Source organism: Zavarzinia aquatilis, assembly GCF_003173035.1.
GTDB classification, from domain to species: Bacteria; Pseudomonadota; Alphaproteobacteria; order Zavarziniales; family Zavarziniaceae; genus Zavarzinia; species Zavarzinia aquatilis.
This window is the reverse complement of the sequence record NZ_QGLE01000001.1, coordinates 390,563-503,725: the sequence shown is the minus strand read 5'-3', so window position 1 is coordinate 503,725 and position 113,163 is coordinate 390,563. Positions and strand designations below refer to the sequence as shown.

The following is a 113,163-nucleotide window of genomic DNA, read 5'->3' as shown; positions in this document are numbered from 1 at the left end:
CCAGGCGGCGCACCTCGCTCGACCGGCTGCCGGGCAGCACGACCAATACGGGGCGATCCGGCGCGATCCCGAGGCGGGCCAGCAGGGCCTGCCCCGCCGCCTTCATCTCCGCTGCGTCCGCCGCGCCTTCGACCACCGAATGGCCGACGAAGGTGGTGCCGAGGCCATGGACCTCGAAATAAGGCGGCTCGAACGGGAACAGCACCAGAAGATGGGACAGGAAGCCCGCCACCATCTTCGCCCGCCGCGGCCGCCAGGCCCAGACCGTAGGCGCCACATAATGGATGTGGCACAGGCCATGGCCCCTGATCTTCTTGCCGACCCGGAAGGAAAAGGCCGGCGCATCGACGGTCACGACGACGTCGGGCCGGGTCTCGAGGATGCGCGCGGCGACTTCCCGCACCCGGCGCAGCACATGCGCCGCCTTGGGCAGGACTTCCATGACGCCGAGCAGGGTCAACTCGCCCATGGGAAACTGACTCTCCAGTCCCTCCGCCGCCATCAACGGCCCGCCGACACCGGAAAAACGCACCGGCCGGCCCACCTCGCGCTTCAGCGCGGCCATCAGCCGCGCGCCCAGGGCATCGCCCGAGGGCTCCCCCGCGATGATGAAGACATGCAAGGGGTTAACCCCCGGCAGATTGACCTTGTCCGTCACCGTGAAATCCCCACGACGAAAAGCCCGAGGGCATCCGCCCGCGCGGCGACTCCGGCCCTGTCCATGACCAGCGTGGCCCCCGCCGCGGCGACGATACCGGCCAGCCCAGCGGCGGCGGCGCCTTCGACCGTGGCGATACCGATGACCGGCATGTCGACCCGCCGTTCCTGCTGATGCTTCGGCAGTTTCAGGAGCAGACCGGCGCGCCGCTCCCAACCGGCGCGAAGCTCGGCGACGCGGGCCAGCATCCGGTCGGTACCTTCCTTCGCCTCAATCGCCAAGACGTCGCCGTCAGCGACCACAGCCCCCTGCCCGACATCGACCCGGCCCAGCGCCTCCACGACCTCGATCGCGCGCTCGAGGTCAGCCGTGACCTCCGCCGTCAGGCCGAGACGGCCGAGCGGCCCCGCCGGCATCAGATGATCGTCCAGCACCTGATCCGCGCCGGTCACGCGGAAGCCCTCTTCCTCGAAAACCTCGACCAGGCATTTCAGCAGATTGTCGTCGCCCTTGCGGGCGGCAGCGACCACCCGGGGCAACAGCCGGATACCCTTCCAGTCGAGGCGGAGGGTGGCGAAGTCAGGCCGGGCGACATTGCCGGCCATGACGACCTCGCCGCATCCCGCCGCGCGCAGCAGGGCGAGAATCTTGCCGACCTCGCCGATCGAGGCCCAGCCATCGGCAATGCCTTCATCCGGGCGCGGCGCGGCGGAGCCGGTCAGGCCAACCACCGTGACCGGGCGCCCCTGACGCTGGCAGGCCGCGACCAGACGCACCGGCAGGTCGCCGCCCCCGGCGACGATGCCGAGCCTGACGGCCCGGCCGGCGACCGCCTCAGGCGCCGCCACGATCGGCGCGCGGCAACACGAAGGAGCGCGCGGAATCGGCCTGCATGAAGGCGACCACATCCATGACCACGTCGCTGTCACCGAATTCCTCGGCGACATCGGCAAGGCGCTCGGCCAGCGTGCCCTCGTCGGCGAAGAGCAGGCGATAAGCACGGCGCAGACCGTGGATCTGGTCGCGGCTGAAGCCCCGGCGCTTCAGGCCGATGATATTGAGCCCGGCGAGGAAGGCGCGATTGCCCATGACCGAGCCATAGGGGATGACATCCTGCTCGACACCCGACATGCCGCCGATCATGGCGTGGGCGCCAATGCGGACATTCTGGTGGATCGCCGACAGACCGCCGATATAGACGAAATCGCCCAGCGTCACATGACCGCCCAGCGTGCCGTTATTGGCCATCACCACGTTGTTGCCGACATGGCAGTCGTGACCGACGTGGCTGCTGACCATCAGCAGGCAGTTGTTGCCGACGGAGGTCAGACCGCCGCCGCCCACCGTGCCCGGGTGGATGGTCGCGTGCTCGCGGATCATCGAATTCTCGCCGATGACGATGCGCGTGTCGTCACCGATCGGCTTCAGGGTCTGCGGCGGCGCGCCGATCACGGCGAAGGGAAACACCTGCGTGCCGGCGCCGATGCGGGTATTGCCCGAAATGACGACATGGCCCTTCAGCACGACACCGTCGGCCAGCTCGACCTGGGGACCGACGATGCAGAACGGGCCGATCTCGACCCCCTCGCCGATCTTCGCGGCCGGATCGACGATGGCACTGGCATGGATGGTGGACAAAACCGGCTCCTTAGCGGTCGAGGATCATGGCGGTGACCGTGGCTTCGGCGACGAGGGTGCCGTCGACCTTGGCGGTGCCGCTGAACTTCCAGACATTGGCGCGGTGACGCACCTTCTGGACATGGATGCGCATCTGGTCGCCCGGCTGTACCGGCTTCCGGAACCGGCAGTCCTCGATCGACATGAAGTAGACAAGACGACCTTCCGCCGCCTCGCCCAGCCCCTGGATCACGGTGATGCCGGCGCATTGCGCCATGGCTTCGACGATCAGAACCCCGGGCATGACCGGATAGGACGGGAAATGGCCCTGGAAGAACGGCTCGTTGATCGTCACATTCTTGATACCGGTCGCGCTTTCCCCGCCGATCAGGTCGACCACGCGATCGACCAGCAGCATGGGATAGCGATGCGGGATCATCTGCATGATCCGCGCGATGTCGACGGCCTGGAGCGTCGCCCCGCTGGTCTCGCCGGCCTCAGACATTGTCATCCCCCTTGTGCTGGGCGAGGCGCGACAGGGTCGCCACCTCGCGGAACCATTGTTTGATGGGCACGGCCGGCGTGCCCCCGACGGTGACACCCGGCGGAACGTCGCGAATGACCCCGGCCTTGCCCGAAATCTGCGCGCCGGTACCGATGGTGACATGGTCGGCGACGCCGGCCTCGCCACCGAAAGCGACGAAATCGCCGATAATGCAGGACCCGGAAATGCCGACATGGGCCGCCAGCACGCAGCCCCGGCCCATCTTCACGTTGTGACCGATCTGCACGAGGTTGTCGATGATCGTGCCATCGCCAATCACCGTATCGCCATAGACCCCGCGGTCGATGCAGCTGTTGGCGCCGATCTCGACATCGCAGCCGATGACGACGCTGCCAATCTGCGGAATGCGCAGGTGACCAGCAGGCGGATTGGGCACGAAGCCGAAGCCCGGCTCGCCGATGCGCACGCCCCCGAGCAAAGTGGTGCGCGCCCCGATGATCGCGCATTGCACGCTCGACAGGGGGCCGACGTGAACGTCGTCGCCCAGCACGACATTCTCACCAATCACGGCATGGGCATCCAGGATGACACGGCGGCCCAATCGCGCTCCCGCGCCGACGATGGCGCCGGGCCCGATTTCGCACCCCTCCCCCAGTTGCGCGTCCTTGCCTATCCGGGCCGTCACGTCGATGCCGGACCGGGCTTCCCGTCTCGGATGGAACAACTGCGCCACCCTGGCATAGGCGACGGCGGGTTGCCGGGAATAAAGAAGGGCGACGCCGTGGGGCGCCTTGTGGGCGTGTTCCTCGCGCAGGATCACCGCGCCGGCGGCCGTTTTCGCCAGTGTCGACGCATGTCGGGCATGTCCGAGGAAGCTGATGTGATCTGCACCGGCGAATTCAAGCGGCGCGGCGCCGGTGAACACCTGGCCGGGATCTGCATCCTCGGCTAGGGTCGCGCCAGCGATTTCCGCCACGGTCGCCAGATTGAACGGCCCCCTCGCTACGAAAAAGCGAGCCTCGGCCATGGTCATTTCACAGGCGCGACTTCGACCTTGATCGAGGGCAGCTTGGCATCCAGCGCGGCCAGAACTTCCGTGGTGATCTCGAGCTTGGGGTCGAAATAGATGACTTCATTGGTGCCAAGCAGGACATTGGCGCCGCGCGCGGTCATCAACTCGGCGAAGATCGGCTCGAGCGCGTCGCGCACCTTGCCGCCAGCGTTGTCGACCGCCTCCGAAATCGCCTTGTTGATCGCCTGGGCCCGGCGCTGGGCTTCGGCCACCTTGTCCTCGAAGGCCTTCTGGCGCTTGTCTCGCTCGGCTTGCGAGAGCTTCGGCGCGGCGTCGCGCAGCTTCTTTTCCTCGTCACGCAGGGCCTGCAGGTCCTTGTCCACCGAAGCCTGGAACTTGGTCTGCACGGCCTGGATCTGACGGCGCACATCCTGCGCGGCCTTGGACTGGGTCTGCAGCCGCTGATAATCGACGATCAGCGGCGCCGCCTGCGGAAAGCCTTCCGCCGAAGCCGGCGACACGAACGCCGCCGCACCGAGGCCGGCGCCGAGAGACAGGGTGACAGCGGCCAGAACGGCCTTGAGCGTCTTTTTCATGATCAGAACTTGGTCCCGAAGCTGAAACGGAAGACCTGGGTCTTGTCGTAGCTTTCCTTGAGCAGCGCCTGCGCGAAGTCGACCCGGATCGGACCGAAGGGCGAATCCCAGGAAATGCCGAAGCCGGCCGACAGGCGCAGAGACGAATCGTCCAGCACGCTGGTGGCGCTGGTCGCGTCCACCTCGAACAGCGTGCCGAAGTCGGTGAATACGCTGGCGCGGATGCCGTATTCCTCGGGCAGGCCAACCGGGAAGCTGACCTCGGCCGTGCCGATGGCATAGATATTGCCGCCGAGGGAGTCGGTCGTGTTCGCGTCGCGCGGGCCGATACCGGCATCCTCGAAGCCGCGGAAATTCTGACCGCCGACGTCGAAACGGTCGTTCAGGTAAATGTCCTGGCCAAGGCCATGGATATAACCACCCTCGCCCGACAGCGAGGCGACGACCGAATCCGTGATCGGGTAGTAGAAATTGGCGCCCGCCGTCGTCCGGATGTAGGTGACATCACCGCCCAGACCCGCGAAATCCTGACCGAGGAACAGGTAGTAGCCGTCGGTCGGGCGCTGCGGCCGGTCGCGCCGGTCATAGGACAGGACGTAACCGACCATGGAGGTCAGGGTCTCGCCCCGGTCGCCGGCTTCCTTGACCGAGGTCGAGGCGTATTGGCCCACGTTGGTGATGTTGTCGAGACGCAGCGTGTAGCGCGTCGTCATGCGCAGATATTCGGACAGGCTGAAGCCGGCGCGCAGAGCAAAGCCGCTGCGCTCAAGGTCGTATTGCGCCTCGTCCTGGTAATCGCGGTTGATGTTGAACAGGTCGATGCCGGCGGCGACGTTGCGGCCGAGGAAGTAAGGCTCGGTAAAGCCGAAGTCGAACTGGGTGCGTTTCTGCGACACGCTGGCCGAAATGCGGATGTCCTGGCCGCGACCGAGCAGATTGCGCTCGCGCACCGACACCTCGCCGACGACACCCTCGGACGACGAGAAGCCCGCACCGATCTGCAATTCGCCGGTCGATTTCTCCTGCACGTCGACATTCATCACCGTGCGGTCGGGCGACGAGCCCTGGACCTGGGTGACGTCGACCTTGTCGAAGAAGCCGAGGGCCTGCAGACGCTGACGCGACCGCTCCTTCTTCGCCGTGTTGAAGGCATCGCCTTCCGACAGGCGGAATTCGCGGCGGATCACCTCGTCGAGGGTGCGGACGTTGCCGGTGATGTTGATCCGCTCGACATAGACGCGCGGTGCTTCGTTGATCTGGAAGGTGATGGAGACCGTCTGGGTCTCGCGGTCACGCTTCAGCACGGGGCGAATGTCGACGAAGGCATAGCCGAGATTGCCGGCGGCATCCGTCAGCTTGTCGATCGTCTTCTCGATCAGCTCGGCGTTATAGGTCTCGCCCTCAACCGGCAGCAGGCTGGCGCGCAGCTCGTCGGGGACGAGATCGCGGATGCGACTTTCGATGTCGATCGGGCCGAATTTGTAGATCGGGCCTTCATCGACCGTGAAGGTGATGAAGAAGGCGTCACGCTCCGGCGTCAGATCGGCGACCGACGACAGCACGCGGAAGTCGGCATAGCCATTGATCAGATAGAACTTACGCAGCAGTTCCCGGTCGTAGGTCATGCGATCGGGGTCGTAATTGTCTTCCGACGAGAAGAAGCGATACCAGCGCGATTCGCGCGTCGCGATTTCCTCGCGCAGATCGCCGTCGGAGAAGGCCTTGTTGCCGATGAAGCTGATGCGCTCCACGCCGGTGTTCGGGCCTTCCTTGATCTCGAACACGAGATCGACGCGGTTCTGCGGCAGCTGCACGATCTTGGGCTCGATCGTCGCGGCGAAACGGCCCGCGCGACGATAAAGCTCGAGCATACGCTGCACGTCCGATTGCACCTTCGAACGGGTGAAGATGGCGCGCGGCTTGACCTGCAGTTCTTTGGTCAGCTGATCTTCGGAGAGCTTGCTGTTCCCCTCGAGCACGACGCGGTTGATGATCGGGTTCTCGGCCACGGTCACGACCAGATCGTTGCCTTCGGCACGGATCTGCACGTCCCCGAACAGGCCGGTGGCATAGAGCGCCTTCAGCGACTCGTCGACCTTGGAAGGATCGAACCGGTCACCCGCCCGAATCGTCATGTAGGAGGCCACCGTCTCCGGCTCGACACGCTGGTTGCCTTCGACCCGGACGGCCGAGACGAGCGGCGCGGCGGATTCGGCCGCCGTGGATCCGACCTGGGCGAAAGCGACAGGCGCCGCCGCAAGACCAACGGCCAGAGATGCTGGCCCGACGAGCCGACGCGCAACGCGCAACATTGAGGACACCCCAGAACTCCCTCTGCCGCCGCCGATCAGGTGAATAGCCGGCTGATGAAATCAACGACCCGAAGCTGGACGAGATCGTTCCAGGTCGCGAACACCATCAACGTCAGCACCATGGCAAGACCGATGCGGAAACCGAATTCCTGAATCCGTTCGCCCAGCGGCCGTCCGCGCATGGCTTCAAACGCATAGAACAACAAGTGTCCGCCGTCCAGCATCGGTACCGGCAAAAGATTGAACAAACCGAGGTTTACCGAAAGTGCGGCGATCAACCAGATGAAATTCTCGAGTCCGGCCCGTGCCATGCGACCCGACATGTCGGCGATTCGCAACGGGCCGCCCAGCTCCTCGGTGCCCCGCGTGCCGCCGATCATCTGGCCGACCGCGGTCGCGGTGACATGGACCACCGTCCCGACTTCCCGCGTCGCATACCAGATCGAGTCGAAGAAGCCGCGTTCCTTGAACTCGACCCCGGCCGGCGCGACGCCGAGCAGGCCGATCTTCTGCTTGCCGCCCTGGCCGTCGTCGATCTCGGTCACGGTCGGCGTCACCTCGACGGTCAGCGGCTTGCCGTCGCGCTCGATCTCGACGCTGACGGGCGTGCCCTGATTGAGCCGCATGTAGAGGCGCAGGTCCTCGAAACTTTCGACCGAGCGGCCGTCGACGGCAAGGAAACGGTCACCCTGACGCAGGCCCGCAGCCTCGGCGGCGCTGCCGGGCGACACCGTGTCCACGACGGGCGCGGTGAAAGGCTGGCCCAGGGTGATGAACAGGCCAAAGAACAGCGCGATGGCCAGCAGGAAATTGGCGATGGGGCCGGCGGCGGCAATGGCCGATCGTTTGGCCACGCTCTGCCCCTGATAGCTCACCTGCCGCTCGGCATCGGTCATGCAGATGGTGCCGTCGGGCAGCGCCGAGGTCGCGTCGGCGTCGCCGAAGAAGCGGACATAGCCACCGAGCGGCAGGGCCGAAACCCGCCAGCGCGTGCCCCGCCGGTCGGTCCAGCCGAAGAGTTCGCGCCCGAAGCCGATGGAGAACACCTCGACCTTCACGCCGCAGCGCCGCGCGACCCAGAAGTGGCCGAACTCATGGACCGAAACCAGGACCGAGATGGCGATGACGAAGAAGACGATGGTGTGAAGCGACGAGCCGATGCCGCCGATGATCTCGCCCAAGGACTGATGCCTTTCCTCATGCGCGGCCCGTGAACCGCGCCGGCTTCCCGATTTTTATGACGCCCGGCGGAGAACGACTGCTTCCGCCCTGACCCGCGCGGCCTGATCGGCCGCCATGACTTCGTCCAGACAACCGGCGCCGAAATTGCCCGCGCAATCGGCGATGACCTGTTCCACCACGGCCGCGATGTCGAGAAAGCCGATGCGCCGGCTCAAGAAAGCGGCGACCGCGATTTCGTTGGCGGCGTTAAGAATTGTAGGCGCGGCCCCGCCGCATTTCAAGGCGTGGCGGGCCAGCCGCAGTGCCGGGAACCGCTGCGGATCGGGCGGCTCGAAGGTCAGGCGGGCGATGGCCGCGAGGTCGAGCCGGGCGACCGGCGTTTCCATGCGGTCCGGCCAGGCCAGGGCATGGGCGATGGGCACCCGCATGTCGGGCGAGCCGAGCTGCGCCAGCACCGAGCCATCGACATATTCGACCAGACTGTGAATGACCGACTGGGGATGAACCAGGATGTCGATCCGCTCCTCGGGCATGGCGAACAGGTGGTGGGCTTCGATCAGCTCCAGACCCTTGTTCATCATGGTCGCCGAATCGACGGAAATCTTCGCCCCCATCGACCAGTTGGGATGGGCGACCGCCTCGGCCGGGGTCGCGCGCGCCATCGCGTCCTGATCGGCCGAGCGGAACGGCCCGCCGGACGCGGTCAGGATCAGGCGCGAAATGCGGTGGCGCCGGGCCGGATCGAAGACCTGGAAAATCGCATTGTGCTCGGAATCGACCGGCAGCAGCGTGGCGCCATGCATGGCGACGGCAGCGGTGACCAGTTCGCCCGCGCAGACCAGCGATTCCTTGTTGGCGAGGGCGACGACGGCGCCCCGGCGCACAGCTTCCATCGTCGGGGCGAGACCCGCCGCGCCGACGATGGCCGCCATCACGAGGTCGCTCGGCATGGCGGCGGCTTCGTTCACGGCGGCCTGCCCCGCCCCGACCGCGATCCCGAGGTCCGAGAGGGCATCCCGCAGCACCGGCAGGGCGGCGGGATCGGCGCTGACGACCAAGGCCGGGCGGAAGCGCCGCGCCTGCTCGATCAGCACATCGAGCCGGCGGTGCGCGACAAGCGCGGCAATCTCGAATCGGTCGGGATTGCGGCCAACGAGATCGAGTGTGCTGGTGCCGACCGAACCGGTCGAGCCGAGCACGGTCAGCCGCCGCTTGCCCTCGGTCATCACAACCATCCGAAGCCGATCGCCGCCGCGGCGACCGGCGCCGCGAACAGCAAACCGTCGAGCCGGTCGAGGAAACCACCGTGGCCCGGAATGAGGTTGCTGGAGTCCTTGACCCCGAAATGTCTCTTCATCGCGCTCTCGCTAAGATCGCCGACCTGGCTCCAGCCGCCGACCACGCCGCTGACAAGGGCAAGACCGAGCGGATGGGGCAGACCGACCGCGGCCGCCGTCGCGCCGCCGACCGCCATTGCCGCCGCCATACCGCCGATCAACCCGGCCCATGTCTTCTTGGGGCTGATGCACGGCGCCAGTTTAGGCCCGCCGATGCTGCGACCGGCGGCATAGGCCCCGGTATCCGTCGCCCAGATCGTCGCCAGCAGCCAATAGACCTGAGCGGTGCCCAACGTCGCATCGAAACGCAGCCAGATCATGGCAAGGCAGGGCAGCGCCACATAGGGCAGGCCCAGCGCCGGCCACAGCACCGATTTGCCCAGACCTCGCGCCAGCAGCGCGGAAGCCGGCACGCCCGCCAGGACGAGCCACAGCGAAAGGTCGAACCGGCCAGCCACTCCCGCCGCCCCGGCGCCGAGGAAACAGGCCGCGTGCAGCGCCGCCATCGCGCCATGGCCGCCGCGTATCGTGATGCTGTTCCATTCGTGGATCAGCAGCAGGCCGACGACGCCGACCAGGGCAAGGAACCACATCCCGCCCGCGTGCACGGCGGCGAGGCCGACCACGGCCAGCACCACGCCCGAAGCCAGTCTGACCCAGATATCGCTGCCCGGCGCGCCGCTGCCGCGTTCGGGCTTGGTCGGTGTCGTCATTCCTTGTTGGCACCGAAACGGCGATCCCGGGACTGGAATTCGCGCAGAGCCGCGGCGAATTCGTCCCGGCCGAAATCGGGCCACAGCGTATCCGTGAACACGAATTCGGCATATGCCGCCTGCCACAGCAGGAAATTCGACAGTCGCTGCTCGCCCGAGGTGCGGATGACCAGATCGGGATCGGGAATGCCCGCGGTCTCGAGATTGATGGCGAAGCGGCTCTCGTCGATGTCCTCGGGCTTCAGGCGGCCCGCGGCCACCTCTTCGGCGAGACGGCGGGCCGCCTGCACGATCTCGCCCTGCCCGCCATAGGATACGGCGAGGATGAGGGTCAGCCGGCTGTTGGCGACGGTTCGGGCCTCGGCCTCGGCGATCAGGGTCCGGATATCCGGCGGCAGACGTCCGCGGTCGCCGATGACGCGGACACGAACGCCGTTGCGGTCCAACTCGTCGAGTTCGCTGCGCAGATAAAGACGCAGCAGCGACATCAGGCCGCCGACCTCTTCCTCGGGCCGCTTCCAGTTTTCGGAAGAAAAGGCATAGAGCGTGAGATAGTCGACACCAAAGTCCCAGGCGGCCTCGACGACGCGGCGCACGGCGTCGGCGCCGCGCTTGTGGCCGGCGATGCGCGGCAGGTGCCGTGCCTTGGCCCAGCGCCCGTTGCCATCCATGATCACGGCGACATGACGGGGCACGGCGGTCTGCTTGGCCTCCACCAGCTGGTTCATCGTCGCTCCCTGGCCCAGGATCGTCACCCTCAGACCTGCAGGATTTCCTTTTCCTTCGAGACCAGCGTGGCGTCGATCACCGCGATGGCCTTGTCGGTCAGGGACTGGACCTCGTCGGCGTAGATCTTCTGATCGTCCTCGGAAATCTTGCCGTCCTTTTCCAGCTTCTTCAGCTGGTCCATGCCGTCGCGGCGCACGTTGCGCACGGCGACACGGGCCTGTTCGGCATATTTGTGGCCCAGCTTCACCATCTCCTGACGGCGCTCCTGGTTCAGCTCGGGGATCGGAATGCGGATCAGGGTGCCGTCGACCACCGGGTTGACGCCAAGGCCGGAATTGCGGATCGCCTTTTCCACCGCGCTGACCGAACCGCGGTCCCAGACCGAAACCGACAACATGCGCGGCTCCGGCACCGAGATCGAACCGACCTGGTTGATCGGCATGGTCGCGCCGTAAACCTCGACCGTGATCGGATCGAGCAGGCTGGGCGAAGCCCGGCCGGTGCGAAGACCGGCGAATTCGTGACGCAGGCTTTCGACGGCGCCGTTCATGCGCCTCTCGATCGAATCGAGATCGGGCTCGTCGGACAAGGCGTTACTCCCCTTCCCTGATGATGGTGGACTTGACCTCGCCCCGCAGGACGGAGGCCACGGGTTCGGCAAGGTTGAAGACCAGAATGGGAATGCGGCTGTCGCGCGCCAGCGCGATGGCGGAACCGTCCATCACCCGCAGATCCTGGGCCAGCACATCGTGATAGGTCAGTTCATCGAAGCGGGTCGCCGTCGGATCCTTTTTCGGATCGGCCGAATAGACGCCGTCGACCTGCGTGCCCTTCAGCATGACGTCGCAGCCCATTTCGGCAGCGCGCAGGGTGGCGGCGGTATCGGTCGTGAAGAAGGGATTGCCGGTGCCGGCGGCGAAGATCACCACCCGGCCCTTTTCCATGTGGCGGATCGCCCGGCGGCGGATATAGGGCTCGCACACCGAAGTCATCGGAATGGCCGAGATGACGCGGGTCTGCAGCCCCTGCTTTTCCAGAGAGTTCTGCAGCGCAAGGGCATTCATCACCGTCGCCAGCATCCCCATGTAGTCGGCCGTCGCCCGCTCCATCCCGCTCGCCGCCTTGGAGACACCGCGGAAGATATTGCCGCCGCCGATCACCAGGCAGACCTCGATCCCGAGATCGTAGACCCCCCGGATATCCGCGGCGATGCGGTCGACCGTGACGTGGTCAATGCCATAAGCCTGCGATCCCATCAGGGCCTCGCCCGATACTTTGAGCAGGATGCGGCGGAATTTCGGCACGGCGGTCATGGGCATCAATCCAGGCACAGGCGCTTCCGGCCCCGCCGGTCGGCCGGGCTGGTCACGGGGTATAACACTTGGGCGGCAGCCGGCCAACGATGACGGCTGCACGGGACGAATTTAGCGCGCGGGCACAAAAAAGGCCCGGCGCGCGAAGCGCCGGGCCTCGATGTTCGCGCGATCAGCGGCCGGCCTGCGCGGCCACTTCGGCGGCGAAGTCGCTCGCCTGCTTCTCGATGCCTTCGCCGAGGGCGAAACGCACGAAGCCGATCACCTTCACCGGCTTGCCGGTTTCCTTGGCCAGAGCCTCGACCGCCTTGCCGACCTTGGTCTCGCCGTCGATGATGAAGACCTGCTCCAGGAGCACGACTTCCTCATAGAACTTGCGAATGCGGCCTTCGATCATCTTTTCGATGATGTTCTCGGGCTTGCCCGAAGCGCGGGCCTGCTCGCTCAGCACGTCCTTCTCGCGGGCGATCAGGGCCTGATCGAGCGAGCCGACGTCGAGCGACGCCGGGTTGGTCGCCGCGATATGCATCGCGATCTGCTTGCCAAGGGCTTCCAGCTTGTCAGCCGGGGCTTCCGATTCCAGCGCGACGAGAACGCCGATACGGCCGAGGCCCGGCGCGACGGCCGAGTGGACGTAGGTGGCGACCGCGCCCGGCTGCACGTTGATCACGGCGGCGCGGCGCAGGTTCATGTTCTCGCCGATGGTGGCGATCAGATTGGTCAGCTCTTCCTTGACCGACTTTTCCGAGCCCGGATAAGTCGCGGCGGCGATCGCGTCGATGTCGGTGCCGACCTCGGTCGCGACCTTCGCCACATTGGCGACGAAGGACTGGAACGCCGGGTTGCGGGCGACGAAGTCGGTCTCGGAGTTCACCTCGACAACGGCGGCGACGCCGCCGGCCGAAGCGACCGCCACGAGGCCTTCCGCGGCGACGCGGTCGGCCTTCTTGGCGGCGGCCGACAGGCCCTTCTTGCGCAGCCAGTCGATCGCCTGCTCGATGTCGCCGCCGTTCTCCGCCAGCGCCTTCTTGCAGTCCATCATGCCCGCGCCGGTCTTGGTGCGCAGGTCTTTGACGAGGGCCGCTGAAACCTCAGCCATGGGATCTACCTTTCTTCGGTTCTGCGATCGGGGATGGGGCCCGGGCGTTACGCCTGGGCCGCCTCGCCCGAGGCGTCGGCCTCGGCAGCCTGGAGGGCGGCTTCTTCCGCCTCGATATCGACGAGGTCTTCGATCCCGCCGATGTCGACGCCAGCCGCGGTCAACTCGGCCTGAATGCCGTCGAGGACAGAGCGGGCGACCAGATCGCAATAGGTGGTGATGGCGCGCAGGGCGTCATCGTTGCCCGGCACCGGATAGGTGATGCCGGCCGGATTGGAATTCGAGTCGACGATCGCGACCACCGGGATGCCCAGCTTGTTGGCTTCCTGGACGGCGATGTCTTCCTTGTTGGTGTCGATGATGAAGAGGATGTCCGGCAGGCCACCCATCTCCTTGATGCCGCCGAGCGCGCGTTCCAGCTTTTCCTTCTCGCGCTGCAGGTTCAGCTGTTCCTTCTTGGTGAGGCCGAGGGCCTCGCCCTGAAGCTGCTCCTCGAGGGTCTTCAGGCGCTTGATCGACTGGGAGATGGTCTTCCAGTTGGTCAGCATCCCGCCGAGCCAGCGATGGTTCACGTAATACTGGCCGCAGCGCGCCGCCGCATCGGCGACCGGCTGCTGCGCGGTGCGCTTGGTGCCGACGAAGAGCACGCGGCCGCCACCGGCGACGACGTCGCGAATCGCCTGCAGGGCGCGGTGCAGCATCGGCACCGTCTGGCCCAGGTCGATGATATGGACGTTGTTGCGCACGCCGAACAGGAACGGCGCCATGCGCGGGTTCCAGCGGTGGGTCTGGTGGCCGAAGTGAACGCCGGCCTCGAGCAGCTGGCGCATGGTGAACGAAGGAACGGACATCGTATGTACCTTTTCCGGTTGAGCCTCCGCAGGGTGTCGTTCGGAAATCCGAACACCGGAGCGACGGCGGAACCTCTCCGCAGCCGCGACCCCACGTGTGGAATGGCGCGGCTATTACCCCTGAACGGCGGCAAAAGCAAGGTTCATGTGGGATTGCGCGAACTGTAAACAAGGGGACAGTCGCCCTTCGCCCCCTTTGGCATGATATCGAAAAGCAAAACAGGTGGAGGGAGAGCAAGATGCGAATCGCCGTTCTGGGGGCCGGGCTGATTGGCGGTTATGTCGGCGGGCGGCTGGCCGCGGCGGGTGCCGACGTCACCTTCATCGGCCGTCCGCGTCAGATCGACGTGCTGCGCGAGACGGGCCTGACCCTGAGCGACCTCGACGAGCGGCGGGTCGTCATCCCTCCCGGCAAACTCGCCCTCGCGACCGAAGCCGCCGCCCTCGCCGACGCGGACATGATCCTGCTCACGGTGAAGAGCCCGGCGACCGAGGGCGCGGCCGCCGATATCGCCGCCCATGCCCGGCCCGGCACGCCCGTGGTCAGCCTGCAGAACGGGGTCTCCAATCCCGAGCGGCTGCGCGCCCTGCTGGCGGATCATCCGGTGATCGCCGGCATGGTGCCCTTCAATGTGGCGGAGCCGGCGCCCGGCCATGTTCATCAGGGCACCAGCGGCCATATCGCGATCGAGGACCGGCCGGAGACGGCCCCCCTCGTCCCGCTGTTCGCCGCCGCCGGCCTGCCCCTCGACCTGCACAGCGACATGCTGGCGGTCGCCTGGGCCAAGCTGCTGATCAACCTGAACAATGCGATCAATGCCCTGTCGGGCCTGCCGCTCGCAGCCCAACTCGCCGACCGCGACTATCGGCGCTGTTTCGCCCTGTGCCAGCGCGAGGCCCTGAAGTTGATGGCGGCGGCCGGGATCGTGCCGGCCCAGCTCGGCCCCCTGCCCCCGTCGCGGATGCCGTTTATGCTGTCCCTGCCCGACTGGCTGTTCCGTCGCCTGAGCCGGCGCGGCGGCACCCCGAAGATCGACCGCCTCGCCCGTTCCTCCATGGCCGACGATCTCGTCGCCAGACGGAAGACGGAAGTGGATTACATCAACGGCGAGGTCGTCGCCCTCGCCAGGCGTCTCGGCCGGACGGCGCCGGTGAACGCGCGGGTGATCGAGCTGATCCGGGCGCGCGAGGCCGGCGGACCGGCGATGACGGGCGCGGCCTTGCGGGCGGCATTGCGCCGGGCGGCCTGACCCACCTCACCCCGGCCCTCTCCGCCCGCTTGCGGGGGGAGAGGTGGGCTGCACGGCTAAACACAAAAGGCGCCCCGGTTGCCCGGGACGCCTTTCATTGAAAATCCCGAAGGATCAGGCGGCGGCCGAGTCGGTCGCTTCCTCGTCCGGATCCTTGCGCAGCTCCTCGAGGGAGACTTCGCGCTCGGTCTTCTGGGCGAGCTCGATCATCAGGTCGACGACCTTGTCTTCATAGATCGGGGCGCGCAGCTGGGCCTGGGCCTGTTCGTTCTTGCGGAAGAACTCGACCACCTCACGCTCCTGGCCGGGCCAGCGGCGGGCTTCTTCCATGATCGCCCGGTTCACTTCCTCGGGCTTCACCTGGACGTTGTTGCGGCGGCCGACCTCGGCCAGCAGCAGGCCGAGACGGACGCGGCGCTCCGCGATCGGGCGGTATTCGGCGACCAGTTCCGCCTTCTTCTCGTCCGACGGCGCTTCGCCGTCCTCGGAGAGCTGGCGGGTGATCTGCTCGATTTCGATGGTGACGAGGCTCTCCGGCACGGCGAAGTCGTGCAGCTTGGCCAGCGCGTCGAGCAGGTCGCGCTTCAGGCGCTGGCGGCTCAGGGCGCCATGCTGACGCTCGATCTGTTCGCGCATGGCCTTCTTCAGCGCCTCGAGATCGTCGAGACCGAAGCCCTTGGCGAATTCGTCGTCGATCACCACTTCGGCGGCGACCTTCACTTCCTTCACCTCGACGTCGAACACGGCGTCCTTGCCGGCGAGTTCCTTCGCGCCGTAATCGGCCGGGAAGGTCACGTTCACCTTCACGATGTCGCCCGCCTTGGCGCCGAGGAGCTGTTCCTCGAAGCCGGGGATGAAGCGGCCCGAGCCGAGCTCAAGGTCGACGCCGTCGGCCGAGCCACCCTCGAACACTTCACCGTCGACGCGGCCGACGAAATTGATCGTCAGCTGGTCGCCATGCTTGGCGACGCGGCCTTCCTCGGCGACGAAGTTCTTACGCTGGTCGGCGAAGCCCTTCATCATGGTCTCGACTTCCTCGTCGGAGACCGGGGTGACCAGCTTCTCGAGGGTGATGTCCTTCACTTCGGCCGGCTCGAATTCCGGCAGGACTTCAAGGGCGATCTTGAATTCCAGGTCTTCGCCCTTGCCGGCCTTGGTCACTTCGACCTTGGGCTCGGTCGCGGGGCGGAGGTTGCGCTCGGTCAGGGTCGACTGGATCGACTGGTTGACCTTTTCCTGCAGCACCTCGCCGAGGGCGGCGTCGCCGTGGGTCTTGGCGACCAGGCTCATCGGCACCTTGCCCGGACGGAAGCCCGGCATACGGATCTTGGTCGAGAGGTCCTGCAGCTTCGCCTTCACTTCGGCGTCGATGGCGGCCGCACCGATGCTGATCAGAAATTCGCGCTTCAGGCCGTCGGAGGCGGTCTCGGTTACGTTCATCGCTCTTTCTTCCGGGATCTCTCTGGTGCGGGCGGAGGGACTTGAACCCCCACGACTTGCGCCACCAGAACCTAAATCTGGCGTGTCTACCAATTCCACCACGCCCGCATTGGAACACCGCCGCGCCGGCACGCCCGTCGCGACCCATGGTGGATGCGGGATTTAGCCCGCCTGCCCCCTGCCCCGCAAGTGATTTTCAGCGATCTGCAGGGCAATCGGCAGCCGTTCGACCAGATCCTCGGCGATCAGGCCGCGCCCGAAGCCCTCCGCCGCGGCGCCGTGCAGCCAGACGGCGGCGGCCGCCGCCTCGAAGGCGGGCATGTGCTGGGCCAGCAATCCGCCGATCATCCCGGCAAGAACATCGCCCGATCCGGCGGTCGCCAGCGTGGGCGGGGCATTGTCGTTGATGGCGATCCGGCCGTCCGGCGCGGCGATGCAGCAGTCGGCACCTTTCAGGACGACGACGGCGCCGCTTTCCTTCGCCGCGGCAACTGCCCGCGCCGCGCGCGACGGCAGGCCCGACAGTTGGGGAAACAACCGGGCGAATTCACCGTCATGCGGGGTCAGCACGAGGTCGGCCGTCCGCTCCCGCCACAGGATATCGGCGCGGCCGGCGGCGGAGGTCAGGGCATCGGCATCGAAGACGCAGGCGCATCCCGCCGCCAGCGCCATCCGGCAATGCGCGAAGGTGGTATCGCCCACGCCCGCCGCCGGGCCGATCACGGCGGCGTTGCGGCGCCGGTCGGAGAGGAACAGGGCAAGGCCGGCCGGCCCGTCGACCTCGGCCACCATCACCGCCGTCTGATGGGCGGCGATGACGCGGGCCGCCTCGGCATCGCCGATCGTGCTGACAAGGCCGCTGCCGATACGCAGGGCCGCCCGCGCCGCCAGCCGGGCAGCGCCCGTGTGCAAAGCGCCGCCGGAAAGAGTGACCGTATGGCCCCGGTCGTATTTATGGCCGTCCTGGCGCAGCACGGGAAAATGCCGGGCGAAGAGCGCGGGGCCGTTGCGCGCCGCCTTGGGGTCGATGCTCTCGAGCACCGAAGGTGAAATACCGATGTCGGCGACGACGAGCTGCCCGGTCCGCGCCCGTCCGGGATAAAGCAGGTGTCCGGGCTTGGCCCGGAAGAAGGTGACCGACAGATCGGCGGTGAAGGCGCCGCCCCGGATGGTGCCGTCGTCACCATTCACCCCGCTCGGCAGGTCGACGGCGACGACGCGGCGCCCCTCGCCCACCGCCTCGATCATGCGAAGGACGGCAGAATCAAGATCGCGCGCGAGACCGGCGCCGAAGAGCGCGTCGACGATCAGGGTGCGTCCGTCGAGCGCGGCCGGCTCGAAGGGCAGGACCGGGCCGTTCCAGCGCGCCGCCATGACGGCGGCGTCGCCCCGCAGGGCCGCGACGGGTGCGAGGGCGCTGCAAGCGACATCGAAGCCCGCCTGCTTCAGGCGCCGGGCGACCACCCAGCCATCGCCGCCATTATTGCCGGGGCCGCAGAGCACCAGCGTCGCCTGCGCCGGATAGCGGGCCAGAATCGCGTCGGCGACGGCGCGGCCGGCATTCTCCATCAACGTGGTGCCGGGAATGCCGCCGTCGATGGTCAGGCGGTCGGCCCGGCCCATCTCCTCGGTGGTCAGCAGGGCGAGATCGGCCGGGACGCTGGTCATCCGATCACCGTCTTGCGCTGGGCACCCTTCTCGACCAGATGGAAGGCGCCGTCCCGCAGCTCGAAACGGTTGAGAGAGCAATGATCGGGCATCGACGGGGTGACGCGGCTGTCACCGGTGGCGAGGCCGATCACGGCGTTGACGACGACGAAATGGCTGACGATCACGGCCGGCCGTTCCAGTCCCGTCAGAAAGGCCGCGATCCCGGCGCGCCAGGCCTGCAGGTAATCGGGCTGATCCGACCAGTCGCCGCGCAGGAAACCATCCAGCCAATGGCCCCGCGCGTCGAGGCTGAGGCCCGGCGTCGGCACCTCGGCCATGCGCGGCTCGACCGTGGCGCTGCGGCCCCAGCGGACTTCGAGGGCGGCCATGGTCTCCCGCGCCCGGCGCAAGGGGCTGGTGAACAGCAGGCGGCCATCGTCGGCACCGAGGCGTGCCGCCATCGCGGCCGCCTGTTCGACACCGGTCTTGTCGAGACCCGGATCGGGATCGACGTGAAATCCCGCGCTCTGCTGTCCGTGACGCACCAGGATGAAGCCGACGCCGCTCACGATTGCCGTCCTTCGCCTTCGTTATCGAGACCATAGGCAAGGCACAGGTCCTGCCATGAGGCAAGGTCGACGATGGCGACGAGGGCAATGCGCGCATCCTTGCGCCGCTGGGTCACGTCGCGGTCGACGCGCATCTGGGCGATGACATGGGCGGCGCAGGCCTTTCGCCCCTCGGCCTCGGTAAAGCGGGCACCGCCGGGCAGGCGCCGGGCGTGACCGTCGGAGCCGACCACCAGCGTCTCGAAAGTCCATTCGGCGCCATTCTCGACCACAACCCGCAGCGGCGGCGAATAGAACACCAGAGGTCGCTTCGGGGCCCCCATGATCAGAAAATATTCAGGCGGCGCAGGCCGAGGAACGACAGCACGCCGACGATGGCCATCAACAGCATGGTCCACCAGAAGGCATGAGGCGCGACGAGGCCGGGCAGGCCGGCGACATTCATGCCGAATATGCCGGTGACGAGGGTCATCGGCAGGAACACAGCGGTCAGCACCGAGAGGATGAGCAGGTTGCGGTTGGCGACCTCGGCCTGCTGGGCGGCCATTTCTTCATAGAGCAGCTTGGCCCGCTCCTGCGCCGAGACGAGGTCGTCGACCACGGCGCCCAATTGCTCGATCGCCTCGCGCAGGTCGACCGCGTCCTCTTCGGCGAAGAAGGCGGGCGGCCGGGCGCAAACCTGGAACACCGCCCGTCGCTTCAATGCGAGGTGACGATGCAGGCGAACGGCGAAACGCCGGATCGCGCCGAGATCTTCCCGCGCGCTGCCGCGCCGGCCTTCGAGCAGCCGGTCCTCGATATCGTCGAGGGAATCGATCAGTTCGACCACCGCCGATTCGACCGTCTCGGCCAGATGGGCCAGCATGGTCGAGATCAGGTCGGCCGGACCGCGCAAGGCCTTGCCCTCGTGCAGGGCGCGGCGCAGGCGGTCCATGGAACGGGACGGGTGGCGCCGCGCGCTGACCACCAGCTGGTCCGAGCCGAAGATGCGGACCGTCGAAATCTCGGTCAGGTCGGGGTCGATGTCGTATTGCATGTCGGTGAAGACACCGAACAGCGTGCCCTGATAGCTCTCGAGCCGGGTCCGCACGTCGGACGAGCCGAGTTCCGCGCGCAAGTCTTCGGGAATGGCGGGGGCCTGGGCGATCCATTCGCGCGCCCGGCGCACCGAGAGATCGAGATGCAGCCAGACGAAACCGCGACCGGCGATCATCGCCGTCTCGACGGCATCCCAGCCGATCAGGCGCTCGTTCCGGCCGTCGACGACATGGTAACAGAAGACGATACCGTCGCGCCGCTCCGGCAACTCGACCAGCGGATTGCGGGCAAGCTCGACCATCGCGCAGACTTCCTCGGGACAACTGGCCGCACGGCCCGTGCTGCTGCCCCATTCTCACAATCCGCCGGCTCGGTCAACCGGATTGACCTCGGCGCGACGGCCCCGAGGTCTACCCAAGCCACGACGGTATCAGCGCGTCAGAGTATTACGCTCGATCGCACCGAGCTTGTCGCGAACTTCCATTACCGTGATGATGATTTCGGCCAGGCAGCGCAAGAAAATGACGCCGAAAACAAAAACACCGCCAGCCAGAATCGCCGCCTTGGCGTAATCCATTTCGGTTACGTCTTGGACGGATATATTATTATGCCAGATTGTGACAGAACACATGACAAGAAGCGAAATACCAGCCCAATAAGACAGCCGGACAATGGTCAAACCCACAGGTCCACTAAGTAAAAATAAACGCTTCATGATGCCCCCCAAGCCATACATGAGTTTGCTGCGGTGCACCATCAAACCATAGCTCTGCATGGAGTCAAGGGCTGGGCAATTAGATTCTGATTTTCTCAATATGATCGAAACCCAAAATGGGTAACACGCCCCAGTTACAGCATGTTTTTCATAATATTACTGTGCTGGGCGTAATGCTGCGTTGCAAATGAAGATCGGCGCGCGCTGGGGCGCGCGGCAAAAACGAAAGGCCGCAACGGCTGGTGCCGCGCGGCCTTCGATTTCGTACTTCCAGGAAAACTGGGGCGAGCGACGGGTCTCGAACCCGCGACCTCCAGAGCCACAATCTGGCGCTCTAACCAACTGAGCTACGCCCGCCACAGAGGCCGTGCGTATACGCTGCCCCGCGCCCGTCGTCAAGCGACCGAATGGAGCCTTGTGCGCAGGCGCTCGATCGCGGCGTCGAGGGTCGCCTCGGTCTTGCAGAAGCAGAAGCGGATCAGATGGCGGGGCGGGTCCGCCTGCCAATAGAACGCGCTGACCGGCACGGCCGCGACACCGACCGCCGTCGTCAGCCAGCGGCAATAGTCGTCGTCGGGCAACTCTGGTCCGACCCCCCGGATGTCGGCGGTGACGAAATAACTGCCCTCGACCGGCAACGTCTCGAAGCCGACGGCGCGCAGACCCGCGACCAGACGGTCCCGCTTTCGCTCGAGACCCGAGGCGAGCGATTCGAAATAATCGTCGCCGAGACCAAGGCCATGGGCGACGCCGATCTGCAGGCCTGGCGGCGTGGTGAAGGTCAGGAACTGATGGGCCTTGCCGATCACCCCGATCAGTTCGGCCGGGCCGCTGAGGTAGCCGACTTTCCAACCGGTCAGGGAGAAGGTCTTGCCGGCGGAGCCGATGCGCACCGTGCGCTCGCGCAGGCCCGGAAAGGTCGCGACCGGCACATGGCGGTGACCGCCATAGACCAGATGCTCGTAAACTTCATCGCACAGCAAATAGGCATCATGGGCGATGGCAAGCGCGGCGACGCGCTCCAGCTCGGCCCGGGCCAGCACCTTACCGGTCGGATTCATCGGTGTGTTGATCAGAACCAGCTTGGTGCGCGGCGAAAAGGCCGCCTCAAGCTCGGCCTGCGGAATCGACCAGTCGGGCGGCACGAGGCGCACCGGCTTCGGCACGGCGCCCGCCTGCAGGATGATCGGCACATAGCAGTCGTAGAGCGGCTCGAACACCACCACTTCATCGCCGGGCGACAGAAGCGCGAACAGCGCGGCCGCCAGTGCCTCCGTGGCCCCGGACGTGACCAGCACTTCCCGGGCCGGGTCATAGGCGAGGCCATAGAAACGCCGGTCGTGTTCGGCCACCGCCTGGCGCAGCACAGGCAGGCCCGTCATCGGCGGATATTGGTTGGGGCCCTCGATCAGCGCCCTGGCGGCGGCGGCGCGGATTTCCTCCGGCCCGTCTTCGTCCGGAAAGCCCTGGCCGAGATTGACCGCCCGGTGTTCGACCGCGAGCGCGGACATCACGGTGAAGATGGTGGTGCCGAGGCCGGCGAAACGGGGATTGAGGGCTTGCATGGCCGGATCATAGGCAGGCGGCCGGGCTCGATCCAGTGCCGAACACCATGGACGACAACCCTCTGCAGGACATTTTTTAGGCAATTCGTCTATTATTTAGGCATTGGCGCGGCTGCGCCGTCGCGAATTCGCCACGCCGCCCCGGATTTGCAACCCGGAATCGTGGGTGAGCCACGATTGGCACAATGCGTGCATTAATCCTGCGGGCGGCTTATTCGTGCCGTACCAAACCTGCCAAGGCGAACCAGGTGCGATGAAGAAAATCGAGGCCATCATCAAGCCGTTCAAACTCGACGAAGTTAAAGAGGCGCTGAACGAGGTCGGGCTCAAGGGCATCACCGTGACCGAGGCCAAGGGCTTCGGCCGGCAGAAGGGCCATACCGAGTTGTATCGCGGCGCCGAATATGTCGTCGACTTCCTCCCGAAGGTGAAGCTCGAGATCGTGCTGGAAGACGACCTTGTCGACCGCGCGATCGAGGCGATCCAGACCGCGGCCCGCACGGGCCGAATCGGCGACGGCAAGATCTTCGTCAGCCCCGTCGAACAGGCGATCCGCATTCGTACCGGCGAGACCGGCACGGACGCGATCTGATCGCGAAATTCAGAGTTTGTTTCAGTCCAACCCAACAACCAGGACCTGAGATCATGTCAGACGCCAAGACCGTCCTTCAGCTTATCAAGGACAAGGGGATCAAATACGTTTCCCTGCGGTTCACCGACTTCAAGGGCAAGTGGCAGCACCTGGCCATGGACGAGAGCGTGGTCGACGAGGACCTGTTCAGCGACGGCACCATGTTCGACGGCTCGTCGATCGCCGGCTGGAAGGCGATCAACGATTCCGACATGATCCTGATGCCGGACCCGGCCACCGCCGTGATCGACCCGTTCTGCGCGCAGCCGACCCTGGTCGTGTTCTGCGACATCATCGAGCCGGCGACCGGCGAAGGCTACAGCCGCGACCCGCGCTCGGTCGCGAAGCGTGCCGAAGCCTATGTCTCTTACACCGGCCTCGGCGACACGGTTTACATCGGCCCGGAAGCCGAATTCTTCGTGTTCGACGACGTCAAGTGGAAGGTCGCGATGAACAAGGTCTCGTATGAGATCGACGACATCGAAGGCCCCTACAACACCGACAAGTCCTACGAGAGCGGCAACCTCGGCTACCGTCCCGCCGTCAAGGGCGGCTACTTCCCGGTTCCGCCGGTCGACTCGCTGAACGACATGCGCGGCGAAATGCTGTCGGTCATGGGCGACATGGGCCTGCCGATCGAGAAGCATCACCACGAAGTGGCGGCCTCGCAGCACGAACTGGGCATGAAGTTCTCGACGCTGGTCCGCGCCGCCGACTACATCCAGATCTACAAGTACGTCGTGCAGAACGTCGCCTACCAGTACGGCAAGACGGCGACCTTCATGCCGAAGCCGATCAAGGGCGACAACGGCTCGGGCATGCACGTCCACCAGTCGATCTGGAAGGACGGCAACACCACCTTCGCCGGTGACAAATATGCCGGCCTGTCGGACACCTGCCTGTACTACATCGGCGGTATCATCAAGCACGCGAAGGCGATCAACGCCTTCACGAACCCGACCACCAACAGCTACAAGCGCCTGATCCCCGGCTTCGAGGCCCCCGTGCTGCTGGCCTATTCGGCCCGCAACCGCTCGGCTTCCTGCCGTATCCCCTACGGCACCAGCCCGAAGGCGAAGCGCGTCGAAGTGCGCTTCCCCGATCCGCTGGCCAACCCGTATCTGGCGTTCTCGGCCATGCTGATGGCCGGCATCGACGGCATCCTGAACAAGATCCATCCGGGCGAAGCCATGGACAAGGATCTGTACCACCTGCCGCCGGAAGAGCTGAAGCTGGTCCCGACCGTTTGCGGCTCGCTGCGCGAAGCCCTGACGGAACTGGACGCCAACCGCTCGTTCCTGACCAAGGGCGGCGTCTTCACCGACGACCTGATCGACGCCTACATCGAACTGAAGTGGCAGGAAGTGTACGCTTACGAGCACACCCCGCACCCGATCGAGTTCGACATGTACTACACCGCCTGATCCTTCCGGATCGCGCGATGGGAGGGGCGGCAGAGATGCCGCCCCTTTCTCGTTTCAGGCCCCTGCCCGGCTCAGCCGGCCTTGCGCCAGCCCTCGATGGCCCGCAGGGCTTCCTCGGGGCGGTCGACGACAATCTCCCGCCGGCCGAGGCCGATTTCGCCGCTCTGCCCGTCAAGGCACAGCCAGTCGCCCTCGCGCAGCACCTCGCCGCCGAGGCGCACCTCGTCACCGATGACGAGACCGGCGCAGCCGACGAGACAGGGTTTGCCCATCTGGCGGGCGACCACGGCGGCATGGGCGGTGCGGCCCCCGACGGCGGTCAGGATGCCGGCCGAGACGGCGAAACCCGCGACATCGTCGGTCGACGTATCGTGACGGACGAGAATCACCGGATCGCCCGCCGCCGCCATCTCCGCCGCCCGCCGGCTGTCGAAGGCGACGCGGCCACAGGCCACGCCGGGAGAAGCCACGGTCGCCGCCGCCAGGATCGGCGGTGCCTCGGCGAAACGGCTGATCCCGGTCGCCTCGAGGTCAATGGCAGCCAGCCGGTCGAGCGCCGTCGCCGCGTCGATCAACCCTTCCGCCACGGCGTCGACGGCAAAGCGCAGGGCCGCCCGGGGCGTGCGCTTGGCCGAACGGGTCTGCAGGAACCACAGCCGCCCGTTTTCCACGGTGAACTCGATGTCCTGCATGTCGGCGAAGGCACGCTCAAGCACATCCGCCCCGTGGGACAGTGCCGCCGACTGAACCGGCAGGCGGCGCGCGAGCAGGGCCGCATCCCCGGGCACGCGGCGGCCAGAGACGACATCCTCCCCCTGAGCATCGAACAGGAAATCGGCATAGAGCCCCTTTTCGCCCGTCGCCGGATTGCGCGAGAAGGCGACACCGGCGCCTGAAGCGCCGCCGGCATTGCCGAAGACCATGGCCTGAACCGTGACCGCCGTGCCGGCCAAACCTTCCAAGCCATTCAGGCGGCGGTACTCCCGGGCCTTGTCGCCTTCCCAGCTCCGATAGACGGCACGGGCGGCGGCACGCAGCTGGGCCATCGGCTCGGCCGGCATGGCGCTTTCGGTGTGGCGCTGGAAAATCGCCAGATAGTCGTGCGCCAGACGCTCCAGCGCCTCGGGATCGAGTTCCGCTTCCCCTTCCGCCGCTTCGGCGGCGATCAAAGCGATCAGTCGCTCCTCGAAGGCGCTGGCGGGAACGCCGGCCACCACCTCGCCATAGAGCTGGATCAGCCGTCGATAACTGTCGAAGGCAAGGCGCGGGTTGCCGGTCATGGCGATGATGCCGCGCAAGGAGACCGGGTTCAGCCCGACGTCCAGCACGGTCTCCAACATGCCCGGCATCGACTTGGCCGCGCCGGAGCGGACCGAGACCAGCAAGGGCGTCCGGCTGTCGCCGAAGCGCCGTCCTGTCGCCGCCTCGAGCCCGGCGATCCCCTCGGCCAGGGCTTCGTCGAGGGCTTCGAGCGCGGAAGGATCGCCGCTGTTCACAGCCGTGCACAGGGTGGTGGGCAGCACGAAGGCCGGCGGCACATCAAGGCCGAGCTGGGCCATGCGCCAGAGCTGGGCCGCCTTGGCCCCGGCAAGTTCGGCGGTGAGTTCGGCATGGGCATCATTCGTGCCGATGAACAGCGGTTTCAGGCGGCTCATGCGGACAACTCCTCGAGCACGCGATCGCGCAGGGACAGCGCGGCGTGGGACAGATGATCGGTGGCGGTTTCGATGGCGCGGGCGACCTCGATGCCGAGGATGAGCGGCCTTGCATCGGCGCTGGGCGTTGCGACGAGGCCGGCAAGGGCCGCGCGCTCCGCGGCATCGGCGGCGCGTTCCGCGTTGGTCACGGCGTCGATCGCCTGCAGGGCGGCGATGGCGTCGGCCCGCTGGCCCTCGGGCAGGCGCGAGGCGGCCTCGACCGCCCGCACCAGCCAGCCCGCGCTTTCGACCGCGATGGCGGCGAGGCGAGACAGAGGCTCGGCCGCCACCGGTGTCATTTCCGCCGGCAGCAGGCTGAGCAGATAGGCACAGTCCTCGAAGGCGTCGGTCGCATCCTCGACCTCGTCGACAATGGGGCGCAGCAGGTCGGCCTGGCGCAGGCGCGCGGCGATATCCCGGGCCGTGACGGTCAGCAGGTCGGCCTTGGCCTCGATCCGCTTCGCCCGCTCGGCGAGACGGGCACGGGCGGCGGGACCGTCCGGCCCCGCCGGGCTGAGGGAATCGCTGATCGCGCCCGCCAACATGCGTGTGAGGCCCAGATGCCGGACGAGGACGGTCAGCACGGCGCTTTCCGCCGTCTCGAAACGGCGCGACAATTCGGCCTGGATCTCGTCGCGGATCAGGCGCGCGGTACGCCCGGCCGACAGGCCTTCCGAGGTGTTGCGCAGGACATTCTGCAGGAATTCGGTGCAGGGCCCCTCGCCCAGCGCCTCGTCCAGCCGGACACCATAAGGGATGCGGCCGGCGGCGGTGCGCTGCACCGCTTCGACCACCAGCTGATCGCCGCCCATCTCGAGAAAGGCGCGGTGGCCGAGGTCGAGGCGGGCCGCCCAGGTCAGCAGGCCGATGGCGCCGTTGCGCCCGACAAAGCCCTGCAAGGCTTTCCGTGCCTTGTTCCAGTCGATCAGAAAGACGATGCGCGAACCAAGGAAAGACAGGAAACGATCCTGCGCCTTGGCATCGGCGGTCGTCAGGCGCCCGGTCACCAGGTAGAAGATGTCCTCCGACAGACCGTCGCCCCGCTGCTCGTCAAGCGGGGTCCAGGTCACGCCCTGCCCCTCGAACAGCGAAATGAAGAATTTCGCGCGCGGCCGGTGGATGTCGGTGTAGGTGACGGAAACTTCGCCGGCATCGACATGGACGACCAGCACGTGGGCGTCGGTGGTGCCGATATCGTTCTGGATGGTCAGGCGATCGCCGGTATGAACCGCCGTGGTGCCAAGGCCCGGATGGCCGAAGGCGAGCGGCGCCGTCCGGTTGAGGCCCGCCATGAAGGCGCGCACCGCCGCCCGGTCGCGCTCGCCAAGGGCATGGACCTTCGCCCCGTCCAGCGTCTCGACCGCCGTCGCCGCGGACAGGCGGTTGATCGCCTTGTGCAGGTCCATGACCAGCAGATGCAGGCTGTCGGCCCCACCGCGATGGGCCATGGTCAGGGCATCGACCGCACGCTGGTCGATCCGTTCCCCCTCGCCCCCGGGCAGGGCGGCGAGGATGGCGGCCAGCCTGTCGGCGAGGGCCGCGCTCTCTTCCGCCTGGGCCGCGTCGAGCGGGGCCAGCATGGCGGCGAGATCATCCGCCAGTGCGCTCAGCAGAGCGCCGAGGCCGGGCAGCAGCACCTGCCCCCCGCCCAGCGCCTTCGCCTTGCCCTCGCCCTGGCCATGCACCGCGTCCTGCAGCCGGCTCAAGGCACCCTTGATCCTGTCGTTGGCGACCAGGGCCGCACTCAACAGGCTGGGCAACAGGACCGCCCGCTCCCCCAGCCGCTCGACGATTTCGCTTTTTACTGTCACGCCGCACTCCCGCGAAAAACCCTTCGTGGTGTGCATAGCAGCATGGCGCGAACCTGTCGTCCTTGCGCCAAGTCATTCATTTAATTGTCATATTTCCACTTCCGAGGCCCCCTCATTTTTTACGGCGGGCCCGTAGGAAGTCGGCGGTCAATTCGTTTATAGTCCTTGAGGGGCATCGCCCTGTTGGTGCCACACCCCCCCCCCGGGTGGCACCTTCGCCCGCCGGCATCCCCCCCCCGCCGGCGGGCTCCCCCTTCCCTGGGGGGAGCCGCGACTGTCAGGCCGGCACGGGCCGCGGCTTGCCCTCGTCGTCGATCGCGACCATGACGAACGTGCCCTCGGTCACCTTGACCGAGGCCGGCGCGCCAAGGCTGCCGTCGCGGCGGCGCTGGCGGTCGACCCAGGTTTCCAGCTTCACCTTGATCGACGTCCGCCCGACCGACAGAATTTCGCCATAGATCGAGACCAGATCGCCGATGAACACCGGCTTGTGGAAGGTCATGGCGTCGATGGCGACGGTCGCCACCCGGCCTTCGGCCCGGCGCGCCGCGGCGACACCGGCGGCGATGTCCATGTGGCTCAATATCCAGCCGCCAAAAATGTCGCCATTGCCGTTCACATCCTTGGGCAGCGGCGCGGTGCGAATGATCGCTTCGAGCCCGCGGCTCGCCGGATGCACGGCGGCGGTTTCGTCCTTGCTCATGAACTCTCCCTTTCGATTGTTGGCGCGGCGCAGCGGGAAACCCTATACTGGCCTGCCCGGTTCTGACAAAGCGTGACAATGAGCAAGCCCGCCGACCTGTTCGAGAAAGCCGCCGCCACCAGCGATTATTCCGCCAAGGATATCGAAGTCCTCGAGGGACTGGAGCCGGTCCGCAAGCGGCCGGGCATGTATATCGGCGGCACGGACGAGCGCGCCTATCACCATCTGGCGGCGGAAATCCTCGACAATGCGATGGACGAGGCGGTGGCCGGCCATGCCAGCCGGATCGAGATGGAGCTGTCGGCCGACGGGCAGCTGACCGTGCGCGACAATGGCCGTGGCATCCCGGTCGACCCGCACCCCAAGTTCAAGGACAAGTCCGCCCTCGAGGTGATTCTGACGACGCTGCACTCCGGCGGCAAATTCAGCGGCAAGGCCTACAAGACCTCGGGCGGGTTGCACGGCGTCGGCTCGTCCGTCGTCAATGCCCTGTCGGAGGAAATGGTGGTCGAGGTCGCGCGCGACCGCCAGCTCTGGCGCCAGCGTTTCGTCCGGGGCAAGCCGACGGGCAAGATCGAGTCGCTGGGCGCGGTGCAGAACCGGCGCGGCACCACGGTCATGTTCCGGCCCGATCCGGAGATTTTCGGCACCAGCCTGCAGTTCAAGCCCGCCCGCCTCTACCGCATGGCGCGCTCCAAGGCCTATCTGTTCCGCGGCGTCGAAATCCGCTGGTCCTGCGCGCCAGAGCTGATCCCGTCCGGCGACGCCACGCCGGCCAGCGAGACGCTGCATTTCCCCGGGGGTCTCGCCGATTTCCTGGCCGCGACCATCGAGGGGCAGGCCATGGTCACCCCTCAGCCCTTCACCGGACAGGCCCGCCTGCCCGGCGGCGACGCGGGCGAGGTCGAATGGGCGATTGCCTGGCCGCTCGACGCCGACAGCTTCGTCCATTCCTACTGCAACACCATTCCGACGCCGGAAGGCGGCACCCATGAGGCCGGCCTGCGCGGCGCCCTCGCGCGCGCGCTCAAGGGTTTCGGCGAGCTGACCAACAACAAGCGGGCAGCCCAGATCACGGCGGAAGACGTGATGGGCGGCGCCACCGTCCTGTTGTCGCTATTCATTCCCGAGCCGCAGTTCCAGGGCCAGACCAAGGAAAAGCTCGCCACGGTGGAAGCGACGCGCCTCGTCGAAGCGGCGATCAAGGACCGGTTCGAGCATTGGCTGACCTCTGACCCCACGGCCGCCAACGCCCTGCTCGACCATGTGGTCAGCCGCGCCGAGGAGCGGCTGAAGAAGCGCGCCGACAAGGAAACCAGCCGCAAGACCGCGACCCGCAAGCTGCGCCTGCCCGGCAAACTGGCCGATTGCGCCAAGGATCAGGCGGCCGGCACCGAGATTTTCCTGGTCGAGGGCGATTCGGCCGGTGGTTCGGCCAAGCAGGCGCGCGACCGGGCGACCCAGGCGGTGCTGCCCCTGCGCGGCAAGATCCTGAACGTCGCCTCCGCCGCTGCCGGCAAGATGGAGGCGAACCAGGAACTGTCCGACCTTGTGCTGGCGCTCGGCTGTGGCTCCGGCGCCAAGTTCAAGGCGCCGGACCTGCGCTATGAACGCATCATCATCATGACCGACGCCGATGTCGACGGCGCCCATATCGCGTCCCTGCTCATGACCTTTTTCTGGCGCGAAATGCCGGGCCTGATCCGGGGCGGGCATCTCTATCTCGCCATGCCGCCGCTCTATCGTATCGCCCAGGGGGCGAAGACGGTTTATGCGATGGACGACGACGACAAGGACCGCCGCATCAAACGCGACTTCAAGTCGGGCGCGAAGATCGAAATCAGCCGTTTCAAGGGCTTGGGCGAGATGCCTCCCGCGCAACTTCGGGAGACGACGATGGACCGCGACAAGCGTACCCTGCTGCGCGTCACCGTGATGGAAGACGAGATCGAGGATACGGTCGGCCTGGTCGACCGCCTGATGGGCAAGAAGGCCGAAACCCGCTTTGCCTTCATTCAGGAGAATGCCGCCCGGGCCACCGACCTCGACATTTGAATGCGAGGATTCCGCCATGAGACTGTTGCCAGCCATCGCCGTCGCGACTTTTCTGGGCCTCGGCGCCTGCGCCGCGACGCCATCGACCGTCATCACCCATCAGGACCTCGATCAGGAATTCTATCGCGGTAATGGCTATAACGCGGCCGTCCGCGACGGCCTCGCCCCCGTGACCGTCGTCGGTGAACCTTTCCCTGGCGTCGGCGCCGCCGCCGCCCTCGCCCCGCTGACGCCGCCCGCCTCGGTCGCCGCGCGGGGCTTCGCGCCCGCCGACGATGCGGGGGCACGGGTCGTGCTGATCTTCCATCCCCGGGGGCCGCTGTCCCGGGCCGATGCCTGCGCGCCCGCCGCCGACCTGCGCGCCCACGTCGGCGCCCCCGGGACGGAAGGCGGCTTTACCGCTCTCGTTTCGCTGTGCCAGGGCAGTCGCAGGGTCTCGACCGCGCTGGTCCACGCCGCGGCCCCGCAGTCCGTTTCCGACCCGGCCTATGCCGGCATCATGGCGCAAGTCCTGACCGAAATCCTGCCGCTGACCGTGCCGCGCGAGCTGCCTCAAATGCCCTGATCGGGCGCTGCCCCCCTGCAACACATGGCCGCGCGCATGGCGGGGCTGCCTGCCCGGCGGTTGACTTGATCGCCCAATCGGCTATCGTCGCCCTTGCTGTGCATTGTGCAATGCAGCGAAACAAGGCCGGAAACGGCCGGGCGTGTCCGATGGTCGGACGGCTGCTGCACCTGGAAAGCGGATAACGGGTCAATGAGTTTTGAACAACTGGGCCTCAGCGCCGAGGTGCTGAAGGCGGTGTCCGAGGCCGGATATTCCGAGCCCACGCCGATTCAGGCCCAGGCCATCCCCCAGGTGCTGCAGGGGCGCGACGTTCTGGGCACGGCCCAGACGGGCACCGGCAAGACGGCCTCCTTCACCCTTCCGATGATCGACATCCTGGCAGCCGGCCGTCCCAAGGCGCGGATGCCCCGCTCCCTGATCCTGGAGCCGACCCGCGAACTGGCCGCCCAGGTCGCCGAGAATTTCGAGAAATACGGCAAGTACCACAAGCTTTCCATGGCGCTGCTGATCGGCGGCACCTCGATGGACGATCAGACCAAGAAGCTCGACCGCGGCGTCGACGTGCTGATCGCGACGCCAGGCCGCCTGCTCGACCATTTCGAGCGCGGCCGCATCATGATGCAGGGCATCAAGGTCCTCGTGGTCGACGAAGCCGACCGCATGCTGGACATGGGCTTCATTCCCGATCTCGAGCGTATTTGCAGTCTGCTGCCGCCCAGCCGTCAGACGCTGTTCTTCTCGGCCACCATGCTGCCGGAAGTGAAGCGCCTCGCCGACAAGTTCCTGACCGATCCCGTCGAAATCTCGGTCGCCCGCGCGTCCTCGACCGCGACCACGATTGTCCAGGCCCTCGCCGTCGTCGACGAGATGGACAAGCGCGAAGCCCTGCGCAGCCTGCTGCGCTCCGAGACCGTGCGCAACGCCATCATCTTCTGCAACCGCAAGCGCGACGTCGACATCGTCGGCAAGTCGCTGGTCAAGCATGGCTTCAACGCCGCCGCCCTCCATGGCGACATGGCGCAGAGCGAGCGCAATGCGGTCCTCGAGCGGTTCCGCGCCGGTGAAGTGCCGATCCTCGTCGCCTCCGACGTCGCCGCGCGCGGCCTCGATGTCGCCGAGATCAGCCATGTCTTCAATTTCGACGTGCCGATCCATGCCGAGGATTACGTGCACCGCATCGGCCGTACCGGCCGCGCCGGACGCGAAGGCAAGTCCTACACGCTGGCCAGCCCCTTCGACACCAAGTTCGTCAAGGCGATCGAAGAGCTGACCAAGCAGCAGATTCCGCGCCTGAACATCGACGGCATCAACCCTTGCGAGCTTCTGTCGGATTCGGAAGCCAAGGCGCACAAGCGCGGCCGGGGCAAGCCCTCCTCCACCCTGAAGGGCGTGAAGCTCGGCAAGGGCAAGGGCAAGGCCAAGGACGGCCACATCGAGATCGAGACCGTGCACGTCGCCTCCCTGAACGAAGAGGGCGAACGCGGCCGCAGCGGCGGTCGCGGCAAGCGCCGCCCCGAGGCGGAAGCGGCCCCGCGCGAGGAAAAGCCGGTGGAACGTGCCCGTGACGAGCGCCCGCGCGAGGACCGCCCCCGCGAGGAACGCAACGAGCGCCCCCGCGATTTCCGCGACCAGCCCGAGCGGCGTGACTATAACGACCGGAACGACCGCCGCGGCCCCCGCCGCCGGGACGACGACCTCGGCCCGAGCGTGATCGGCTTCGGCGACCATGTTCCCGCCTTCATCCTGCGCCCGGTCTATCCGGCGAAGGAGACTGCGCGCACGAACGAAGCCTGAGCTTCCCGTTTCGTTGGAGATCAGCCCCGGGCAAGCCGATTGCCCGGGGTTTTTCATGTCCGGTCCCCGGGCTAGGCTTCACCCGTAAGCGGCCGCAACAAGGGGAGAACCGGCGATACCAGCCGGGCCAGATCGGCGGCATTGCCGGCGCCGAGCTTCGCCAGCACCCGGCCCCGATGCACTTCAACCGTGCGGATGGCGATGCCGAGTTCACCGGCGATCTGCTTGTTCAGCTTGCCGTCGATCATGCGCTCCATCACTTCGGCTTCCCGGGCGGACAGGCCGCGGATCTTGCGGGCGATGGCGTCCACCTCCCGCGTTTCCCCCTGGCGCTTGACGAAGCGGGCGATCGCGGCCTTGGCGAGGTCGACGATCTGATTGTCGTTGAACGGCTTCTCGACGAAGTCGAAGGCCCCGGCCTTCAGGGTGCTGACCGCGACCGGCACATCGGCGTGGCCGGTCAGGAAGATCACCGGCGCCTCGCTGCCCATCGCACGCAGGCGCTCGAACACTTCCGGGCCGGACAATCCGTGCATCCGCACATCGAGAATGATGCAGGCGCAATCGTCGAGCGGTTGCGCCTCCAGAAAGGCCTCGCCCGAGTGCCAGCCGACAGCCGTCAGCCCGCGCGAGGCGAAGAGAAAGGCAAGCGCATCGCGGATGCTTTCCTCGTCGTCGACCATGTGGATGGTCCCGGTCATTCCGCCGCCTGTTCCGACCCTTTGGCCAGCGCCGGCAGGATCACGGTGAATATTGTTCCCGCCTCCCTGCCCCGCCGGAAGGTCAGCTGCCCGCGATGCAGCTCGACGAGTGTCCGACAGATGTTCAGGCCCATGCCCATGCCGTGAGGTTTGGTCGAGGTGAAGGCGTCGAAGACGTGATCCGCCAGCGCCGGCTCGATGCCGTGACCGAGATCGGCGACCTCGATTTGCGCATCGCCCTCCGCCGTGGTGTCGAGCGTCACGCGCAGCATGTCGCCGTGGCGCCGCCCCTCGGCCATGGCCTCCATGCCATTGCGGATCAGGTTGATCAGCACCTGCTGGATCAGGATGCCGTCCGCGCGAACGGGGGGCGCGGAATGCAGCGCGGTTTCGATCGAAACGCGCAATTCCCGCGCCTCGGCGGCGAGAAAGCCGACCGTCTCGATGATGACGTCGGGCAGCGACAAGGGGTCCAGCCGGGGTTCGCGTTTCTTCACGAGATCCTGGATGCGCCGGATGATCTGCCCCGCCCGGCCCGCCTGGGCTGCCACCTTCTCGACCGCGAGGCGCATCATGACGCCATCGGTCTGGCCCTGGTCCAGCAGGTTGAGGGCACCGGTGGCATAGCCCGCGATGGCCGACAAGGGCTGGTTCAGTTCATGGGCGAGGGTCGAGGCCATTTCCCCCAGGGTGACCAGACGGCCGGTGCGAGCCATGGCCTCGTCCTGCAGGCGGGCGGCGCGGGCCGCGCGCTTCACATCGGTCATGTCGATCACCGAACCCATCCAGCCCCGATGCACGCCGCCTGCGTCGATCAGCGGCGCCTCGAAGACCTGAACGTCGATCATGGTGCCGTCACGGCGCCTGAAACCCGTCTCGAAGGCCTGCGGCCGGGCGTGACCCTGCGCGAGCGCCATCTGCCGGTCGAGGGTTTCCTGCATCCGCTCGGGCGCCCAATAGGGCATGGGCGGCAGATGTCCGACCAGGTCTTCCGCCGGCCAGTCGACCAGTTTGCAGAAGGCCGAATTGACATAGAGAATGCGCCCCTCGTGATCCTTGGCCCGCAGCCCGACGGTCAGGCTTTCCTCCATCGAGTGGCGGAAGGCGATCTCGCCCTGCAGCAGCTTCTCCGCCCGCCGCCGCCGCCGCGCGCTGCGCTGGAGCGTGAGCAGGGCGAAAATGGCGAAAAGCGCCAGGCTGGCGATCACCGCGATCAGCAGCGTATCGAGGAAACCCGCCGGCCGCTTGTAGGGCGTGATGGTCAGCACGGTTCCGCGCAAAGGCGGATCGAAGGCGATGGAATGGCTGGGCGCGGTGGCATCGAGCGCGCGGCGTGCGCGCACCGCCAGGGCGTTGCCGCCGGTGTCGGCGAGGCGGACGCCATATTGTTCGGCAATCCACCACGGGATATGCCGCTCGAGGAGGAGCGGCAGCGAGATGGTCGCCGTCACTACGCCGCCGCCCGCGATGGCCAGCCCCAGGGTCACCGTATCGCCCGCGATGTCGCCATAAATGGGCCGCGATACGATCTTGCCACTGCGCAGGATCAGTTGCGGCAGGGCCGCGTCCTCCGGGTCGGGCAGGCCGGGAACGGCGCGGATCACCTTTCCCCCGGCATCGTACCAGACGATGGACAGCACTTCCGGGTTGGACGCGATGTGCAGTCGCTCCCGCGCCTCCAGGATATCGGGCGAGCCACCGCCAGCGGCATCAAGCGCGAGGCGCGCCAGCATATCCTCGTCGACGGAGAGCTGAAAGCGCAGGGTCTGCTCGACCCAGAGCGCGTCGGTGGCGAGCTTGGTGCGCAGCTGCTCCGCCTCGCCCCGGTCCACGACCCAGACGAAGGCCCCGATCAGGGCAACGAGCGCGAGAATGGCGGCGAGCGGCACCAGCGACAGAAGGTCGACCCGGCTGGTCGTCCATCCGTCCTGGATCACCCACGGGCTTTCGCTCCTGGTTTTATCCTTGCCGTCCCGCGGCACTGCTGCCCCCCCGACCGTGCCCAGACCCATGGTCATCGCCGGGTTGCCCCCGGTCCATTGCGGTAACCCACAATAGCGACGCCTTTCCGGACGTGGCAAGCAGACAGCCTAACCGCGCGGAAACGCGGATCAACCGGAGGAAACACGATGCTGAACCGTCGCCAATTCGCCAAACTCGCCGGCACGGCCGCCCTCGCCGCGGCGGCGCCCCTGCCCGCCTTCGCCGCCCCCATCGTCATCAAGTTCAGCCATGTGGTGGCGCCCGATACGCCGAAGGGCAAGGGCGCGCAGAAGTTCAAGGAACTGGCCGAGAAATACACGAACGGCGCCGTCGTCGTCGAAGTCTATCCCAACAGCCAGCTCTACAAGGACAAGGAAGAGCTGGAGGCCCTGCAGCTCGGCGCGGTCCACATGCTGGCGCCGTCGCTGGCCAAGTTCGGCCCGCTCGGCGTCCAGGAATTCGAGCTGTTCGACCTGCCCTATCTGATGCAGAGCTACGACGACCTGCGCAAGATCACCGATGGCGATGTCGGCAAGATGCTGCTGGGCAAGCTGGAAGCCAAGGGCATCAAGGGCCTCGCCTATTGGGACAATGGCTTCAAGGTCATGTCCGCCAATTCTCCGCTGCGCACGCCCGACGATTTCCTTGGCCTGAAGATGCGCATCCAGTCGTCGAAGATCCTCGAGGCGCAGATGCAGGCGCTGGGCGCCGTGCCGCAGGTCATGGCCTTCTCGGAAGTCTATCAGGCGCTGCAGACCGGCGTCGTCGACGGCACCGAGAACCCGCCGTCCAACATGTATACCCAGAAGATGCACGAGGTGCAGAAACACGCCTCGCTGTCGAACCATGGCTATCTCGGCTATGCCGTCATCGTGAACAAGGCGTTCTGGGAAGGGCTGGACCCGGCGGTCCGCGAACAGCTCGACAAGGCGCTGGCGGAATCGACGGTCTTCGCCAATTCGATCGCCAAGGAAGAAAACGAGAAATCGCTGGCCGCGATGAAGGTGGCGGGGACGACGGAGTTCCACGAGCTGACCGCCGAGGAAAAAGCGGCCTGGATCGAGGTGCTGACCCCCGTGCACGAGAAGATGTCGGGCCGCATCGGCGCCGACCTGATCAAGCAGGCCTACGCCGCCCTCGGCCGCTGAGGCACCGCCGCAACCCCGGGGGCGCGTCACGCGCCCCCTTCCCTTCGAGGTTCGCCATGATCCTGCGCATCCTCGACCGGTTCGAAGAGGTGATCATCTCGGTGCTGATGGCGGTCGCCGTCGCGCTGATCTTCGTCGCGGTCGTCCATCGCTTCTCGCTCGGCTTCGCCGCCGACCTGGTCTCCTTCGCCCGTCGCAACGACATGCCGGACCTGGCCGACGCCGCCCGCGCGACCTTCAAGACCATCAATCTCCTCAAGCTGACCTGGGCGCAGGAAGCCTGCATCTATCTCTTCGTCTGGATGGCCAAATTCGGCGCCGCCTATGGCGTCCGCGCCGGCATCCACGTCGGGGTCGACATCCTGGTCGAGCGGCTGTCGCCCGCGCGGCGCCGGCCGGTCACCATCATCGCCATGTCGGGCGGCGTGATCTTCACCGCCCTCGTCACCTGGATCGGCGCCGATTTCGTCTGGCATGTCGCGGCCGGCGGCCAGACCTCGCCCGATCTCGAAATGCCGATGTGGATCGTCTATCTCGCGGTGCCGCTCGGCTCGGCACTGATGTGCCTGCGCTTCTTCCAGGCGCTGAAGGCCTATGTCACTACGGGTTACATCGCCCATCACGACCACAGCGCGGTCGACGGCCTCGACGACGAGCCGGCGGCGCAGCCGAACGGGGGCCGCGCATGACCGCGATCATCGTCTTCATCATTCTCGCCCTGCTGCTGATCACGGGGATGCCCGTGTCCATCGCGCTCGGGCTCACGGTCTTCACCTTTCTCTTCGCCTTCACCAATGTCCCGATGGATTCGATCGCCCTGAAGCTGTTCACGGGCATCGAGAAATTCGAGATCATGGCGATCCCCTTCTTCATCCTCGCCGGCAATTTCCTCACGCACGGCGGCGTCGCGCGGCGGATGATCCGTTTCGCGACCTCGATGGTGGGCCATTGGTACGGCGGCATGGGCCTCGCCGCGGTCCTCGCCTGCGCCCTCTTCGCCGCGATATCCGGTTCGTCGCCCGCGACGGTGATGGCGGTCGGCTCGATCCTGATCCCCGCCATGGTCAAGCAGGGTTATCCGGCGCAGTTCGGTGTCGGCTCGGTCGCGACGGCGGGCGGTCTCGGCATCCTGATCCCGCCCTCCATCGTCATGGTCATGTATTCGGTCGCGACCTCGGGCATGGTGGTCACCGGGCCGGACGGCGTTCAGGTGCTCTCCGCCTCCATCGGCTCGCTCTTCATCGCGGGCGTGGTGCCCGGTCTGATGCTGGCGGCCATGCTGGGCGGCACCACCATGTACCGCGCCTGGAAGAGCGGCTATCCGCGCATGGCGCGGGCAAGCTGGCGCGAGCGGCTCAAGGCCTTCCGCGAGAGCGTCTGGGGCCTGATGCTGATCGTCATCATCATGGGCGGCATCTATGGCGGCATCTTCACCCCGACCGAGGCGGCGGCGGTCTCGGCGGTCTATGCCTTCGTCATCGCGACCTGGGTCTACAAGGACATCAAGCTGCGCGACGTGCCGAAGGTGCTGCTGTCGTCGGCGGCGATGTCGGCCATGCTGCTCTACATCATCACCAACGCGGTGATGTTCGCCTTCGTCCTGACCTCGGAACAGATCCCGCAGGCCCTGTCGGAATGGCTGGTCGGCCTCGGCCTCGGCCAGGTCGGTTTCCTGCTCGCGGTCAACCTGATCCTGCTCGTCATCGGCATGGTGATGGAGCCTTCGGCCATCGTCCTCATCATGGCGCCCATCCTTTATCCGGTCGCGGTGAAACTGGGCGTCGATCCCGTGCATTTCGGCATCATGATGGTGGTCAACATGGAGATCGGCCTGATCACGCCCCCGGTCGGGCTCAACCTCTATGTCGCTTCGTCCATATCCCGCCTGGGGTTGACCGAGGTGACCAAGGCGACCTGGCCCTGGCTGCTGACCGTGCTGGCCTTCCTCGCGATCATCACCTATGTGCCCGATATCGTCCTGTTCCTGCCCCGCCTGATGGGTCTGTGATCCCCGCAAACGACAACGCCCCGGCCGCGAGGCCGGGGCGTTTCCGTTTCGCCTAAGGCCGACGGATCACTTCAGCATGAAGCCCATCAGCTTCTCGATCCGGGGGCCGAAAGGCGGCCGCATCATCGAGAGCAGGTTGAACTTCGACTGGTGCATGACCGCCTTCTTGTGGCTGAAGGTCAGGAAGCCGTCGCGGCCATGGTACGAGCCCATGCCCGACGGGCCGACGCCGCCGAACGGCAGGTCTTCCTGGGCGACATGCATCACGGTCTCGTTGACGCAGGCCCCGCCCGAGGTCGTCCGGCTCAGCACCTTGTCCTGCACCGCCTTGTCGTCGGAGAAGACATAGAGCGCGAGCGGCCGGCCGTGGTCGTTCACATAGTCGATCGCCTCGTCGATCTGGCGATAGGTCTTGATCGGCATCAGCGGGCCGAAGATCTCGTCCTGCATCACCTTCATGTCCTCGGTCGCGTCGAGGATCAGGGTCGGCGGGATCTTGTGGCTCGGTTGCTGCTCGAAATTCTCGTTGCCCGGATTGACTTCGACCACCTTGGCGCCCTTGGCCTTGGCGTCGGCGATCAGGCCGCGCAGGCGGTCGTAGTGGCGCTGGTTCACGACCGAGGTGTAGTCGTCATTGTCCTTCAGGGTGGGATAGGACTTGGCGACCTGCTTCGACAGGAGATCGACGAACTGCTCCCGCTTCTCCTCGGGAACGAAGACATAGTCGGGGGCAACGCAGGTCTGGCCGGCGTTCAGGAACTTGCCCTGCACGATGCTGCCCACCGCCGCCTCCATGCGGGCGCCGCGGTCGACGATGGTCGGCGACTTGCCGCCGAGCTCGAGCGTGACCGGCACGAGGTTCTCCGCCGCCGCGCGCATGACATGGCGCCCGACCGAGGTCGCGCCGGTAAAGAACAGGTGGTCGTAGGGCAGCTTGGAGAATGCCTCACCCACGTCCGGCCCGCCGGTGATCACCGAAACCTCGAGGTCGGAGAAGGCCGCGCCCAGCACCTTGGCCATCAGGTCCGAGGTGCGCGGGGTGAATTCCGACGGCTTCAGCATCACCCGGTTGCCGGCGGCGAAGGCCGCGGCCATTGGCCCGAAGGCGAGCTGGATCGGATAGTTCCACGGCGAGATGATGCCGATGACGCCGAGCGGCTGGAAGATGATGCGGTTGGAGGCCGGGAAGTAGTTGATCGAGGTCGGCCGCTTTTCCGGCTGCATCCATTTGGCGAGATGCTTCGACATATGCTTGATGCCTTCGGCGGTCACGACGAAGTCGGTCAGCATGGTCTCGTGCTTCGAGCGATGGCCGAAGTCGGCCGAGACGGCATCGAGGAACGCGTCCTTGTTGTCGAGCAGGGCCTTCTTCAGGCGCGCCAGGCGATCCCGGCGCAGGGCGACCGAGGGCGGCCCCATCTTCAGGAAATCCTTGCGCTGCCGGTCCAGCGTGGTGCGCAGGGCCGCGGCGACGCCGCCGACTTCGATTCTCGCTTCCGCAGTGCTCATGTTTCCTCTCCCCGGGCCGTAAGGCCTCTTTCATCCGATAATTTGTCAGACTATGCGCGCAAGCGCGGCACCGCGCAATATTTTCACCCCGACTGCAATATGACGGATTTTTTGTGCAGTGCGAAAAAATCCCCGTTGACGTCCTGCACGTGAAAGCATATCTACGCTTCATGTTGCGTCGCACCATTATGCAACCGTGCGGCGGCAGGTAACCGCGTAGCCAAACCCCCTATTCATCCGACTATCCGAACAGGAGAGTTAAAATGGCCACCAAGAAGAAGACCGCCGCCGGTGACGTTGCTGGCGATGTCATGGAGACTGTCGTGGAATCCGTCGAAACCGTCGAAGAAGCCACCCAGAAGGCCGGTGAAGCGGTCGAGACCGCGATCGACAACGCCGGCAGCCAGCTCGAGAAGGCCATTGCCTGGAGCCGCGAGCAGGTGACCGAAGTCTCGGCCAAGGTCGAGGAAAACACCAAGAAGGCCGTTGCCGAGGTGAAGGACAACTTCGCGAAGGCGACCGACTGGAGCCGCAGCCGCTACCAGACCCTGAAGACCAATGCGACCGAAGCCGCCGAATTCGGCAAGGCCTCCGTCGCCGACGTCGTCGCTTCGGGCAAGGCCGCGGCCGAGGGCCTGAAGTCGGTCGGCGAAGCGGTCGTCGAGGCCGTGAAGGTCGCGACCGAAGAGAATGTCGACACCGCCAAGAAGCTGTGGGCCGTGAAGTCCATCGGCGAGGCCGTCGATCTGCAGGACAAGTACACCAAGACCGCGATCGACCTCTATCTGGCCCACAGCCAGAAGATCGCCGAGACCACCGCTTCGGCGGTCCGCGCCGCGATCGAGCCGCTGCACGCCCGCTTCGCCGCCCTCGCGGCCGAAGTCGAGAAGCGCCGCGTCGCTTAATCTTCCGGCGATTGCATGTTATAGGGGCGGCCTCGTGCCGCCCCTTTTCTTTGTCTGCCGGATACACGCTCCATGACCTATGCCGTCGGCCTGCTTCTCGACGCCGGAATCGTCTTCGCCTCGGATACCCGCACCAATGCCGGGGTCGATCATGTCTCGACCTTCAAGAAGATGACGGTCTTCGAGGTCCCGGGCGAGCGGGTGATCGTGCTCATGGGCTCGGGCAATCTCGCCATCACCCAGTCGGTGGTCAGCCAGCTGCACGCCTGGAACCAGGCCGTGCCGAAGACCGGCGCCGCCCGCGCCCGCGCCAACCGCGCGATCAGCCGGGCCGGCAGCATGTTCGAGGCGGCACGCATCGTCGGCGCGGCCCTGCGCGAGGTTCATGCGCTCGACGGTGAATATCTCCAGGCCCATGGCACCGACTTCAACGCCATGTTCATCCTCGGCGGTCAGATCGGCGAGGAGAAACCGCGCCTGTTCCAGATCTATGCCGCCGGCAATTTCATCGAGGCGGGCAAGGACACGCCCTACTTCCAGATCGGCGAGACGAAATACGGCAAACCGATCATCGACCGCATCGTCCGCCCGGATACTTCGCTGACGGTCGCGGCGAAATGCACCCTGATCTCCTTCGATTCGACCATGCGCTCCAATGTTTCGGTCGCCATGCCGCTCGACGTGCTGATCTACGAGAAGGGCAGCCTGAAGGTCGGCCATTACCGCCGCATCCCGCGCAACGATCCCTATATGACGGCCCTCTCCGACGGTTGGTCCAAGGGCATCCTCGCGGCTTTCGAGGCCCTGCCCGATCCGGACTGGCCGGTCGATTCTCCCGAGTCCCGGCCGAAGCCCAGACGCCGCAAGGCCTGATTGCCGTCGCGTCCTCCTCGGTCAAAGTGAACGGGGTTCACAAGCCCTGTTCCGCGGTCATAATCTCCCCATTCCGCGCGGGGAGGACATAATGACTTACGAAACCATCCTGTTCGAGCAGGAGGGCGGTGTCGCGCGCATCACCCTCAACCGCCCGGACGTGCTCAATGCCCTGAACTTCCCGATGTATCGGGAAATATCCGATGCCTTCGACCGTATCGCCGCCGATCCGTCAGTGCGCGCGGTGTTGCTGACCGGCACCGGCCGGGCTTTCTGTTCGGGCGCAGATCTGTCGCGCAGTTTCACCATCCCCGATGGTGGCACCATCGGCGATGGCGTCGCCGAGGCGATGCACCGCCTGATCAATCCGATGGTGGCACGCATCGCCGCGCTGAAAAAGCCGGTGATCGGCGCGATCAATGGTGCGACGGCCGGCGGTGGCGTCGGCGTCGCCCTCGCCTGCGATATCGTCATCGCGGCCAAGTCCGCCTATTTCGTGCAGGTCTTCGGGCCGAACCTCGGCATCGTGCCCGATATCGGCTGCACCTGGATGGTGCCGCGCCTGGTCGGCCGCGCCCGCGCGCTCGGCCTTGCCCTGACCGGCGAGCGGCTGACGGCGGAAAAGGCCGCCGACTGGGGCCTGATCTGGTGCGCGGTCGAGGATGCCGAGCTGATGGCCACGGCGGAGGCCATGGCGCAGAAGCTGGCGACGGGCCCGACCACGGGTTTCGGCCTGATCAAGAATGCGATCACGGCGTCGGAGCATAATGGTTTCGAGGCGCAGCTGGCGCTGGAAGCCGAATCCCAGCGCCGCGCCTTCAATACCCATGACACGCCGGAAGGCATCGCCGCCTTCCTGCAGAAGCGCAAACCCGTGTTCACCGGAGCCTGAGCCGATGACAAGTGCCTTTACCAGAATTCTCGTCGACGTCGATGGCGACGGCGTGATGACTCTGACCCTGAACCAGCCGGAGGCGCTGAACGCCGTCTCCAAGGTCATGATCCGCGAGATCGGCGCCGCCCTGTCCCGGGCCGAGGATCCGGCCGGCGGTGTCCGCGCCCTGCTGATCACCGGCGCCGGCCGGGGCTTCTGCGCCGGGGCCAATCTCGCCGATCCCGACGGCCTCTCCAACGAGGGCGTGCCCGACGTCGGTCTGGTGCTCGAGGAATATTACAATCCGGTGTTCAAGCGCCTGCGTGACCTGCGCGTGCCCATCGTCACGGCGGTCAACGGCCCCGCCGCCGGTGTCGGCATGAGCTTCGCCCTGATGGGCGACATCGTTGTCGCCGGCAAATCGGCCAGCTTCCTGCAGGCTTTCGCCAAGATCGGCCTCGTGCCCGACGGCGGCTCGTCCTGGCTGTTGCCGCGCCTCGTCGGCCGGGCCCGGGCGATGGAACTCGCCATGATGGCCGAGAAACTGCCGGCGGAAAAAGCCCTCGACTGGGGCCTGATCAACCGCGTGGTCGAGGATGGCGAGCTGATGGCGACGGCGACGGAACTCGCCCGCAAATTCGCCAAGGGCCCCACCCGCGCCCTCGGCTTCATCCGCAAGATGATGCAGGCCAGCCTCGAGGCCAGCTACGACCAGCAGCTCGATCTCGAACGGCAATTGCAGCGCGCCGCCGGCCAGACCGCCGACTTCCAGGAAGGCGTCGCCGCCTTCCTGCAGAAGCGCCCGGCCCAGTTCACCGGCAAGTAACGAGGGGGTCAGCGCCCGAACAGGCGCGACCAGAAACCGGGCGCGGCGGGCTTTCCAGCCCGCCAGCCCATCTCCCAGAAGGCGGCTTCCAGCCGGCAGCTTTCGGCGAAGGTGCGAATGAGGGACGGCATCCGCGCCTCGGTCGCCCGCACCGCGGCGAGGCGGTCAAGTTCGGCAATGGCCTCGTCGGCGACGGCGCCATAGTCCTTGCCGGCATACATTTCGATCCAGGGCAGGTAGCGATTGTCCTCGCCCCGGAAATCGGGCCGTTCGGTGATGGCGACCGCGATGTCGCGGTAGCCGATAACGCAGGGGCTCAACGCGACCTTGAGGTCGAGCACGTCGCCCGCCAGCCCGCGGTCGAGGACATAGCGGGTATAGGCCATGCACTCGGGCGCTTCCGGCGCCTGTTCCATCTCCTCGGCGGAGATGCCCCAGGCTTTGCAGAATTCGACATGCAGGCCCATCTCGTGATTGATCAGGGCATCGAGCGTCGCCGCCGCCGAGCGCATCCCGGCGAGGTCATCGGCCTTGACCACGGCGAGGGCATAGGCGCGAGCGAAATGGATCAGGAACAGATAGTCCTGCACCAGATAGTGGCGGAAGGCCGCCTCGGGCAGGGTGCCGCGGGCGAGCCCGTCGACGAAGGGATGACCGACATAGGCCTGCCAGTCCGCCGCCGCGCCATCGCGCAGGCGGTCGAACAAACGGCTCACGCCCGCTCCTCGATCCAGGCGGCCTGAATGGCTTCGAGGATCTTCTCGTTGGAGCGGTCGGGATGATCGGCGAAACCGGGCAGCGCCAGCACCCACTTGTGCAGGTCGGTGAAGCGCAGGTTCACGACATCGGCTTCCGGGTGAAGCTCTTCCAGCCCGGCGGCAATATCGTAAACATCGGTCCAGCGCATGGACTTACTTGTCCACCATCATGTTGCGGGTGGCGGCCGGCAGGCTGACGATCAGGCCGTCGAGCTCTTCCGACATGATGATCTGGCAGCCGAGGCGCGAGGTATGGGTCAGGCCGAAGGCGAGGTCGAGCATGTCTTCCTCTTCCTCGGTCGCCTCGGGCAGGGTGGCGTAGAATTCCGGGTCGATCACGACATGGCAGGTCGAACAGGCCAGCGAGCCTTCGCAGGCGCCTTCGAGGTCGATCTTGTTGCGGTGGGCGATTTCCAGCACCGACAGGCCAAGCGGGGCGTCAACCTCGGTCCTGGTCTTGCCGTCGGGGCTCACGAAAATCATCTTGGGCATGGAAACTCTCTCCAGAAATCTGATCGGGAGGCTTAGCCCGCCTGCAAGCGGGATTCAAGCCGGCTGACGTCGACGCCGGACAGCGCGCGCCTGATGTTGCGGTCCATGCGGCGCTCGGCGAAAGGCCGACCCGCCGCTTCCAGGGCTTCGGTCGCCGCCACCACCGCCTCGCGGTCGTCGCCAGTCATCGCCGTCTCCAGCGCCGATTTCGCGCCCTCGATCGCCGCCCGCTCTTCGGCGGAAAGCAGGTCGCCGTCAACCGCCAGCGCCGCGTCGAGGGCAAGGATCAGGCGACGGCCGTCCACCCGCGCTTCCGCCAGCAGGCGAGTGACGACATCGGCCCGCGCGTTTTCCAGCGAGGCACGCAACATGCCGGTCATCTCGTCGTCGGTCAGGCCGTAGGTCGGCTTCACCTCGACCCGCGCCTCGACGCCGGTCAGGGCCTCGCGGGCGGAAACGGTCAGCAACCCGTCGGCATCGACGGTGAAGGTGACGCGGATGCGCGCGGCGCCCGCGACCATGGCCGGAATGCCGGCGAGGACGAAGCGGGCGAGCGAGCGGTTCTGCTCGACCATCTCGCGCTCGCCTTGCACGACGTGGATCGCCATCGCCGTCTGGCCATCCTGATAGGTGGTGAAATCCTGCGCCCGGCTGACCGGGATCGGCGTATTGCGCGGGATCACCTTCTCGATCAAGCCGCCCATGGTCTCCAGCCCGAGGGACAGCGGCACGACATCGAGCAGCAGCGTGTCGGAGCCGATGGTCAGCGCCTCCGCCTGAAGCGCGGCGCCCAGCGCCACCACTTCGTCCGGGTCGATATCCGACAAAGGCTCCCGCCCGAACAGCGCGGTCACTTCCGCGCGCACCAGCGGCACCCGCGTGGAGCCGCCGACGAGGACGACACCCGAAAGCTCGCCCGGGCCGACACCGGCATCCTGCAACACCGCCTTCGCCGCGGCGATGGTGCGGGCGACCAGCGGCGCGATCAGGGCATCGAAGCCGGCGCGGGTCACCGTGTGGCGGGTGGCGCGGCTGCCGAATTCGAGGTCGAGGGTTGTCGTGTCGGCCTCGGTCAGGGCTTCCTTGGCCCGTCGCGCGGCGGCGAGCACGGGTTTCACGTCGCCGGCCGCGATGCCGCCGCCCCGCTCCTGTATCAGCTGTTCGGCGAGGGCGCGGTCGAAATCGTCACCGCCGAGGGCAGCATCGCCGCCAGTGGCGAGAACCTGGAACACGCCCTTTTCCAGCTTCAGCAAAGAGACGTCGAAGGTGCCGCCGCCGAGGTCGTAAATGGCATAGAGGCCTTCCGCCCCCTGATCGAGCCCATAGGCGAGCGCGGCCGCCGTCGGCTCGTTCACGAGGCGCAGCACCTCGATTCCGGCGAGACGCGCGGCATCCCGCGTCGCGGTGCGCGCGGCATCGTCGAAATAGGCGGGCACGGTGATCACCGCCTGATCGACGGTCTTGCCCAGCACCAGTTCGGCGCGCTGGCGCAGGGTGCGCAGAATTTCGCCCGAAACCTCGACCGGCGAGACGATGCGCCCGCCGACATCGAGGCGGACCATGCCGCCCTGCCCGTCGTCCCGGATCTTCTGCGCCAGATGGCCGCCGACACTGGCGACATCGCCGGTGCCCCGGCCCATCAGGCGCTTCACGCTGGCGACGACGAGTTCCGGCTCCTGTTCGAGGATGCGGGTGGCGACCCGGCCGACCACCGGTTCGTCATCGCCTTCGAGATAGGCGACGACCGAGGGCACGATGCCGTCGCCGAGGGCATCGCGCAGGATTTCCGGCCGGCCGTTCACCGAGACGGCGACCAGCGAATTGGTGGTGCCGAGGTCGATGCCCACCGCCGCCCGGTCCGAATCCCCGGCGTGCGGCAGCGGGGTTTCCCCCGGTTCATAGATATCGAGAAGCATCAGGGCACCGCGATCCGGGGGGCGGCCTTGCGGCGCAGCTCGGCCCCGAGTTTCGAGAGATAGGACAGGCGCAGCGCCTGATGGGTCGCGCCGTCAAGGTCGTGACCGGCGAAGGCGCGGGACAGCGCCCCTTCGACCGCCGTCAGTTCACCATCCAGCTTCGCCTTCAGGGCGGGCAGATCATGGGGCGCCGCATCTTCCAGCGCCTCCCGCCATTCCATCGCTTCCATGAGCAGTTCGGGATCGGCGATGGTCTTGCCATCGTCGCCCGGCAGCGGCCGGCCTTCGATCTCGAGGAGGTAACGGGCGCGCGGCAGGGGCTCGCGCAGCGTCTCGTAAGCCTCGTTGATCAGCGTGGCGTGCTGGAGGGAGAAGGTTTTTTCCTTGGCGCCCCGACCGGCGAAACGGTCGGGATGGAAGCGGCGCTGGGCGGCGAAATAGGCGCGCTCCAGTGCCTGGCCATCAATGGCGAAATCCCGGCTGAGGCCGAGGCGGGCAAAATGGTCGAGCTGGCCGGGCGGCTGCAGGCTCTTGCAGCCGCCGCAGATGGCGTCCTCGATCTGTCCCCCGCAGGAATTGCAGGAGACCGGTGCTGTGATCTCGACGCCCATCAAACGTGACCCATCAGACGTGAAAGGACTCGCCGCAGCCGCAGCGGGCCTTTTCGTTCGGATTGATGAAGACGAAACCCGATTTCATCTTGTCGGTCTCGAAATCCATCTTGGTGCCGATCAGGAACATCACCGCCTTGGGATCGACCAGGATGGTCACGCCCTTGTCCTGGACCACCTCGTCGTATTTGCCCTTCTCGTCGGCATATTCGAGCGTGTATTGCATGCCCGAACAGCCGGCGGTGCGAACACCGATGCGCACACCCGCGGAAGGCTTGCCGCGCTTGTCCAGCAATTCCTTCACCCGGGTTGCCGCCGGATCGGTCAGTTCCATGATCTGACGCGCGGGGGCCGCCATGATCCCTACTCCTTACGACTGGCCGTGCTTGGCCTTGTAATCGGCAATCGCCGCCTTGATCGCATCTTCGGCCAGCACAGAGCAATGAATCTTCACCGGCGGCAGCGCCAGATGCTGGGCGATGTCGGTGTTCTTGATCGTCGCCGCTTCGTCGAGGCTCTTGCCCTTCACCCATTCGGTGACGAGGCTGGACGAGGCGATGGCCGAGCCGCAGCCGAAGGTCTTGAACTTCGCGTCCTCGATCAGCCCCTCGGGCGAGACCTTGATCTGCAGCTTCATCACGTCGCCGCAGGCCGGCGCGCCGACGAGGCCGGTGCCCACGCTGTCGTCGCCCTTGTCGAAGGAGCCGACGTTGCGGGGATTCTCGTAGTGGTCGACGAGCTTTTCGCTATAGGCCATGGCTGTAACTCCTTGTTTCTCGCCGCTCAGTGGTCGGCCCACTGGATCGACTTGATGTCGATGCCTTCCTGGACCATTTCCCACAGCGGGCTCATTTCACGCAGCTTGCTGACGCGGCCGATGATCGTCTCCGCGGCATAGTCGATCTCGGCTTCCGTGGTGAAGCGCCCGAAGCCGAAGCGGATCGAGGTATGGGCCAGCTCCTCCTCGACACCGAGGGCGCGCAGCACATAGGACGGCTCAAGCGAGGCCGAGGTGCAGGCGGACCCGGACGAGACCGCTAGGTCCTTGATGCCCATGATCAGGCTCTCGCCCTCGACATAGGCGAAGGAGAGATTGAGGTTGCCGGGGATGCGCTGGGTCTCGTCGCCGTTCAGGAAGACGTCCGGCAGCTTCGCCTTCACCTTGTCGTAGAAACGATGCGCCAGGGCATCGAGACGCACCGCCTCGGCCGCCATTTCCTCGCGGGCGATGCGGCAGGCCTCGCCGATGCCGACGCAGAGCGCGGGCGACAGGGTGCCGGAGCGCATCCCCCGCTCCTGCCCGCCGCCATTCATCTGGGCGACCAGGCGGACGCGCGGCTTGCGCCGGACATAGAGCGCACCGATGCCCTTCGGCCCGTAGATCTTGTGGCCCGAGATCGACATCAGGTCGATCCCCATGGCGCCAACGTCGAGCGGGATCTTGCCGACGGCCTGGGCGCAATCGGTGTGGAACAGCGCGCCCTTCTCGTGAGCGATCTTCGCAATCTCGGCAATGGGCTGGATGACGCCGATCTCGTTGTTCACGGCCATGACCGAGACCAGCACGGTCTTGTCGGTGACGGCGGCGCGCAGCTCGTCGAGGTCGATCAGGCCGTTCTGCTTCACCGGCAGATAGGTGACCTTGAAGCCTTCCTGTTCCAGGTGGCGGCAGGTGTCGAGCACGCATTTATGCTCGGTCACCACGGTCACGATCTCGTTTCGGCGGTCCTTGTTGAACAGGGCAGCGCCCTTGATCGCGAGATTGTTCGATTCCGTCGCGCCCGAGGTGAAGATGATCTCGCGCGGGTCGGCGTTGATCAGCTTGGCGACCTGTTCGCGCGCAGCCTCGACCGCCTCTTCCGCGTCCCAGCCATAGGAATGGCTGCGGCTGTGAGGATTGCCGAACTTGCCGGTGAAATAGGGCATCATGGCGTCGAGCACCCGGGGGTCGAGCGGGGTCGTCGCCTGGTAGTCCAGATAGATCGGCAACTGGATGTTCGGACGGACTTCGCCGCCGATCTGATCGCTGTTCCCGTCAGCCATGATGCGTTTCCTTTTCACCGCGCAGGCCCCGCGCCTTCAGCGCCCGGCCTGCAAATTCCATGTAAGCATTGAGGAAGCGTTCGACATCGGCCGCTTCCGAATTCCAACCCAGACTGACGCGAATGGCGGATCGCGCCGTCTCCTCATCTTCGCCCATGGCGATCAGCACCGGGCTCGGCCGGACCTTGCCTGAGGAACAGGCCGCCCCCGCGCCGATCGAGACACCGGCGAGGTCGAGCGCCATCACCTGGGTCTCGGCCTTGACGCCGGAAAGGCCGATGCAGCTCGTGTTGTCCACCCGCGCCGCCCCCGCGCCGAAAACCCGCGTGCCCGGCACATGGGCCAGCACTTCCCGCTCCAGCCGGTCGCGCAAGGGGCCGAGGTCGCGGCGCCGCTCCGCCTTGGCGGCCGCGCCGAAGCCGGCGATGCCCGCCAGATTCTCGGTCCCCGGCCGCCGGCCGTATTCCTGCCCGCCGCCAAGGGCGAGCGGCACAAGGTCGATCCCCGCCCGTTTCACCAGCGCGCCGACCCCGGCCGGCCCGCCGATCTTGTGAGCCGACAGGCTCATCATGTCGACATCGAGGGTGGGGAAATCGACCAAAGTCTTGCCGAAAGCCTGCACGGCATCGGTATGAACCAGGGCGCCATGGCGCCGCGCGACGCGCGCGACCTCGGCGACCGGCTGGATCACCCCGGTCTCGTTGTTCGCCAGCATGACCGAGACCAGCGCCGGCCCCTGCCCTTCGCCCAGCAGCCGGTCGAGTTCGGCAAGGTCGACGATACCGTCGCGGTCGACCGGAAGCACGGTCACCGGCACGCCGGCACCACCCGCCGCCGCGCGGACCGAGTCATGCTCGATACCAGAAACCAGCAGGCGCGCGGCATGGCCGCCACGGACGGCACCGGGCAGGGCAAGGTTGTTCGCCTCGGTCCCGCCACCGGTGAAGATCACTTCCGAACTCTCGGCCCCGCATTGGGCGGCGACGGCTTCCCGCGCCTCCTCGATCGCGCGGCGGGCAAGACGCCCGGCCCGGTGCACCGAGGACGGATTGCCGCCGATGGCGAGGGCCGCGACCATGGCCTCGACCGCCGCGGGGCGGATCGGCGCCCCGGCGTTATGGTCGAGATAGGTCGAGACCGCGTTCATGCCGTTATCCCCTTCAGGCCACGCGGCCGACGGCGTCGCGGGCCACGCCCGGCGCGCCCAGCACCCGGCGCGCGACGACATCGGCGAGCGAGACGCTGGAGAGATAGAGATGGATCTGATGGCTCAGTTCTTCCCACAGGTCGTGGGTGGCGCAGCGGCTGCGGTTGCCCCGGCAGCCGACCGAGGTGCCGAGCTGGCAGCGCGTCGCGGTGATCGGTTCGTCGACGGCGAGGACGATGTCGGCGATACGGGTCTCGCCCGCCGCGCGGCCGAGGACATAGCCGCCGCCCGGCCCGCGCACGCTCTTCACGATGCCGCCGCGGCGCAGCTTGCCGAACAGCTGTTCGAGATAGGACAGGGAGATTTCCTGGCGCTCGGCGATATCGGCGAGGGAGACCGGCTTGCCGTCCTCGGTATGGGCGGCGAGATCGACCATGGCCATCACGGCGTAACGCCCGCGGGTGGACAGTTTCATGACCCGGTTCCTCAGTGATTGCCGGCGCCGGCGGGGCGCGGCCCTTCGACCACTTCCCCCCGCACCTCGGCGACACCGCCGAGCCGGGCTTCCAGTTCCGAGACGCGGGCCGACAGGGCCTGCACTCGGGCGACCAGGCTTTCGATTTCCTCTTCCGTCGGGTCGGGCATCCGCCCGGCCATCGTGCCGTAGGCGCAGAAGTCCAGCGCCCGGTCGACAAGGCGGGGCGCGCCCGCGGCCTTGGCCGGGATGCCGACGACCGTGGTGCCCGAAGCGACATCGGCGACGACGACGGCATTGGCGCCGACGCGCGCCCCCGCCTCGACCGTGATCGGCCCCAGGATCTGGGCGCCGGAGCCGACGATGACGCCGTCCCGCAAGGTGGGATGACGCTTCACCCCGACCTGCGCCCGCGAATTCACCGACGGCAGCAAGCCGCCCAGGGTGACGTCGTGATAGAGCGTGACATCGTCGCCGATCTCGGCCGTCTCGCCGATGACGACACCAAGGCCATGGTCGATGAACAGGCGCTTGCCGATGGTGGCGCCGGGGTGGATTTCGATGCCCGTGAACAGGCGCGCGACATAGGACAGCCAGCGCGAGGTCAGGCGCCAGTCCCGCAGCCACAACCAGTGCGAGATTCGGTGCAACGTGATCGCATGGAAGCTCGGATAGGACATGAGCACTTCGACCCGCGACCGGGCGGCCGGGTCGCGGGCGATGTAGCTGTCGATTTCGTCCTTCAGGCGCGCGAACATTTCGGCATTCCTTGGGATCTGCGTCGCCACCGGGCGCCGCGAGTCGAGATTCCTTGCATCGGCGAAAGCCGGCCGTGTATAAACCCGCCCCGCCACGCATTTTGGCGACGGGTATTTCAATGCCCGACCGCCGAGGTCAGATTTAGGTTGTCCGACTGAAACAGTCAAGTATATGCGACGGCAAGGCGGCCATGTCCCGCGGGTCTGGCCTGTGCAAAGCACGAGCGGTTGACTATTTTGGTCGGATATCGTGTCAAGGGGACCGGGATGCCTGAAATCATTTTCAATGGCCCGGCCGGGCGACTCGAAGGCCGCTATCACCATGCCGGCACGGGGGCGCCGATCGCCCTCGTCCTGCATCCGCATCCGCAGTTCGGCGGCACGATGAACAACAAGGTTGTCTACAACCTGTTTCATACGTTCGTGAACCGCGGCTTCTCGGTGATGCGCTTCAATTTCCGCGGCGTCGGGCGCAGCCAGGGCGGGTTCGACAATGGCGCGGGCGAATTGTCCGATGCCGCGTCGGCGCTCGACTGGATGCAGACCTATAATCCGTCGGCCGCGGAATGCTGGGTCGGCGGCTTTTCCTTCGGCGCCTGGATCGGGATGCAGCTCCTGATGCGGCGGCCGGAAATCAACGGCTTCATCTCGATCTCGCCGCCCGCCAGCAAGTACGACTTCACCTTCCTCGCCCCCTGCCCGTCCGACGGTCTGATCGTCCAGGGCACCGAGGATCAGGTGGTCGCCGAACCCGAGGTCGCGAAACTCGCCACCCGCCTGTCGAACCAGCGCGGTATCAAGGTGAAATACGAGACCATCAAGGGCGCCGGCCACTTCTTTGAAGAGCAGATGGACGAACTGAACCGCAGCGTCGGCGCCTATCTCGACATGCGGCTCGGCCGAAACAGCTGACCGCCGGTCAGCGGCCGGGGCACGCCCGTCGTCCCCGGCACGCTGAGCGGCAGACCCTTCAGACTGCGCAGCGCGAGAAAGGCGAAGGCCTCGGCCTCCAGGCTGTCGCCGCGCCAGCCCATGGCCTCGACCGGCAGGACCGGCAGGCCCAGGCGCCGTTTCAGCATCGCCATCAGGGTGGGATTGAGCCGCCCGCCCCCCGTCACCAGCACGCGAGACACCGGCGCGGGAAACTGCGCGAAGGCCGCCGCCACCGTCTCTGCGGTAAAGGCGGTCAGGGTCGCCGCGCCGTCGGCGGTGGACAGGCCGCGCACGGCCGATAACGTGAAATCATCCCGGTCGAGGGATTTCGGCGCCGGCAGGTCGAAATAGGGGTGATCCATCAAGGCCGCCAGCACGTCGCCATGCACCCGGCCGGCGGCGGCCAGCGCGCCGTCCCGGTCGATGGGCACGCCCGTGTGCTGAAGCGCCCAGTCGTCGATCAGGGCATTGCCTGGCCCGGTGTCGAAGGCGACCGGCTCCGCCTCGCCATCGAGCCAGGTGACATTGCCGACCCCGCCGAGATTGAGCACGGCGACAGGCTGTCCCTGCGCCGCCGACGAGAGCAGAAGCGCCCGGTGATAGAGCGGCACGAGGGGGGCGCCCTGCCCGCCCGCCTCGACATCGGCGAGGCGCATCTGGCCGATGACCGGGATGGCGAATGCGTCGGCCAACGCTTGCGCGTCGCCGATCTGCCAGGTCAGGCGCTCGGCCGGGCGGTGCAACACGGTCTGGCCGTGAAAGCCGATCAACTCGATGCCCGTCTCCCCGCTCGTCGCCAGGAAATGGTGGATGGCGAGGCGGTGGGCCTCGGTGATGCGCGCTGCTGCGTCTTCGACCGCGGCCGGCACCGGATCGCCCCGACGCCAGCCCGCCGCCTGCCGGCTCGCCTCACGACAGGCGGCACGGGTCGCGGGCAGGTGGGGCACCGTCAGGGCCGGGCCGAAGGCAGTCACGCGCAGGCCATCGCTCTCGATCACCGCGAGGTCGATGCCATCGAGCGAGGTTCCGCTCATCAGTCCAAGCGCCTTCATCGTCGCTTCCACTCTCTCGTCGTCCCGGCGCAGGCCGGAACCTTTCACAGGACAAGGCGCCTTATCGTCACGAGATCCCGGCCTGCGCCGGGATGACGAGCCTGAACATCGGCCATTTCGCGCGTGTCGGACGATTCAACGGCCGCGGCCGATTGTAGCCGGGACCGCCTTCATGCTACATCCCCCGCACCATGACGAGCGTGAAATCCGATTTCCTGCGGCTCCTGACGGAACGCCGCTACATCCACCAGTGCACCGACCTCGAGGGGCTCGACGCCCTCGCCGCGGAAAAGGCGCCCTTTGCCGCCTATATCGGCTTCGATGCGACCGCGCCCTCGCTGCATGTCGGCTCCCTCGTCCAGATCATGATGCTGCGCCGGCTGCAGCAGGCCGGGCACAAGCCCATCGTCCTGATGGGCGGCGGCACCACGCGGATCGGCGATCCCTCGTTCCGCGACGAATCCCGTCCGCTGCTCGACGATGCGCGGATCAACGCCAATCTCGCCGGCATCAAGCGGGTGTTCTCGAAGTTCCTGACCTTCGGCGACGGCCCGACCGACGCCGTCATGGTCAACAACGACGACTGGCTGTCCGGCCTCAACTACATCGCCTTCCTGCGCGATTACGGCCGGCACTTCTCGGTCAACCGGATGCTGTCGCAGGACAGCGTGAAGATCCGCCTCGACCGCGAGCAGAACCTGTCGTTCCTCGAATTCAACTACATGATCCTGCAGGCCTATGACTTCGTCGAACTGGCGAAGACCTATGGCGTCCGCCTCCAGATGGGCGGCTCGGATCAATGGGGCAACATCATCCAGGGCGTCGAACTGGGCCGGAAAGCCGCCGACCTCCAGCTCTATGGCCTGACTTCGCCGCTGATCACCACGGCGTCCGGCGCCAAGATGGGCAAGACGGCGAATGGCGCCGTCTGGCTGAATGAGGATGCCCGCAGCCCCTACGACTACTGGCAGTTCTGGCGCAACACCGAAGACGGCGACGTCGGCAAGTTCCTGCGCCTGTTCACCGAACTGCCGGAAGCCGAGGTCGCCCGCCTCGAAGCCCTGCAGGGTGCCGAGCTGAACGACGCCAAGAAGATCCTGGCGACCGCGGCGACCACCCTCGCCCATGGTCAGGACGCCGCCGAGGCCGCGGCCGAGACCGCGCGCAAGACCTTCGAGGAAGGCGCCGCCGCCGACACGCTGCCCAAGGTCGCGGTCGAGGTCGGCGCCGGTGTCCCGGTCTACGAACTGCTGGTCAAGGCCGGCATGGCCGCCTCCAACGGTGAAGCCCGTCGCCTGATCAAGGGCAATGGCGTCCGTCTCGACGATGTCGCGGTGACCGACGAATTCGCCAAGGTGACGACGCTCGGCAGCACGGGCACGGTCAAGCTCTCGGCCGGCAAGAAACGCCACGCCCTGATCGTCGCCGGCTGAGCCGGCGATCTACCGGCGTCGGCAGGGGGGATGGCATGGCGCAGGACGGCGAACACAACGCAAGGGGCATCAGCATCGGCCTGACCGCCGTCATCGTCGCGGTGACGGAGGAAGACCCACGCGTCCTCGTCGCCCGGCGCATGACCCATGATCTGGCGACGCCGGCCCAGCAGGGCCTGCTGCCCCTCGCTTTCGATACGCCCGAGACCCTGCCCTTCGGCCCCTTCGAGCCCGAGCATCACCGCACCCTCGAACTCGGCCTGCGGCAATGGGTGACCGAGCAGACCGGCGTCGCCATGCGTTATGTCGAGCAGCTCTACACTTTCGCCAACCAGAACCGCGACCCGCGCGAGTTGACCGGCGGGCCCCGCGTCGTCTCCATCGCCTATCTGGCGCTGACGCAGGAAACGCCGCTGGCCGGCACCGGCGAGGCGCAGTGGCGTTCGTGGTATTCCTTCCTGCCCTGGGAAGACTGGCGCGAGGGGCGCCCGGCCCTGATCGACAAGGTGATCCGCCCGGCCCTGACCCGCTGGATCGACGCCGCGCCCGACGCCCGCAGCGCCCGCAACCGCATGGAGCGGACGGCGATCGCCTTCGGTCCGGTCGCCGGCACCGGTCATTTCGACCTGCTGCGCTGCCTCGACCGCTACGAATTGCTCTATTCCGCCGGCCTCGTGAAGGAGGCGATCCGCGACGCCGCGATCACCGCCACTGCCGCCGGCCGCGAGGCGCCCGAGACGCCCGAGGAACAGCGCGAGGCGGCGCGCGCCCTCGGCACGCCGATGGCGCTCGACAACCGGCGCATCCTCGCCTCGGCGCTGGGCCGGCTGCGCGGCAAGATCGACTATCGGCCGGTGGTTTTCGACCTGCTGCCGCCCGAATTCACGCTGTTCCGCCTGCAGAAGGTGGTCGAGGCCCTGTCGGGCATCGAGCTGCACAAGCAGAATTTCCGCCGCACGGTGACGGCCGGCGACCTGGTCGAGCCCACGGGCCAGATCGAGGCCTCCGGCCGGGGGCGTCCGGCGGAAACCTATCGCTTCCGCCGCGACGTGATGCAGGAGAAGCACGACGTCGGCATTCCCCTGCCCCTGCCCAAGATCGGCGGCTGATCAGACCAGCGTGATGTCGCTGTCGACGGCCAGCACGACGACCGAGCCGACGGCATAGAGGTTCCAGTCCCCGCCGCCGAAGCTGACGCTGCCCGCCGCGGTCAGGCCGGTCAGGGTGACACTGTCGGTGGCATCGCCCGCCAGGATCAGCACGCCGTCATGGGTGGTGCCGAGCACATCGCGATTGTCCGCCTCGAACGCGAGCACATCGCTCCTGTCCAGCACCAGCGCCTGGGCGCCATTGCCGGTGATGTCGATGGTCTCGATGCCCTTGATCGCCACATCGTCGATCAGGGTGAAGTCGAGATTGCCGGTTGTGAGCAGCGTATCGTCGCCCAGTCCTCCGTCGATGCGGAAGAAATTGCCCGTGCCGACGTCGATCGTGTCGTTGCCCGCGCCGCCGACGAAGACATCCGCGCCGCCGCCGCCGACCAGCGTGTCGTTGCCGCGCCCGCCGATCAGCCGCTCGGCCGCCGCCGTGCCCGTCAGCGTGTCGTCACCATCTGTCGCCCCGGCGACCTGCGCGAGCGAGAAGCCCGCCGGCCCGCCGTAGATCACATAGGTCTCGCCGACAGTGCCGCCGCCGTCGTCACCGTTTTTTGCCCCGACGATGACATCGGAGAAGCCGTCGCCGTTCACGTCACCGGCCCCGACGTCCGTCCCCAGACTATCCCCCGTCGTGTCGCCCTGGATGATGAAGCCCAGGTCCGCCGACAGGCTGGTCAGGTCGATCACGCGGCGCCCGCCGACGTCGATGCCGAAGCCGTCGCTGCCGCCGAACAGGACATAGGCTTCGCCCGCCTGGCTGCCGCCGTCACCGCCATTGATGGCGCCGAGGATGATGTCGGCGAAACCGTCGCCATTCACATCCCCCGCCGCCGCCACACTGCTGCCCGCGAGATCGCTGCCCGTGTCGCCCTGGATGACGAAGCCTTGCGCGGCCGAAAGGCCGGTCAGGTCGATCACCTGCCGCCCGCCTACGTCGGTGCCGAAGCCGCCAGCCCCGCCGAACACGACATAGACTTCGCCGGCATTGGTGCCGCCATCGTCGCCATAGCGCGCGCCGACGGCGACATCGGCGAAACCATCACCATTGATGTCGCCTGCCGACGAGATGCTCCATGACGCGCGATCGCCCCCCGAGTCGCCCTGGATGATGAAGCCTTGCGCGGCGGTGAAGTTGGTCAGGTCGATGACCTGGCGGCCGCCGACGTCGGTGCCGAAGCCCCCCGCCCCGCCGAAGATCACATAGGCCTCGCCCGCCTGGCTGCCCCCGTCGCTGCCATAAGGTGCCCCGACAAGGATATCCTGAAAGCCATCGCCGTTGACGTCACCCGCCGAAGACGCGCTTCGCCCGAGAAGATCGCCCGCCGAGTCACCCTGAATGATGAATCCCTGCGCGGCGGAGAGGTTGGTCAGGTCGATGACCTGTCGCCCGCCGACGTCGGTGCCGAAGCCCCCCGCCCCGCCGAACACGACATAGACTTCGCCCGCATTGCTGCCGCCATCGTCACCGCCACGGGCGCCGACGATCAGGTCGCTGAAGCCGTCGCGGTTCACATCGGCCGCGGAAACGCTCCACCCCGCGCCGTCGCCCGCCGAGTCGGCCTGGATGATGAAGCCTTGCGCGGCGGTCAGCGTCGTCGTGTTGATGACTTGTCGGCCGCCGACATCGGTGCCGAAACCGCCAGCCCCGCCAAACAGGACATAGGCTTCGCCGGCATCGCCGCCGGCATCGTCGCCGCCTGGTGCACCCACGATCACATCGGTGTAGCCGTCGCCGTTGACGTCGCCGGCCGAAGCCGAGGAGTAGCCGAAGAGGTCCAGAAATGCACCGCCCCGGACGGCGAAACCCTGGGCAGCGGACAGGGTGGTCAGATTGACTACCTGGCGGCCGCCGACATCGTTGCCCATGACCCCCGCGCCACCGAAGACGATATCGGCCTCGCCCTCTGTGCCGCCACCTCCGCCCACAATGCCGGTGACAATGTCGTCGAAGCCGTCCCCATTCACATCCGCCGCCGCCACGGACGCTCCGGACTGGGTGGTCCCCGTGACGCCCTGGATGATGAAGCCGCGATCGGCCCCAAAGGTGGTCGTGTCGACCACCTGGCGGTCGAAGCCGGCGGTCGTGACCGTGGCGCCGAACATGGCCGCGGTCTGTACCCCGCTCGTGTCCACCGCCGCGTCGACGAGCAGCGTGACGCCGCCCTTGACGAAGCGCTCAACGGATGTGCCGTCGAGCACCACGGTGCCCGCTGCCTGCCAGCCCGCGTCGGTCGTCGACAGATTGTCCGCCGAATCGCCCGTCACCCGGATCTGGCCCAGACCGCCGCCGGTGACGATGATGCTGTCGGCGCCCGAGCCCCCGTCCACCGTGTCGCCCGCGCCGGCATGGATCGTGTCGTCGCCGCCGCCGCCCGTCAGCACATTGGCGCCCGCATTGCCGAACAGCTCGTTCGCCAGCTCGTTGCCGGTGATGTCGAGCGCCGCGCTGCCCCGCGCGATCAACTGCTCCACCGCCTGCCCCGCGCCCAGCGTCCAGCTGGCCGTGAGTCGAACGCTATCCGTGCCTTCCCCCGAGACCTCGACGACAGTATCGCCCGCGTCGTCGACATAATAGATGTCGTCACCGGCACCGCCCGTCATCGCGTCGGCGCCGGTGCCACCGATCAGCGTATCGTCGCCGTCACCGCCCAGCAGCGTGTCGTCGCCACCCTTGGCGTTCAGGCGGTCGGCGCCGCCGAGACCTGACAGCACATTGGCCGCGTCGTTCGCCACGATGACATTCGCCGTGTCGCTGCCCGTGATGTCGATCGCGGCCAGACCGCGGGACAGGATCTTCTCGATCTCGGCCGACACGTCCGCTGCCCAGGTCACCGAGACCTGCACCCGGTCCGTGCCGCCGCCCACGGCTTCCGTCACCGTGTCGCCGGCATCGTCGACGATATAGACGTCATCGCCCGCGCCGCCGCTCATGGCGTCGGTCCCCGTGCCGCCGTCAAGCACGTCCCGCCCGTCGCCGCCCACCAGCGTGTCGTCGCCACCGCGTCCCGACAGATTGTCGCCACCGCCGCCGCCGGTCAGCACGTTGGCAGCATCGTTGCCATAGATCTGATTGGAAAACTCATTGCCGGTCAGGTCGATAGCCGCGCTGCCGCTGGCAACGAAGCGTTCAACCTCGACACCCGCCGCGAGCGTGTAGCTGACGAAGGCCGTCACCGTGTCCCGGCCCTCGCCCGCGGCCTCGACAATCGTGTCTCCGGCGTCGTCGACCGTGTAGCTGTCGTTACCGAGCCCGCCCGTCATGACATCGGCGCCCGTGCCGCCATCCAGACGGTCGTCACCGTCGCCACCTTCCAGGGTGTCGTCGCCGGCTTTGCCGAACAGGCTGTCGCTACCCTCCAAGCCCTGGATCAGGTCCGCAGCATCCCCACCCACCAGACGGTCCGCGCCTGTGGTCCCCGTAAAGTCAGCCATGAAACTCCCCCCAGAGACGACTCAGTGGCCGCCACTCTCGAACACGTCACCCCGATGAGCGGAATTGTATGCAATTTTCAACGCCGAGAAAGAGCGTATTGGGTTCAAATTTGTATGCAATCGCCGGGCGTCCGCAGCGTTGACCCGCACGCCCATTCCGTGTTGTCGCTCACCTCGCGTCGTGAAAAATGATGCCGAGAACACGGCGACGCCCGCTCAGCAATCTCGAGACACCATGACGCATCTGGGCCCTGTACCAGCCGCGACGACCAGCGCGCGGATACTCCCGCACGGGAAAGATCACCATGTCACCCTGGCCGAGCGACACGACCTCGCAGCACGATTGCTGGCGGGGTCGCGACTGGACCAGGGTGAATTCACCGCCGGTGAAGTCGCGCCCCGGCGCATCGAGGAGGATCGCCGCCTGCAAGGGGAAATGGACCGGGCCGTAAAGATCCTGATGCAGGCAATTGTAATCGCCCACGCCATAGGACAGCAGCAAGGGTGTCGGCCGCGACTGGCCGGCATCGCGGCACAGGGAAAGCAATTCCTGGTGTTCCGCCGGCCAGCCGTCATCCCGACCGAGGCGCCGGCCCCAGATAGTGGCGATCGCGGCAAGACCGGGATAGAGCGACCGGCGCAGGTCTTCGACGAGACCCGGCAGCGGATAGGCGAAATAGCGATATTCGCCCCGGCCGAAGCCATGATGCGCCATGACGACGGTGGAGCGAAACCCATCCGGCCGATCATAAAGCGCCGCCAGCGCCTGGCATTGCCCGGCCGACAGGACCGCCGGCACGACCGCATGGCCCACCTCGTCGATGGCGGCGCGCGCGATGTCCCAATCGACACCGAGGTCCACCGTCTGCCCGTTCGTCATGCCGAGATCAGCCATGTTGGCGCCTTCCTCCAGTCCCGATCCCGGAACCATGGCGGGCGCGGGCGCCTTCAGTCTTGCGATGCCTTGCGGCGCAATTCAGGGCGGCGGCGGTCCTACAGTCACCTTGGATCAGCGTGCCCTCACCACCTGACGCGTAATTCGCGATCGGGCGGCGCTGGCGCGCCACTACTTACCTGGTGCCGCCCAAGATCGGAGGCTGTCCCCGACAACGCATGGCGCTATCCTAGGGGACAACTTCAAAATGGATTCAACCGTGCTTCCTGGCCTGCAGCAGTTGATCGTCATTTTCCTGGTGATCGCCCTGATGACTGACATGGGTTGGCTCCTGTTCCGTGCCAGGCCGGCGATCGACAGCGCACATTTTGGCACAGTCCGCCCGCATCGCGGATTGATCGCCTTTGTGCTCGTGCTTGGATTACTGCTCTTTGGCACGGCGTCTTGGGGACTGTTGACGGCGCACCGTCAGAATTGGGCCGCCGCCGGCGTAGCTTTGTTTTTCGGATCAATTGTTGCGGCCATAGCGCCTCTCCTGACCGCCCATTATGCTATCCACTGGAACGAATGGGGTATCGAAGGTCCGGCCCGGGCCTTTAGCCTGCGATCACGGGTCCCAAGGCGGCGGCTTCTCTGGCCAGAAATTGCGCGCTTCGGCCGGACGCGGGGAAGCGACTATTTCTTCGAAAGTGCCGACGGTCGCCGCATATACTGGAACTTCACCTACAGCGGCTGGCCCGTCATTCTCGGCACATGGTTGCGCCATCGCAAACCGGAAGCGCCGACGCAGATCATTGTCGAAGCCCCACCGCCTGCTGCATCTCGTCGCCCCGGGAAGATCCGGCTCGATTTCGACATGCAGCGCCAACGGCGCACCGGCGCTGCCGCCGGACGGCGGCTGCCCCCCAGATATCTCCGCCCAACAAATCCTTCGACCCAAGCCTGGCACCATCCAAGACGACCAAGGCTCTGCAGGCCATGTCGATCCTCAACGGGCCTCGTCAAATTTGTTGCCCGGCCACAAACGCAGTTCAAGGCAGGTCCGACACGGCCGAAGATCAGGAAGCGGCTTAACTCCCGCCATCCATGTTTTTCCGCACGTCTCAGGGCGGCGACGTCAGATTACCGGCGATGAAGATCAGCGCGCCTTCGATCGACTGGCGCCACAAGGACCAGTCATGGGCGCCGTCGGTGATGCGCAGTTGCGACGGGATGCCGTCGGCCCGTAGGGTCTCGAACAGCGCGAGCGTGCCGCGCCAGAGTTGCAGCCCGTCGTCGTCGCCCGATGCGAGATAGATCGCCGGCAGGGTCCGGCCCCTCGCCCGCTGCTCCTCCAGCAGGGTGAAGACGTTCAGCCGGTTGAACCGCCTTGGATCGAAGGGCGTGCCGAAAGCGCCGTTGAAATGCGGCCCGTCGTTGAGGAGGACGATGCCCGAAGTCACCGTGGTCGCGTCGAGCCGGTGGAAATAGGCGCTGTCCTGAATAAGCGCCAGCGCGTCCGGCGATTTGTCCATGTCCTCGGGCGGGACATTGTGCCAGATCGCGCCCGACAGGCTGGCGACCGCGGCGAACAGGTCGGGATGAGCGAAGGCGAGGTGAAGCGCGCCGAAGCCGCCCATGGACAGGCCGGCGATGGCGCGCCCGCCCCGGTCGTGGCGCACCGGATAGGCGGCCTCGATCCCCTGGCGCAGGTCGTCGACGATCGCCGTCTCGATATCGCCAGGCCCGCCGACGTCCCGGGAATTCACATACCAGGAATTGCCCGCCCGCGGCATGACGACGAGCAGCGGCGGGATCGCGCCGGTGCCGATCAGCCGGTCGAGGGTCGGGCCGATGCCGCCGAGGTCGGGCCAGCTCCGCTCGTCGCCATTATAGCCATGCAGCAGGTAGAGCACCGGCCAGCCCCCGGCCGGCGGCGGCCCCGACGGCCGGTACACTGAGGCGACCAGCGGCAGCCCGGTTTCGTGCTGCACCACCTGATAGGCTTCGATGGTGCCGGCCCGGACGGTGACGGGCGCGAGCGCGAACAGGAGAAGGGCGAGAAACAGGCGGATCATGGCCATCACTCTGCCGGAAATTGCCCCGGGACGATACGGCCGCCAGCCCGCGCGACGCAGGCCCCGCCTCGCGAAAACGCGGGCGGCCATGCGCGACATTTTCTTGACAGGCTTGATTATGCTCGATATGAGCATATGTAAGATATGCTCAAGTTGAGCATTATAATTCGGAAACGCGCACCCCTCCGTCGAGGATCGCCCCATGACCGTTATCCTGCAGGCCCCCCCGGCCGCAATCCTGCCCTACACGCCCGAAGTGGCGGCCGCGACGGCCGCGACCTGGGCCAAGGTCGAGCGCGTGCTGCCGGAAGACGAATGGCGCCTCCACGCGCCCTTCATCGAGCGGATCAACCGCCTGAAGAAGCAGCGCAACGCGGTCATCCTCGCCCATAACTACATGTCGCCGGAAATCTTCCACGGCGTCGCCGATATCGTCGGCGACAGCCTCGCCCTCGCCAAACGGGCGGAAGAAACCGACGCCGACGTGATCGTGATGGCCGGCGTGCACTTCATGGCGGAAACCGCCAAGCTGCTGAACCCGGACAAGATCGTCCTGATGCCCGACATGGAGGCCGGCTGCTCGCTGGCGGAGTCGATCCGTCCCGAGGATATCCGCCTGCTGCGCGAAGCCTATCCCGACGCGCCGGTGGTCACCTATGTGAACACTTCGGCCGCGGTGAAGGCGGAAAGCGATATCTGCTGCACCTCGGGCAATGCCGTCGAAGTGGTCGAGAGCCTGGGGGCGGAGCGCGTGCTGTGCCTGCCCGACGAATATCTGGCCAATTGGGTGGCGACCCAGACCAAGGTGAAGATCCTCACCTGGAAGGGCCACTGCGAGGTGCACGAGCGCTTCACGCCCGACGAAATCCGCCGCTTTCGCCGGGCCTATGACGATCTCGTCGTCATCGCCCATCCGGAATGCCCGCCGGAGGTGATCGCCGCCGCCGATTTCGCCGGCTCGACCGCCAAGATGATCGACTATGTCCGCGACGAGAAGCCGGCGCGGGTGCTGATGATCACCGAATGCTCGATGTCGGACAATATCGCCGCCGCCTCGCCGACGACCGATTTCGTCCGCCCCTGCATCATGTGCCCGCACATGAAGCGGATCAGCCTGCCGAAAATCCTGCACGCGCTCGAAACCCTCGAGCCGCGCGTCGAGGTCGACCCCGCCGTGGCCGTGAAGGCCCGCCGCGCGGTCGAGCGGATGATCGCGGTCGGTCGCCGTAAATAGTCTGTCGTTACGTCCGGGAGTGCCTGTCATGCGCCGGTTGGAAGCGGAAATCGTCATCGTCGGCTCGGGCCTTGCGGGCCTCTCGGCCGCCCTCGCCCTTGCCCCGCGCAAGGTGGTGCTGATCACCAAGACGGAAGCCCTCGAAGGCGGCTCCAGCCTGCACGCCCAGGGCGGCATCGCCGCCGCCATCGGCGCCGGTGACCGCACCGCCGCCCATGCCGCCGATACGCTGGCGGCGGGTGACGGACTGTGCGATCCCGTCGCCGTCGCCCGGCTGACCGATGCTGGCCCCCAGGCCATCGCGACCCTGCGCGAGCTGGGCGTCGTCTTCGACACCGATGCTGAAGGTCGCCTGTTGCTCGGCCGCGAGGGCGCGCATTCCTGTGCCCGCGTCGCCCATGCCGATGGCGACCGCACCGGCCGTGCCGTTGTCCTCGCCCTCGCCGCCCGGGTGCGGGCGACGCCGTCGATCACCGTGATGGCCGATACCGTGGTCACCGAGTTGATCGTCACCGAGGGCCGCCTCGCCGGTCTCGCCGTCCATTCGGGCGAAGCTGGCCCCGCCGTGATCCAGACCGGCAAGCTGCTGCTGGCGACCGGCGGCCTCGGCGGGCTGTGGACCCACACCACCAACCCGGCCGAAGCGACGGGCGATGGTCTCGCCCTCGCCGCCCGCGCCGGGGCGACACTGGTCGATCTCGAATTCATGCAGTTCCACCCGACCGCCCTTCTGGTCGAGGGGCGGGAGCCGCTGCCCCTGCTGACCGAGGCGCTGCGCGGCGCCGGAGCCCGGCTGCTGTGCGCCGACAAGGCGACGCCGCTGCTCCATGGCAAGCATCCGCAGGGCGACCTCGCGCCCCGCGACGTCGTCGCCCGCGCCATCCAGCGCGAGATCGCGGCGAACGGCCGGGTCTGGCTCGACCTGCGGCCGGCCTTCGCCGCCAAGGGCGCCGCCGCCTTTCCCCAGGCGATCGAAAGCTGCCGCGAGGCGGGCTTCGACGCCGAGCTGGAGCCGGTGCCGGTCACCCCGGCCGCCCACTACCACATGGGCGGCATTCTGGTCGATACCGACGGGCGCAGCACCCTGCCCGGCCTCTATGCCTGCGGCGAAGTTTCGGGCACCGGGGTTCACGGCGCCAACCGCCTCGCCTCCAACTCGCTGCTCGAAGCCTGTGTCGCCGGGCGCCGTACGGCCCTCGTCATGGCGCGCGACCATGCGGCCCTGCCCGCGCTGCCCGCCGAGGTCGCACCCTTCGTCGGGGTCGACCCCGCCGCCGTCGCGCCGGTGCGGAAAGCCCTGCGCGAAACCATGATGCGCGATGTCGGCATGTTGCGGACCGACGCGGGCCTGCGCCGCGCGCTCGAGACCATCGACGGTCTCGCCGGGGCGCTGGCCTCGGCCCCGGCGCGCGATGGCCATGCCGCGATCCGCGCCGCGAGCGAGCTGCGCAACCTGATCACCGTCGGGCGCCTCGTCGCGCTGCTCGCCCTGTCGCGGACGGAAAGCCGGGGCGCCCATGCCCGCACCGACCATCCGGCGGCCGATGCCCGCTGGCTGCACCGGCAGACCGTGTGCCTTGACGCCGCGGGCGCCCATCTCGACACCATCGCCCTCGCCAAGGGCCGTCTCGCCGCCGAATGAGTTTGCCGACACCATGTCCGATCTGACGCCGCCGCCCTATCTCGTTTACGAAAACCTGCTGAAGACGGCATTGATGGAAGACCTCGGCCTCGCCGGGGATCTGACCTCGGAAGTCGCCGTGCCGGCGACGGCGCGGGCGCGGACCGAGATCAACACGCGGCACGACGGCCGCATCGCCGGCCTGCCCATGGCCCTCGACACTTTCCGTCTGGTCTCGCCCGAGATCACGGTCGAGGTGCTGCGGCCCGATGGCTCGGACGTTAAGCCCGGCGATGTCATCGCCGTCGTCGAAGGCCCGGCGCGCGCCGTGCTGACCGGCGAGCGCGTCGCCCTCAACATCCTGCAGCGCCTGTCGGGCATCGCCACGGTGACGCGGGGCGCCGCCCGCGACGCGGCGAAACACGGCGCCCGTGTCGCCTGCACGCGGAAGACCACGCCGGGTCTGCGCGCGCTCGAGAAATATGCCGTCCGGGTCGGCGGCGGCGTCAATCACCGCTTCGGCCTCGACGATGGCATTCTGGTCAAGGACAACCACATCGCCGCAGCCGGTGGGCTCGACGCCGTGCTCGACCGGATCCGGGGCCGGGTCGGCCATATGGTGAAGGTCCAGGTCGAGGTGGATTCCCTCGACCAGCTCGAGGTTCTGCTGAAGCGGCCGGTCGATGCCGTCCTGCTCGACAACATGGGGCCGGACATGCTGCGTCAGGCCGTCGCCATGGTCGCCGGGCGCATGGTCACCGAAGCCTCGGGCGGCATCCGGCCCGAGATGGTCGCGTCCTATGCCGCCAGCGGCATCGACATGCTGTCCTTAGGCTGGCTGACCCATTCGGCGCCGTCCCTCGATCTTGGCCTCGACTTCAGCTTCCGCTGAACCCTATTTCGGCGGCACTTCGATCACCGGCGGGGCCACGGCGTCGGCGGCGGAATTGGTGCCGTCGACCGCCGAGACGATGTCGCGCAGGATGCCCGGCGCCAGGGCCGAGAGGGCGTTGACGGTCACATCCGGATTCTCGGTCGGGCCGACCACACTGTAATTGAAGGCGAAGAGTCCGCCGCCCTCGCCGCCGGTCAGAATATCGCCGACCAGCGGGATCGAGTTGAGAATGCGGTTGAGGCCATAGGACGGCACGATGGTGCCACCGACGCTGACCGAGCGGCCCCAGGTATCGTAAGTCCCGGCCAGGGTAAGGCCAATGGAATCGCCATAGGCCCTTGCCTTGACGATACGGATGACCGCGCTTTCCTGCACCACGTCGGCCTTCAGGGCTTCAAGCGAAATGCCCTGACCGCCGATCGCCTCGGCGATGCCGGTGAGCGAGCCGAGGGTCAGGATGCGCGCCAGCACCGGCGCCTTCACCAGCTTGAAGTCCCGCATGTCGAGGGCGCCGGTCATGGGCCGGTTCGGCTTGGTATCGTCGATGGTGCCATGGAAGGTCAGGCTGCCGCCCTCGACATCGGAATACAGCCGCGCCACCCGCACCACGGCGCCGGCATCGCCCGCCGCGACATCGAGACGGCGCCCGCCGGCCACCGGCGTCAGCTTCAGCGAGAGCGGCGCCCGCGTCGGCCCCAGCGTCCCCTTGCCGTCGATCGCCTGCCAGCGCCCTCGCTCGTGACTGCCCACGGCCTTGAGGCCGGCCAATGCGGTCTTGTCATCGAGCTGTATGCGGTCGAGCACGATATCGAAATCGAAATCGGGCAGACCGTCGGGCGACGACGGGTCCGGCCGCTCGGTTTCTGGCCGACGCGCCGGGGCGTCCTGGTCCATATAGGGCGCCAGATCGAGCATCGGCCCACGCAGACGCAGGGCATAGCGTTGCCCGGGCGCCGCCCGCCGAAAATCGAGCGAGACATCGCTCTTGCCCAGCTTGGCGCTGGAGAGCGTCACACCGATCAGATCTCCGTCCGTGGTGATTTCCGCGCTGCCCGTCGCCGTCAGGCCGCGGGCTTTCGCCGTCAGCCCATCGAATTTCAGACGCTGATTGCCGGTCGTCACCCGGAAGGCGACGCTTGCCGGCTCCCCCGCCTTTTTGGCGAAACCGGCTTCGGGAATATTCATCGTCGCCGCGTCGAGCGTCAGCTCGGCGTCGATGGCGCCGATACTCTGCCCCCGGCCGACCAGGGTCACCTTCGCATCGACGGGGCCGGCCAGACGCCCGCCGAGGCCAACACCCAGATTATCGCGCAAGGCATCGTCGAAAGTGCCCTGAGCGGTCAGCCTCGTCGTCGGCTTGCCCAAGGGGGCCTTGAATTCCTCTGTCCACTCGAGATTGAGCGGGGCCCCGGCCAATTTCGCCGTGCCTTTGGCCGAGGCCCGGTTCTGATTGACCTCGACCGTGATCGCTCCGTCCGTCAGGTCGAGCGGGCCGACGATACCCGGCAGAAGCAGCCCGCCAATCGTACTGCTGGTCTGGAAATTCAGGTTGTCGAGATCGAGTTCCGCAACCAGCGGCAACACGAAGCGCGCCTTGGTCTGCTGCGTGCCGTCAGTCTTCGCGGGATCGACCCCGATCTTGCGCGCATAGCCGAGCGGTGCCATGTCGAGCATGGTCAATGCCGCCCGTACCGGACCGGATGCGGTGAAGGAAATGTCACCGGTCTGATCCGTCTTGGTGAAATCGGTGATCTTCGCCACGCCGTCGTTCAGGGCGATGATCCCGGCCTCGCCCAGATCGACGCGGCCGGACGCGATCGCGACCTCGATTCCATCCGCCGTCATATGGGCCATGGCCTTCATGCCGGACACCGGCGGCAGTCCGGCCATGAAGGTCGTTGCGGCCCCGTCGACGGCGAATTCGGCCGTGAACATGTCCGGGGGCGACGGACTGGCGGCGAGCCCACCCGCCGGGACCTTCAGGCGGAAGACGCCATCGGACACCCGGCCGCCCCGTATATTCTGCATGACCCAGCGCCGGCCCGGCGCGGAAAGCTTGACCGGCCAGAGCGATCCGATGTCATCGACCGGCAGGCCATCGAGCCGCGCGGTCAGGTCGATGGCGGCGCCGCCGTCGGACATGACCACCGTGCCATCGGCGACGATACCGAGGTCGCCCCGCCGCAGCTCGACAGTCTTCAGGCTCAGGGTCGCGGTTGCCATGTCGTAGCGGCCCGCGGCGTGAATCCGGTCAAGGGTCAGCCCTTCCGGAAAGAACGTCGGCAAGTCCAGACCGCCCCTCGCGCCCGTCACGTCGAAGGCGACATCGCGCAGCGCGCCATCGGCGGCGACCGTGACCGCCATCGTCCCCGACAGCGGCATGACGACGCCCGCCACCGGACCGAGGACGCGCTGGCCAGAATCGAACAACGCCGGCACAAGATTGTCGAAATCGAGCGCAAGTCGAGCATCGCCCGTGTCGCCGGGTGGAATCACACCGCTCAACCGCAGAGCGATCTGCTCCCCGTCACTGGCGACACCCAGATTGAAATCCAGCCTGACCTCGCCGGTCGGGCGGCGCAGCAATTCACCGCTCACATTATTGCCGGACCAACGGCGCAACGTCATTTCGTCGTCGACGATCAGGCGCGAGCGGACCAGCGACAGCCGCTCCAGCCGCCGCAGCGATGGCGCATTGCCAGGGCCACGCCGCAACAGCGCCAGCACATCGGCAATGGGCGATTCCGCGCCCGAAACCGGCGGAGTCTCGCTGCTCGACAGGGTGCCGCCGAGGCCCAATTCGACGAGACCGCCGGGGTTGCGGCGGATGGTCACCTCGGCACCGGCAAGTGTGATACCCGTCGGCGCCAGTTCGCCAATGAGAAGCGCACGCAGCGACAGGTCGATGCCGGCGCTGGGCAAACGAGCCAGTCGATTGCCGTCCGCCCCCTGCAATTCGATACCGACAACCTGCAGGGCGATATCGTTGTCCACCCCGCTCCAGGTCAGGATCGTGTCGGAGACGCTGACCTTGAGACCGAGGCTGCTGCCGTCCAGCGCCGATTCGATGAAGGGCGACAGAAAGCCGAGGGAGATCGGCCCGACCGACAGGCGCAGGCCGAGGGCGACGGCGGCAATCATCAGCGCGGTCAGAAGGCCGCCGAAAACATGGGCTGCGAAACGGGATGCGCGCCTGACCAAATCTGAACGCCCTGCTGGCGATCGCCCTCGCACGGACCATCGCCGAAAACCGGTTGGTGGAGACGGCGCCGTCCCGGAATCCTTGACGGCGGCGACTGCAAATCGCAGCGTGTGCACCCTAACACGAAGACTGCGTGATGCGCGTGAATTACGGCCTGCCTGCTCGACCTCCCGTCCCCCCCGCCGACGACAATGCCGGCGCGCTTCACCTCGTCGAGGACTTCCGTGCCTCGATTGTCGGTGCCGCCGCGGGTGATGCCGACCGTCTCGTCTCGATCCTGCGGATTTTCGGCGCCTATAGCCCCTATCTCTCGTCGCTGGTGCGTCGCGATCCGGCCGGCTTCGCCGACATCGTCGAACGCGGTCCCGAAGCCGTTCTCGACGATCTGTGGCCGACCCTGACACCCGAGGCGACGGCGGGCCTCGCCACCGATGCCCTGATGCGGGTTCTGCGCAAGGCCAAGGCGCGGGTCGCCCTCGCTGCCGCGGTGGGCGATCTTGCGCTTGGCTGGCCTGTGATGCGGACGACGGGCGCGCTTTCGCGTCTCGCCGGGGTCGCCTTGTCCGCCGCCGCCGCCCACATGCTGCGCGCCGGGGCGAGGATGGGCGAAATCACCCTCGCCGACGACGCCGACCCGGAGCGCCAGTCCGGCCTCATCATCCTCGGCATGGGCAAGCTCGGCGCGGGCGAGCTGAATTATTCCAGCGACATCGACCTGATCGTCTTCTTCGACAGCGAAGTGGCGAAACCCACGGGCAAGCGCAGCCCGACCGAAACCTATGTCCGTCTGACCAAGGGCCTCGTCAAGCTGCTGCAGGAGCGGACGGCGGATGGCTACGTCTTCAGGGTCGACCTGCAACTGCGCCCCGATCCCGGGGCCATGCCGGTCGCCCTGTCGACCGACGCCGCCGAAATCTATTACCAGAGCCTTGGCCAGAACTGGGAGCGGGCGGCCATGATCAAGGCGCGGCCGGTGGCGGGCGATCTTGCCGCCGGGCGCGAATTCCTGCAGCGCATCCGCCCCTTCGTCTGGCGCCGCCATCTCGACTTCGTCGCCATGCGCGATCTCCAGCGCATGAAGGAGCGCATCCGCGATCACCATGGCCATGGCGCCATCAGGGTCGAGGGGCAGGATGTGAAGCTGGGCCCGGGCGGCATCCGCGAGGTCGAGTTCTTCGTCCAGATCCAGCAGTTGATTTCCGGCGGGCGTGAGCCGCAGCTGCGCGAGCCCGGCACCCTCGCCATGCTCGACCGCCTCACCGCCCTGGGCCGCATTCCCGACGACGAGCGCCGTGTGCTGACCGAGGGGTACTGCTTCCTGCGCCACCTCGAACACCGGCTGCAGATGATCGAGGATGCCCAGACCCACGAAATCCCCAATGATCCGGCGCTGGTCCCCGGCCTCGCCGGTTTCATGGGCTATGGCGACACGGATGAATTCCGCCTCGCGCTGCTCGGTCATCTCTCGGCCATCGAACATCGCTTCGCCAGCCTGTTCGCGGCCGAGGAAGGCGACGAGGCGCCGTCGCGCAGTGCCCTGCCGGTGGGCGAGGACGCCATCGCCGACTATCTCGAACAGGCCGGCTTCAAGGACGGCGCCCGGGGCGCCGGCATCATCGCGGGTTGGCGGGTCGGTCGCTATCGCTGCTTCCGCCACGAGCGCGCCCGTGCCCTCGTCGAGGGGCTGACGCCCATCCTGATCAAGGCCATGGCGAAGACCGCCGCGCCGGACAGCGCCCTCCTCCTGTTCGACCAGTTCCTGACCCGGCTGCCGGCGGGTGTGCAGCTGTTCGCCCTGCTCGACGCCAATCGCAACCTGCTCGACCTCCTCGCGGAAATCATGGGGGCAGCCCCCATGCTGGCGGAAATGCTGGCGCGCCGGCCCCTGCTGCTCGATACCGTCGTTGGCGGCGAGGCGCTGCGCCCCATCACCGACGCCGAGGCGCTGCGCGCCGACATGGCCCAGGCGCTGTGCGATGTCACCGATTACCAGGACCTCCTGGACGCGGTGCGGCGCTGGACCGCCGACCGGCGCTTCGCCGTCGGGGTCCAGCTTCTGCGCGGGCTGACCGACCAGCGGGCGGCGGGCCGGGCGCTGACCCTTGTCGCCGACGCGGTGATCGGCCGGCTGGTCGATGCCGTGATGGCCAATTTCGCCCTCAACCACGGCATCATTCCGGGCGGCGGTTTCGCCGTGCTCGGCTTTGGCAAGCTGGGCGGGCGGGAGTTGACCGTCACCTCCGACCTCGACCTTGTCTTCCTGTGCCATGTTCCCGAGGGGACGGTGGGCTCCGACGGCGCGAAACCGCTGTCGCCCGGGGTCTATTACACCCGCCTCGGCCAGCGCCTGATCGCCGCCCTTTCCGCCCTCACCGCCGAGGGCAGCCTTTACGAGGTCGACATGGCGCTGCGCCCCGGGGGCGGTGCCGGCGCGCTGGCGACCGGGCTTGGCGCCTTCGCGACCTACTACCGGGGCGATGCCTGGACCTGGGAACATATGGCGCTGACCCGGGCCCGCGTGGTCGCCGCCAGCGACGATGCCTTCGCCGAACGGGCCGGCCAGCTGCTCGACGAGATGAAGCGGCTGAAGCGCCCGCCCGCCCGGGTGCTGGCCGATGCCGCCGCCATGCGCGGACGGATGGACCGGGACCGTCCACCCCGCGGCAGCTGGGATCTGAAGCTGAGCGCGGGCGGCCTCGTCGATATCGAATTCATCGCTCAGGGCCTGCTGCTGGCCACGGGCGGTCAGAGGCCCTGGCCGACGGATACCGCCAGCATGATCGGATTGCTGCGCGATCTTGGCGCCCTGGAGGCTGGCGAGGCCGATTTACTGTGCTCCGCCCTCGACCTCGAAGCCGGCCTGTCGGCCTCGATCCGGCTGACCGCCGGGGACGATTTCGAGCCGGCGATCGCGCCCGAGAGCCTGAAAATCCTGTTGGCGCGACAGACCGGTGTTGCCGATTTCGCCGCTGTCGAAGCCTTGCTGGACGAAGCGCGGCCGAAAGTTCGCGCCATCTTCACGGCACGGATCGGCGATCCCGCCGCGGCCCCCGACGACAACGCCCCCGCTGCCGCGGGTCTGCCCATCGAGGAGAATTGACATCATGACCGATACGCTCGAAGCCGGCAGCCCGGCCCCCGACTTCACCCTTCCGGTCAAGGGCGGCGATACCGTCTCCCTCGCCGCGCTGAAGGGGCGCAAGGTCGTGCTCTATTTCTATCCCAAGGACGACACGCCGGGCTGCACCACCGAGGCCATCGACTTCACCGCCCGCCTCGCGGACTTCGAAGCTGCCGGGGCCAGCATCGTCGGCGTCTCGCGCGACAGCCTCGCCGCCCATGACAGGTTCGCCACCAAGCATAACCTCGGCATCGTCCTGGGCGCCGATACGGACGGCGCTGTGACCGAAGCCTATGGCGTCTGGGTCGAGAAAATGAACTATGGCCGGAAATATTTCGGCATCGAACGCGCCACCTTCCTGATCGGGGCCGATGGCCGCATCGCCCGCATCTGGCGCAAGGTCAAGGTGAAGGGCCACGCCGACGAGGTGCTGGCGGCGGTACAGGCGCTCTGATCGCCCCCCATATCGGCGGCGATTCGTCACGATGGGAACAGCTTGGGTTGACATGGTGCCGCCACTCTGGCGGCAATAGCGGCCGACTTGAGACTGACAGGTAAACACCGTCGCATGACCCACGACGCCCGACTTCGCCCGCTCGCTTCACGCCGGCAGTGGCTCGCCCCCCGCGAGATCGCCATTCGCGATCCCTGGGGCGTGCGCTGGCTGCGGCTGTCACGGCGGACACAGGTCTCGGCGCTCGCGCTCGGCGTTGCCGCCCTTGCCTGGGTCGCCCATGCGACCGTGGCCACGCTGGTCCCGGCCGACGATCCCTTGCGGCAGGCCGAGACCATCGCCCGGCTGCAGACCGAAATCGCCGGCAGGGCGCGCGACGCCGATGCTCTCCGGCTCGACATCGCGCGTCTGCGCGAGGAAAAGGCCGTGGCCGATGCGGCGCGGGCCGTGGCCGAAAGCCAACTGGCGGCGGCCTTGCCCGCCCCCGGACAGAGCCCCGAGGACGCCCGCGTCACCGCCCTCGAAAGCGAGCTGGCCGAAGCCTATCTGAAGCAGCAGGGCATGGCCGAAAGCCTCGCCGTCGCCGACGACCGCATCGCCGCCCTCGAGGACAAGGCCATGGGCCTGCGCGACATGGTCGCGGTCACCGGCCGTCAGGCGACGCAGCTCAAGGACAAGGTGTCGACCCTCGAACTCATGCAGGGCCATCTCGTCGAGCGGCTGAAGCCGGCGACCGATGTCGAGATCGCCTTGCTCGAAACAGGACTGGCCCCCACCCGCCTCGATCTCGACAAGGTGGTGTCCGAGGTGGCCGATGGAGGCAGCGGCGGCCCCCTGCTGCCGGTGATGGACGATCTGGCCCCGACCGTCGAAAACGCCCGCCTCAGCGATCTGACCGCTTCGACCGCCCGGCTCGACGCGCTGCGCAGCGCCGTTTCCTCCATGCCCATCGCCCTGCCCGTGCGCCTCGACGGGATCGAGGTGCGCAGCAATTTCGGCAACCGCCGCGACCCGATCAACCGCCGCGCCGCCTTCCATGCCGGTATCGACTTCGGCGGCACCATCGGCACGCCGGTCTTCGCGACCGCCCCGGGCGAAGTCGTGCTCGCCGGCTGGGCCGGTGCCTATGGCCGCGCCGTTCGCGTTCGCCATGCCTTCGGCCTCGAGACCCAATACGCCCACCTCAGCGCCCTGTCGGTGAAGGTGGGCGACAAGGTTGACGTCGGCGACGTGATCGGCAAACTCGGATCTTCGGGGCGTTCCACCGGGCCGCATCTTCATTATGAAGTGCGCCTGCAGGATATCCCGGGCGATCCCATGCGCTTCATCGAGGCAGGCCGCAATGTTCAACAACAGACAGAACGCGCGCGAGACGAAGCCGAAGACTAGCGGTCGCCGGGGCGAGGCCATCTCCCGCCCCTCGATCCTGGCCGAAGGGCTCAGCGTCACCGGCAATATCGAAACCGCGGGCGATCTTCAGATCGACGGCACGGTGGTCGGCGATATCGCCTGCCGCACCCTCACCCTCGGCGAGGACGGGCTGGTCAAGGGCGCCATCGCCGCCGAGACCATTCACGTGCGCGGCCGGATCGAAGGCCGGATCGACGCCGCGGTGGTCGAACTGGCGGCCAGCGCCATCGTTGTCGGCGACATCCTGCACGACAGTGTCGGTGTCGAAGCCGGCGCCAGCATCGAAGGCCACCTGAAGCGTCGCCACAAGGCGAAGCCCGCGGCGGAGGAAAAGCCGGCCGAGGGCGGCAAACCCGCCCTCGTCGTCACCAATTCCTGAAGCCGCGATCAGTCGAGGTCGCTGACCTCGGCCCCGCCGCCTTCCACGCGGGCGGCCAGCGCCGCCGCCATGAAGCGGTCGATGTCGCCGTTCAGCACGCCCTGGGTATCCGAGGTCTCGGCCCCGGTGCGCAGGTCTTTCACCATCTGATAGGGCTGCAGGACGTAGGACCGGATCTGGTGGCCCCAGCCGATCGCCGTCTTGGTCTCTTCCGTCGCCTTGGCCGCTTCCTCGCGGATCTGCAGCTCGCGCTCGTAGAGCCGGGCTTTCAGCATGGACATGGCCTGCGAGCGGTTCTTGTGCTGCGAGCGGTCGGCCTGGCAGGCAACGACGATGCCGGTCGGGATATGGGTGATGCGGATCGCCGAGTCCGTCTTGTTGACGTGCTGGCCGCCCGCGCCCGAGGCCCGGTAGGTATCGACCCGCAGGTCCTTGTCGAGGATTTCGATCTCGATCGCATCGTCGACCACCGGATAGACCCAGACCGAGGCGAAGCTGGTCTGGCGCCTGGCGTTGGAATCGAAGGGCGAGATGCGGACGAGCCGGTGCACGCCCGATTCCGTCTTCATCCAGCCATAGGCGTTCAGGCCCTTGACCAGGATGGTCGCGGACTTGAGGCCGGCCTGTTCGCCCGGGCTGTCTTCGATCAGCTCGACCTTGTAGCCCTTGCGCTCGGCCCAGCGGGTATACATGCGCAGCATCATCTCGGCCCAGTCCTGGGCCTCGGTGCCGCCGGCGCCGGCATTGACTTCCAGATAAGTGTCATTGCCGTCGGCTTCACCCGACAGCAGCGCCTTCACTTCGGCCTCGCCTGCCTCGTCGCGCACGCGCCGCAGGTTGGCGACGGCATCGTCGATCATGCTCTCGTCACCCTCGACCTCGGCCATTTCGGCGAGTTCGAGCATGTCGCGGAGTTCAGCTTCCAGCCGCTTGTAGGCGCCGATCGCATCGTCGAGGCGGGTGCGCTCGCGCATGATCTTCTGCGCTTCGGCGGGATCGTTCCACAGGGACGGGTCTTCGACCCGCGCGTTCAGTTCTTCGAGTCGGACGTTGGCAACGTCCCAGTCAAAGATGCCTCCTCAGCAGTTCGAGCGACTGCTTGATTTCGGCGTTGAGGGATTCGACGTCGGCGCGCATGTCTCCGGCCCTTCGTTCAGGAAGGGGCACGGTATAGCGGGGATTGGCCCCGCCGACAACCGCGAGGCCGCGCGAAAGCTCAGTAGAGGCCGCCGGTCGCGGAATCCCCCGCCGCGGGCGGTGCCGCCGGCGCACCCGGGGCGGCCGGCACCGGCGCCCCGATGGCGCCGAGGAAATCCGGATCGCTGCCGAAGCTGCCATCGCCGCCCGTGAAGGCGGCGTCGGTCGAGCCGTCGAGCACGGGACGCGGGCCGAAAGGTTCGGTCCCCGGCTTGAACGCCTCGAAGATCGCCCGCTCGCCCGGGGCGGCTGGCGCGCCGGTCGACGGGTTCACGCGGACGAGGCGCAGGCCCGGCGGAATGCGGAACGGAATGCCCGGCTTGTCGCGCAGGGCGGCGGCCATGAAATCGCGGAACACTGGCGCCGCGACCGAGCCGCCGGTTTCCTTGCCGCCGAGGGTGCGCGGCTGGTCGAAACCGAAGAAGACACCGGCGACGAGATCGGGCGAGAAGCCGATGAACCAGACGTCCTTGGAATCGTTCGACGTGCCGGTCTTGCCGGCCAGCGGCTTGCCGACGGCGCGGACCTTGCCGCCCGTGCCGCGCTCGACGACGCCCTGCAGCAGCGAGACCATCTGATAGGCGGTGCCGGCGTCGATCACCTCGGGCCGGTTGTCCGGCACCACGGGCGGCGGCTGGCCGTTGTAGCTGGTCGGGCCGCAGCCTTCGCAGGTCCGCATGTCGTGCTTGAACACGGTGCGGCCGCGCCGGTCCTGGATGCGGTCGATCAGGCTGGGCGTGATCTTCTTGCCGCCATTGACGAACTGGCCATAGGCCGCGGTCATGCGCAGCAGCGTGGTCTCGCCCGCGCCGAGCGACATGGCGAGATAGGGCGGCAGGTCGGTGACGACGCCGAACCGCTCGGCCAGGGCCTTCACCTTGTCCATGCCGATGTAATAGGCAAGACGCGCGGTGACGAGGTTACGCGATTTCTCGAGCGCGACGCGGAGCGTGATCGGCCCCAGGAAATCGTGACCGTAGTTCGCCGGCCGCCAGGGCGGCAGGCCCGGCCCCTGATCGGCGGTGAAGGGACCGTCCTCGACCAGGGTCGAGGGCGTGAGGCCCGATTCCAGCGCGGTCGCATAAACGAAGGGCTTGAAGGTCGAACCGGGCTGGCGCAGGGCCTGGGTCGCGCGGTTGAACTGGCTTTCGTTATAGGACCAGCCGCCGACCATGGCGAGCACGCGGCCCGTGTGCGGGTCAAGGGCGACAAAGGCCGCGCCGACATTGGGAATCTGGCGCAGGGCGAAGCTGCCTTGCGCCTGCAGCGCCTCGACCGCGACGATATCGCCGACCGACAGAACGTCGCCGGGATTGCGCGGCGCGGCGCCAGCGCCCTGCCCCGCCGTGGTCGGCCGGGCCCAGGTCAGCTCGCTCATGGCAATGACGCCGCGGCTGCCGTCGGCAAGGCCGATCTCGGCCGCCTTGGCATTGATGGCGGTGACGACGGCGAGACGCCAGCCCTCGATCCCGGGCACGGAGAGACCGGGCGGCACCGGCGTCGCCCGCAGCACGTCGAGCCAGTCGCCGGCGGCGATATTGACGCGGGTGATCGGGCCGCGCCAGCCGTGGCGGCGGTCGTAGTCGATCATGCCCCGGCGCAGCACCTTGTCGGCGATGGCCTGCATGGTGGGGTCGATCGAGGTGCGGACGCTGAGCCCGCCCTCGTAGAGCGACTGCTCGCCATAGAGCGAGGCGATTTCGCGCCGGACTTCCTCGGCGAAATAATCGGCGGAGGTGGTCGAGGACTGGCCGGGGTCGCGCACGGCGAGCGGGCTCGCCTTGGCCTCGTCCCATTGCTCGCGGGTGATGCGGCCGTCCTCATACATGCGGTCGAGCACCCAGTTGCGGCGCTTCACCGCCGCATCGTGCTGGCGTACCGGATGGTAGTTGGACGGCGCCTTGGGCAGGGCGGCGAGATAGGCCATCTCGGCGACGCTCAGCTGGTCGAGCGGCTTGTCGAAATAGTTGAGCGCGGCGGCGGCGACGCCGTAGGAGCCCATGCCGAGATAGATCTCGTTCAGATAAAGCTCGAGGATGCGGTCCTTGGAGAAGGTCCGCTCGATCCTGAAGGTGAGGATCGCCTCCCTGATCTTGCGGCCGTAGGAAACCTCGTTGCCGAGCAGGAAGTTCTTCGCCACCTGCTGGGTGATGGTCGAGGCGCCGACCGGCCGGCGGTCGCTGCCCATGTGGCGCAGGTTGGTGAAGACCGCGCGCATCACGCCCGAGAAGTCGATGCCGCCGTGTTCGTAGAAATTCTTGTCCTCGGCCGAGAGGAAGGCGCCGATGACCCGGGGCGGGATCTGCGTGATCGGCACGAACAGCCGGCGCTCGCGGGCATATTCCGCCAGCAGCGAGCCGTCGCCGGCATGAAGGCGCGTCGTCACCGGCGGCTCATAGACCGCCAGCTGCCGGTAGTCCGGCAGGTCCTGCGAATAGTGGTGCACGACCCACAGCCCGGCCAGCAAGCCGACCACGGCGAGGATCGCGAAGGCACCGAAGATGAATCCGAGGAAGCGCATGTACCGCCGTTGCATGGGTCCGCCAGCGCCGTCCTTATATCCGATCGAGAGCTGGCGGGGACCTTGTTCCGTGAATATGGCACGGCTGTGGCATCACTGCATCACCCCCGGAACATGAACCACACCGCGCCGACGAGGCAGCAGAAGGCGCCAAGATGGTTCCAGCGCAGCGCCTCGCCCAGATACAGCACCGAGAAGGCGGCGAAGACGAGCAGGGTGACGACCTCCTGAATGGTCTTCAACTGACCCGCCGTGAACTCGCCGAAGCCCATCCGGTTGGCCGGCACCATCAGGCAATATTCGAAGAAGGCAATGCCCCAGCTGATCAGCACCACCTTCCACAGCGGCTGGCTCGTGAACTTCAGGTGGCCATACCAGGCGAAGGTCATGAAGACGTTGGAAGCAATCAGCAGCGCGATGGTCGGCACGGTCATCCTCGGGAAACGGTAAGCCGAAGGCGACAGTGCCATTTTTCTCGGCAGATAGGCATTGCCGCGACAGTCGGGGGGTCATATGTTAGTCACGCGAAAAAAGGTGCCGGTCCAGCGCCACCTTTCGGTCAGGATTGCCCCGACTTCCGGGACGACAACCGCGATCGGTGTGCGAGTTCGGGCCAGTTGCTCTCCGACCTGTCGAGTCGGCCGTGGGGCTCATCAGCCGACGGACGGACATGCGACGTCAGCAACGCGGCGCCTTTCCGGCAATGCTCATTCAAACCCAATCATTCACCCTGCACAGAGACAAGTTCCGCCCGTGTCGTCAGAGCGCAAACTGGCCCCCTCCGAAGCACATCGCCCCGGCGTTTACGCCGGCCGGCGCGCTGTCGGCGGCCCCTGCGCTCGGCGCATCGCGCATGGCCACCGCCCGGTTCCGGGCGACGGCCGTCTCTTGCGCCCAAGTCTCGACCCTGCGCCTCGCGGCCCGCGGTCCGGAGGCATTCCGGGCGCCTTGACCTGTGCCAACCAGCCGATCCCCAGGCATCCGGCGGCCCGTTCGCGGCCCCTCGCCCGGGATCGAGGAGAGCTTCCTAATGGCAACCCGTATGCTCATCGACGCCACGCACCCGGAGGAAACCCGGGTTGTCGTGGTGCGCGGCAATCGTCTTGAAGAATTCGATTTCGAATCCGCGAACAAGAAGCAGCTCAAGGGCAATATCTATCTCGCCAAGGTCACCCGCGTGGAGCCCTCGCTCCAGGCGGCCTTCGTGGAATATGGCGGCAATCGCCACGGCTTCCTCGCCTTCAGTGAAATCCACCCGGACTATTACCAGATCCCCGTCGCGGACCGTCAGGCCCTGCTCGACGAGGAGGCGGCGGCCCACGCCGATGATGACGACGACGATGACGATATCGGCGACGTCGACGAGAACGGCGAGGAAGCCTCGGCCGACGCGGACGACGACGGCGGCCTGATCGAGGTCGTCGAAGTCGATACCGCGACCGAGGTCGTCGGCGCCGGCAGTGGCGACGACGAGGACGGCGACGGTTCGTCCCTCGGCGCCGACTCCGAATTCGAAGACCCGGTGCTCGAAGGCGATCCCGAGACGCTGAAGGTGGTCGAACCCGAGGCCCCGGCCGAGGACGCGCCCGCGCCCGAAGCCGTTGCCGCCCCTGAAGAAGTCCCGGCCCCCATCGAGGCCCCCGCCCCCATCGAGGAGCCTTCTCTCACCGAGGAGCCGGCCCCCGTCGTCGCCGAAGCGGCGCCGGCCGAGGAAACCGCCCCGGTCGTTGCAGCCGCCACGGCCATCGTCGAGGAATCCCCCGAGCCGGCCGAAGCCGCCGTGATCGCCGAGGAAGCGCCGGGCACCCTGGTCGCGGAGACCGAGGTGGTCGCCGAGGCGCCGGCCGACGTACCGGCCGCACCGGAGGAGACCGCCGAGACCGTCGCCGAAATCCCCGCTGTCGAGATCCCCGCCTTCGTGGCGCCGGCCCCCGTGTCCGACGCCGCCCCGGCGGCCGAGAGCGAATACCAGCAGCGGCCGCGCTTCCGGCCCCGCCGCTCCTACAAGATTCAGGAAGTGATCAAGCGCCGGCAGATCATGCTGGTGCAGGTCGTCAAGGAAGAGCGCGGCAACAAGGGCGCCGCCCTCACCACCTATCTGTCGCTCGCCGGCCGCTACTGCGTGCTGATGCCGAATTCCCCGCGCGGCGGCGGCATTTCGCGCAAGATCCAGAACCCGGCCGACCGCAAGCGCCTGAAGTCGATCACCTCGGAACTCGAGCTGCCCAAGGGCATGAGCGTCATCGTGCGCACGGCCGGCCTCAACCGGACCAAGCCCGAGATCAAGCGCGACTACGAATATCTGATGCGCATGTGGGATTCGGTGCGTGAACTCACACTGAAGTCCTCGGCCCCTGCCCTCGTCTACGAGGAAGGCAATCTGATCAAGCGCGCGATCCGCGATCTCTATTCCAAGGACATCGAGGAAATCCAGGTCGACGGCGAGGAAGGCTATCGCCAGGCCAAGGACTTCATGCGGATGCTGATCCCCAGCCACGCGAAGAATGTCCAGCTCTACCGCGACCGGGTGCCGCTGTTCCACCGCGCCCAGATCGAGAATCAGCTCGACCAGATGTTCAACCCGACGGTTCATCTGCGCTCGGGCGGCTATATCGTCATCAACCCGACGGAAGCCCTGGTCTCGATCGACGTGAACTCGGGCCGCGCCACGCGCGAGCACAATATCGAGGAAACGGCGACCAAGACCAATCTCGAGGCGGCCGAGGAAATCGCCCGCCAGCTGCGCCTGCGCGATCTCGCCGGCCTGATCGTCATCGACTTCATCGACATGGAAGACCAGCGCAATGCCCGCGCGGTCGAACGCAAGATGAAGGATTGCCTGAAGACCGACCGCGCCCGTATCCAGATCGGCCGCATCTCGCCCTTCGGCCTTCTCGAGATGTCGCGCCAGCGCCTGCGCCCCTCGCTGCTCGAAGCCTCCACCGTCGTTTGCCCGCATTGCCGCGGCGTCGGCCTGATGCGCTCGACCGAATCGACCGCGCTGCACGTTCTGCGCGGGATCGAGGACGAAGGGATGCGCGAGCGCGCCTCGAAGATCGCCGTGAAGATCCCCGAGGCCATCGCCCTCTATATCTTCAATCACAAGCGTGACGCCCTGCGCTCGCTCGAAGAGCGTTACGACTTCAAGATCTATGTCGAGATCGACCCCGAGTTGATCGCCCCCGACTACCGGATCGAGCGCCTGGCCAACCGCAGCACCCCGGTGCCCGAGGCCGTGCTGGCGATCCGCTCCGGCACCTTCCCGATGCCTGACCTCGAGGAAGAGGACAGCGCCGAAGTCGAGGAAGAGACCGAGGTCGAGGCCGAGGCCGAAAACCCCGAGAGCGAAGCCGAAACCCCGGCCGAAAGCGCCGAAGGCGATGGCAAGAAGCCGCGTCGCCGTCGTCGTCGCCGTCGTGGCAAGGACGGCAAGGAGCGCGAGACCTCCGAGGGCGCGCGCGAGGGTGACGACGCCGAGGATTCGGCCGACGACGCCGAGGCCGCGTCTGAAGTCGGCGCCGAGGGTGAAGCCGCGCCGGCCGCCGATGCCCCGGAAGCCGAAGCCGCCGAGGGCGATGACGCGAGCGAGGGCGCCGAGGGCGAAACCGACGCCGAGGGTGACGGGGATGGTTCGCGCCGTCGCCGCCGTCGTGGCCGCCGTGGCGGCCGCCGCCGGCGCAGCGACGCCGCCGAAGGCGAGAGCGAAAGCGCCGAGGGCGAGAGCGCGGAACCGGCGGAAGCCGTGGCGGACGATGCCGCTGTGGCCCCGGAGCCGGCTCCCGAGTCGGCCCCCGAAGCGATCGCCGAAGCGGCTCCCGCCGAGGTGACCCGCATCGAGATCGAAATCCAGGAAGCGCCTGCTCCGGCCGTGGAAACGGCCGAAACGGCGGCTCCGGCCCCCGAGTCCGCGCCGCTGCCCGAAACGGTGGCGCCCGAAACGGTGGCGCCCGAAACGGTGGCGGAAGTGTTCCCGGCGGCGCATAGCCCCGAGCCGGAAGGCACCGAGGTCGAAGTTTCGGCGGAAGCCCAGTCCGTCGGCACGGCCGAGCCCCCGGCTCCGGTGAACAAGCCGGTCGAGACCATCGTTTCCGGCCAGCAGCCCGATCCGGAAACGCCCCCGCAGCCGCCGCGCCGCGGCTGGTGGCAGCGCCGCTTCAACGGCTGACGGCGGAGACGCCGGGCGCGAAACGAACGGGCGCCAAACGAAAGAGGGGGCGGCGGACCGAACCAGGCCTGCCGCCCCTTTTTCAATTGTGCTAGGGTTCAGTCCGGGCTTGGGGGCTGAACGGAGAATCTCACTTGCTGTCGTCGCCTGCCCGCCTTCGGCACTTCGCGGCCCCGGCCTCCCTCGCGAGGCGGATCGCCGGTCTGACCACCGCCCTCCTCTTCGGGATCTCCGCCCTCGCGCCACTGGCTTCGGCCCAGCAGGCCCAGCGGTCGCTGAACCTGATCCGCGACGCCGAGATCGAACACGACATCCGCGCCATGGCCGTGCCGATCTTCCGCGCCGCCGGGCTCGACGACGCGGCCGTGCGGGTCATCCTGATCCAGGATTCGACGCTGAACGCCTTCGTCGCCGGTGGCCAGAACCTGTTCCTGAACACGGGCACCCTGATCGCCGTGACGACACCGGAGCAGCTGATGGGCGTCATCGCCCATGAAACCGGCCATATGGCGGGCGGCCATCTGGTGCGCAGCACCGAGGCCCTGCGCAATGCCTCGATCCAGCAGATCATCGCGACCGTGCTCGGCGCCATCGCCATCATCGGCGGTGGCGGTGAGGCGGGCGCGGCCGTCATGATGGGCGGCAGCCAGATCGCCACGCGCAGTTTCCTGCAATATTCACGCACCCAGGAATCCGCCGCCGATCAGGCCGCCATCACCTTTCTGGACAAGCTGCACGTCACGTCGCGCGGGCTGGGCGAATTCCTGAGCATCATCGACCGCGACCAGTTGCGCATCCGCTCGGACCAGAACCCTTACGTCTATACCCACCCGCTGACCCCCGAGCGCATGGCGGCGCTGGAGACGCGGGTGAACCAGTCGCCTTACGTCGATTCCGCGGCATCGCCGGTCTATGTCGAGATGCTGGCGCGGATGCAGGGCAAGCTGCGCGGCTTCATCGACAATCCGGATTCCACCATCCGCCGCATCCCCTCCTCGGCGACGGGCATCGCCGACCGTTACGCCCGCGTGGTCGCGCTCTATCGCAAGCCGGACATGCCGACCTTCCTGACCGAGATCGACGCCCTGCTGCGCTCCTATCCCAACGATCCCTATCTGCTTGAGCTGAAGGGTCAGGCGCTGCTGGAGAATGGACAAATCCAGGCCTCCATCGAGCCGTACCGCCTCGCCGTGAAATATGCGCCGGACGAGCCACTGATCCGTGTCGGCCTCGCCAGCGCCATGATCGCGACGGAAGATGCGAAGCAGACGGCGGATGCCGTGCGCGATCTCGAAATCGCGACGCGGGCCGACCCGGACAATTCCATGGCCTGGTATCAACTCGCCATCGCCTATGGGCGGCAGGACAAGATCGGTCTCGCCGCCCTCGCCTCGGCCGAACGCTTCCTTCTCATCGGCAAGCTGGAGGATGCCTATCAGCAGGCCCAGCGCGCCGAAGCCGACCTGCCGCCGGGATCGCCGGGCGCCCTGCGCGCCGCCGATATCCGCGACCTCTCCCTGCGCCTTTGGCGCGACCGCCGTTGAACCGGAGTATCTGCCCCATGCGTCGCCTTCTCGCTTCCAGTCTGGCCGCCCTCCTGCTGACGGGCGCCGCGCTGCCCGCCAGTGCCGGCTCGTTCGACGATGCCAGCAAGGAGGAAATCCGCCAGATCGTGAAGGACTACCTGATGGAACATCCGGAGGTGATCATCGAATCGGTGCAGGCGATGCAGGCCCGTGAAGACGCGGCCAAGGCGGACGAGGCCAAAGGCCAGATCGCGGCCCTGCGCGAGAAATTGCTGCGCGACGGACGCGATCAGGTGCTCGGCAATCCCAACGGTGACGTCACGCTGGTCGAATTTTTCGACTACCGCTGCGGCTACTGCAAACAGGCCCAGCCCACCCTCGACGAGTTGATCAAATCCGACCCCAAGCTGCGTGTCGTCCTCAAGGAATTCCCCATCCTCGGGCCCGATTCCCTCGTTGCCAGCCGGGCGGCCCTCGCCTCGGTCGCGCAGGGCAAATACAAGGAATTCCACGCCGCCCTGATCGCCTCCAAGGGGGCTCTGGGCGACGACAAGATCATGGAAATCGCCAAGGGCGTCGGTATCGACACCGATAAACTGAAGGCGGCCATGCAGGACCAGGCCATCGCCGGCCACATCGACGACAATCATGCCCTGGCCGGGAAACTCGCGATCAACGGCACGCCCAGTTTCATCATCGGCGACCAGCTGGTGCCGGGCGCCGTCGATCTCGACACGCTGAAGAAGCTGGTGGCCGCCGCCCGTGGCGCCTGCGCCGGCAGCTGCTGATCCTTCTATGCCTCAGGCCGGCGGCGGCACCCGCACGCTGCCGGCCGGCTGCTCGTTGAACACGGGCTCCGAACCGCCGCCGAAACTGCCGATTCCGGGAATGGTCAGGGTCGGGCCGCTGCTGCGGCTGCCCGGCGGCGGCGAGGCGATGGTGCCGCGCCGCTCGGCGATCACCTTGCCGTCGTAAAGCACGGTCAGGCGGTAAGAGGCGGTGGGCGGCCGCGGGCGCTGCGGGTCCGGATAAATCCGCACCTTCATCTGAAAATCGCCGAGCGGCGGATTGCCGGAAAAGGTGATGTGTTCAACCGGATCGGGCACCAGCACCAGCCCGCCCGCGTTGGCATAACCGTTGGCGTCGATGTCGAGCCGGCCGGAGCCGCAGCCGCTCGGCTGGCGCGACCAGATCATCTGTCCACTCGGGCAGACGACATGCAGGTCGAGATCCGCCGCATTGTCCCAGGCGAGAATGAACTCCAGACGGCCCTTGGCCCCGCCTCGCTCCTCGACCCGGCGGCGGTCCTCCGCCACCTGACGGTCCTGCGGGGCCTCGGCACGGGGCGGTGCTGTCGGCGCCGGCTGGGCCGGGGTGGGCGGCGGCGTGGGCGCGGGTGTCGGGGTTGGCGGGCGCGCCGGCGGCTCGGGCGCCGGAGGCTCCGGGGCTGGTGTCGGCTGCGGCGGGGTCTGAGGCGCCGGCTCGGGCGGGGAAACAGGCTGGGCCGGGATCGCCGGGCGGCAGGCCGCGGCCTTTTCCGCCAGCTGGCGCTGCAGGTCCGACAGGCCGCGTCGCAAATCCTGCTCCCGCGCTTTCAGCCCCTCGAGATCGGCGGCGAGGCCGATTTCGCTTTCCGGCACCTCGCAGACGAGCGCCGGCTTGTCGAGGAACGACGAGAGCCAGCCGCGCTGCCAGGCGAAAAGGGCGATCACCCCGAGCGCCAGCGCGAGAAGCGCCAGCAGGGTGGCGACCACGGGCCAGGTCCAGCGTGACGGGGCGGCCCGGGCGACCGCGGCCGCCGGGACCGCCGCCGCCGTGGGCGTCGCGCCCGGCAGCGGCGCGGTATCGCCGGCACGCGGTATCGGCCGGATGACCGGCGCGAAAGCGAACAGGACGCCGCGCGGCGATGGCACGCCGCGTCCCGTGGGATCGAGGGCGATGCTGCCCCAGTCGGTCAAAACCGGCTGATCGCCGACCAGATAGACGCGGTCGAGGCCCGGGATTTCCAGCGCGGCCGCGATCAGCGCGCCGAGTTCGCGTTCCTCCGCCGCGCCCGAGGCGGCAAGTCGCCCCGCCTCGCCGCGAATTTCGCCGACCAGCCGGCCGAGCCGGCTCTGGACCTCGGCCCGCGCCTCCGGCGGCAGGTCGACGAAGCGCACGGGCGCGCCATCGGCGACGCTGTGCCATTCGATGAAGGCACCGGCCTCGCGCGGGCGGGTGAAGAGCGCGGCATGGGCTGGCCCCAGACGCTCCCCGATGTGGCCGGCGATGGTGTCACGGGCGAGACGGGGCGCGCGGCCTTCGACCGCGATGGCCTCGACCCGGTCGATCCTGGTGGTTGCGACAAGCGTCATGATCGCCCGCTGAAGATTACCCTGGTAGCAACGGCCGCCAGCCCCGCCGGTTCCGGCCGGGCGGCGCAGTGTAGTCCATCGCCCGCCCGACGGACAGATGTCGCGCTCCCCCCTTTGTCCGCGATTGACGATCGCCGCGCGCGGGGGTCCACTGCCGCGGCACAAGGAGACCCGCCATGGCCTATCCCCGAGACGACGCCGCCCTGCGCCGCCTTCTGACCGAAACCCGGGTGATCGCCCTCGTCGGCGCCAGCGCCAAGCCGGCGCGCGCTTCCCACGAGGTGATGGAATATCTGCTGCACCGCGGATACCGGGTGATTCCGGTCAATCCCGGCCTCGCGGGGCAGACCATCCTCGGGCAGACCGTGGTGGCGCGACTCGCCGACATCGGGGAGCCCATCGACATGGTCGACATCTTCCGCGAGGAATCGGCGCTCGCCGGTGTCGTCGACGAAGCCATCGCGATCAAGGCCAAGTCGGTCTGGATGCAGCTCGGCCTGGCCGACAACAGCGCGCGGGCAAAGGCGGAACACGCCGGCCTGACCGTCGTCATGGACCGTTGCCCCAAGATCGAGATCCCCCGCCTCGGCTTATAGACATAAATTCACTGTTATTATTTTCTAATAAACAGGCTGTAACAGGAAATAACTGGACAGCCGATGCGCGTGTTGCCTAAATGGCGACATTCTTGATGGAGACCAGGAATGAGCGAGCACAAGCCTGCCTTCGAAACCCGCACCATCCACGCCGGTGCGGCCCCCGACCCGGCGACCAACGCGCGGGTCACGCCGATCTACCAGACCGCGTCCTATGTCTTCGACGATGTCGACCATGCGGCGTCGCTGTTCGGGCTGCAGGCCTTCGGCAATATTTACACCCGCATCATGAACCCGACCAACGCGGTGCTGGAATCGCGGATCGCCGACCTTGAAGGCGGCACCGCCGCCCTCGCCGTCGCCTCGGGCCATGCCGCGCAGTTCCTGGTGTTCCACACCCTGCTCTCGCCCGGGGACAAGTTCCTCGCCTCGAAGAAGCTCTATGGCGGCTCGATCAACCAGTTCGGCAACAGCTTCAAGTCCTTCGGCTGGGAAGTGATCTGGGTCGATTCCGATGATCCGCAGAATTTCGACCGCGCCTTCGTGCCCGGCGTGAAGGCGATCTTCGTGGAATCCATCGCCAACCCCGGCGGTGTCGTCACCGACCTCGACCCGATCGGCGCCATCGCGAAGAAGCACCATGTGCCGCTCATCGTCGACAACACGCTGGCGACGCCCTATCTGGTCCGCCCCTTCGAGCATGGCGCCAACATCGTCGTCCATTCGGCGACCAAGTTCCTGGGCGGACACGGCAATTCCATCGGCGGCCTGATCGTCGACGGCGGCAATTTCGACTGGCTGGCGGACGACAAGTTCACCCAGCTCTCGAAGCCCAATCCGTCCTATGCCGGCCTCGAACTGGGCAAGACCTTCGGTAACATCAGCTTCGCCATCGCCGCCCGCGTGCTGGGCCTGCGCGATCTCGGGCCGTCGCTCGCGCCGTTCAACGCCTTCCTGATCCTGACCGGGATCGAGACCCTGGCCCTGCGCATCGAGCGCCACACGGCGAATGCCCTCGCCGTCGCCCGCCACCTGCAGGGCCACGCCAAGGTCGCCTGGGTGTCCTACGCCGGGCTCGAGGGCGACAAGTACCACGGCCTGCAGCAGAAATACGCGCCCAAGGGCGCGGGCGCCGTCTTCACCTTCGGCCTCAAGGGCGGCTATGACGCGGGTGTCGGCCTCGTCAAGAACGTGAAGCTGTTCTCTCACCTCGCCAATATCGGCGACGTTCGCAGCCTGATCATCCATCCGGCCTCGACCACCCACAAGCAGCTGACCCCGGCCCAGCGCGCCGCGGCCGGTGCCGGCGACGACGTCGTCCGCCTGTCGGTCGGCATCGAGAATGTGGTCGATATCATCGCCGACCTCGACCAGGCCCTCGCCGCGCTCTGAGCCGCGGCACGTCGGCGCGGCGCCGCCCGGAGACCCTTCCGGGCGGCGCTTTTGCTCGGTCGCGGTTGACAGTCTCGCGCGCGATCTGAAACGCTGATCGCGTCTCTCTTGTGCGAGTAGCTGCGATGACGACCGATGCCCAGGGCCTGGCGCTCAGCGCCGGGGAGGAGATCGCCCCCCTTCTCGATCAGGCGATCCACGATTATTTCGCCTGGCGCGGCGACCCCATCGGCACGCTGGCGAGCGCGACCGAGGCCGACCCGGGCTTCGCCCTCGGCCATGCCGCCATTGCCTCGCTGATGGTGCTGGGGGGCGTGCCGGGCAGCAACAAGGACGTCCGCGCCCGGCTCGATACCGCCGCCGCCCTGCCCGCCAATGCCCGCGAGCGCGCCCATCTCGCCGCGGCGCAGGCCTTCGCCGCCGGCGCGATGGTCAGGGCGACCGACATCTGGGAAGCGATTCTGATCGACTATCCGACCGACGCGCTGGCCCTGCGCTTCGCTCACGACAGTTATTTCTACCTCGGCCACTCCTTCAGCATCCGCGATTCCATCGCCCGCGTGCTCGATCAATGGGATCGCGACGACCCGCTTTATGGCTTCGTCCTCGGGCAATATGCCTTCGGCCTCGAGGAAGCGGGCGATCTCGCCAAGGCCGAGGCCATGGGCCGCGCCGCCCTCGCCCGCAATGCCGAGGATGCCTGGGCGGTCCACGCCGTCGCCCATGTCCTCGAAATGACCAGCCGTCAGGCCGAGGGCATCGCCTTCCTGCGCGAGACCAGGCCCGACTGGTCGAAGGGCATCTGGCTTTCGGTGCACAATGGCTGGCACCTCGCGCTTTATCTGATCGAGGCTGGCCGTGGTGGCGAAGTGCTGGCCGATTACGATGCCCATGTCGCGCCCAAGATCGGGGGCGACAGCCTGCTCGACCTCGTCGACGCTTCGGCGCTCTTGTGGCGCCTCGAACTGGCGGGGGTCGACGTCGGTCCGCGCTGGCAGGCCATCGCCGCCCAGTGGCTGACCCATGTCGACGATCATGTGCTGGCCTTCAACGATCTGCATATCGCCATGGCTGCCGCGCGGGCCGGGCGAGGCGACGATGTCGCCGCCCTGCGCCGCTCGCTCGATGCCTATCAGGCCGGCGACGACGATGCCGACAACCGGGTCATCACCCGCGATGTCGGCCGTTCGGTGATCGAAGGCGTGCTGGCCCACGCCGAGGGCGACCATGCGGGTGCCGTCAGCCACCTGCTGCCCTGCCGCTACAAATGGATCCGCATCGGCGGCAGCCACGCCCAGCGCGACCTGCTGACCCAGACCCTGATCGACGCCGCCGAGAAATCGGGCCAGCACCGCCTCGCCCATGCCCTGTGGGCCGAACGGGCGGGCTGGCGTCCGACCGCGCCGGTACTGGAGCGTTACGCCGCCGCCCGCCGCAGACGGTGAGCGAGGTTGAGGCCGAGGGTGAAGAGCACGAAGGCCCCGGCCTGATGCACGGCGCCGAGGGAGACCGGCACGACCTCGATCAGCGTCCAGATGCCCAGCAGGAACTGGACGACCAGCATGGCCAACAGGCCATGGGCCGCCGCCTTCGCCCGGGGATCGGCCACCCGGGCGCGCACGGCCAGGAACAGGCCAAGAATGGCGAGGGCGACCAGTTCCGCGCCACGGCGGTGCAGGAACTGGATGGTGATCGTGTTCTCGAACGGGTCGAGCCAGGCGGGCGTGTGGCTGAACATGCCGGCGGGCGCGATCTCGCCATCCATGAGGGGCCAGGTGTTGTAGGCAAGCCCGGCGTCGAGCCCGGCGACAAAGGCGCCGATCACGATCTGCAGGAAGAGGAGCAGGATGACCACGGCCGTCGCCCGCGACAGGCCGGCCGAGGCGACGCGGACGACGCGCCCGCGCCAGAGGTCGAGCGCGGTCCAGAACACCGCCGCGTGGATGATGAAGGCGAGCGAGAGATGGGCCGCCAGCCGGTATTGCGAGACCGAGACCCGCTCGGTCAGGCCCGACGCCACCATGAACCAGCCCAGCAGCCCCTGCGATCCACCCAGGACCAGAATGCCGCCAAGGCGCCAGGCCATGGGGCGGTCCAGCTTGCCGCGCAACAGGAACCAGAGGAAGGGAACGAAGAAGGCAAAGCCGATCAGCCGGCCGAGCAGCCGGTGCGCCCATTCGAACCAGTAGATCTGCTTGAACTCATGAAGGCTCATGCCCTGGTTCAGCTGCTGGTACTGGGGAATCTGCTGGTACTTGGTGAATTCCGCCTGCCACGCTTCTTCGGACAGCGGCGGGATCGCGCCGGTGACTGGCTTCCATTCGGTGATCGACAGCCCTGAATCCGTCAGCCGCGTCACCCCGCCCAGCACGACCATGCACAGCAGCAGGAAGGAGACGAAGAACAGCCAGCGCGCGACCGGACGGTTGACGGCCGGCGGCAGCGGCGCGGCCAGCGCGGCTTGCGATTGCTGCTGATAGGCACCGGAAAGGCTCATGCCCGATCCTCATGTTCACTTCGGCCGGCACGATAGGGGATCGTCCGCCCCACGGCCAGTGGCCCTGTTGTGGGAAAAATGCGGCCAGTGGCCGCGATATCGGAAAATCAGGCGGTGCGCAGAAGCGCGAAGGGCATGGCCTTGGCCTGCCGGAACGCCTCGACAAGGCCGAGCCGGTCGAGGAGATGGTCGCGCGCGCCAGGTCGCAGCATTTCACCGAGGGCGGCCAGATGTTGCACCACGCCCCAGGCCGCCTGATCCCCGCCCCGCTCCGGCACATTCAGCTCGCGGAAGAACTCGAGCGAGAAGCGGATGATCAGAATGGCGTTGGAGACATGAACGCCGATCCATTCGTCGGCGATGGCGAGATGGCCGGCATCGCGCAAGGCCCTGAAGAAATCCGACATCTGATGCCAGGTGCCGCCATAGATCGAGGCCAGATTCTGGGCAAGCGGCGGCGACAGTTCGCCGAAATCCGCGCGGTCGCGAAAGATGAAGCGGAAATCCTGTACCTCGGCGGTCAGGGCCTGCAGCATCTCGGCATAAGAATCGAGAATATCGCCCTGCCCCGGCGACAGCACGAGGCGCGCCCGCGCCCGCTCGACATAGAGCGCCGAAAGCTCGTCGAGCAGCGCGCGCTTGTTCCTGAAGTGATACCACAGGTTGCCTTCGGCAATGCCGACCTCGGCCGCGAGTTCCGCCGTGGTGACATTGCCGAAATGGCGCTCGTTGAACAGCCGCAGCGCGGTCTCGACGATGCGCTGGCGGGTGTTGCGGCTACGAGCCTTGGGGGGGCGATCTCCGTCCATCCCCAAGGCATAGGCGAATTCCGCCCGCTTGTCAGCCCGGCGCTTACGCCGCGGGTTTCCTCACTCGCGGCTAACGCCGCGGGCGTCCCTATTCGCGGCTTACGCCGCGCGGGGATGCACGCGGACCATCAGCTCCTCGTAGCCATTGACGAAGTTGGAGAGCACGCGCTTCGGCTCCTGCACCAGCTCGATGTTCTCGAAGCGCTTCATGATCTCTTCCCACAGCACGCGCAGCTGCATTTCCGCCATGCGGTTGCCCATGCAGCGGTGAATGCCGAAGCCGAACGAGATGTGATGGCGCGCCCGCCCCCGGTCGATGACAAAGGCGTCCGGGTTGTCGATCGCCGTTTCGTCCCGATTGCCCGAGCAGTACCACAGGACGACCTTGTCGCCCTTTTTGATCTGCTTGCCGTTCAGCACGAAGTCTTCCTTCGCGGTCCGGCGCATGTGGGACAGCGGCGTCTGGTAGCGGATGATTTCCGAGACCATGTTGGGGATCAGCGACGGATCCGCCTTCAGCTTGGCGTATTCGCCCGGGTTCTTGTTCAGGAAGTAGACGCCGCCCGAGATCGAATTCCGGGTGGTGTCGTTGCCCCCGACGATGAGCAGCATCAGATTGCCGACCATTTCCAGCGGATTGCTGATCATGTCCTTGGTCTGCGGGTTATGGGCCATCAGCGAGATGAAATCGAACTTCGGCTCGGCCGCCGCGCGCTCGACCCACAGCTTCTGGAAATAGACCAGGCACTCGAACATGATGCGCTGACGCTCGGCCTGATCGAAGGTCGAGCCGACGGCTTCGGCCGAGGTCGCGATATCCGACCAGTAGGGCAGCAGGTAGCGGTCTTCCCACGGCACGTCGAACAGGGTCGCCAGCATCTGGGTGGTCAATTCCTTCGACACCCGCTCGACCCAGTTGAAGCTCTCGCCCACCGGCAGACCGTCGAGAATGACACCCGCGCGCTGGCGGATCAGGTCCTCGAGCTCCGACAGGCGCTGCGGCGCGACCGCGGGCGACGCGGCCAGGCGCTGCACGTCATGCACCGGCGGGTCCATGGCGATGAACATCGGCGGCTCGAAATTGTCGCTGGCGTCGCCGATGATGATCGAAGGTTCGGAGGAGAAGACGCCGGGATTGGTCTCCACCTTCACGATGTCGTCGAACTTCGTGATCGACCAGAATGCGCCGAATGCGCTCTGCGGGGTGAAGTGGATGGGGTCTTCCTTGCGCAGACGGCGGAAATATTCGCCATGCTCGTTGGCAAGGAAATACTCCGGACGGCTGGGGTCCAACTGCTCGATCGGCATGGACCAGGGGCCGGAGCCTTTACCGAATTCTTGTTCGACCGCTGCATCAGCCATGATGTTCTCCCTGTGCTTATTTTATGTAGGGTGTATACCCTAGATTTTTTCAGCGCGCAAAGGCCAATCTCTGTCCAACCTTGCGTCGGTGATCAGGATGGGTGAAGAATGCGGCCCGGTCACGCTCCCCATTATGGGGGGTGAAAAGCCACCGGAGGAGATACCGCCGCCATGCAGGACAATGCCATCGACACGCCCCGCCGCATCGCCTTCTGGGCCGGCATCGTCGGCGTGATCCTGGGCTGGTTCCTGATGCAGCATCTGTTCGCCGAACAGCCCGAACTGGGCCAGACGACGATCTACGCCCTCAGCACCGTGCCGCCCTTCGCGCTCTGGGGCATCGCCCTCGGCCTCGCGCAGGCCTTTGCCAGACGCCGCGACGAACGCTGATTCACCGTCCATCGCGGCTAAATCAAGTCTCGCCGCTATCGAGCCGGAGAGGCATTGACGGTCAATCGTCAACTGCGCGGATATCGCCGAACTCTACCCGCCAAATACTATCGCCAAAGGTTCTCGCTGCGGGAGACAGCGCCACCCCCAGCAGCAGAAAAAAGGCCATCGCACGAAAGGCCAGAATCCCTGTCGGCCTGCGCTCGGGCTCAGCATCGACCGGATTGCCCCAGCCCCCCGGCAGGAACTCATCGAATACGATCAGAAGTCCGCAAAAAGGGCAGCGCGGCGAAGGCAGTGACGGTGCAGATATAGGGCACGCGCCAAAGTGCAGACAGCACGAAAGCCGTCGCCACGACCACGAGCAAAATCAACGCCGTCGATCGAAATGTGCCAAGGGCCAAGCGGTCTTCCCTATTCCTCTGCCCGTTTTGACCACCGTCGGGACGTGACGGTGTCAATGAAAACGCCACCTCGTTCGCAAAAGCAACCGCCAGCCGACCAAAAAGAAACCCCGCCGGGATACGGCGGGGTTCCGAAGGGCGGCCCGGCGCGAAGCCGGGCGATCCCGAATGTAAAGCGATCAGCGCTTCGAGAACTGGAAGCTGCGGCGGGCCTTGGCCTTGCCGTACTTCTTGCGCTCGACCACGCGGCTGTCGCGGGTGAGGAAGCCGCCGGCCTTCAGGACCGAGCGCAGCTCGGGTTCCTGATAGGTCAGGGCCTTGGAGACGCCGTGACGGACGGCGCCGGCCTGGCCCGACAGACCGCCGCCGGAGACGGTGGCGTCGACGTCATACTGACCGACGCGGTTCGCGACCTGGAACGGCTGGTTCAGCAGCATGCGCAGGACGGAGCGAGCGAAATAGACGCCGATGTCACGACCGTTGATCGTGACCTTGCCGGTGCCGCGCTTCACCCAGACGCGGGCGACCGCGTCCTTGCGCTTGCCGGTCGCATAGGTGCGGCCCTTGGCGTCGACGGCCTTCTTGGCGTCGGGGGTGTTGCTGGCGGTGGCGGCGCTGGCCTGACCGCCGGTCAGGGTGCGCAGATCCTGGAGGGTACGGGGAGCCTGGTTATCGGCCATGGCTTACCTCTTGTTCTTCGGGTTCAGCGCCGCGACGTCGAGGACTTCGGGCTGCGAACCGAGATGCGGATGAGTGGGGCCGGCATAGACGCGCAGATTGGACATCTGCTGGCGGCCGAGGGGACCACGCGGAACCATGCGTTCCACGGCCTTCATCAGCACGCGCTCGGGATGCTTGCCGTCGAGGATCTGGCCCATGGTGCGCGACTTGATGCCGCCCGGATGGCCGGTGTGCCAGAAGAATTCACGGCGCTCGCGCTTGCGGCCCGTGAACTGCACCTTCTCGGCGTTGATCACGATGACATTGTCGCCCATGTCGACATGGGGCGTGAAGGTGGCAAGATGCTTGCCACGCAGGCGGTTGGCGACGATGGAGGCGAGACGGCCGACGACGAGGCCATCGCCGTCGATCACCACCCACTTTTTCGTCACTTCCGCGGGCTTTGCGGAATAGGTCTTCATTGCTCGGAAACCTCTGCTGTCGGGCGAACCCGGCGAAGGCCGGCATATAGACAGAGCCGGCCCCATATTGCAAGAGGTTCTGTGCAAGCAAAATCAGTCACTTATCAATACGGTATCATGTTACCGCCGCTTAAGTGACTGATTTTCCGTGATCCGATTACTCCGGTATATTGATACCGCGCTGCACGGCCGGCCGCGCGCCCACCAGCTCCAGCCAGGCGGAAACGCCCGGCAGCGTGTCGAGATCGACGCCGAGGAAGCCGCCCAGCTTGGCCCAGGGGTAGGCCGCCATGTCGGCGATGGAATATTCGGCCCCGCCGAGGTAGGGCGCCGCGGCCAGCCGGGTTTCCAGCACCTTGAAGATGCGATTCACCTCGGTCGAGAAACGCTCGATCGGATAGGCCTGCGGCTCGCCCTGATAATTCCGGAAATGGAACAGCTGGCCCATCATCGGGCCGATGGACGCCATCTGGAAGAACAGCCATTCCAGCACCGCGACCCGGTCGGCCGTGCCCGGCGCGGGCAGGAAGCGGCCATATTTTTCGGCCAGATAGATGAGGATGGCGCCCGATTCGAACACCACCTGACCATTGTCGAGGTCCTTGATCACCGGGATCTTGTTGTTGGGGTTCATCGCCAGGAAGTCCGGCGCGAACTGTTCGCCCTTGCCGAGGTCGATCATGAACGCCTTATAGGGCACGCCCAGTTCCTCGAGCATGACCGAGACCTTGCGGCCATTCGGGGTCTTCGACGTATAGAGTTCGATCATCGTCTAATTCCGCCATGGAAAACTGCCGGTCTAGCCTTGCCCCAACGGGCGGGAGCCGCCAAGGACAAAACCGAGAGGGAGGATCAGCCATGCACGCGGCTAAGAGCGCAGCTTTGGTCTTGCGCGACGACAACGAGGGAATCGCGACCCTGACCCTGAACCGGCCGGCGGCGCGCAATGCCCTGTCGATGGCGATGATGGCCGCGCTGATCGAGGCGCTGGACGCGGTCGATGCCGACCCTTCGGTGAAAGTCGTCGTCATCGCGGCCGAAGGCCCCGCCTTCTGCGCCGGCCACGACCTGAAGGAAATGCGCGGCCTTGGACTGGACGCCGAGAAGCTGGGCGCCGTCTTCGCCCGCTGCAGCCAGTTGATGCTGCGGATGCAGACCATCCGTCAGCCTCTGATCGCCCGCGTCCACGCCATGGCGACCGCCGCCGGCTGCCAGATCGTCGCCACCGCCGACCTCGCCATCGCCGCCGAAGGCGTGCGATTCGCGACGCCAGGCGTGAACATCGGCCTGTTCTGCTCCACCCCCATGGTCGCCCTCACCCGCAACATCGGGCGCAAGCAGGCGATGGAAATGCTGCTGACCGGCGAGACCATCGACGCCGCCGCGGCCGAGCGTTTCGGTCTGATCAACCGGGCGGTGCCGGCGGCCGAGCTCGACGGTGCGGTACTGGCGCTGGCCCGCCGCATCGCCTCGAAATCCCCCCTCACCCTCGCCATCGGCAAGGAAGCCTTCTACCGCCAGGCGGAAAAGCCGGTCGAGGACGCCTATGCCTATGCCTCGGCGGTGATGACCCGCAACATGCTGGCGCGCGACGCCCAGGAAGGCATCGGCGCCTTCATCGAGAAGCGCGAGGCAGTGTGGACCGGGTGCTGACCGTCGTTCAGATCAGCCCGGCGAGCGGCGAACTCGGGTCGGCATAGAGCTTGCGGGGCATCCGTCCGGCGCGATAGGCGAGACGGCCGGCTTCGATGGCGGCCTTCATCGCCCGGGCCATCAGGATCGGGTGCTTCGCCTCGGCGATGGCCGTGTTCATCAGCACGGCATCGCAGCCCAGTTCCATGGCGACGGCGGCATCCGACGCGGTGCCGACACCGGCATCGACCAGGACGGGCACCTTCGCCTCCTCGATGATCAGGCGGATGTTCACCGGATTCTGCACCCCGAGGCCCGAGCCGATGGGCGCCGCCAGGGGCATGATGGCGCAGCAGCCGATCTCTTCGAGGCGCTTGGCCGCGATGGGGTCGTCGGCGCAATAGACCATCACCTCGAAACCGTCCTTCACCAGAATCTCGGCGGCACGCAGGGTCTCGGGCATGTTGGGATAGAGCGTCTTCACATTGCCGAGAACCTCGAGCTTCACGAGGTTCCAGCCCCCCGCCTCGCGGGCGAGGCGCAGGGTGCGGATGGCATCCTCGGCGGTGTAGCAGCCGGCGGTATTGGGCAGGAAGGTGTAGACCTTGGGGTCGAGGTAATCGACCAGCATGGGCGCGCCCGGGGTCGCGAGATTCACCCGGCGCACCGCGACGGTGACGATTTCCGCGCCGGAGGCGGCGATGGCGTCGCGGGTTTCCTCGAAATCCTTGTATTTGCCGGTGCCGACGAGGAGGCGGGAATTGAAGCTGCGCCCCGCGATCACCAGGGGATCGTCGCCGGCCGCCCCGGCCTCGCCGCCACCGATGAAATGCACCACCTCGATCCGGTCGCCCTCGGCGAGGGCCACGCTGTCGAAGGTCGAGCGGGGCACGATTTCGAGATTGCGCTCGACGGCGACCTTGCCGCGGTCGAGACCGAGCCGGCCGATCAGGGCCGCGACCGTGGCCTGATCCGGCAAGGTCATGTTGTCGCCGTTGACCGTGATGTTCATCATCGCCTCGTGCCCGTCGATTCCCTGCGACACATATAGGCGATCGGAAGGCTCTAGTTAACCTTTTGGTGAGGCCAAGGTGACAAGCTGCCTTGGCAAAGTTACCGCAGGTGGGACCGTGGAAAGCAGCGCCGTACAGCTGAAGGCCGTCATCGACACAGCGGTTGACGGTATCGTCATCATTGATGGCCAGGGCGCGATCAGCGTTTTCAGCAAGGCCTGCGAGACCCTGTTCGGCTATACCCACGAAGAGGTCGAAGGTCGGAACCTGCGCCTGCTGATTTCCGAACCCGACGCGGGCGGCGCGCTGGCGCCCGATGTCGGCACCATCGTCGGATCGAGCCGGGAAACCCTCGGTATACGCAAGGACGGCTCGACATTTCCGATGGAACTGTCGATCGGCGAGGCCGAATCCCAGGGCAGTACGGTCTACGTCGGCATCATCCGCGACATTTCCAAGCGCAAGAAGAACGAGGACGACCTGCGCACCTCGGAAGCGACATTGCGCGCGGTCATCGAAACCGCCGTCGATGGCGTGATCATCATCGACCCCCAGGGCCTCGTCCAGATCTACAACACCGCCTGCCAGCGCCTGTTCGGCTATGCCCCGGGCGAGGTGATCGGCCGCAATATCCGGATGCTGATGCCCCAGCCCTACCGGGACGAGCACGACAGCTATATCGCCAACTACCATCGCACCGGCACGCGCAAGATCATCGGCATCGGCCGCGAAGTGGTCGGCCAGCGCAAGGACGGCTCGACCTTTCCCATGGAGCTTTCGGTCGGCGAAGCCATCGCCGCCGGCAAGAAGGTATTCGTCGGCATCATCCGCGACATTTCCGAGCGGATCGAGGCCATGGAAGCGGTCAGCAGCGCGAAACAGGCCGAGGCCGCCAACCGCGCCAAATCCGATTTCCTCGCCACCATGAGCCACGAGCTGCGGACGCCGATGAACGGCATCCTCGGCATGACCGGCCTGCTGCTCGACACGCCGCTGACCTCGGAACAGCGGGATTATGCTGAAGCCGTGCTGAAATCGGGCGAGACCCTGCTCACCCTGCTCAACAATATCCTCGACCTGTCCAAGATCGAGGCCGGCCGCTTCGAGCTTTACGACCGCAAATTCGATCCCAACGAGGTGCTCGACGGCATCGCCGCGGTCTGGGAAAGCCAGGCCAACCGCAAGGGCCTCGAGTTCTTCGTCACCAACGACCTGCGCGGCATCTCGACCCTGATCGGCGATCCCGACCGGCTGCGCCAGATCCTGGTCAATCTCGTCTCCAACGCGGTGAAATTCACCTCCTCGGGCTTCGTCGCCCTCCGCGTGAAGCGCGAAGCGGCGATGGGCGACAAGATCGTGCTGCGATTCGAGATCAAGGATTCCGGCATCGGCATCGCCGAGGATGTTCAGCCCCGCCTGTTCCGGAAGTTCGAGCAGGCCGACGCGGCGACGGCGCGAACCTACGGCGGCTCCGGCCTCGGTCTCGCCATCTGCCGGCAGCTGACCGAAATGATGGGCGGCCATATCGGCCTCGTCAGCGCCCCGGGGCGTGGCTCCACGTTCTGGATCACCCTGCCCTTCGATGTCGTCGAGGACGAGGAACAGGTCGGTCGCAAGCTGCGCGATCAGGCAGGGAACGCGGATGTCGTATCCGAAGTTTCCAATGATAAGCCATTGAATATCCTGGTGGCTGAAGATCATCCCTATAATCAGAAACTGATGCTGGCCCGATTGGGCAGCGCCGGCCATCGGGTGTCCATCGCCAACGATGGCGCCGAAGCCCTGGCCAAGGCGAAGGCCGAGATTTTCGATATCATCCTGATGGACGTGCGAATGCCGGTCATGGACGGCATTCAGGCGACGGCGGCGATCCGCACCCTGCCCTCGCCCCATGGCACGGTGCCCATCATCGCCGTGACCGCCCACGCCATGCGCGGCGACCGCGAGCGCTATATCGAAGCCGGGATGGACGACTACATTTCGAAGCCGGTCGACTTTGGCGCCCTCTTCCAGATCGTGCAGAAAATCCTGGAACACGCCCGGAAAGCCTGACTTACCGCCGGATAGCCCCGTTCGCGGTCCGATCGAGGCAGGGCGTTTGCACGCGCACACGGCTCACTGTAATGTGCGGCTGCCGCAAGAGCGGTGATTCATGACGCAGCCGGCCCTTGCCGGCGTAACAGCCGGGGGCGGAATGCGGCCGATCGTTCTCGTTCTGAACGGACCCAACCTCAATCTTCTGGGTCTGCGCGAGCCGCATATCTACGGCCACGACACGCTCGCCGGCATCAAGGCGATGGTGGAGGCCTGGGGCGCCGGCTTCGGACTCGATGTCGAATTCCACCAGAGCAACCACGAAGGCGAGCTGATCGACCTCATCCATGGTGCGCGAGGCCGCGCCGCCGGCATCGTCATCAACGCGGGTGCCTATACCCACACCTCGATCGCGATCATGGATGCCCTGCTCGGGGCCGAAGTGCCGACGATCGAAGTCCATCTGTCCAATGTCTTCAAACGGGAAGCCTTCCGCCATCACTCCTATATCGCCCTCGCGGCGAAGGGCGTGATCTGCGGGCTGGGTGTCCAGGGCTACCTGCTCGCTCTCGAAGCGATCAAGGGCCTGGTGTCGCTCGAACCGCCCCCGCGCAATTGACCGGCGGGCCGGAACAAGCCCGAGGCTGTCCCCTGCAAATCGGAGAATTTCCTTGGTTGCCAAGATGTCGCTCGACAAGACGCTGATCCGCGAACTCGCAGAGCTTCTGGTCGAAGCCGATCTGACCGAAATCGAGGTCACGGAAAGCGGCCGGTCCATCCGCGTCGCCCGCCAGGTGACGATGATCACCAGCGCCGCCGTCGCCGCCCCGGCGCTCGCGGCGGCCCCCGTCGCCGCCCCGGCCGCCACCGCCCCCGCGGGCGCCGGTAACCCGGCCCCGGCGATCACCGGCACGCCCGTCACCTCGCCCATGGTCGGCACCGCCTATCTGGCGCCCGAGCCGGGTGCACCGACCTTCGTCAAGGCCGGCGACCGCGTCAGCAAGGGCCAGACCCTGCTGATCGTCGAGGCGATGAAGACCATGAACCCGATCCCCGCCCCGCGCGACGGCGTCGTGCAGAAGCTCGCGGTCGAGAACGGTCAGCCGGTCGAATATGGCGAGATCCTGGTCGTCCTCGAGTGAAGGACGGGAGCCGCCCCATGTTCGACAAGGTCATGATCGCCAACCGCGGCGAAATCGCGCTGCGGATTCACCGCGCCTGCAAGGAAATGGGCATCGCCACCGTGGCGGTCCATTCCACCGCTGACGCCGACGCCATGCACGTCCGCCTCGCCGATGAGAGCGTGTGCATCGGCCCGCCGCCCTCGAACAAGAGTTACCTGAACATCCCGGCCCTGATTTCGGCGGCCGAGATCACCAACACCGACGCCATCCATCCCGGTTACGGCTTCCTGTCGGAAAATGCCAAATTCGCCCAGATCGTCGGCGAGCACGGCATCACCTTCATCGGCCCGAAACCCGAGCACATCCGCATCATGGGCGACAAGATCGTCGCCAAGAAGACCGCCAAGTCGCTTGGCATTCCGGTCGTTCCCGGCTCGGACGGCGGCGTCTCGGATGAAGCCCAGGCGATGGAAATCGCCAAGGACATCGGCTTTCCCGTCCTGATCAAGGCGGCGGCGGGTGGCGGCGGCCGCGGCATGAAGGTCGCACGCAGCATCGACGACCTCGCGGTCGCGCTGTCGACCGCCCGCTCGGAGGCCAAGGCGGCCTTCGGCGACGACGCGGTCTATATCGAGAAATACCTCGGCCAGCCGCGCCACATCGAAATCCAGGTCATCGCCGACAGTTTCGGCAATGTCTGCCATCTGGGCGAGCGCGACTGTTCCCTGCAGCGCCGCCACCAGAAGGTGCTGGAAGAAGCCCCCTCGCCCGCCCTTAACGCGGACGAGCGCAGCCGCATCGGCAACATCGTCGCCGATGCCATGCGCAAGCTCGGCTACCTCGGCGTCGGCACGGTCGAATTCCTCTACGAGAACGGGGAATTCTACTTCATCGAGATGAACACCCGCCTGCAGGTGGAACATCCGATCACCGAGGCGATCACCGGCATCGACCTGGTGCGCGAACAGATCCGCATCGCGGCGGGCGCGCCCCTGTCGTTCAGCCAGGACGACGTGGTCTTCGCCGGCCATTCCATCGAATGCCGCATCAACGCCGAGAACCCGGAGACCTTCACCCCGTCGCCCGGCCAGATTCTCGAATATCACCCGCCGGGCGGCCCGGGCGTGCGCATCGATTCGGGCGCCTATACCGGCTACCGCATCCCGCCCTATTACGACAGCCTGATCGGCAAGCTGATCGTCCAGGGCAAGAGCCGGAACGAGTGCCTGATGCGGCTGCGCCGCGCCCTTGACGAATATGTCATCGGCGGCATCGAGACGACGATTCCGCTGCACCAGCGGCTGATCGGCGATACCGATTTCATGAATGGCGACTACCACATCCACTGGCTGGAGCAGTTCATCGAACGCAACAAGCGCAGTGACGACTGACGGGACGACCAACAGGACGACCAACAGGACTCCGGCCGGCATTCCGGTCCGGCCGGACTTCCTTTAGGCTGTGGGGGCCTTTAGGCTGTAGAGGCATGAGCGAGCTTCTGACCCCCACCGTGCTGCTGCGGGCCTATGCCGCCGGGATCTTCCCGATGGCCGACCACGTTCACGATCAGGACCTGTTCTGGGTCGACCCCGACTGGCGGGGCATCCTGCCGCTCGACCATTTCCATGTCCCGCGCAGCCTCGCCAAGGTCATCCGAAGCGGGAATTTCGAGGTCACGATCGACCGGGATTTCGAATCCGTGATCGCCGCCTGCGCCGCCTCGGCCGCCGGGCGGCGCACCACCTGGATCAGCCACCGCATCCGCCATCTCTATACCGAGCTGTTCCGTGCCGGCCATGCCCATTCGGTCGAGGCCCGGCTGGACGGGCGGCTGGTCGGCGGGCTTTACGGGGTTCGGCTGGGCGCCGCCTTCTTTGGCGAAAGCATGTTCAGCCGCGAGACCGACGCCTCGAAGGTCGCCCTCGTCCATCTCGTCGCGCGGTTGCGGGCGGGCGGCTTCACGTTGCTGGATACGCAGTTCGTCACCGAGCATCTGAAGCGTTTCGGCGCCCGCGAAATCCCGCGCGACCAGTACCGGCAGTTGCTCGCCGCCGCGTTGAACGCGCCGCCCGGCGATTTCTTCGCCTTGCCTCAGGGCTTGCCGGGGGCCGCCATCTTGCAGGCCGTGACCCAGACGTCATAGACCGGGTGCTCGAGCGCGGAAAGCGCCGGGCTCGACGCGAACATCCAGCCCGAGAAGACGGGCAGCGGGTCGTGACCCGGCGGCGTGTCGGCGATTTCGAGGAAGGCCGAAGTCTCGGGCTTTTCGTCCGGCGGTGCGGTGATGCACTGGCGCGCGCGGATGGTCAGGGTGCCGAAGGTCGCCGTGCCATCGAGCGGCACCTCGACCACCGACGTCCGGGCCGAGACCTTGTCCAGCCCCTGCAGAATGACGCCGGTGACGACGCCGCCCACCACGGGCGCGGGCGCCGAGGGAGATTCGCCGCCCGGCGGCACCACGGGCTCGACATCGGTCGGCACATCTTCGGTCGGCGGCGCGGCATCGGCCGGTGACTCGGTCGCCGTCTGCGCCAGGGCCGGCGCGGCCAGCGTCAGAGCCGCGGCCAGGGCCAGAGCATGTGCCGCCTTCATGATCTCAGTTGCCGCCGCTGGCCGGCGCCGTTCCCTGGCTGTCGGTCGCGCCGCCGAAGACCGCGCGGCTGATCAGTCCCATGAGGTCGACCGAACTCTGGGTATATTTGATCTCGCCACCGGCCTTGAGCAGCTTGTCGCTGCCACCCGGCTCGATCGCGATATAGGCGCCGCCCAGCAGGCCTTCGGACGCGACCTTGGCCGAACTGTCATCCGGCAGCTCGATGGTCGACGACATGCTGATGCGGACGAGCGCCCGATAGGTGACGGGATCGAGATCCTGCCCGGTGACGCTGCCGACCTTGATGCCGCTGATGCGGACATCGGCACCGACGGGCAGCCCGTCGACGCGATCGAATTTCGCCGTCAGCGCATAGCCGCCGCCGGTCTTCGGGCCGACGGTCGAATAGGCGAAGACGAGGAATACCGCCGCCACGCCAATGACGATGGCACCGATCAGGGTTTCGACCAGATTCGAATTCATGACGCTGAACTTCCCTCGGCTTTGCGGCGAAAGCGCGGCGACCGCGTCACGCCGGGGTCCAGGGTTCGTAATCGCCGACGGCGCGCGCCCGCTGGCCTTCGGACACCAGGCTGCCCGGCGGATGGTAGGCCGCGGCCGTGCCGGTCAGATTGGGGTGATGCGGCTTTTCCCAGGCCTTGGTCGGCAGCGGCTTTTCCGACGGCGGCGCATCGCTGAGGCCGTGCAGCCAGGCGTGCCATTCCGGCGGAATGCGGGTCGCCTCGATCTCGCCATTATACATCACCCAGCGGCGGTCGCCGCCGCGTTCGCGGTAATAGCGATTGCCCTGCTCGTCCTTGCCGACCTGCTCGCCCTTGCGGGAGGTGAACAGGGCCGTGCCGAGCGTGGAATCGTGCCACCAGGTCAGGGCGCGCAGAAGGAAATTCATGGCGGTTCCGTATGTAGGCCTATCCCGACCTTCTACCGCGCCCGCACCTTGTATGGCAAATGCGAAAGGGCCGCTCGGCCCCGCAATTGGTCGGGCGTGATCACTTCACCACGATGGGCAGGCCGGCGACGATGAACAGCACCCGGCCCGCCCGCGCGGCAATCCGCTGGTTCAGGCGCCCCGCCGCATCGCGGAAAGCCCGGGCGAGGGCGTTTTCCGGCACGATGCCGAGGCCGACCTCGTTGGCGACGAGCACCACCGGCCCGCGTCGCGCCGAAAGCGCGGCGAAAAACACCTCCGACGCCGCATCCACATCGTGCCCGCCCAGCATCAGATTGGTCAGCCACAGGGTCAGGCAATCGACCAGCACCGGCGATTCCGCCGGGGCCGCCAGCAAGGCGCCCCCGGGATCGAGCGGAGCATCGACGGTGACCCAGCCCCCGCCACCGCTTGCCGCCCGCTCCGCCCGGTGATGGGCAATGCGCGCGCGCATCTCGTCGTCCCAGGCCTCGGCCGTCGCGACATAGGTCCAGGGCGCGGGGCCGGCCGCGCGCACCAGGGCCTCGGCATGGCGGCTCTTGCCCGAACGGGCGCCGCCCAGCACCAGCGTCACATGGGGCCAGGGCGTCTCGTCCCGTCCACTCATCGCTTCAGCGCCGTCACTTCGATTTCGATCTTCATGCGGGGATCGGCGAGGCCGCTGACCAGCATGGTCGCGGCCGGCCGGATATCGCCCAGCCAGCGCCGCAGCACCGGCCAGCAGGCGGGAAAATCGCCGGCATCGGGCAGGTAGTAGTGCACGCGGACGACATCGGCCATCGCGACACCCGCCTCCGAAAGCGCCGCGGCGATGTTGCGCAGCGCCTGTTCGCATTGTCCGGCGACATCGTCGACGATGGTCATGGCCGCATAGTCGAAGCCCGTGGTGCCGGAGACGAAGACCCAGTCGCCCTGCACCACGGCGCGGGAATAGCCGATCTCCGCCTCGAAGCGGGAGCCGGAGGTGATCAGTCGTCGCTCGCTCATGTCACAGGCCCTTCCGGCGCAGACGGTTCACCGCCTCGTCGAGGGCGGACAGGAAAGTGGAGCGGTCGCGGGCCGAGAAGGCGCGCGGGCCGCTTGTCACCTCCCCCGCCGCCCGGAGTTCGGTCATCAGGTTGCGGGTGGCGAGGGCAAGGCCGATGCCCGCCTCGGTGAAAGGCTTGCCGGCGGGCGAAATCGCCGTAGCCCCCGCCTTTACCGCGCGGGCGGCCAGCGGCACGTCGGCGGTCACGACGATGGAGGCACCATCGGCCTGCTCCGCGATCCAGTCGTCCGCCGCATCGAACCCGTCGCCGACGATCATGCGGCTGAACAGCGGATGGCGCGGCAGGTTGACGAAACTGTTGGCGACCACGACGACCGGCACATTGTAACGCTCGGCAACCTTGAACACCTCGGGTTTCACCGGGCAGGCGTCGCCGTCGACGAGGATGGTGAGCGCACCCTTCATCGGAACGGCGGCTCGTCGAAGGAGCGCAGTTTGCGGGAATGCAGCATGTCCTGCCGCTCGCGCAGCAGGTCGAGCGCGGTCAGACCGATGACCAGATGCTGCGCCACCGCCTTTTCATAGAAGGCATTGGCAGCACCGGGCAGCTTGATCTCGCCGTGCAGCGGCTTGTCGGAGACGCAGAGCAGGGTGCCATAGGGCACGCGCAGCCGGTAGCCGTTGGCGGCGATGGTGCCGCTTTCCATGTCGAGGGCGACAGCGCGGGAGAGATTGATGCGCCGGCTCTCCAGCGTGTAGCGCAGCTCCCAGTTCCGGTCGCCATTGGTGACGACGGTGCCCGTGCGCAGCCGTTCCTTCAGCACATCCTCCGCCTCGCCGGTGACCATGGCCGCGGCATCCTGCAGCGCGACCTGCACCTCGGCGAGGGCGGGAACGGGAATGTCCGGCGGCAGCAACTCGTCAAGGATGCGATCCTGCCGCAGGTAAGCATGGGCGAGGACATAATCGCCGATCTGCTGCGACTGGCGGAGACCCGCGCAGTGACCGACCATGAGCCAGCAATTGGGCCGCAACGCCGCAAGGTGATCGGTGATGTTCTTGGCGTTGGACGGGCCGACACCGATATTGATCAGCGTGACCCCCTGCCCGTCCCGCGCGATCAGGTGATAGGCGGGCATCTGGAAGCGGTGCCAGGGGCTTGACGCGATCAGCCCCTCCGCCGTCTCGCGGGCCATGCCGCGCTCGATCCGCGCGCCGCCGGGCAGCACGAGGGCGGTATAGGCATTGTCCTCGGCGAGACGGGCGAGGCCCCAACGCACGAATTCATCGACATAGCGATGGTAATTGGTCAGCAGGATCCATTTCTGGACGTGGCGCCAATGGCCGCCGGTGTAATGCACCAGCCGGCGCAGCGAGAAGTCGATGCGCACGGCATCGAACAGGGCGAGCGGCCGGGGCGCCTCGGCCGGGACGACCCATTGTCCGTCCGGCACCTCGTCGCCGACGAGGGTGAGGTCCGGCCTCGGAAAATACAGGCCGAGTTCCGTCGCTGTGACGCCAGCCCGGGCGATTTCCTCCACCCGCTCGATCACATAGGGATAGGGGATGTCGCAATCGCCCGGCACCACTTCGATCTCGGCGCCATATTCCTCGACGAGCGGGGTGAGCTGTTCGAGGAGATAGGCGCGGAAATGCCGGGGCTGGGTGATCGTCGTCTCGTAGACGCCGGGGCGCTGGAACTTGGCGAAGGCCCGGCGGTTGCGGGTCGCGCCGCCCAGCTGATGACAGGTCACCCGCAGCAGCGGATAACGAAACGCCCGCTTCTCTTCGGCTGTCGGGACCGTGCGGTCGTGCAGATAGCGGTCCACCGCCGCCGTCAGCGCGTGGACCGCCTCGCCATAGAGAACTTCCAGCCGGTCGACCGCGGCCTCAGGTGTCAGCACGGAATCGCTCCCCGGTTGCCATCCGGGCGCCATTCTGGCGCCGCCGGGGCGCGACCGCTACTTCTGCGTCCAGCTGCCGTCCTCGGCCTGGAACCAGGTGCCCTTGGGCGCCGACTTGATGATTTCGAGGGCGTAGATCTTGCCCACTTCCTCGACCGGCACGCCCTGCGCCTTGGCCCTTTCGGTATAGAGCGCCCGGCGCTCGACATTCACCCGCTCGACCAGGGCGGCGATATCGGGCGTCGCGCCGGGGCGGGTGACGGCATAGCCGTCGTAACGCTCACCCACGGAGCCGGCGGCACGCGGCGCGTCGAGCGGCCGGGTTTCGGCCAGCGCGAGCGAAGGGGCCAGGGCGATACCGGCGGCCGCCAGCAGCAGAAGCCGGCGCTTCGGCTCAAAAGATCGACTTGGATTCCACATCCTGCTTGGCCTTTTCCTCGATGTGCAGACGAACGTCGGCGTCGAGCTTGATGTTGAGATTGATGGTGATCGGCTCCCGCGGGGCGACCACCTCGACCCGCGGCGCGCAGGCCGCGGCCACGAGGGCCACGGGTACGAGGCGGAGGGGTATCCTCGCGCGGTCCATCGGCTGATCCGTCACTCGTTCTGCCTCCCTGCTGCCCGGCCCAAGAAATCCTGCGCCGACCTTAGGCCGAGCAGGACGAGATCGGCAAGCCGGGCGAAATTGCTCTCCAGCCTGATGTTGAAATTGAACGGCTGACCGGGCAGCAGCACCGGGTTGCCGCCCGCCATCTTCAGCAGGACATAGCCCTCGCCCTCCGCCGCCTTGGCGAATTCGATGGCGAGGCTGTCGTAACGGAAGTCCGACAGGGCCTGCAGGGTCAGTTCCATTTCGCGGCCGGCGGCGGCGATCTGCGGCGGCAGGTTGCCCGGCCGATAGGACAGGGTCCCCGGCCCCTGCGCCTTCAGCGCGCCGTCGGTCAGCGTGACCTTGTCGCCCGCGACCCGGATCGGCACCCGCCCGTCGAGGAACCCCGTGCCGGTCAGTCCGTCGATGCCGAGGATGCGGGTGACCTCGGCAAGATCGAGGTGCGAAACCTCGACCACCGTGTCGATCGCCGGCCGGTCAAGCGAGGTCGTGAAACCGCCCGCGCGCAGGGTTCCGCCCGCGGCCTGGATCGCGATATTCTCGGTCTTCAGCGCGGGCTTCGCCAGAATCTGTCCGGTGAATTCGATATCCGCGCTTTCACCCGCGCTCGAAACCGTCGCGGTCAGGCGCTGGCCGGCGGCGGTGACCAGCGGCCAGGGCCGGGTGATGCGCAGCGTGGCCTTCAGCTTGCTCACCGTCGCCGCCTCGCCGGCAAAGCCGAGGTCGTCGAGCGCGAGGGCGAGATCGGAAGCAAGCTTGCCGCCCTGCCAGGTGACCTTGCCCGAAAGACCGACGCCGCCCCAGAGCTTTCCCGGCAGTGCCCCCAGTCGCGGGCTGAAATCCACCGGCTGCAGGCCATCCTTCGCAAAACGCACCGGCGGCAGCGCGATGCTGGCGTCCAGTGCCGCCTTGGCGGTGTCGTAACGACCGGCAATGTCGAGGCGGGCTGGCCCCGCGGTCAGGGTTGCGGCTTGCACCGTGAACTCCACGATATCGCCCGCTAGGCCGGCTTGGCCCGACAGGCTTACCGGAATCAAGAGCGGCGGCTGCTGAAGGTTCCGCAGCACGGCCCCGGTCACCGTGGTTTGCAGGCCCCCGTCCGTCAGTTTCACACCGATGGTGGCACCCGACAGGGCCCAGGGCAGATCCGGCAGATCGACCGCGGCGGCGGCGAGTTGCAGCGCGACGCCGCCTTCGGCCGGCAGGTCCAGCGACACCGCCCCGGCCGTGAGCGCGGCCTTGCCCACCGGACCTTCGACCGAGGCCGTCAGCGTGTCGGCGGCGACATGGCTCCCCGCGAGCGAGAGCGTGGTCGACGCCCCCACCGTCCAGACATCCGCGCCGCTGCGATAGGTGATGCGGGCCTGATCGAGAGCGAAGGCGCCGATTTCGATGCCAAGTCCACCACCCGATGCGCCGCCCCCGCCGTCCGGTGCGAGCAAGGGCCGGCCGCCGGCTTCGAGGCCGGAAGGCCCATCGGCGAGATCGAGAATCAGGCCGGCCAGGGTGACGGCGCCGATCCGACCGTCGAGCAGGGCCGACAGCTCGAAATCGACCGCCAGATGCGACGCGGCGACCGCGCCACCGCGCAAGGACAGGTCGGAGACATCGATTCGGCCGAAATCGACCCCATCGACGGTCAGGGCGACGGGGCCGAAGCCCTGATCCTCCAGCACGCGGGCAAGGCTCCAGCGGGCCAGATCGACCCGCCAGAGCCAGGCGCAGAGCCCGAGTCCCCCCGCGAGGACGAGCAGACCCGCCAGCCCGCAGGCGAAGATGCGCGCCCATCGGCGGCGCCCGATGCGTTTATCCCTGTCCACCGGCCGATCTTAACATCGAGTTCACCCTGTCAGCCTAACATCCGCCGCCATGCGTTCGGCGCAAAGCCTGCGGATTTGTCATGCGTGCCATCTGAGGGTGGCCGCGCGGCGCCAAAGGTGCAACGCTGACGGTATCGCCTTCGCCAGGAAAGGGGGTCATGGGTCGCCATGACAGCAGGTTCCAGCGTATCGCCGGCAGGCGCCGAGGGTATCGTGGTCGCCGTCAGGGGCGCCGTGGTCGACGTCCGTTTCGCGCCGGCCGATCTGCCGCCGGTCCATTCCGCCCTGAATGTCGCCTGGGACCGGGCCGAATCCCTTGTCCTCGAAGTCCACGGCCATCTCTCGGACGAGGTGGTGCGCTCCATCGCCCTGCAATCGACGTCCGGCCTTGCCCGCGGCACCCGCGTCGCCGCCAGCGGCAAACCGCTGGAAGTGCCGGTCGGTCCTGCCGTGCTCGGCCGGCTGCTCGACGTCACGGGCCAGGTCCGCGATCTGGGCGCCCCCCTGCCCGCCGACACGCCCCGCCGCGCCATCCACAATGCGCCGCCCGCCCTGAAGGACGAGACCGGCGCGACCGATGTCTTCGAGACCGGGATCAAGGTGATCGACCTGCTCGCCCCGCTGGCCCGGGGCGGCAAGGCGGCGATGTTCGGCGGCGCCGGTGTCGGCAAGACCGTGCTGGTGATGGAACTGATCCACGCCATGGTCGAGAAATATCAGGGCACTTCGGTCTTCGCCGGCATTGGCGAACGCTCGCGCGAGGGCCACGAATTGCTGACCGAGATGCAGGGCTCGGGCGTGCTGGCCCGCACCGTCCTCGTCTATGGCCAGATGAACGAGCCGCCGGGCGCGCGCTGGCGCCTGCCGCAGACCGCGCTCAGCATCGCCGAATATTTCCGCGACGAGCGGCACCAGAATGTCCTCCTCCTGATGGACAACATCTTCCGCTTCGTCCAGGCCGGGGCCGAGGTGTCCAGCCTGCTCGGCCGGCTGCCGTCCCGCGTCGGCTATCAGCCGACCCTGGCGACCGAGGTCGCGGCCCTCGAGGAGCGCATCGCCTCGGTCGCCGGGGCCGCGGTCACCGCCATTCAGGCGGTCTACGTCCCGGCCGACGATTTCACCGATCCGGCGGTCACCGCCATTTCCAGCCATATGGACAGTACCATCATGCTGTCCCGCGCCCTCGCCGCCGAAGGCTTTTACCCTGCGGTCGATCCGCTCGGCTCGTCGTCGGTGCTGCTCGATCCGCTGATCGTCGGGGAGGAGCATTACCGGGTGGCCGAACAGGCGCGCGAAGTGCTCGCCCGCTTCAAGGACCTGCGCGACATCATCGCCCTGCTCGGCGTCGAGGAATTGGGCAGCGCCGACCGGCTGGTGGTGCGGCGCGCCCGGCGCCTGCAACGCTTCCTGAGCCAGCCCTTCACCGTGACCGAAGCCTTCACCGGAACGCCGGGACGCAGCGTGTCGCGCGCCGACACGCTGGCCGGCTGCCGCGCCATCCTCGCGGGCGAGGCCGACGACTGGGCCGAAAGCTCGCTCTACATGGTCGGCACCATCGACGAGGCGCGGGAGAAGGAAGCCACCGCCGCCAAGGGCAAGGCGGCATGAGACTGCGCATCCTTACCCCCCTTTCCGTCGTCGTCGATGAAGACGATGTGGCGGCCCTGCGCGCCGAAGACTCGACGGGCAGCTTCGGCATCCTGCCCCGCCATGCCGATTTCCTGACCGCGCTGAGCATCGGTGTCGTCAGCTGGCGCCGCGCCGATGGCCAACAGCGTTTCTGCGCCGTGCGCGGCGGCATCCTGAGCATGAGGGGCGGCAAGGATATCGAGATCGCGACGCGCGAGGCGGTCGCGGGCGATTCCCTCGCCAGCCTCGACGAGGTGGTGCTGACCCGCTTCCGCGCCGCCTATGAGGAAGAGCGGCAGCAGCATGTCGAGAGCACGCGGCTGCACCTGAACGCCATCCGCCAGATCATGAGCCGTCTGCACCCGGACGGCGGCATTCTGCCATGAACCCGCCCGTCCCCCCGCCGCCCGACGAAGCCGATCCCCTGGTGAAGGAAACCCGGGTCCGGCGTGACCGCCGCCGGCGCCACGAGGCGGAAGGCGAGGCTTCGGCCCTGCGCCGCCTCGCCCAGATCGGCGTGCTCGGCTGGATGATCGTGACGCCCGCCCTGCTCGGTCTCTTCCTCGGACGCTGGCTCGACCGGGAGTTGGCCAGCGGGCTGTTCTGGACCGCGCCCCTCCTCATGGTCGGCCTCGGCCTCGGCTGCTGGTCGGCCTGGCGCTGGATGGGGCGGGCGTGATGCCGGCGGATAGCGCCACCATGCTGCTGCAGGTTCTGGCCGGGCTGGCCGCCGGTGTCGCCTTCGGCCTGCTCTATTTCAAGGGCCTGTGGTGGCAGGTCCGCCGGTTCGAGGCACGGCGCCGCACGCTCGCCCTCGTCGGTGTGATGGTGCTGCGCTTTGCCCTGCTGGGCGGCGGCCTGCTGCTCGCCGCCCTCGCCGGGGCGGTGCCGCTGCTTTCGGCCGCCGTCGGCATTCTGGCCGGGCGCTGGCTCGTGATGCGTCAGGTGCGGGGAGCAAGGCCATGACCTCGCCGCTCGAAAGCGTCGCGCTGTTCCACCTCGGCCCCGTGCCGGTGACCGCCGCCGTGCTCGTCACCTGGGGCATCATGCTCGCGCTCGCGCTTGGCGGCTTCTTCCTTACAAGGCGCCTGTCGCTGCGGCCGACCAGGGTTCAGGCCCTGCTCGAAACCGTGGTCGAGACGCTGGACGGCCAGATCGAAGAGACCATGCGCGTGCCCGCGGCGGCCTATCGGCCCTTCGTCGGCACGCTGTTCCTCTACATCCTGACCGCCAACTGGTCGTCGCTGATCCCGGGGGTGGAGCCGCCGACGGCCAAGCTCGAGACCGATGCCGCCCTCGCCCTGCTCGTCTTCATCGCGGTCATCGTCTTCGGCATCCGCGCCGGGGGCGTGCGGGGTTACCTTGCCAGTTTCGCC

At 67.1% G+C, this 113,163-nt stretch carries 107 protein-coding genes and 2 tRNA genes (2 of these 109 only partly in view); 42 read left to right on the top strand and 67 right to left on the bottom strand.

What is annotated here, in order from left to right; genetic code table 11:
• The 15 genes from lpxB to rpsB all read right to left on the bottom strand — a co-directional run.
• A protein-coding gene (lpxB, locus tag DKG74_RS02450; RefSeq protein ID WP_243403997.1) for a lipid-A-disaccharide synthase crosses the window boundary here: on the bottom strand, positions 1-658 show its 5' portion. It extends 557 nt beyond the left edge of the window; only the first 658 of its 1,215 coding nucleotides appear in the window; the start codon lies at positions 656-658; its stop codon lies beyond the left edge, outside the window.
• Positions 655-1,506 (bottom strand): LpxI family protein, encoded by an 852-nt coding sequence (locus DKG74_RS02445; RefSeq protein WP_243403996.1) that lies wholly within the window; start codon positions 1,504-1,506, stop codon positions 655-657. Before DKG74_RS02445 ends, lpxB begins: the two co-directional genes overlap by 4 nt.
• On the bottom strand, positions 1,493-2,296 hold the full coding sequence (gene lpxA, locus DKG74_RS02440) for an acyl-ACP--UDP-N-acetylglucosamine O-acyltransferase (protein ID WP_109902209.1): 804 nt from the start codon (positions 2,294-2,296) through the stop codon (positions 1,493-1,495). Before lpxA ends, DKG74_RS02445 begins: the two co-directional genes overlap by 14 nt.
• 10 nt (positions 2,297-2,306) lie before the next feature.
• Entirely contained in the window at positions 2,307-2,780 is a 474-nt protein-coding gene (gene fabZ / locus DKG74_RS02435) for a 3-hydroxyacyl-ACP dehydratase FabZ (protein ID WP_243403995.1), read from the bottom strand.
• On the bottom strand, positions 2,773-3,807 hold the full coding sequence (gene lpxD / locus DKG74_RS02430) for a UDP-3-O-(3-hydroxymyristoyl)glucosamine N-acyltransferase (RefSeq protein WP_109902205.1): 1,035 nt from the start codon (positions 3,805-3,807) through the stop codon (positions 2,773-2,775). Before lpxD ends, fabZ begins: the two co-directional genes overlap by 8 nt.
• A 2-nt stretch (positions 3,808-3,809) precedes the next feature.
• Positions 3,810-4,388, bottom strand: a complete 579-nt coding sequence (locus DKG74_RS02425) for an OmpH/Skp family outer membrane protein (RefSeq protein ID WP_109902203.1) — start codon at positions 4,386-4,388, stop codon at positions 3,810-3,812.
• Between the two features lie 2 nt (positions 4,389-4,390).
• On the bottom strand, positions 4,391-6,700 hold the full coding sequence (gene bamA, locus DKG74_RS02420) for an outer membrane protein assembly factor BamA (protein ID WP_109902201.1): 2,310 nt from the start codon (positions 6,698-6,700) through the stop codon (positions 4,391-4,393).
• Positions 6,701-6,735: 35 nt separating this feature from the next.
• On the bottom strand, positions 6,736-7,881 hold the full coding sequence (gene rseP / locus DKG74_RS02415) for an RIP metalloprotease RseP (RefSeq protein ID WP_243403994.1): 1,146 nt from the start codon (positions 7,879-7,881) through the stop codon (positions 6,736-6,738).
• A gap of 54 nt (positions 7,882-7,935) precedes the next feature.
• Positions 7,936-9,117 carry a 1-deoxy-D-xylulose-5-phosphate reductoisomerase gene (locus DKG74_RS02410; protein ID WP_109902199.1) on the bottom strand — a complete coding sequence of 394 codons (1,182 nt, stop codon included), beginning with the start codon at positions 9,115-9,117 and terminating at the stop codon, positions 7,936-7,938.
• Positions 9,108-9,932: a phosphatidate cytidylyltransferase gene (locus DKG74_RS02405; protein WP_109902197.1), complete on the bottom strand. Its 825-nt coding sequence runs from the start codon at positions 9,930-9,932 to the stop codon at positions 9,108-9,110. Before DKG74_RS02405 ends, DKG74_RS02410 begins: the two co-directional genes overlap by 10 nt.
• Positions 9,929-10,660: an isoprenyl transferase gene (locus DKG74_RS02400; RefSeq protein ID WP_109902647.1), complete on the bottom strand. Its 732-nt coding sequence runs from the start codon at positions 10,658-10,660 to the stop codon at positions 9,929-9,931. Before DKG74_RS02400 ends, DKG74_RS02405 begins: the two co-directional genes overlap by 4 nt.
• Before the next feature lie 29 nt (positions 10,661-10,689).
• Positions 10,690-11,211 (bottom strand): ribosome recycling factor, encoded by a 522-nt coding sequence (gene frr, locus DKG74_RS02395; protein WP_207779222.1) that lies wholly within the window; start codon positions 11,209-11,211, stop codon positions 10,690-10,692.
• Between the two features lie 43 nt (positions 11,212-11,254).
• Positions 11,255-11,974, bottom strand: coding sequence for a UMP kinase (gene pyrH / locus DKG74_RS02390; RefSeq protein ID WP_109902193.1), 720 nt, complete (start codon positions 11,972-11,974; stop codon positions 11,255-11,257).
• A gap of 172 nt (positions 11,975-12,146) precedes the next feature.
• On the bottom strand, positions 12,147-13,073 hold the full coding sequence (gene tsf / locus DKG74_RS02385; protein WP_109902191.1) for a translation elongation factor Ts: 927 nt from the start codon (positions 13,071-13,073) through the stop codon (positions 12,147-12,149).
• A 47-nt stretch (positions 13,074-13,120) separates the two neighbouring features.
• The gene (gene rpsB, locus DKG74_RS02380; RefSeq protein ID WP_109902189.1) at positions 13,121-13,924 is read right to left on the bottom strand and encodes a 30S ribosomal protein S2; all 804 of its coding nucleotides are present in this window, start codon (positions 13,922-13,924) and stop codon (positions 13,121-13,123) included.
• A gap of 239 nt (positions 13,925-14,163) precedes the next feature.
• Here rpsB and DKG74_RS02375 point away from each other — a divergent pair, with 239 nt between their 5' ends.
• Positions 14,164-15,174: a 2-dehydropantoate 2-reductase gene (locus tag DKG74_RS02375; RefSeq protein WP_109902187.1), complete on the top strand. Its 1,011-nt coding sequence runs from the start codon at positions 14,164-14,166 to the stop codon at positions 15,172-15,174.
• A 114-nt stretch (positions 15,175-15,288) separates the two neighbouring features.
• Here the strand turns inward: DKG74_RS02375 and tig are convergent, their stop codons facing one another.
• The 9 genes from tig to DKG74_RS02330 all read right to left on the bottom strand — a co-directional run bounded on the left by tig (position 15,289) and on the right by DKG74_RS02330 (position 22,151).
• On the bottom strand, positions 15,289-16,614 hold the full coding sequence (gene tig, locus DKG74_RS02370; RefSeq protein ID WP_109902185.1) for a trigger factor: 1,326 nt from the start codon (positions 16,612-16,614) through the stop codon (positions 15,289-15,291).
• Between the two features lie 23 nt (positions 16,615-16,637).
• Positions 16,638-16,722 (bottom strand) — tRNA-Leu (locus tag DKG74_RS02365).
• A gap of 54 nt (positions 16,723-16,776) precedes the next feature.
• Positions 16,777-18,282 carry an NAD(P)H-hydrate dehydratase gene (locus DKG74_RS02360; protein ID WP_109902183.1) on the bottom strand — a complete coding sequence of 502 codons (1,506 nt, stop codon included), beginning with the start codon at positions 18,280-18,282 and terminating at the stop codon, positions 16,777-16,779.
• A complete protein-coding gene (locus tag DKG74_RS02355) occupies positions 18,279-18,833 on the bottom strand; it encodes a histidine phosphatase family protein (protein WP_165837489.1) in 555 nt (184 codons plus the stop codon). Before DKG74_RS02355 ends, DKG74_RS02360 begins: the two co-directional genes overlap by 4 nt.
• Positions 18,830-19,132, bottom strand: a complete 303-nt coding sequence (locus DKG74_RS02350) for a hypothetical protein (RefSeq protein WP_109902179.1) — start codon at positions 19,130-19,132, stop codon at positions 18,830-18,832. The genes DKG74_RS02355 and DKG74_RS02350 overlap by 4 nt, the downstream gene beginning before the upstream one ends.
• 26 nt (positions 19,133-19,158) lie before the next feature.
• The gene (locus DKG74_RS02345; RefSeq protein ID WP_109902177.1) at positions 19,159-20,172 is read right to left on the bottom strand and encodes a CorA family divalent cation transporter; all 1,014 of its coding nucleotides are present in this window, start codon (positions 20,170-20,172) and stop codon (positions 19,159-19,161) included.
• Between the two features lie 129 nt (positions 20,173-20,301).
• The gene (locus DKG74_RS02340) at positions 20,302-20,646 is read right to left on the bottom strand and encodes a hypothetical protein (protein ID WP_109902175.1); all 345 of its coding nucleotides are present in this window, start codon (positions 20,644-20,646) and stop codon (positions 20,302-20,304) included.
• Positions 20,647-20,866: 220 nt separating this feature from the next.
• Positions 20,867-20,943: transfer RNA gene (locus DKG74_RS02335), tRNA-His, on the bottom strand.
• A gap of 38 nt (positions 20,944-20,981) precedes the next feature.
• Positions 20,982-22,151, bottom strand: a complete 1,170-nt coding sequence (locus DKG74_RS02330) for an aminotransferase (RefSeq protein ID WP_109902173.1) — start codon at positions 22,149-22,151, stop codon at positions 20,982-20,984.
• Positions 22,152-22,404: 253 nt separating this feature from the next.
• On the opposite strand from DKG74_RS02330, the gene DKG74_RS02325 reads away from it, so the two are divergent.
• Both DKG74_RS02325 and glnA read left to right on the top strand, forming a co-directional pair.
• Entirely contained in the window at positions 22,405-22,743 is a 339-nt protein-coding gene (locus tag DKG74_RS02325) for a P-II family nitrogen regulator (protein WP_109902171.1), read from the top strand.
• A 53-nt stretch (positions 22,744-22,796) separates the two neighbouring features.
• Positions 22,797-24,206 (top strand): type I glutamate--ammonia ligase, encoded by a 1,410-nt coding sequence (glnA, locus tag DKG74_RS02320; RefSeq protein WP_109902169.1) that lies wholly within the window; start codon positions 22,797-22,799, stop codon positions 24,204-24,206.
• Between the two features lie 71 nt (positions 24,207-24,277).
• Here the strand turns inward: glnA and DKG74_RS02315 are convergent, their stop codons facing one another.
• From DKG74_RS02315 to DKG74_RS02305, 3 genes are all read right to left on the bottom strand, one after another.
• Positions 24,278-25,861, bottom strand: a complete 1,584-nt coding sequence (locus DKG74_RS02315; RefSeq protein ID WP_109902167.1) for a PEP/pyruvate-binding domain-containing protein — start codon at positions 25,859-25,861, stop codon at positions 24,278-24,280.
• The gene (locus tag DKG74_RS02310; protein WP_109902645.1) at positions 25,858-27,714 is read right to left on the bottom strand and encodes a hypothetical protein; all 1,857 of its coding nucleotides are present in this window, start codon (positions 27,712-27,714) and stop codon (positions 25,858-25,860) included. Before DKG74_RS02310 ends, DKG74_RS02315 begins: the two co-directional genes overlap by 4 nt.
• 277 nt (positions 27,715-27,991) lie before the next feature.
• Complete coding sequence (locus tag DKG74_RS02305; protein WP_109902165.1) at positions 27,992-28,417, bottom strand: acyl-CoA thioesterase; 426 nt, start codon at positions 28,415-28,417, stop codon at positions 27,992-27,994.
• A 78-nt stretch (positions 28,418-28,495) separates the two neighbouring features.
• Between DKG74_RS02305 and parE the strand changes: the two genes are divergently transcribed.
• The 3 genes from parE to DKG74_RS02290 all read left to right on the top strand — a co-directional run bounded on the left by parE (position 28,496) and on the right by DKG74_RS02290 (position 32,834).
• Positions 28,496-30,472: a DNA topoisomerase IV subunit B gene (gene parE / locus DKG74_RS02300; RefSeq protein WP_109902163.1), complete on the top strand. Its 1,977-nt coding sequence runs from the start codon at positions 28,496-28,498 to the stop codon at positions 30,470-30,472.
• Between the two features lie 16 nt (positions 30,473-30,488).
• Entirely contained in the window at positions 30,489-31,037 is a 549-nt protein-coding gene (locus tag DKG74_RS02295; protein WP_109902161.1) for a hypothetical protein, read from the top strand.
• Positions 31,038-31,229: 192 nt separating this feature from the next.
• Positions 31,230-32,834 carry a DEAD/DEAH box helicase gene (locus tag DKG74_RS02290; protein WP_109902159.1) on the top strand — a complete coding sequence of 535 codons (1,605 nt, stop codon included), beginning with the start codon at positions 31,230-31,232 and terminating at the stop codon, positions 32,832-32,834.
• A 71-nt stretch (positions 32,835-32,905) separates the two neighbouring features.
• Here DKG74_RS02290 and DKG74_RS02285 read toward each other — a convergent pair whose 3' ends face one another.
• Positions 32,906-33,535: a response regulator transcription factor gene (locus DKG74_RS02285; RefSeq protein WP_109902157.1), complete on the bottom strand. Its 630-nt coding sequence runs from the start codon at positions 33,533-33,535 to the stop codon at positions 32,906-32,908.
• Positions 33,532-35,553: an ATP-binding protein gene (locus DKG74_RS02280; RefSeq protein WP_207779199.1), complete on the bottom strand. Its 2,022-nt coding sequence runs from the start codon at positions 35,551-35,553 to the stop codon at positions 33,532-33,534. The genes DKG74_RS02285 and DKG74_RS02280 overlap by 4 nt, the downstream gene beginning before the upstream one ends.
• A 111-nt stretch (positions 35,554-35,664) precedes the next feature.
• Here DKG74_RS02280 and DKG74_RS02275 point away from each other — a divergent pair, with 111 nt between their 5' ends.
• The 3 genes from DKG74_RS02275 to DKG74_RS02265 are packed head-to-tail and all read left to right on the top strand — an operon-like array spanning position 35,665 to position 38,674.
• Positions 35,665-36,666, top strand: a complete 1,002-nt coding sequence (locus DKG74_RS02275) for a TRAP transporter substrate-binding protein (protein ID WP_109902155.1) — start codon at positions 35,665-35,667, stop codon at positions 36,664-36,666.
• A 56-nt stretch (positions 36,667-36,722) separates the two neighbouring features.
• On the top strand, positions 36,723-37,355 hold the full coding sequence (locus tag DKG74_RS02270; protein ID WP_109902153.1) for a TRAP transporter small permease: 633 nt from the start codon (positions 36,723-36,725) through the stop codon (positions 37,353-37,355).
• Positions 37,352-38,674: a TRAP transporter large permease gene (locus DKG74_RS02265; RefSeq protein ID WP_109902151.1), complete on the top strand. Its 1,323-nt coding sequence runs from the start codon at positions 37,352-37,354 to the stop codon at positions 38,672-38,674. Before DKG74_RS02270 ends, DKG74_RS02265 begins: the two co-directional genes overlap by 4 nt.
• Before the next feature lie 66 nt (positions 38,675-38,740).
• Here DKG74_RS02265 and DKG74_RS02260 read toward each other — a convergent pair whose 3' ends face one another.
• Positions 38,741-40,183: a coniferyl aldehyde dehydrogenase gene (locus tag DKG74_RS02260; RefSeq protein ID WP_109902149.1), complete on the bottom strand. Its 1,443-nt coding sequence runs from the start codon at positions 40,181-40,183 to the stop codon at positions 38,741-38,743.
• Between the two features lie 263 nt (positions 40,184-40,446).
• Between DKG74_RS02260 and phaP the strand changes: the two genes are divergently transcribed.
• The 4 genes from phaP (at position 40,447) to DKG74_RS02240 (ending at position 43,661) form a co-directional block, all read left to right on the top strand.
• Positions 40,447-41,088: a phasin family protein gene (phaP, locus tag DKG74_RS02255; protein ID WP_109902147.1), complete on the top strand. Its 642-nt coding sequence runs from the start codon at positions 40,447-40,449 to the stop codon at positions 41,086-41,088.
• A 72-nt stretch (positions 41,089-41,160) separates the two neighbouring features.
• Positions 41,161-41,961 (top strand): proteasome-type protease, encoded by an 801-nt coding sequence (locus DKG74_RS02250; protein WP_109902145.1) that lies wholly within the window; start codon positions 41,161-41,163, stop codon positions 41,959-41,961.
• Positions 41,962-42,052: 91 nt separating this feature from the next.
• Complete coding sequence (locus DKG74_RS02245; protein WP_109902143.1) at positions 42,053-42,853, top strand: enoyl-CoA hydratase-related protein; 801 nt, start codon at positions 42,053-42,055, stop codon at positions 42,851-42,853.
• Between the two features lie 4 nt (positions 42,854-42,857).
• Positions 42,858-43,661 (top strand): enoyl-CoA hydratase/isomerase, encoded by an 804-nt coding sequence (locus DKG74_RS02240; RefSeq protein WP_109902141.1) that lies wholly within the window; start codon positions 42,858-42,860, stop codon positions 43,659-43,661.
• 8 nt (positions 43,662-43,669) lie between these two features.
• Here the strand turns inward: DKG74_RS02240 and tenA are convergent, their stop codons facing one another.
• From tenA to cysE, 11 genes are read right to left on the bottom strand one after another with little or no spacing between them, the layout of a single operon-like run.
• Positions 43,670-44,377 carry a thiaminase II gene (gene tenA / locus DKG74_RS02235; RefSeq protein WP_109902139.1) on the bottom strand — a complete coding sequence of 236 codons (708 nt, stop codon included), beginning with the start codon at positions 44,375-44,377 and terminating at the stop codon, positions 43,670-43,672.
• Entirely contained in the window at positions 44,374-44,568 is a 195-nt protein-coding gene (gene iscX / locus DKG74_RS02230) for a Fe-S cluster assembly protein IscX (protein WP_109902137.1), read from the bottom strand. Before iscX ends, tenA begins: the two co-directional genes overlap by 4 nt.
• A 4-nt stretch (positions 44,569-44,572) precedes the next feature.
• Entirely contained in the window at positions 44,573-44,911 is a 339-nt protein-coding gene (locus DKG74_RS02225) for a ferredoxin family 2Fe-2S iron-sulfur cluster binding protein (RefSeq protein WP_109902135.1), read from the bottom strand.
• Between the two features lie 32 nt (positions 44,912-44,943).
• Complete coding sequence (hscA, locus tag DKG74_RS02220) at positions 44,944-46,827, bottom strand: Fe-S protein assembly chaperone HscA (protein ID WP_207779198.1); 1,884 nt, start codon at positions 46,825-46,827, stop codon at positions 44,944-44,946.
• Complete coding sequence (gene hscB, locus DKG74_RS02215) at positions 46,827-47,438, bottom strand: Fe-S protein assembly co-chaperone HscB (protein WP_109902131.1); 612 nt, start codon at positions 47,436-47,438, stop codon at positions 46,827-46,829. Before hscB ends, hscA begins: the two co-directional genes overlap by 1 nt.
• Before the next feature lie 13 nt (positions 47,439-47,451).
• The gene (locus tag DKG74_RS02210) at positions 47,452-47,796 is read right to left on the bottom strand and encodes a HesB/IscA family protein (RefSeq protein ID WP_109902129.1); all 345 of its coding nucleotides are present in this window, start codon (positions 47,794-47,796) and stop codon (positions 47,452-47,454) included.
• Between the two features lie 12 nt (positions 47,797-47,808).
• Entirely contained in the window at positions 47,809-48,195 is a 387-nt protein-coding gene (gene iscU, locus DKG74_RS02205; protein WP_109902127.1) for a Fe-S cluster assembly scaffold IscU, read from the bottom strand.
• A 26-nt stretch (positions 48,196-48,221) separates the two neighbouring features.
• Positions 48,222-49,481, bottom strand: coding sequence for an IscS subfamily cysteine desulfurase (locus DKG74_RS02200; protein WP_109902125.1), 1,260 nt, complete (start codon positions 49,479-49,481; stop codon positions 48,222-48,224).
• Positions 49,474-50,628 (bottom strand): cysteine desulfurase family protein, encoded by a 1,155-nt coding sequence (locus DKG74_RS02195; RefSeq protein ID WP_109902123.1) that lies wholly within the window; start codon positions 50,626-50,628, stop codon positions 49,474-49,476. The genes DKG74_RS02200 and DKG74_RS02195 overlap by 8 nt, the downstream gene beginning before the upstream one ends.
• 13 nt (positions 50,629-50,641) lie before the next feature.
• Entirely contained in the window at positions 50,642-51,103 is a 462-nt protein-coding gene (locus tag DKG74_RS02190) for an Rrf2 family transcriptional regulator (protein WP_109902121.1), read from the bottom strand.
• 11 nt (positions 51,104-51,114) lie between these two features.
• The gene (gene cysE, locus DKG74_RS02185) at positions 51,115-51,861 is read right to left on the bottom strand and encodes a serine O-acetyltransferase (protein ID WP_109902119.1); all 747 of its coding nucleotides are present in this window, start codon (positions 51,859-51,861) and stop codon (positions 51,115-51,117) included.
• A gap of 267 nt (positions 51,862-52,128) precedes the next feature.
• Between cysE and DKG74_RS02180 the strand changes: the two genes are divergently transcribed.
• On the top strand, positions 52,129-52,773 hold the full coding sequence (locus DKG74_RS02180; RefSeq protein ID WP_109902117.1) for an alpha/beta hydrolase: 645 nt from the start codon (positions 52,129-52,131) through the stop codon (positions 52,771-52,773).
• Here DKG74_RS02180 and DKG74_RS02175 read toward each other — a convergent pair.
• Complete coding sequence (locus tag DKG74_RS02175) at positions 52,740-53,846, bottom strand: anhydro-N-acetylmuramic acid kinase (protein WP_109902641.1); 1,107 nt, start codon at positions 53,844-53,846, stop codon at positions 52,740-52,742. The two genes, DKG74_RS02180 and DKG74_RS02175, sit on opposite strands and share 34 nt — an antisense overlap.
• A gap of 191 nt (positions 53,847-54,037) precedes the next feature.
• Between DKG74_RS02175 and tyrS the strand changes: the two genes are divergently transcribed.
• Together tyrS and DKG74_RS02165 are read left to right on the top strand one after the other, a co-directional pair.
• Positions 54,038-55,279 (top strand): tyrosine--tRNA ligase, encoded by a 1,242-nt coding sequence (tyrS, locus tag DKG74_RS02170; protein WP_109902115.1) that lies wholly within the window; start codon positions 54,038-54,040, stop codon positions 55,277-55,279.
• Positions 55,280-55,314: 35 nt separating this feature from the next.
• A complete protein-coding gene (locus tag DKG74_RS02165; RefSeq protein WP_109902112.1) occupies positions 55,315-56,388 on the top strand; it encodes an NUDIX hydrolase in 1,074 nt (357 codons plus the stop codon).
• On the opposite strand, the gene DKG74_RS02160 is transcribed toward DKG74_RS02165, so the two are convergent.
• Positions 56,389-59,868 (bottom strand): beta strand repeat-containing protein, encoded by a 3,480-nt coding sequence (locus DKG74_RS02160; RefSeq protein WP_165837488.1) that lies wholly within the window; start codon positions 59,866-59,868, stop codon positions 56,389-56,391. It lies immediately after the preceding gene.
• Positions 59,869-60,037: 169 nt separating this feature from the next.
• Positions 60,038-60,763, bottom strand: coding sequence for a 2OG-Fe(II) oxygenase (locus tag DKG74_RS02150; protein ID WP_243403992.1), 726 nt, complete (start codon positions 60,761-60,763; stop codon positions 60,038-60,040).
• Positions 60,764-61,010: 247 nt separating this feature from the next.
• Between DKG74_RS02150 and DKG74_RS21410 the strand changes: the two genes are divergently transcribed.
• Positions 61,011-61,898: a hypothetical protein gene (locus DKG74_RS21410; protein ID WP_133251471.1), complete on the top strand. Its 888-nt coding sequence runs from the start codon at positions 61,011-61,013 to the stop codon at positions 61,896-61,898.
• Here the strand turns inward: DKG74_RS21410 and DKG74_RS02145 are convergent.
• Positions 61,867-62,820: an alpha/beta hydrolase gene (locus DKG74_RS02145; RefSeq protein ID WP_109902637.1), complete on the bottom strand. Its 954-nt coding sequence runs from the start codon at positions 62,818-62,820 to the stop codon at positions 61,867-61,869. The two genes, DKG74_RS21410 and DKG74_RS02145, sit on opposite strands and share 32 nt — an antisense overlap.
• Before the next feature lie 202 nt (positions 62,821-63,022).
• Here DKG74_RS02145 and nadA point away from each other — a divergent pair, with 202 nt between their 5' ends.
• Genes nadA through nadC form a run of 3 tightly spaced genes read left to right on the top strand, consistent with a single transcriptional unit; the run spans position 63,023 to position 66,567 of the window.
• Entirely contained in the window at positions 63,023-64,054 is a 1,032-nt protein-coding gene (nadA, locus tag DKG74_RS02140; protein ID WP_109902106.1) for a quinolinate synthase NadA, read from the top strand.
• 28 nt (positions 64,055-64,082) lie between these two features.
• Positions 64,083-65,696, top strand: coding sequence for an L-aspartate oxidase (locus tag DKG74_RS02135; protein WP_109902104.1), 1,614 nt, complete (start codon positions 64,083-64,085; stop codon positions 65,694-65,696).
• Between the two features lie 13 nt (positions 65,697-65,709).
• Positions 65,710-66,567 carry a carboxylating nicotinate-nucleotide diphosphorylase gene (gene nadC / locus DKG74_RS02130; protein WP_109902102.1) on the top strand — a complete coding sequence of 286 codons (858 nt, stop codon included), beginning with the start codon at positions 65,710-65,712 and terminating at the stop codon, positions 66,565-66,567.
• Between the two features lie 3 nt (positions 66,568-66,570).
• On the opposite strand, the gene DKG74_RS02125 is transcribed toward nadC, so the two are convergent.
• A complete protein-coding gene (locus DKG74_RS02125) occupies positions 66,571-69,711 on the bottom strand; it encodes a YhdP family protein (RefSeq protein ID WP_133251470.1) in 3,141 nt (1,046 codons plus the stop codon).
• Between the two features lie 197 nt (positions 69,712-69,908).
• On the opposite strand from DKG74_RS02125, the gene DKG74_RS02120 reads away from it, so the two are divergent.
• From DKG74_RS02120 to DKG74_RS02105, 4 genes are all read left to right on the top strand, one after another.
• Positions 69,909-72,872, top strand: a complete 2,964-nt coding sequence (locus DKG74_RS02120) for a bifunctional [glutamine synthetase] adenylyltransferase/[glutamine synthetase]-adenylyl-L-tyrosine phosphorylase (protein WP_109902098.1) — start codon at positions 69,909-69,911, stop codon at positions 72,870-72,872.
• A gap of 4 nt (positions 72,873-72,876) precedes the next feature.
• Positions 72,877-73,347, top strand: coding sequence for a peroxiredoxin (locus DKG74_RS02115; protein ID WP_109902096.1), 471 nt, complete (start codon positions 72,877-72,879; stop codon positions 73,345-73,347).
• A 114-nt stretch (positions 73,348-73,461) separates the two neighbouring features.
• Positions 73,462-74,736 carry a M23 family metallopeptidase gene (locus DKG74_RS02110; RefSeq protein ID WP_109902094.1) on the top strand — a complete coding sequence of 425 codons (1,275 nt, stop codon included), beginning with the start codon at positions 73,462-73,464 and terminating at the stop codon, positions 74,734-74,736.
• On the top strand, positions 74,690-75,136 hold the full coding sequence (locus DKG74_RS02105) for a bactofilin family protein (protein ID WP_165837487.1): 447 nt from the start codon (positions 74,690-74,692) through the stop codon (positions 75,134-75,136). The genes DKG74_RS02110 and DKG74_RS02105 overlap by 47 nt, the downstream gene beginning before the upstream one ends.
• Before the next feature lie 8 nt (positions 75,137-75,144).
• Here the strand turns inward: DKG74_RS02105 and prfB are convergent.
• The 3 genes from prfB to DKG74_RS02090 all read right to left on the bottom strand — a co-directional run bounded on the left by prfB (position 75,145) and on the right by DKG74_RS02090 (position 79,288).
• A protein-coding gene (prfB, locus tag DKG74_RS02100) for a peptide chain release factor 2 (protein WP_109902090.1) occupies positions 75,145-76,273 on the bottom strand; the annotation gives its coding sequence in 2 pieces (ribosomal slippage) (positions 75,145-76,203 and positions 76,205-76,273; 1,128 coding nt in all).
• 79 nt (positions 76,274-76,352) lie between these two features.
• Positions 76,353-78,854 carry a penicillin-binding protein 1A gene (locus DKG74_RS02095; protein ID WP_109902088.1) on the bottom strand — a complete coding sequence of 834 codons (2,502 nt, stop codon included), beginning with the start codon at positions 78,852-78,854 and terminating at the stop codon, positions 76,353-76,355.
• A 101-nt stretch (positions 78,855-78,955) separates the two neighbouring features.
• Positions 78,956-79,288, bottom strand: a complete 333-nt coding sequence (locus DKG74_RS02090; RefSeq protein WP_207779220.1) for a DMT family protein — start codon at positions 79,286-79,288, stop codon at positions 78,956-78,958.
• A 596-nt stretch (positions 79,289-79,884) separates the two neighbouring features.
• On the opposite strand from DKG74_RS02090, the gene DKG74_RS02085 reads away from it, so the two are divergent.
• The 3 genes from DKG74_RS02085 to DKG74_RS02075 all read left to right on the top strand — a co-directional run bounded on the left by DKG74_RS02085 (position 79,885) and on the right by DKG74_RS02075 (position 85,333).
• On the top strand, positions 79,885-83,019 hold the full coding sequence (locus DKG74_RS02085; RefSeq protein WP_109902086.1) for an Rne/Rng family ribonuclease: 3,135 nt from the start codon (positions 79,885-79,887) through the stop codon (positions 83,017-83,019).
• 134 nt (positions 83,020-83,153) lie between these two features.
• Positions 83,154-84,563: a M48 family metalloprotease gene (locus DKG74_RS02080; RefSeq protein ID WP_109902084.1), complete on the top strand. Its 1,410-nt coding sequence runs from the start codon at positions 83,154-83,156 to the stop codon at positions 84,561-84,563.
• A gap of 17 nt (positions 84,564-84,580) precedes the next feature.
• On the top strand, positions 84,581-85,333 hold the full coding sequence (locus DKG74_RS02075) for a DsbA family protein (protein WP_109902082.1): 753 nt from the start codon (positions 84,581-84,583) through the stop codon (positions 85,331-85,333).
• Between the two features lie 12 nt (positions 85,334-85,345).
• Here DKG74_RS02075 and DKG74_RS21615 read toward each other — a convergent pair whose 3' ends face one another.
• The gene (locus DKG74_RS21615) at positions 85,346-86,899 is read right to left on the bottom strand and encodes a hypothetical protein (RefSeq protein ID WP_165837486.1); all 1,554 of its coding nucleotides are present in this window, start codon (positions 86,897-86,899) and stop codon (positions 85,346-85,348) included.
• A gap of 176 nt (positions 86,900-87,075) precedes the next feature.
• Here DKG74_RS21615 and DKG74_RS22140 point away from each other — a divergent pair, with 176 nt between their 5' ends.
• The 3 genes from DKG74_RS22140 to DKG74_RS02055 all read left to right on the top strand — a co-directional run bounded on the left by DKG74_RS22140 (position 87,076) and on the right by DKG74_RS02055 (position 90,332).
• Positions 87,076-87,495: a CoA-binding protein gene (locus tag DKG74_RS22140; protein ID WP_109902080.1), complete on the top strand. Its 420-nt coding sequence runs from the start codon at positions 87,076-87,078 to the stop codon at positions 87,493-87,495.
• Positions 87,496-87,603: 108 nt separating this feature from the next.
• Positions 87,604-88,887 (top strand): O-acetylhomoserine aminocarboxypropyltransferase, encoded by a 1,284-nt coding sequence (locus DKG74_RS02060; RefSeq protein WP_109902078.1) that lies wholly within the window; start codon positions 87,604-87,606, stop codon positions 88,885-88,887.
• 125 nt (positions 88,888-89,012) lie between these two features.
• Entirely contained in the window at positions 89,013-90,332 is a 1,320-nt protein-coding gene (locus DKG74_RS02055; RefSeq protein WP_109902076.1) for a tetratricopeptide repeat protein, read from the top strand.
• Here DKG74_RS02055 and DKG74_RS02050 read toward each other — a convergent pair.
• From DKG74_RS02050 to DKG74_RS02040, 3 genes are all read right to left on the bottom strand, one after another.
• Entirely contained in the window at positions 90,305-91,384 is a 1,080-nt protein-coding gene (locus tag DKG74_RS02050) for a COX15/CtaA family protein (RefSeq protein ID WP_109902074.1), read from the bottom strand. The two genes, DKG74_RS02055 and DKG74_RS02050, sit on opposite strands and share 28 nt — an antisense overlap.
• Positions 91,385-91,491: 107 nt before the next feature.
• The gene (locus DKG74_RS02045; RefSeq protein ID WP_109902072.1) at positions 91,492-92,193 is read right to left on the bottom strand and encodes a TetR/AcrR family transcriptional regulator; all 702 of its coding nucleotides are present in this window, start codon (positions 92,191-92,193) and stop codon (positions 91,492-91,494) included.
• Positions 92,194-92,292: 99 nt separating this feature from the next.
• Positions 92,293-93,555: a cytochrome P450 gene (locus tag DKG74_RS02040; RefSeq protein WP_109902070.1), complete on the bottom strand. Its 1,263-nt coding sequence runs from the start codon at positions 93,553-93,555 to the stop codon at positions 92,293-92,295.
• Positions 93,556-93,726: 171 nt separating this feature from the next.
• On the opposite strand from DKG74_RS02040, the gene DKG74_RS02035 reads away from it, so the two are divergent.
• Positions 93,727-93,945, top strand: a complete 219-nt coding sequence (locus tag DKG74_RS02035; protein ID WP_109902068.1) for a hypothetical protein — start codon at positions 93,727-93,729, stop codon at positions 93,943-93,945.
• Between the two features lie 583 nt (positions 93,946-94,528).
• Here DKG74_RS02035 and rpsI read toward each other — a convergent pair.
• The 3 genes from rpsI to DKG74_RS02020 all read right to left on the bottom strand — a co-directional run bounded on the left by rpsI (position 94,529) and on the right by DKG74_RS02020 (position 96,260).
• Positions 94,529-95,029, bottom strand: coding sequence for a 30S ribosomal protein S9 (gene rpsI / locus DKG74_RS02030; protein ID WP_109902066.1), 501 nt, complete (start codon positions 95,027-95,029; stop codon positions 94,529-94,531).
• Positions 95,030-95,032: 3 nt separating this feature from the next.
• Positions 95,033-95,491: a 50S ribosomal protein L13 gene (gene rplM, locus DKG74_RS02025; RefSeq protein WP_109902064.1), complete on the bottom strand. Its 459-nt coding sequence runs from the start codon at positions 95,489-95,491 to the stop codon at positions 95,033-95,035.
• A gap of 157 nt (positions 95,492-95,648) precedes the next feature.
• On the bottom strand, positions 95,649-96,260 hold the full coding sequence (locus DKG74_RS02020; protein WP_109902062.1) for a glutathione S-transferase N-terminal domain-containing protein: 612 nt from the start codon (positions 96,258-96,260) through the stop codon (positions 95,649-95,651).
• An 89-nt stretch (positions 96,261-96,349) separates the two neighbouring features.
• Between DKG74_RS02020 and DKG74_RS02015 the strand changes: the two genes are divergently transcribed.
• The gene (locus DKG74_RS02015) at positions 96,350-97,144 is read left to right on the top strand and encodes an enoyl-CoA hydratase (protein ID WP_109902060.1); all 795 of its coding nucleotides are present in this window, start codon (positions 96,350-96,352) and stop codon (positions 97,142-97,144) included.
• A 7-nt stretch (positions 97,145-97,151) separates the two neighbouring features.
• Here the strand turns inward: DKG74_RS02015 and thiS are convergent, their stop codons facing one another.
• Positions 97,152-98,135, bottom strand: a complete 984-nt coding sequence (gene thiS, locus DKG74_RS02010; RefSeq protein WP_109902633.1) for a sulfur carrier protein ThiS — start codon at positions 98,133-98,135, stop codon at positions 97,152-97,154.
• A 118-nt stretch (positions 98,136-98,253) separates the two neighbouring features.
• Between thiS and DKG74_RS02005 the strand changes: the two genes are divergently transcribed.
• The 5 genes from DKG74_RS02005 to aat all read left to right on the top strand — a co-directional run bounded on the left by DKG74_RS02005 (position 98,254) and on the right by aat (position 103,437).
• Positions 98,254-100,188 (top strand): PAS domain-containing hybrid sensor histidine kinase/response regulator, encoded by a 1,935-nt coding sequence (locus DKG74_RS02005; protein WP_165837485.1) that lies wholly within the window; start codon positions 98,254-98,256, stop codon positions 100,186-100,188.
• Between the two features lie 142 nt (positions 100,189-100,330).
• A complete protein-coding gene (aroQ, locus tag DKG74_RS02000) occupies positions 100,331-100,789 on the top strand; it encodes a type II 3-dehydroquinate dehydratase (protein ID WP_109902056.1) in 459 nt (152 codons plus the stop codon).
• 52 nt (positions 100,790-100,841) lie between these two features.
• On the top strand, positions 100,842-101,312 hold the full coding sequence (gene accB, locus DKG74_RS01995) for an acetyl-CoA carboxylase biotin carboxyl carrier protein (RefSeq protein WP_423841688.1): 471 nt from the start codon (positions 100,842-100,844) through the stop codon (positions 101,310-101,312).
• A 17-nt stretch (positions 101,313-101,329) separates the two neighbouring features.
• Complete coding sequence (gene accC / locus DKG74_RS01990; RefSeq protein WP_109902052.1) at positions 101,330-102,685, top strand: acetyl-CoA carboxylase biotin carboxylase subunit; 1,356 nt, start codon at positions 101,330-101,332, stop codon at positions 102,683-102,685.
• 95 nt (positions 102,686-102,780) lie between these two features.
• Complete coding sequence (gene aat, locus DKG74_RS01985; RefSeq protein WP_109902050.1) at positions 102,781-103,437, top strand: leucyl/phenylalanyl-tRNA--protein transferase; 657 nt, start codon at positions 102,781-102,783, stop codon at positions 103,435-103,437.
• Here aat and DKG74_RS01980 read toward each other — a convergent pair.
• From DKG74_RS01980 to DKG74_RS01935, 10 genes are all read right to left on the bottom strand, one after another.
• Positions 103,386-103,886, bottom strand: a complete 501-nt coding sequence (locus DKG74_RS01980; protein WP_109902048.1) for a DUF2155 domain-containing protein — start codon at positions 103,884-103,886, stop codon at positions 103,386-103,388. The two genes, aat and DKG74_RS01980, sit on opposite strands and share 52 nt — an antisense overlap.
• A 4-nt stretch (positions 103,887-103,890) precedes the next feature.
• Entirely contained in the window at positions 103,891-104,370 is a 480-nt protein-coding gene (gene mlaD, locus DKG74_RS01975) for an outer membrane lipid asymmetry maintenance protein MlaD (RefSeq protein ID WP_109902046.1), read from the bottom strand.
• Positions 104,371-104,416: 46 nt separating this feature from the next.
• Positions 104,417-104,797 carry an NADH:ubiquinone oxidoreductase subunit NDUFA12 gene (locus DKG74_RS01970; protein ID WP_109902044.1) on the bottom strand — a complete coding sequence of 127 codons (381 nt, stop codon included), beginning with the start codon at positions 104,795-104,797 and terminating at the stop codon, positions 104,417-104,419.
• Positions 104,798-104,897: 100 nt separating this feature from the next.
• Positions 104,898-105,443 (bottom strand): bifunctional adenosylcobinamide kinase/adenosylcobinamide-phosphate guanylyltransferase, encoded by a 546-nt coding sequence (gene cobU, locus DKG74_RS01965; protein ID WP_109902042.1) that lies wholly within the window; start codon positions 105,441-105,443, stop codon positions 104,898-104,900.
• Complete coding sequence (locus DKG74_RS01960; RefSeq protein ID WP_109902040.1) at positions 105,440-105,823, bottom strand: RidA family protein; 384 nt, start codon at positions 105,821-105,823, stop codon at positions 105,440-105,442. Before DKG74_RS01960 ends, cobU begins: the two co-directional genes overlap by 4 nt.
• 1 nt (position 105,824) lies before the next feature.
• On the bottom strand, positions 105,825-106,289 hold the full coding sequence (locus DKG74_RS01955; protein WP_109902038.1) for a YaiI/YqxD family protein: 465 nt from the start codon (positions 106,287-106,289) through the stop codon (positions 105,825-105,827).
• Positions 106,286-107,728, bottom strand: coding sequence for an AMP nucleosidase (locus DKG74_RS01950; protein WP_423841687.1), 1,443 nt, complete (start codon positions 107,726-107,728; stop codon positions 106,286-106,288). Before DKG74_RS01950 ends, DKG74_RS01955 begins: the two co-directional genes overlap by 4 nt.
• A gap of 57 nt (positions 107,729-107,785) precedes the next feature.
• A complete protein-coding gene (locus DKG74_RS01945) occupies positions 107,786-108,148 on the bottom strand; it encodes a YdbL family probable chaperone protein (RefSeq protein WP_109902034.1) in 363 nt (120 codons plus the stop codon).
• Positions 108,123-108,329 (bottom strand): YnbE family lipoprotein, encoded by a 207-nt coding sequence (locus DKG74_RS01940; RefSeq protein WP_243403991.1) that lies wholly within the window; start codon positions 108,327-108,329, stop codon positions 108,123-108,125. The genes DKG74_RS01945 and DKG74_RS01940 overlap by 26 nt, the downstream gene beginning before the upstream one ends.
• Complete coding sequence (locus DKG74_RS01935) at positions 108,326-110,158, bottom strand: intermembrane phospholipid transport protein YdbH family protein (protein ID WP_109902030.1); 1,833 nt, start codon at positions 110,156-110,158, stop codon at positions 108,326-108,328. Before DKG74_RS01935 ends, DKG74_RS01940 begins: the two co-directional genes overlap by 4 nt.
• A gap of 168 nt (positions 110,159-110,326) precedes the next feature.
• Here DKG74_RS01935 and atpD point away from each other — a divergent pair, with 168 nt between their 5' ends.
• The 5 genes in view from atpD to DKG74_RS01910 are tightly spaced (each overlapping or abutting the next) and all read left to right on the top strand, a layout consistent with a single transcriptional unit that may run on beyond the window.
• Positions 110,327-111,766, top strand: coding sequence for a F0F1 ATP synthase subunit beta (atpD, locus tag DKG74_RS01930; RefSeq protein WP_109902028.1), 1,440 nt, complete (start codon positions 110,327-110,329; stop codon positions 111,764-111,766).
• Positions 111,763-112,173, top strand: coding sequence for a F0F1 ATP synthase subunit epsilon (locus DKG74_RS01925; RefSeq protein WP_109902026.1), 411 nt, complete (start codon positions 111,763-111,765; stop codon positions 112,171-112,173). The genes atpD and DKG74_RS01925 overlap by 4 nt, the downstream gene beginning before the upstream one ends.
• Entirely contained in the window at positions 112,170-112,466 is a 297-nt protein-coding gene (locus tag DKG74_RS01920) for an AtpZ/AtpI family protein (protein ID WP_109902024.1), read from the top strand. The genes DKG74_RS01925 and DKG74_RS01920 overlap by 4 nt, the downstream gene beginning before the upstream one ends.
• Positions 112,466-112,753, top strand: coding sequence for an ATP synthase subunit I (locus DKG74_RS01915; protein ID WP_109902022.1), 288 nt, complete (start codon positions 112,466-112,468; stop codon positions 112,751-112,753). Before DKG74_RS01920 ends, DKG74_RS01915 begins: the two co-directional genes overlap by 1 nt.
• Positions 112,750-113,163 carry the 5' portion of a F0F1 ATP synthase subunit A gene (locus DKG74_RS01910; protein WP_109902020.1) on the top strand. The gene runs 279 nt beyond the window's last position, so only the first 414 of its 693 coding nucleotides appear in the window; the start codon lies at positions 112,750-112,752; its stop codon lies off the right edge, out of view. Before DKG74_RS01915 ends, DKG74_RS01910 begins: the two co-directional genes overlap by 4 nt.

Bases quoted from the DNA above. Each gene is read 5' to 3' on its own strand.
- DKG74_RS02290 (WP_109902159.1), top strand. From the start codon at position 31,230: ATGAGTTTTGAACAACTGGGCCTCAGCGCCGAGGTGCTGAAGGCGGTG.
- DKG74_RS02330 (WP_109902173.1), bottom strand. From the start codon at position 22,151: ATGCAAGCCCTCAATCCCCGTTTCGCCGGCCTCGGCACCACCATCTTC.
- DKG74_RS02095 (WP_109902088.1), bottom strand. From the start codon at position 78,854: ATGCGCTTCCTCGGATTCATCTTCGGTGCCTTCGCGATCCTCGCCGTG.
- DKG74_RS01915 (WP_109902022.1), top strand. From the start codon at position 112,466: ATGCCGGCGGATAGCGCCACCATGCTGCTGCAGGTTCTGGCCGGGCTG.
- DKG74_RS02295 (WP_109902161.1), top strand. From the start codon at position 30,489: ATGAGACTGTTGCCAGCCATCGCCGTCGCGACTTTTCTGGGCCTCGGC.
- DKG74_RS02225 (WP_109902135.1), bottom strand. From the start codon at position 44,911: ATGCCCAAGATGATTTTCGTGAGCCCCGACGGCAAGACCAGGACCGAG.
- DKG74_RS02260 (WP_109902149.1), bottom strand. From the start codon at position 40,183: ATGAGCACTGCGGAAGCGAGAATCGAAGTCGGCGGCGTCGCCGCGGCC.
- parE (WP_109902163.1), top strand. From the start codon at position 28,496: ATGAGCAAGCCCGCCGACCTGTTCGAGAAAGCCGCCGCCACCAGCGAT.
- DKG74_RS01980 (WP_109902048.1), bottom strand. From the start codon at position 103,886: ATGAAGGCGGCACATGCTCTGGCCCTGGCCGCGGCTCTGACGCTGGCC.
- DKG74_RS02280 (WP_207779199.1), bottom strand. From the start codon at position 35,553: ATGACCATGGGTCTGGGCACGGTCGGGGGGGCAGCAGTGCCGCGGGAC.
- DKG74_RS02195 (WP_109902123.1), bottom strand. From the start codon at position 50,628: ATGAACGCGGTCTCGACCTATCTCGACCATAACGCCGGGGCGCCGATC.
- DKG74_RS02035 (WP_109902068.1), top strand. From the start codon at position 93,727: ATGCAGGACAATGCCATCGACACGCCCCGCCGCATCGCCTTCTGGGCC.
- hscA (WP_207779198.1), bottom strand. From the start codon at position 46,827: ATGCTTCTCGATATCTATGAACCGGGGGAAACCCCGCTGCCGCACGCC.
- DKG74_RS02360 (WP_109902183.1), bottom strand. From the start codon at position 18,282: ATGACCAGCGTCCCGGCCGATCTCGCCCTGCTGACCACCGAGGAGATG.
- DKG74_RS21615 (WP_165837486.1), bottom strand. From the start codon at position 86,899: ATGACGCTTGTCGCAACCACCAGGATCGACCGGGTCGAGGCCATCGCG.
- atpD (WP_109902028.1), top strand. From the start codon at position 110,327: ATGACAGCAGGTTCCAGCGTATCGCCGGCAGGCGCCGAGGGTATCGTG.
- DKG74_RS01920 (WP_109902024.1), top strand. From the start codon at position 112,170: ATGAACCCGCCCGTCCCCCCGCCGCCCGACGAAGCCGATCCCCTGGTG.
- DKG74_RS02285 (WP_109902157.1), bottom strand. From the start codon at position 33,535: ATGACCGGGACCATCCACATGGTCGACGACGAGGAAAGCATCCGCGAT.
- tsf (WP_109902191.1), bottom strand. From the start codon at position 13,073: ATGGCTGAGGTTTCAGCGGCCCTCGTCAAAGACCTGCGCACCAAGACC.
- DKG74_RS02190 (WP_109902121.1), bottom strand. From the start codon at position 51,103: ATGAAACTGTCCACCCGCGGGCGTTACGCCGTGATGGCCATGGTCGAT.
- DKG74_RS02175 (WP_109902641.1), bottom strand. From the start codon at position 53,846: ATGAAGGCGCTTGGACTGATGAGCGGAACCTCGCTCGATGGCATCGAC.
- DKG74_RS02410 (WP_109902199.1), bottom strand. From the start codon at position 9,117: ATGGTTGTGATGACCGAGGGCAAGCGGCGGCTGACCGTGCTCGGCTCG.
- DKG74_RS02105 (WP_165837487.1), top strand. From the start codon at position 74,690: ATGTTCAACAACAGACAGAACGCGCGCGAGACGAAGCCGAAGACTAGC.
- DKG74_RS02400 (WP_109902647.1), bottom strand. From the start codon at position 10,660: ATGAACCAGCTGGTGGAGGCCAAGCAGACCGCCGTGCCCCGTCATGTC.
- frr (WP_207779222.1), bottom strand. From the start codon at position 11,211: ATGAACGGCGCCGTCGAAAGCCTGCGTCACGAATTCGCCGGTCTTCGC.
- tig (WP_109902185.1), bottom strand. From the start codon at position 16,614: ATGAACGTAACCGAGACCGCCTCCGACGGCCTGAAGCGCGAATTTCTG.
- DKG74_RS02245 (WP_109902143.1), top strand. From the start codon at position 42,053: ATGACTTACGAAACCATCCTGTTCGAGCAGGAGGGCGGTGTCGCGCGC.
- DKG74_RS02075 (WP_109902082.1), top strand. From the start codon at position 84,581: ATGCGTCGCCTTCTCGCTTCCAGTCTGGCCGCCCTCCTGCTGACGGGC.
- DKG74_RS02040 (WP_109902070.1), bottom strand. From the start codon at position 93,555: ATGGCTGATGCAGCGGTCGAACAAGAATTCGGTAAAGGCTCCGGCCCC.
- fabZ (WP_243403995.1), bottom strand. From the start codon at position 2,780: ATGTCTGAGGCCGGCGAGACCAGCGGGGCGACGCTCCAGGCCGTCGAC.
- thiS (WP_109902633.1), bottom strand. From the start codon at position 98,135: ATGAACATCACGGTCAACGGCGACAACATGACCTTGCCGGATCAGGCC.
- DKG74_RS02090 (WP_207779220.1), bottom strand. From the start codon at position 79,288: ATGACCGTGCCGACCATCGCGCTGCTGATTGCTTCCAACGTCTTCATG.
- DKG74_RS02055 (WP_109902076.1), top strand. From the start codon at position 89,013: ATGACGACCGATGCCCAGGGCCTGGCGCTCAGCGCCGGGGAGGAGATC.
- phaP (WP_109902147.1), top strand. From the start codon at position 40,447: ATGGCCACCAAGAAGAAGACCGCCGCCGGTGACGTTGCTGGCGATGTC.
- DKG74_RS01945 (WP_109902034.1), bottom strand. From the start codon at position 108,148: ATGTGGAATCCAAGTCGATCTTTTGAGCCGAAGCGCCGGCTTCTGCTG.
- iscX (WP_109902137.1), bottom strand. From the start codon at position 44,568: ATGCGCTGGACCGATGTTTACGATATTGCCGCCGGGCTGGAAGAGCTT.
- accC (WP_109902052.1), top strand. From the start codon at position 101,330: ATGTTCGACAAGGTCATGATCGCCAACCGCGGCGAAATCGCGCTGCGG.
- bamA (WP_109902201.1), bottom strand. From the start codon at position 6,700: ATGTTGCGCGTTGCGCGTCGGCTCGTCGGGCCAGCATCTCTGGCCGTT.
- DKG74_RS01970 (WP_109902044.1), bottom strand. From the start codon at position 104,797: ATGAATTTCCTTCTGCGCGCCCTGACCTGGTGGCACGATTCCACGCTC.
- DKG74_RS02270 (WP_109902153.1), top strand. From the start codon at position 36,723: ATGATCCTGCGCATCCTCGACCGGTTCGAAGAGGTGATCATCTCGGTG.
- DKG74_RS02210 (WP_109902129.1), bottom strand. From the start codon at position 47,796: ATGGCGGCCCCCGCGCGTCAGATCATGGAACTGACCGATCCGGCGGCA.
- DKG74_RS02150 (WP_243403992.1), bottom strand. From the start codon at position 60,763: ATGGCTGATCTCGGCATGACGAACGGGCAGACGGTGGACCTCGGTGTC.
- rpsI (WP_109902066.1), bottom strand. From the start codon at position 95,029: ATGGCCGATAACCAGGCTCCCCGTACCCTCCAGGATCTGCGCACCCTG.
- DKG74_RS02265 (WP_109902151.1), top strand. From the start codon at position 37,352: ATGACCGCGATCATCGTCTTCATCATTCTCGCCCTGCTGCTGATCACG.
- DKG74_RS02115 (WP_109902096.1), top strand. From the start codon at position 72,877: ATGACCGATACGCTCGAAGCCGGCAGCCCGGCCCCCGACTTCACCCTT.
- DKG74_RS02045 (WP_109902072.1), bottom strand. From the start codon at position 92,193: ATGGACGGAGATCGCCCCCCCAAGGCTCGTAGCCGCAACACCCGCCAG.
- DKG74_RS02250 (WP_109902145.1), top strand. From the start codon at position 41,161: ATGACCTATGCCGTCGGCCTGCTTCTCGACGCCGGAATCGTCTTCGCC.
- DKG74_RS02020 (WP_109902062.1), bottom strand. From the start codon at position 96,260: ATGATCGAACTCTATACGTCGAAGACCCCGAATGGCCGCAAGGTCTCG.
- DKG74_RS02135 (WP_109902104.1), top strand. From the start codon at position 64,083: ATGCGCCGGTTGGAAGCGGAAATCGTCATCGTCGGCTCGGGCCTTGCG.
- rpsB (WP_109902189.1), bottom strand. From the start codon at position 13,924: ATGTCCGTTCCTTCGTTCACCATGCGCCAGCTGCTCGAGGCCGGCGTT.
- DKG74_RS02060 (WP_109902078.1), top strand. From the start codon at position 87,604: ATGAGCGAGCACAAGCCTGCCTTCGAAACCCGCACCATCCACGCCGGT.
- aat (WP_109902050.1), top strand. From the start codon at position 102,781: ATGAGCGAGCTTCTGACCCCCACCGTGCTGCTGCGGGCCTATGCCGCC.
- DKG74_RS21410 (WP_133251471.1), top strand. From the start codon at position 61,011: ATGGATTCAACCGTGCTTCCTGGCCTGCAGCAGTTGATCGTCATTTTC.
- cysE (WP_109902119.1), bottom strand. From the start codon at position 51,861: ATGTTCGCGCGCCTGAAGGACGAAATCGACAGCTACATCGCCCGCGAC.
- DKG74_RS02375 (WP_109902187.1), top strand. From the start codon at position 14,164: ATGCGAATCGCCGTTCTGGGGGCCGGGCTGATTGGCGGTTATGTCGGC.
- DKG74_RS02425 (WP_109902203.1), bottom strand. From the start codon at position 4,388: ATGAAAAAGACGCTCAAGGCCGTTCTGGCCGCTGTCACCCTGTCTCTC.
- cobU (WP_109902042.1), bottom strand. From the start codon at position 105,443: ATGAGTGGACGGGACGAGACGCCCTGGCCCCATGTGACGCTGGTGCTG.
- DKG74_RS02305 (WP_109902165.1), bottom strand. From the start codon at position 28,417: ATGAGCAAGGACGAAACCGCCGCCGTGCATCCGGCGAGCCGCGGGCTC.
- DKG74_RS02110 (WP_109902094.1), top strand. From the start codon at position 73,462: ATGACCCACGACGCCCGACTTCGCCCGCTCGCTTCACGCCGGCAGTGG.
- DKG74_RS02200 (WP_109902125.1), bottom strand. From the start codon at position 49,481: ATGGCTGACGGGAACAGCGATCAGATCGGCGGCGAAGTCCGTCCGAAC.
- DKG74_RS02015 (WP_109902060.1), top strand. From the start codon at position 96,350: ATGCACGCGGCTAAGAGCGCAGCTTTGGTCTTGCGCGACGACAACGAG.
- DKG74_RS02145 (WP_109902637.1), bottom strand. From the start codon at position 62,820: ATGATCCGCCTGTTTCTCGCCCTTCTCCTGTTCGCGCTCGCGCCCGTC.
- DKG74_RS01960 (WP_109902040.1), bottom strand. From the start codon at position 105,823: ATGAGCGAGCGACGACTGATCACCTCCGGCTCCCGCTTCGAGGCGGAG.
- DKG74_RS02050 (WP_109902074.1), bottom strand. From the start codon at position 91,384: ATGAGCCTTTCCGGTGCCTATCAGCAGCAATCGCAAGCCGCGCTGGCC.
- glnA (WP_109902169.1), top strand. From the start codon at position 22,797: ATGTCAGACGCCAAGACCGTCCTTCAGCTTATCAAGGACAAGGGGATC.
- lpxD (WP_109902205.1), bottom strand. From the start codon at position 3,807: ATGGCCGAGGCTCGCTTTTTCGTAGCGAGGGGGCCGTTCAATCTGGCG.
- aroQ (WP_109902056.1), top strand. From the start codon at position 100,331: ATGCGGCCGATCGTTCTCGTTCTGAACGGACCCAACCTCAATCTTCTG.
- DKG74_RS01925 (WP_109902026.1), top strand. From the start codon at position 111,763: ATGAGACTGCGCATCCTTACCCCCCTTTCCGTCGTCGTCGATGAAGAC.
- DKG74_RS02165 (WP_109902112.1), top strand. From the start codon at position 55,315: ATGGCGCAGGACGGCGAACACAACGCAAGGGGCATCAGCATCGGCCTG.
- DKG74_RS02120 (WP_109902098.1), top strand. From the start codon at position 69,909: ATGCGCGTGAATTACGGCCTGCCTGCTCGACCTCCCGTCCCCCCCGCC.
- DKG74_RS02180 (WP_109902117.1), top strand. From the start codon at position 52,129: ATGCCTGAAATCATTTTCAATGGCCCGGCCGGGCGACTCGAAGGCCGC.
- mlaD (WP_109902046.1), bottom strand. From the start codon at position 104,370: ATGAATTCGAATCTGGTCGAAACCCTGATCGGTGCCATCGTCATTGGC.
- DKG74_RS02340 (WP_109902175.1), bottom strand. From the start codon at position 20,646: ATGCAGAGCTATGGTTTGATGGTGCACCGCAGCAAACTCATGTATGGC.
- DKG74_RS02405 (WP_109902197.1), bottom strand. From the start codon at position 9,932: ATGACGACACCGACCAAGCCCGAACGCGGCAGCGGCGCGCCGGGCAGC.
- DKG74_RS02315 (WP_109902167.1), bottom strand. From the start codon at position 25,861: ATGAGCCGCCTGAAACCGCTGTTCATCGGCACGAATGATGCCCATGCC.
- nadC (WP_109902102.1), top strand. From the start codon at position 65,710: ATGTCCGATCTGACGCCGCCGCCCTATCTCGTTTACGAAAACCTGCTG.
- pyrH (WP_109902193.1), bottom strand. From the start codon at position 11,974: ATGACCGCCGTGCCGAAATTCCGCCGCATCCTGCTCAAAGTATCGGGC.
- DKG74_RS22140 (WP_109902080.1), top strand. From the start codon at position 87,076: ATGGCCTATCCCCGAGACGACGCCGCCCTGCGCCGCCTTCTGACCGAA.
- DKG74_RS02275 (WP_109902155.1), top strand. From the start codon at position 35,665: ATGCTGAACCGTCGCCAATTCGCCAAACTCGCCGGCACGGCCGCCCTC.
- DKG74_RS02160 (WP_165837488.1), bottom strand. From the start codon at position 59,868: ATGGCTGACTTTACGGGGACCACAGGCGCGGACCGTCTGGTGGGTGGG.
- rplM (WP_109902064.1), bottom strand. From the start codon at position 95,491: ATGAAGACCTATTCCGCAAAGCCCGCGGAAGTGACGAAAAAGTGGGTG.
- DKG74_RS02085 (WP_109902086.1), top strand. From the start codon at position 79,885: ATGGCAACCCGTATGCTCATCGACGCCACGCACCCGGAGGAAACCCGG.
- nadA (WP_109902106.1), top strand. From the start codon at position 63,023: ATGACCGTTATCCTGCAGGCCCCCCCGGCCGCAATCCTGCCCTACACG.
- iscU (WP_109902127.1), bottom strand. From the start codon at position 48,195: ATGGCCTATAGCGAAAAGCTCGTCGACCACTACGAGAATCCCCGCAAC.
- DKG74_RS02240 (WP_109902141.1), top strand. From the start codon at position 42,858: ATGACAAGTGCCTTTACCAGAATTCTCGTCGACGTCGATGGCGACGGC.
- tyrS (WP_109902115.1), top strand. From the start codon at position 54,038: ATGACGAGCGTGAAATCCGATTTCCTGCGGCTCCTGACGGAACGCCGC.
- hscB (WP_109902131.1), bottom strand. From the start codon at position 47,438: ATGGGCGTCGAGATCACAGCACCGGTCTCCTGCAATTCCTGCGGGGGA.
- DKG74_RS02345 (WP_109902177.1), bottom strand. From the start codon at position 20,172: ATGGTCGAGCTTGCCCGCAATCCGCTGGTCGAGTTGCCGGAGCGGCGC.
- DKG74_RS02325 (WP_109902171.1), top strand. From the start codon at position 22,405: ATGAAGAAAATCGAGGCCATCATCAAGCCGTTCAAACTCGACGAAGTT.
- DKG74_RS01955 (WP_109902038.1), bottom strand. From the start codon at position 106,289: ATGAAGGGTGCGCTCACCATCCTCGTCGACGGCGACGCCTGCCCGGTG.
- DKG74_RS02125 (WP_133251470.1), bottom strand. From the start codon at position 69,711: ATGATTGCCGCCGTCGCCCTCGGCCTGCGCCTGTCGGTCGGGCCGATC.